Source organism: Paenibacillus silviterrae, from assembly GCF_030167925.1.
Taxonomy (GTDB): domain Bacteria; phylum Bacillota; class Bacilli; order Paenibacillales; family NBRC-103111; genus Paenibacillus_G; species Paenibacillus_G silviterrae.
This window is the reverse complement of record NZ_JASKUT010000002.1, coordinates 1384117-1499459: the sequence shown is the minus strand read 5'-3', so window position 1 is coordinate 1499459 and position 115343 is coordinate 1384117. Positions and strand designations below refer to the sequence as shown.

Sequence of the window (115343 nt, the reverse complement as noted above, 5' to 3'; positions counted from 1 at the left end):
GTGTTCCTCCGCATGGAGCGTACAGATAACCGATTCGCGCCCAGGCTCCAGCAGCAGCTGAGGCTCTTGACCCAAGGCGAGCCGTATCCAGCTGGCGATGCCTCGCAGCGTATTGTATTTGATCCGGTAGCCTTGACGCACGGCCTGCTCGAAATCGGACGGATGGCTGCCTGCCAGCTCCGTTAAGCGAGAGTAATCAAACTGGAACTGGCTATCATCCGCGGGGAGCTCGCCTGCGCGCACCCGGCGTAGCAGCTCATCCTCCGACCACCCAAAATTCCTGAGTGATTCCAGCAGGAGAGCATCCCATTGGGACAATGTAACGGCTTCCTTATTGTGAGCAATCATATCTTTTCACTCCTAACGCTGCATGGATTGAAAATGACTGCCCCGATCCTGTTCAGGACAACGGGGCAGTCTTTCTTCATTACTTGCCAGATTTATATTTGGCGAGGAATTCCTTCGCTTTGGCCGGGTCTGCTTTGACCTCCAATCCCGTTTTCACGATCGGACTTAAGGTCGATACTGCTTTGAACTTGTTATTTTTATAGTAGGCGAGGAACTCATCCTGATTGATGGAATACAGAACCGCTTTTCTCAAATCGGCGCTCTTGGCGATATCGCGGTTTTTGGTATTGAAGAGCAGGTACGAGACGGCGTTGCTCGGTATGGATTGCAGGGAAAGCTTGCTGTCTGCCTTAACCACATCGAATTTCGTTTCCGATACCCCGTAGAACAGGTGAATTTCACCGCTGCGTAGTGCGGAGAGCGAGCTTTCGGCGTCCTTAATGAATCGAACCTTGATGGAGTTTGCCTTCGGCTCATACTTTGTGCCAGGCATGTAGCCGGGGTTTTTATAGAAAACGGCCTCATAATCATTTTTATACGCGAGAATGTAGGGACCGCTGGTGAACAGGGTGTTGTTATATTTCGGCCCTTCCGTCACCGCCGACTGGTCGCCGTAAGCAATGTCCTTGTTTACATCATATTTGGCTACATCATAGGTGTTGATGCTTTCTACTTGCTTTTTGGACACAATCCCTGCGGACTGGTGGGCCAAGTAGTTCAACACTTGCGGGAACGGCTTCGTTGTCGTCAGCTTGACGACCTGATATTTTCCATCCTTGTTGCTAGCCTGCGACTTGTCGGCCACGAGGGTGGAGATTTTGGATGCAAGTCCTTTATCCAAACTGGACTTTACGGTATCGGAGCTGCCCGACAGCTTCGCCGATTCAAGAACGGCAGGGTCCGTCACCAGCTCCACCTTCTGGATATGCTCATGCAAGGTGAAGGTGCGGTGATTCGGAACGGAATCCTTATTCTTGGCCCGGTTCAGCGAGAAAATGACATCCTCCGCACCGACGCGCTCACCGGAGTCTGCAGCCAGCTTGTCCTTAATCTGGGCGAAGTGGATATCGTCCCTAAGGACGAAGTAGTAGTCCGAGTTGCCCTCGGCAATAGCGAAGTTATACGATAAGGAGCCTTCGGCTGTCAGCTTATCGTCGTCCGTCAGGTTAAGCAGGCGTACGTACTGGTTTGTGTTGATGATATTGATCGAGCCGTCATTGCCCTTGATCGGGTCAAGCGACGTTAACGAAGGAGATGTGGACTGCAGAATGATCGGTTCCTTGGCGCGTTTGGACACGTCCTTGAAATCCAGCTCTTCCCAAGGAAGGGAGCGCGACTTGGACAGCCTTACGGATTCCTTCTTCAATAAGTCTTGATTAAAGGCTTGCGCCTTGAGCGAACTATATAGTGGAGCAATATAGGCCTTGTCAAAGACCAGCTGCTGCTCGAATTTCTTGTACGTTTCTGTGAATTGCTCTTGCGTCTGTGTGGAAGCCTGATCGATCAGCTTATCGATTTCGGCATCGGCCAGGATGCTGTAGTCACCGCCTGTTTTGAAGAGGGAACGTACGGCATAGTCCGGATTGCCCGTTACCGTAGTCCAGCTCGATAAGGAAATGTCGAAGTTGCCTGCGTCCTGCTGCGCTTTGAACGTGCCGTAGTCAGGCTGCAGATTGAGCTTGACGTTGAAGCCGTTCTTCGTCAGCTGGTCGCGAACGATGTTAAGATCCGTCTCGTTCGAGCTCATGCCCAGCAGCTCAATATCGACAGGGGTGCTGGAGACGGCTTCCGTTCCAGCCGGCTTCGCCGTAGATTCGTCTTTGGTTGTCAGATTGCAGCCGTTCAACAGCAGCGAGGCGCCGAGGACTAAAGGAATGGCGAGTTTGCTTTTGATCATCATGGATTTCTTTCCTCCCAATATAGCAGTAGTATCTATGAACGCACATTCATTCCTCATTCCTGCATGTTACGAAACGTAGAGGCTATGGAATTTGAATGAGGATTCTGTAAGTTACAGCTAGTCCAGCTTCGGATCCAGCGCATCCCGCAAGCCGTCTCCCAGAAAGTTGAAGGAGAGTACGAGAGCGATGATCGCAAGGCCGGGATAAATTGCCGTATAAGCATGGGTTTCGAGATAGGCGCTTCCTACCTTCAGAATGTTGCCCCACTCCGGAATGTGCGGCTCGACCCCTAGTCCGAGGTAGCTCAGGCTGCTGGTCGAGATGACGGCGGCGCCTAAGGTCAGCGTGGACTTGACGATCATGGGAGCCAGCGAGTTCGGCACGATATGCTTTAGTAAAATTTGAACATCCCCTGCGCCGAAGGCGCGTGCCGCCTGCACATATTCCAGCGTCGAGACGAGCAGGACATTCGCTCTCATCGTGCGTGCATAGGTCGGAATAGCCCCTATGCTCAGCGCCAGAATCAGATTGAACGTATTGGCGCCGAAGGCGGCGATAATCGCAATGGCCAGCAAAATCCCCGGTATGGCGTAAAGAATATCAAGGGCCCGCATAATCAGATTATCCGTACTTCGTCCGTAATAGCCGGATAGGGTTCCTAATGCGCCTCCGATCACCACCGGAATTAGAGTGGATACGATTCCCACAAAGAGCGAGATGCGGGCGCCGAAGACAATTCGCGAGAACAGGCAGCGGCCGAAGTTGTCCGTGCCGAGCGGGTAGACCATGCTTGGCGGCTGCAGGATGGCTCCGTAATTGTTATCTATGGCCATACCATAATCGAATGTGAAATAGCTGCACAGGGATATCGAGAGCAGAAAACCGATAAAGAACAGTCCCAGCATGGAGGTGGCGCTGCGAGAAAGCCGATCCATCGTTTCCTGCAGCTTCGCGCCGGCCAGTCCTTCCCGATTCCGGAGTTTGGAAATAAGCAAAATACTTAGCGCCAATGCAAATACATTCCCCGTAACCGAGGTGATCAGCAGCAAAGCGGCGACCCCGTATAACCATTGAGGCAAGGGGCGCTCATCGTCGTAAAACCGTGCTATCCCAAGAAGGGAAATCTGCTGGATGACCCCTGCCACAAGCAGGGCTGTCATGCCGGGAAGAAATCCGTTCGAAACATACGGCTTAAAAACATTCAAAGAGGATACGGCGAAAACAAACACCGTCGTTAGTAATGAATAAACGGCAAGGGTATATGCAGGGCTCTTTTTCTTCTTCACCAACTGCAATGCGGCACTGACCATGAATATATTAGCGGTCAGTAGGCTAAGGAGCAGTACATAGCCTAAACGCCGGGTCTTTTGGTTTATTGCTCCGTGACGGATCAAATCCCGGCGGATCTGCATCAGGACACCCAGCTGCAGCAGACCGAAGGCTGAATAAGTCAGGAACGCGATGAATACAGCGGGCTTGATCGTCAGATCCTGCCAGGTGAAGCTGCTTAGCAGCAGCACTAGCGAGAGCGCCAGAGTAGCGGCTGCGGCAAATCCCGCCTGCGAATAGTCGATGCTGGTTTTGAATCGAAAGTGTTGATCCTGTCTGGAAAGCGTAATGGATTGGGTCACATGCATCACCTGCTAGTATTGTTTCATTCGCGAGCGAATTCTTGGATCGATAAAGGCATACAAAATGTCGATGATCACGTTAACGATGGAGATGGTGATGGCGGTGTACACAACCCCGCCCATAATGCTGGGAATATCGGGAATGAACTGCTTGTCCACGATGTAGCTTCCAATTCCGTTAATATTGAAAACCTTCTCCGTTACCGCCGCCCCTCCGAGCATGGCACCGAACTGCAAGCCGATTACCGTAATAATCGGAATCAGTGCATTACCCACAGCATGCTTCCATAAGATTTGCGAGCGCGATAAACCTTTGGCACGGGCTGTCGTAATATAATCCTCGTTGATCACTTCCAGCGTAGAAGAACGCGTCATTCTGGCGACCGTCGCCATTAGGCCTGTACCCAGAACGACTACAGGCAGGATCATCGTGAGAGCATTCTGCGGATTATAGGTGGCGGGCAGCCACTGCAGCTTGATCGAGAAATTCAGGATCAATATCAAGCCCTGCCAAAAATTCGGGATCGACAAGCCGATCAGAGCCAGCAGCATGAAGGTGTAATCCCAGAAGGAATGAGGCCGAGTGGCTGAGATCAGCCCGATCGGCAGTGCGATCAGTACGGCGACGACTGTGGAGATGACCGCCAGCGTCAGCGTCACCGGAAATTTCTTGGCGATGGATGCCGTGACATCCTCGTTTCCTGCAAACGATTTTCCGAGGTCAAAGGTCACGATATCCCGAAACATATCCCACAGCTGTACGAGATAAGGCTGATCCAATCCATAGAGCTTGTTGAATGCTGCTATCTGCTCCGGTGTTGCCGTTTCGCCGATGATGTTGGCTGCCGGATTCATAGGTGATAAATAAAGAATAGTAAATACCAGAAAGGCGACGCCGAGGATGACGAAGATCGTCATGATCAGCCGCTCCCCGATGTATTTGAGATAAGGATTGGCAAACAGGAGCATTAGCAGATACATGCAGCACCCCGGGAGCAGCGAAAGCACCAGAAAAAGCGGATGCTTAATCAGCTCTGCGAACGTATCCGCATAGGTGATTCGGTCTTCCTGCCGATCATTCGCGTGATTGTGCAGCTTCTCTCTCCATTTGACCTCTGTGAGTCTTTCCGCTTCCCGATTCAGCTTTGACCATTCAACGGGTTGACCGAAAAACCGATGCTTGCGCTCAAGCTGCTCCTTCGTTTCCATCAGCAGTCGTTCCCGATAGCCGGCCGCGATCCATTCCTGCTCGAGCTTATACAGCATCTCGTTCGGTTTCCCCTTCCTCTTGCTGCGCAGAAAGGCGAAATAGACGGCCAGGTTCACCGGCGCTCCTGTGAGCAAGAGCAAGTAGCGATACGAGGGATGCTGCAGCATCTTCGAATACGTGTCCCCGAGCCGTTGAAGGAGCTGGGATTGTATGGTATGTCCAGTCACATTCGTATACCCCTTTACCTCTCATGCTTTATATTGTATTATTCCGATAGATATACTAGATTTTATTAGGCGTGTACCATTATGTCAATAGTTGGTCAAAACAATTTTTCGCTACGATTTGAAACTAGTGAAACATTATTTTAGTGTGCAAGCACTATGTGGCCGCTTAATCTCCCAAAAATTTATAGAACAGGTGAGCAGGATGACAAACATATTGGAAGTAGAGCAGCTGTCGGTATCCTTCTACTCTCGAGATAAGGAGGTGGAAGCGGTTCGCAATGTCAGCTTTGCTGTCCGCAAGGGAGAGACGTTAGGCATTGTCGGAGAGTCGGGCAGCGGCAAGAGCGTGACCGCGCGCACGATTATGAGGCTGCTCCCGACGCCTCCATCGGTGGTGAAAGGAGGAAGGGTGCTGTTCCAGGGGCAGAACCTGGCGGATAAGACGGACCGGGAGATGGAGCAGATTCGGGGACGGGAGATCGGCATGATTTTCCAGGACCCGATGTCCTCTCTGAACCCGACGATGCGAATCGGGCGGCAGATTGAGGAGAGCCTGATCAAGCATCGCAGGATGAGCGGGGAGGAAGCGCGCAAGGAGGCGATCGAGCTGCTGAAGCTGGTCGGCATTCCGAATGGCGAAGCCCGCTACGACCAATATCCGCACGAATTTTCCGGGGGGATGCGCCAAAGGGTGATGATCGCCATCGCACTCGCGTGCCGGCCTTCCTTGCTGATTGCCGATGAGCCGACGACCTCGCTGGATGTCACCATTCAGGCTCAGATTCTCCATCAATTGAAGGAAATTCAGCGTAAGCTAGGTACGTCCATCGTCCTGATCACGCATGATCTGGGGGTTGTGGCAGGGATGTGCGACAGAGTCGTGGTCATGAAGGACGGCGAGGTCGTGGAAACGGGTACGACGGAGGATATCTTCTACGCTCCGAAGCATCCTTATACGCTGCGCCTATTGAATGCTCTGCCGCGGCTAGACGAGAAGAAGAAGCCGAAGCCCGCTCCGGCCGTCCCCCGTTCACCGGATGTCCTTCCTCTGCTGGAGGTGCGGTCGCTCAAGCAGCATTTCAGCTTAGGTAAAGGGCAAATGCTCAAAGCCGTCAACGATATCAGCTTCAGCATTCGCGCTGGGGAGACGTTGGGCATGGTAGGGGAGTCGGGCTGCGGCAAATCTACGACGGGAAGGACCATTCTGCGGCTCAACGAAGCGACGGGAGGCGAAGTGCTGTTTAAGGGGATACCGCTGAATCGGCTGAACCGCAGCGAGATGAAGATCATGCGCCGCCATATGCAGATGATCTTCCAGGATCCGTACGCCTCGCTCAATCCCCGGCTGAGGGTTGTCGACATCATAGGCGAGGCACTCGATCTTCACAAGATGACGAGCAGCAAGCTTGAGCGGCAGCGGCGGGTGGAGGAGCTGCTCGAGCTGGTCGGGCTCAGCGCATCGCATGCGGGCCGCTACCCTCACGAATTCTCGGGAGGACAGCGGCAGCGGATAGGCATTGCGCGGGCGCTGGCGGTCGAGCCGGAGTTTATCGTATGCGACGAGCCGCTTTCGGCTTTGGACGTATCCATTCAGGCCCAGATCGTCCGGCTGCTGGAGGAGCTGCAGCAGCGGCTCGGGCTGACGTATTTGTTTATCGCCCACGACCTCTCGATGGTGAAGCATATCAGCGATCGCGTAGCGGTCATGTACAAGGGCAAGATTGTCGAGCTCGCGGAGAGCGAGGAGCTGTACGCAAACCCGCTGCATCCGTATACCAAGACGCTGCTGTCGTCGATCCCCGTGCCCGATCCGGCCGTGGAATCCCGCAAAGCATTCGTGCCTCCCGCAGATCCGAATGCGGCGGATCCGTACGGGCTGGAGCGGTCCCGGTTCGTTGAGGTACAGTCCGGCCACTGGCTTGCCGTAGCCGGAGATTAACCCGCTCCTTACCGCCTTTTTTGCCATATACGAGAAAAGTGAATATTGCCTCAGCCCCCTCGCTTCCCTATGGTATAGCTATCTGTACGGCTGTACAGCATTCATGAAGCGGAGGGGACGAACAACGATGAGTGGCAAAAAATTGAAAGCAGGTATTATTGGAGCAGGGAATATATTCAGATCGGCCCACGCCCCGGCACTGGAGAATCACCCGGAGGTGGAGCTGACGGCTCTTTGCGACACGAATTCGGAGCGGGCGTTGCAGCGGGCTGCAGAGCTTGGGATTCAGCACGTATATAGCGATTATAATGAGCTGCTGGAGGCGCATCCGGGCCTTGATTTCGTTGATATTTGTACGCCGAATGCCTACCACAGCGAAATTTCCGTAGCGGCACTGGAGCGGGGTATCCATGTTTTCTGTGAAAAACCGGATGCCGTAACGCCGCAGGAAGCCGCCAAGATGGCTGCGGCTGCCGAGCGCAGCGGTAAAATTCTAATGGCGATGCGGAACAACCGGTTCCGTCCGGCGGTTCAGTTCCTAAAGAAATATATATCCGAAGGACATGCCGGAGAAATTTATACAGGCCGATGTGGCTGGGTTCGCCGCCGCGGCATTCCCGGCAAGGGCGGCTGGTTTACCACGAAGTCGTTATCGGGAGGCGGTCCGCTCATTGATTTGGGCGTACATTTTATCGACGTTGCCATTTGGCTGATGGGCGCTCCTCGCCCTGTCTCGGTTACGGGTGCTGCCTATACCAAGTTTGCCGGATCCTCGATCAGCGACTCGGAGCATAGTCAATTTGGAGAAAGCAAGGATGAAGGCACCTTTGACGTGGAGGACCTGGCCACCGGCTTTATCCGCTTCGACAACGGAGCAACGCTGCAGATTGAGTTCAGCTGGGCCTCCAATGTCGAGGAGGAAATGAACTTCGTTGAGCTTCGAGGTACGGGGGCCGGACTCAGCTACCGCCGCGGCGAAGCTAAAGTCTTCACCGAGGTGGCGGGAACGTTGGTTGATCTGCTTCCGCGGCTGCCGAAGGATAACGTCGGGCATACACCGCATCTGCACCATTTTATCGACTGCATTCAAGGCAGAGCCGTACCGGTGAATTCGCCGCAGGACGGCGTAGATATGATCAATATTCTTTCGGCCTTGTACGAATCGGCTAGAACGGGCTCTGAGGTCAAGCTGAGTCCACAGGGAGAATAAGGATGAGCCTAAAGATTGATGAGCTTCACTTTCACAATGTCGCCGCGCTGGAGGGGTACGCGGGTGGCTATCATCTGTGCCGCTTTCCTCAGGAGGTAAGGCACACGCTGGGAGAACGGGGCCGATTCATTGCCGAGGAATCGACCGGCTGTGAGATCAGGTTCGTCACCCCGGCCCCGAATGTCCGGATCACCCTGCAGCTCCCTAATAACGAAGGGGAGGTCGCGGTGTATAAGGGAGGCATTCTTCATTCCATGCATCGCCTGCAGGCGGGCTTACCCACTACGCTCCACCTGGAGGAGCCCCCTCGCTTGAGCATGATACCGCGGGAGCAGCTGCTGGAGAGCGGCTTCGCACCGGAGGTATGGCGCATCATCTTCGGCCGGGCGAATGCCGTGCTGCTGCGTCTGAACACGTTCGGGCATCCCGTACGGCCGCCGAAGCCCGAGGAGACGCCTCGCCTGCGCTGGCTGGCCTACGGCTCCTCCATCACGCACGGCCTGATGACGTATCCGCTCTCCTACGTGGATCAAGCGGCCCGCCGCCTGCAGGCGGACGTTTCCAACAAAGGAATGAGCGGCTCGTGCCTGTGCGAGAAGGAGATGGCGGATTTCCTCGCCGAGCGTCAGGACTGGGACGTGATTACACTGGAGCTTGGAGTGAATATGCGGGATCAATTCACCCCGGAGGCGTTCGCCGAACGGACGGAGTATCTCTTGAAGCAGGTTGCCATGCGGCATCCGAAGAAGCCGATTTTCGTCATTACGATTTATCCTAACTTCGCTACGCAAGCGGATACGGTCGCGGGAGAACGGGAGAGACGTTATAATGACATATTGCAGGAGCAAGTGAAGGCTTTGCAGCACCCGCATGTGTACCTGCTGGACGGCTCGTCCGTGATGATGGACTATTCGAGCCTCTCCGCCGATATGATCCATCCGGGCTCCTACGGCCACATGCGGATGGGAGAGCGGCTGGCCGCCTTGATGAAGCCGGTGCTGGAACATTATTGCTTGCGGGAAAGGTAGGCATTTCCGAGCGAATCCTTTACAATGAAAGAACCTCACAACACGCTATAGGAGAGATGCGTTTTGCAAAAAAAGTGGTTGTATCGTTTTATTTTATCCTACCTTCCGATTTTTTTTGCGGTCATCTTCTGCTTGATGCTGTTGTTCTTTCTTGGTGTCAACGAGCTGACGAAGAAGCAATCCCTGAAGACGTATGAGGTGTATTCCCAGCAGGTCATGCATATTGTCGATTCCACGCTGCAGAATATCGATACGCTCGCCAGTAAAAATTTACTGCTGCATCCTAAGATTGCAGCTTATTTCGAACAAACGGGGGAGCAATCCCCCTATTCGTATTATGGGGTTACCGAGGTGCTGCTCGACTTCGTGGCGCCGCTGCCGATGATCGATTCCGTTTATTTGTACCGTGCGACGGACGGCAAGGTGCTGCTGCAGCATTTCTCATCGGAAATCAAGGATTTCGGGGACCGTGACTTTATCGAGCGGGCAATGAAATCATCGAAGCCGATGCTGTGGAGCGGTGTAAGAAATTTGTCGTTGTACGATTCCGATGACCGCCAGAAGACGATTGTCTCTTTAGTTAAAAAAATGCCCTATTATTCCGGCGCTCAAGGCCTGATTGTCATCAACGTGCGCTCCAGCTCGCTCCAGGCGCTCGTGAAGGAGATGTACGACAACGGCACCGGGACCGCTTGTCTGATGGATGCCGGCGGCAGCAGCTTCGAAGGGGCGGCGCGGCCATGCGGCCCGCAGGCGCCGGCGGCGGAGAAGGGCAGCGTGGTGCTGGCTTCCCCGTATTCCGGCTGGAAGCTGTATATGAGTATGCAGCATCACAGTGTATTCGCTTTTCTCTCCACCTTCTCGTACATATGGTTCGTCCTCGGACTCATAGCGATTGTCGGCGGGGTCGGAGCGATGACGTATATCAGCCACCGGCAGTATCGTCCGATCGATCAGGTCGTCAGCCGGATTCAGTCCTTCACGGAGCAAAAGAAAGGGTATGTCGACCGAACGGATGTCAAGGACGAATTTGCCTTTATCGACCATGCCCTGGTGAATCTGATCGAGCAATCAAACCGGTTCGAGGAACAGCAGGCCGAAGGAATGATCTACCGCAGATCGCAGCTGTTCAAGGAGCTGATGGAGGGGACGCGGCCGATCTCCAAAGAGGAGCTTCACAGGGAGTCCGCTTTGCTCGGGATCGAGGCGCCCTTCGATTACGCAGCCACCGCTATTGTAGAGATGGATGCGTATGCCCGGTTCATCTCCGAATATTCAGCTCGGGATCAGCTGCTTTTCAAGTTTACCCTGCGCAGCGCGATTCAGGAAATCGCCGAGGAAGAGGAGGAGTTCCTCTGGACGGAGTGGGTCACTCCGAGCCGGCTCGGATTGTTCTACCGGAAGGCGGGCAGCGGCGGCGAGAGACGGATGATCGTGAAGATCACCGAGATGGCGGAGCGGGCTCGAGCTTGGGTGGAACAGTACCTGAAGTTTACGATCACATTCGGCATCGGGGGAACCGTCAGGGAACCGCATCAAGTCCATCTGTCCTATCGGCAGGCGGAGAAGGCGCTGGAGCGCAAAATCTCGCTGGGCCCGAATAGGGTCATCGTCTATGACCCGCAGTGGGGCTCGTTAGCCGAAGGCTCCGGCGTGGATACCTTAATGCAGGAGCTGCAGGAGGCGGCCCAGCTGTTCCGTCTCGGCAACCCGGATTGGGAGCTTCTGCTGCGGCAGGCGTTTCAGGCCTTATCCACGGGTATTTACTCCCGCGAAGACGTCACCGGCCTGATTCGCCTGTTCAAGGCGCAGCTGAAGCGGGAGATGCAGGAGCTGCCGCAGGAGCTGCAGGAGGTATGGAGGGCTGACGGCCTCCGGCGCATCCATGATTTACCTGAGGATCCGGAATGGGTGGAGGAGACTCGAAGCTACCTGTACGAGGCGCTGGGCGAGGTCGACCGGCAGCTCCGCGGGCTTCGAATGGGCCGGGAGCAGTATACTCTGGCCGCTCAGGTGCGTGAATATATTATGGAGCATTACACCGACAGCGAGCTGTCCCTTGCCCAGATCAGCGATACCTTCGACATGAATCAGAAGACGTTAAGCCGTATTTTTAAAGAGGAGTTCGGCGAGAAGTTTGTCGATTACCTGGCCAAGGTACGGGTGGAGCAGGCCAAACGGCTGCTGCTCGAGACGTCGGAGCCGGTGCAGGCGATCGCCGAGAAAGTTGGATATTTGTATCCGATGTCGTTTATACGGGTATTTAAGAAGGTGGAGGGCACGACTCCGGGGGATTACCGAAAGGAGAACGGCCCTGAATGAGATCACGTCCGGCCGAGGCGAAAAGCCTTGCTGCCGGGCGTTTTTTTGTTTGTTCGAAGCGGCAGGAGGTATACGAGAAAGATGAATATTGCCGGATAGCGGCTTCGGAGGGTAAGGTGAGTTCAGCAAGGCGAACCGAATCGGTCGCCGATACTAAACAGCCGGAAGGAGGTACACACATGAATAACCAACAAGCATGGGATGCGGGTCTTCAAGAGAAGAAGCTCTCGGCGCAGCGCCGGTCCCTTTGGAACAACAGACGATTCCGTCAGAACGTACCGCTCTGGCTGATGTTTTTGCCGGTTGCCGTGTTCTATATTTTGTTCAAGTACACCCCGATGCTGGGACTGGTGATTGCATTTAAGAACTACACGTTCTACGAGGGCATCTGGGGCAGCCAGTGGGTCGGGTTCGATAATTTCACCAATTTGTTCACGCAGGCACAATCGGTCCAAATCATCCGAAATACGCTGGTGCTCAGTATCTTATCGGTGTTTGTCGGGTTTCCGTTTCCGATCGCGCTGGCGATTATGATGAACGAGGTCCGAAAGACTTGGTTCAAACGCACGGTGCAAACGCTCGTCTACTTGCCTCACTTCTTCTCCTGGGTTGTCGTCGGAGGGATTGTGCTCACGCTCTTCTCCCAAGGGGGCATGCTGAATGAGCTCGTAGCAAAGCTGCTCGGCGAGCCTTATGCCTTCCTGTTCCATGAGTGGTCCTGGATCTCGATCTTCCTCGGTTCGGGCATCTGGAAGGAAGCGGGCTTCAGCGCGATCATCTACTTGGCCGCGCTGACGGTCATCGACCCGAGCTTATACGAAGCGGCGAGCATCGACGGCGCCGGCAAATGGAAGCAGATGTGGCACGTCACGCTGCCGGGCCTCAGTCCGACGATTATCGTCATGCTCATCCTGGCCATGGGACGGGTGATGGAGGTCGGCTTCGATCAGGTCTACGTGCTGCAGAACTCGATTGTCGCCAACATTTCGGAGGTCATCAGCACCTTCATTTATCAGGCGGGCTTGCAGGGAGGACAATTTAGTCTGACCGCTGCACTCGGCTTGTTCGAATCCGTCGTCGGGCTGGTGCTGGTCGTAATTACCAATGCCATTGCCAGACGCTTTAACAAAGAGCTGTGGTGAGAGGAGGGCAAACAAACGCATGCGCACTTCATTTTCCGAAAAAATATTTTACGGCGTGAACTACTTCCTGCTGGCCGTTGCCGGTCTAGTATGCTTCCTGCCGCTCCTTCACTTGGCTTCCCTGTCGCTGAGCGGCAAGGACCCGGTCATGTCCGGGTACGTCACCCTGTGGCCCTTGGAATTCACATTAGAGTCTTACGAGATGCTGTTCAAAGGCACTCCAGTTGTCCGCGCCTTTACCAATAACGTCATAATCACGGTTGTCGGCGTCGTGCTCAGCATGATTTTCACGATATTCGCGGCTCATCCGTTATCCCGCAAGGCGTTTTACGGCCGTCGCTTCATCACTTTGGCCATTGTGTTTACCATGCTGTTCCAAGGCGGTCTCATCCCGACGTACCTTGTGATTAAGCAGCTCGGGTTAATCGATTCCTACGGCGCTTTGTGGTTCCCTGGCCTTGTCAGCACCTTCAATATGCTGATCATGCGGAGCTTCTTCGAGAATATCCCCGAGGAGCTCGATGAAGCGGCGCGTATGGACGGCTGCGGCGAGTGGAGACTGCTGCTGCGGATCATTCTCCCGCTGTCGCTGCCGATGCTCGCGACCATTGCCTTATTTTACGGCGTGCAATATTGGAATTCGTTCTTCAACGTGCTCATCTACTTGAACAGCCCGGAGAAGTATAACTTGACCGTGCTCATTCAGCAGATGGTTCGAAGCCAGTCGATTCTGCAGGAGATCAACGCCATGAACCAGCAGGAAATTCCGAATATTACGCCGGAGGGCATGAAGGCGGCGGGTATTATGGTCATCATTCTTCCTATGCTCGTCGTTTATCCGCTGCTGCAAAAGTATTTCGTTAAAGGGGTGATGATCGGCGCGGTGAAAGGGTAGCTGCCTTCAGAAGGACCGAAGCAAGTTCGGAAAGTGCAAGCGGGTCGATCCATCATGTACAATGAATAGGGAGGTCGAAATTTCATGAAAAAAAGAAACTGGAAGCGCTCTTCCAGCGCGATACTAGCGCTTTCGCTCATTGCGGCAGGCTGTGGCGGTAATGGAGCAGGCAAGACCGACGATACGAAGAATGCGGCGGAGGAGCCCGCGAAGCGCGGTTCGATTACGGTATCGCTGTACGATCGGGGAACGGTTCCCGCGGATGAAGGAACGATGGATAACAACCGCTGGACGAAGTGGGTTAACGAGAACGGCCCCGCCGATGTGAAGTATGTGACGGTGCCGCGCTTCGAATCGCTGCAGAAATTCAACGTGATGTTCGCGTCGGGATCGGCGCCCGATCTCATTCTCGAATTCGATACGGCCTATCAGGGACAATTATACAGTCAGAAGCAGCTGATGCCGCTGGACGATTTGATTGCCAAGCACAGCAAGGAATATAAGCAAATGCTGGAGAAATATCCGGCTATTAAGAAAGCGGGAACGATGCCGGACGGCAAAATGTACCTGCTCGGTCGTCCGATGAATTTCGGGCCCCAGCATTACTTGTTCATCCGCGCCGACTGGCTTAAGAAGCTGAACCTGAAAGCGCCTACGACACCGGAGGAGCTCCTCGAGGTCGCTAAGGTGTTCGCGGCGAAGGATCCGGACGGCAACGGAAAGGCGGATACGCAGGGGATCGGGCTTAGCTTTGTATCCGGCATCATTTTGAACAATATGTTCGGGACCAACTTCACGCTGTTCGGTACCGGACAGTACCCCTGGATCGTAGAGAACGGCAAGGTCGTGCATGATTGGGACCGCTTGAAGGCGGCGCTTGAATTCCAGAAGCAAATCTATGACGCCGGTATTGCGGATAAGGATTTCGTGACGGATAAAAACGGCGAGAAGCAGAAGCAAGCCTGGATTACGGGCAAACTCGGCATCTACGGCGGTAACGGGGCGGATGTGAAGATTTATGAAGCGCTGAAGAAAAATGTGCCGGAGGCCGAAATCATCCCGATTGAGCTTCCGAAGACCTCCTTCGGCCATTACAGCCCGCTTCTGTCGACGCCGATCCAAATGACCGGAATGGTCAACGCAGCGGCGAAGGATCCGGTGTCGGTCATCAAGATGATCGACTTCATGTCCAGCGAGAAGTATTACAATACGATTCAAAACGGGCTCGAGGGCGTCCATCATAAGCTAAGCGCCAACGGCTGTCCTGAACCGATCGATGCGGAGAAGAACAAGAAGGAGCTCGGCTATGCAGGGGATATGAATATGCTCGCGCCTTTGCTTGGCAAGTGCTTCGGCTTGGAGAACAAAGTGAACCCTACTCCGGCGGAGAAGGATATGGTTCAGATTATCAATATGGCCAAGAAGGCTTATATGGACCCGGCGAAGCCTATGGCCGGCATTACTCATAGCAGCTATTTGCCGAACCTGCCGCAGGAGCTCGCTCCGATCAACGCCAACGCCAACAAAACGATCATTGACCTTGCGGTCAAAGCGATCGTGAGCGGCAAATCCTATACGGTCGATCAGTTCGTGCAGGAGGCGAAGGCAACCTGGGAGAAGGCCGGCGGAGCGAAGGTGGACGATTTCTACGGCAAGTGGTACGACGAGAACAAAGACAAAGCCATCCTGATGAAGGATCTGTATCAGATGGGCGGCCAATAATTCCGTAGGAAAGCGCCTCTTGCACGGGGCGCTTTCCGCTTACTAACGAAGGGAGAGTATACTATGATTCGCCGATTTCACGATGCCCGCGACCGGTTCTTCGACCTCCGGTTCGGGATGTTTATCCACTGGGGACTTTACGCCATCCCCGCATGGCACGAACAATTGCTCTGGCGCGGCCGGACGACACGCGCGGAATACGAGCAGCTGATTCAACAGTTCGATCCGCAGCGGTTTGATCCGGAGGAATGGCTGGATGCGGCGCAGGAGGCCGGAATGCAGTACGTCTGCTTCACGACGAAGCATCATGACGGCTTCTGTATGTGGGATACGAAGCAGACCGACTATAACATCATGAATACGCCTTACGGTAAGGATACGCTGGCGATGCTTGCGGAAGCGTGCCGCAAGAGAGGCATGCCGTTAAGCTTGTATTATTCCTGCCCGGATTGGCATCATCCGAATTATCCGAACCTTGGCAGGCATCATGAGATGTTCGGTCCGCGCCCGGGGGACGAGCCGAATCTGGAACGGTACTATGAATATGTTGAGGAGCAGATTCGGGAGCTGCTGACGGGTTACGGACCGATCTATCAATGGTTCTGGGACGTGAATGTGGCCGAGTATCATAATCCTGCGATCAACGAGCTGATCCGTTCGCTGCAGCCGGGCATTCTCATCAATAACCGGGGTCCCGGCGAGGGCGATTACAGCACACCGGAGCGGCATGTCCCGGAGGGAGGCATTTTCCGTACGCCGACGGAGGCCTGCCAGTCACTGGGTCGAGAGAGCTGGGGATATCGTGAGGGGGAGGACTATTACAGCCACAAGTTTCTAATGCAGAGCATGGATAAAATTCTTGCTATGGGCGGCAACTATTTGCTGAATGTCGGCCCGCGGGCGGACGGTACGCTCGATCCGGTTCATGTGGAGACGCTGCGTGCGCTAGGCTCCTGGTATCGATCGGTGAAGGAAGCCTTCACGGATGCCCAGCCTGCCTCTTATATGGGGGGAAGAGACGAAATCATCGGCTCCGATGAGGTGCATAGTGTCGTAGCCCGGGATCATGTGCTGCTTACCCGAAAGGGCAATCATCTTTACGTGCATGTATATAAAGATCTGCAGGGCGACTGTATCGTTCTAAGGCCGCTGGACCGACAGCCGAAACGAGCGGTGCTGCTGAACAACGGACAGGAGCTGGAGACGAGTGTGGAGCTTCTGCCCTGGTATTGGAAGGAAAAGCCGTATCTTCGCATCAAGCGGGTGCCCGTTAATGAAATGACCGGAACCGTAATGGTCATCCGGCTGGAATTTGACGATGCCATCGCGGAATAAGCGATATACAGGAAAATTGGATATTGAATTTGCCGGATTTCGAGCCTTATGCTGGGCACAAATTGAAAGGGGTGAAATCATGTATTCATTGTTTACCAGGTCAAGGTTTGTATGCGTTTTCTTAGTTTTCACTTTAATGCTAGGCTCGCTGACACCCTCCGCGGCGTCTTCCGTCTTCGCCGCTGCAGGAGGCGATCTGCTGGCCGACACCTTCGATACGGCGACGCTTGGCCAGAGGCCGCCGGGATGGTCCGGCAATCCGCCGGCTGCGGTCGAACCGGCACCGAATCCTTACGTCGCCAAGGCGGTCGTCGAGGAGCTTCAGGGACACCCGGGCCGGCTGCTGCATACTCAGAAGAACGCGAAGTCCGTATCAACGTACCAGCTCGAGCGTAAACTGACCGCGTCTGCAACAGCCAAGAGCGTTCTCACGTATCAGGTGCGGCCGGAGCAAGGAGACGCCGTCATCTACCTGCCGTCGCCCAAGAGCGGAACGGTGGTATTGGCCAAGTTCGCCTTCAACAACGGGCATTTCGCCTATATGAAGAAGGGCGCTTCGGCCTGGACCAACATTACGCCCTACAGCGGCGGGGTATGGTATGATGTGAAGCTTGCGCTGAATGCCGAGACCGACACCTTCGATCTGTACATTAACGGCGAGCTTAAGCTGGCGCAAGAACCGATGGCGGAGGGAGAAGCGCTGACGTCCTTCTATCTCGGTATCTATAAGGACAGCATCGGCCGCGTCTACTTTGATGAGTTCCATGCTTATTCGTATAAGCCTGCTCTTAGCGCCTCGTTCCAGGAAGCGGGCTACTCGGTGGCTGCAGGAGCCAGTCTGCCGTTGACGCTTGTTTATGATCCCGTTGATGCGACGAATCAAACGGCCGCATGGACCTCGGATAACCCGGCCGTTGCGACCGTAAGCTCGAGCGGGGTGGTTACCGGCATCAAAACTGGAACCGCTGTCATTACGGCTGCGCCGCTCGAGAATCTGCCACCTGTCAGCACCACCGTGACGGTCAATGAGGTTCCGGTAACCGGCATCTCTCTTGCTCCGTTGACCTCCAGCGTTCCGGCAGGGTCCCGCGTATTCCTTCAGGCGACCGTCGTTCCGGACAACAGTACGAACAAAAAGCTGACATGGGGAACGAATGATCCGCAGGTGGCTGCCGTAGATCAATACGGCGAATTAACGGGTGTTGGTGCCGGCACCACCAAAGTGTATGCACTAAGCGCGGACGGCTCGGTCCGCGGGGAGACGACCGTCACCGTCACAGCGCGCACCATTCAGCACCAGCTTTATGTATCGCCAAACGGCCAGGACACAAATCCGGGAACGATCGAGGCACCGTTCCGTACGATCACAAGAGCCAAGTCGGCGGTGCGTGAGCTGAACGCCGCGATGACCGGCGATATTGTCGTCAATCTGCGCGGGGGAACGTACACGCTGCAGGATACGGTTCAGTTGGATCCGAACGATTCCGGGAAGAACGGGCACTTCGTCACCTACCGCAGCTATCCGGGCGAGCAGGCGGTGATCAGCGGAGGACGCGCCGTAACCGGCTGGGTAGAGCATGATCCGGCTAAGGGAATCTACAAGGCGGCTGTGGGTCCCGGCTTCCAGACAAGGCAGCTCTTTGTGGACGGGGTTCGCGCCGTACGGGCACGCAGCGAAGGGGGATTGACCAACCCGGTCAAGACGGCCACCGGTTATGTCTCTGAGGATACGTTCCTGGCCGGCTGGAGGAACCCTGCCGATTTGGAATTTGTATTTAACGAGATTTGGACGAATCCGCGGGCGGGCGTCGCTTCGATTTCGGCTGCGGACGGGAAAGCCGTTATTACAATGGAGGAGCCCGGCTGGACCGCCGTCGCCAATAAGGGGATGACGTCCGCCACGGTTCCTGTTCATTACGAGAATGCTTATGAACTGCTGGACCATGCGGGAGAATGGTATTTGGATTCCGCCGAGGGGATGCTGTACTACAAGCCGCGCGCATGGGAGCAGCTGTCTAAGGCTGCTGTCATTGCTCCTGTACTTGAGAAGCTGATCACGATACAAGGGATTTCCGCCGATCAGCCGGTCCGCAACGTGCAATTCGAAGGGCTGCATTTCATGTACACGACCTGGATGCGTCCGAGCACAAGCCTGGGCCATGCCGATGCCCAGAATAACTACCTTCGTTACCCGGGTACTCCGGATGAGCTGGCGGACGCGGCGATTATGATTCAGCTGGCGAATTCCGTGAACTTCGAACGGAATCATTTTGCCAAGCTGGGGATTACGGCGCTTCGCATGGATAACGGCGTGCAGAACAGCCTTGTCCGCGGGAATGAATTCTATGATATCTCCGGAGGCGCGATCAATGTAGGCTCACCGAATTCGAATGATCGCGAGGTATTCAACCCGGCCGATCACCGTAAAGTGATGAAGAACAACGATATTGTGAATAATCTGATCCATGATATCGGAGTGGACTATAAGTCCGCCGCGGCCATCTCCGCCGGCTATCCCGAGGATATGGACATCAGCCATAATGAGATTTACAACATTCCCTACAGCGGAACGCATATCGGCTACGGATGGGCTAAGGCCTTCGATCCGATTACCCGCAATGTCAAAATTCAAAATAACCTGATTTATGACCTGATGGGTATGGGACTTCGTGACGGCGGAGCGATTTACAGCCTGGGGGTAACCGGTGCGACACCTGAGAATAAGAACCTGGTGTCGGGCAACTATATCCGCAACCAGATGGATGCCAACGGTGCCTTGTACGCCGATGAAGCCTCAGCTTACTGGCGTTACGAGAATAACGTCATTGATCTGAAGGAGTCGCCGCCATGGCATTCGCCTAAGCGCTGGGCGCTGGTATGGACACAAACGATCCATGATTTGGACTTCTATAATAACTATACGACCGGCGAGGCTTATACGAATTCCGGTGTCAACGTGACCTTCGAAAATACGCATTCGTATCCAGACGCGAACTGGCCGAGCGAGGCTCGCGCCATTATCGACAATGCGGGATTGCAGCCGGATTATCGCTTCCTGTCGGAGGGCAAGGTAAGCCGTTGGTCGTCCGAGGCAGTGAATATTGCCGTCGGTGGAAGCGCAGCCATGAAGCTGTTCTCGAAGAACGGCAAGGATCAGACGGTAACGCAGGAGCAGAGCCGTATCTATTACTCCACGGTCAATCCGTCGATTGCCGTAGTGGATGAGCAGGGTGCCGTGAAGGGCGTTTCTGTCGGCAGCACCAAGGTTCGGGCGCATATTGTGAACGGTTCCCTGCTGAGGACGGTGGAAGCGGATGTATTTGTCGGCGATACGCTGGCTGAAATACGCTTGGACGATCAAGTAGGGAAGGTAGTCTATGTAGAGGAGGGCACTTCCGTGTCGCTCTCCGGGTACGGGAGCACCGCCTTCGGGAACAAGATCGGATTAGACTCGATTACTTATCGGTCCAGTGAGCCGTCGATTGCTTCCGTGGCGGAGGGGGGGATACTGACTGCGCATCAAGCGGGCTCGACGGTGCTTACCATGGAAGCCGATTTCCTTGGCAACAGAACCGTAAGCCATGTACTCCTCAAAGTATGGAATCACGAGAGCTCTTCCGATTACGCTATGCGTTATGAGTTTGGCGATGCGGACAACTGGTATGTTAGCTCTACCGGCAATGGCACCAAGCAAACGACCGGCGGGCAGATCACCGTGGGCACACCCGGCGGTCATGCGATCTACCAAGGCAGAACGTATCGGAACGAGCTGCTCGATTTTAACCTTAAGATCAATGGAACCGGCAGCTGGTACGCCCTGATGTTCGGCAATCAGGATATGGAGAAGGGATATAGCAACGGCAGCTCTTATCTGGTAACCATCAGCTCCGGCGCTCTGGAGCTGCAGCGGTTTAATGAAGGCGCGCGGACGGTCATCTACGGCAATATCGCAGGACATACCAGCATCGGCGGCGATGCCGTTCCGAACACGATGCTTCCGCTGGGTGAGGAGCACCGGGTTCAGCTGGGCTCCTTCGAGGAAGCGGGCGGCGTTCGCCTAATCATGAAGGTGGACGGCAACGAGGTCTTTAACTTCCTGGATACGACCGCTAAGGCACTGAAGGGCCCCGGTTATTTCGGTCTTGTTTCCCGTACCGGAAGCATGACGCTTGGTCCTAGTGGTCTAGGGCCGGCACCTGTCGTAGGAATCGCAATGGAGGGACTCAGCGGTGAATTGAAGGCCGGCGAAGTGCGTACGTCGGTGGCGAAGGCTGTTTATGACAACGGCTTCAGCGGCTTGATCCATAATGTGGCATGGGTCAGCAGCCAGCCTGAGACGTTATCCGTTGACCCCGGCGGCGTTGTAACGGCACTGCGTCCGGGATCGGCGATCCTTAGAGCCTCCAATGGCTCGGTTCAAGGCACATATCCGGTAACGGTGCTGCCGTCTCCCGACCGGAAGGCTCCAGTAACTACGGACAATGCGCCGGAGAGCTGGTCGGCTTCGGATGTAACGGTACAGCTGCGGGCAACGGATGACGAATCCGGTGTGGCGGCTACCTATTACACGGTGAATGACGGTCAGCCTGTCGCGGGAACGGCCGTGAAGCTGACCGAGGAGGGCATCCATACGCTTCGCTACTGGAGCGTTGACAAGGCAGGCAATCAAGAAACCGTGCATACCAAGCTTGTACGTATTGACCGAACGGCCCCGACGCTGCAGGTAACGCTGTCCGAATCGGTGCTGTTCCCGGCTAATCATCGGATGGTTTCCGTAACAGCCTCTACCTATGCCCAGGACCGGTTCACAAGCGATGTGAAGGTAACTCTTCTTTCGGTCGTCAGCAATGAGCTGGATGAAGGTCTCGGTGACGGCGATACGGCGGGCGATATTCAAGGAGCGGAAGCAGGCACGGCTGATTTTGAATTTTTGCTTCGTGCGGAAAGGAGTGGCAAGGGTTCAGGTAGAATGTATACGGTAACCTACCTCGCATCGGATGAAGCAGGAAATCACACCACTGCTTCTGCTATTGTCACTGTTCCGCATTCGTCCTCCGGGAAAAAATAGGTTAAGAAAGGGTTCCTACTACATGGGTTTTCTAGACCGAAAAGTGAAAGATTTATATCAGTATACTCCGGAGCTTACCACTCCGGAGGACCTCGATTCCTTCTGGAATCGCACATTGGAGCAGGCTGGTCAAGTCACTGTACCCGCCAAGCGGCAGCTCATCTCCACCCCTATGCGCGGAGTGCAGGCGTATCAGGTAACGTATCAAGGCTACGCAGATACGCCGGTCAACGGCTGCTTCCTCGTGCCGTCGCTATGGAACGAGGAGCGCTTTCCCTGCGTTATTCAGCTTCACGGCTACACCGGAAGCAGTCTGCTGCCGGAGCATTATGCTCCATGGCTGCTGGCGGGCATCGCCGTCTTTGCCATTGACATCCGCGGTCAAGCGGGAGGCACGGGAGACCTGCTGCCGCAAGAGACCGGTATGGCCAAGGGCTGGATCACCAAGGGTATTGATGATAAAGACACTTGCTACTACAAGGCAATATCCGTCGACTGCTTGCGGGCCATTGACTGGGTTGCCGAACAGCCGGAGGTGGATACCGCCCGAATCGGCGTAGCCGGGGGCAGCCAGGGCGGAGGGCTGGCCATGCTGATGAGCGCGCTTAGCGACAAGCTTGCTTTTGCCATTGCGGACATCCCGAATATGTGTCATATGGATTGGGGGATCTTTAACTCGACGGGCTCCCTTACCGAAGCAGCCGATTATGTGTCCCGTTTCCCTGACAAGTGGGAGGCTGTGACGAAGACGCTCAGCTACTTCGATAACATGAACCTGGCCCACCGGATTCGGATCCCGATCCTCGTCTCAGTCAGCTTGAAGGACACCGTATGTATGCCGGAAACCGTATTCGCGGCTTACAACCGGATTACCTCGGAGAAGCAGCTGCACATCTACCCGTTCCGGGGCCATTCCACCGGAGATAAGCACTTGCGCAAGATCCTGGAATTCACACTGACCCAGTGTGATACAGGCAAGGTAAATAGCTGATAGACAACATACCGCGGTAACGAGTAAATGGGACGCCTAACAGAGCTCTGTAATGGCGTCCCTTTCCTTTTTTCAATCGGAAAGAGCAGGCAGTTTGGAATATAAAAAATCAGGATTGTAAAGGCTGTCATGATATGCTAAATTAAATGTGTAAACGTTATACTATGGAATCCAGGATAGAGGCGTACTGCAGTGAGCTCGATTACAATTAAAGACGTGGCACGGGCCGCAGGGGTATCAACGGCGACCGTATCTCGTGTACTGAACAACAGTGGATATGTCAGCCAGGAGGTAAGGCTGCATGTCGAGGAAGTTATGAAGAGCATGAACTATCAGCCGAATGTGCTCGCAAGGAGTTTAAAGCAGGAGCGTACAAGAACCGTCGGCATTATTTTGCCGGATATGACGAACTCTTATTTTATGACGGTCGCGAGGCGCGTGCAGCAGCATCTGCTGGAGAAAGGCTATCATCTGATTTATATGGATTCTGGCGAGGATGCGGCGAAGGAGCTGGAGGCGATTCAACTGCTCCAAGGGATGCGGATTGAAGCGCTAATCATTGCCGGAACAGGGAAAAATGCAGATATTCTGCAGCATCTGGTGGGGGCAGGTACCTATGTGGTGCTGCTGGACCGCATCGTGGACGGCGTGAATACGGATCTTGTCGTTGAGGATAATGCGGCTGCCGCCGAGGAGGCAACGGATTATTTGCTTGAGAAATACGGCGCGGATATTGGACTGTTACTGGGCCCGACCGACATTAGTACGGCGAGGGAAAGGCTGGAGGGTGTGCAGAAGGCTTTACGGCGCAGGGAGCTTGATCTGGCCTCAATCTTGGTGTTCAACGGAGATTATACGAGAGCTTCCGGCATCAGGGCCAGCGACTTTATCATGAGTCAGAATAAGCCGCCCGCTGCTGTGTTCTCGGCGAACAATGAGATGACCTTCGGCTTTTACCAGGGCTTGAGGCAAAGAGGCATAGCGCTGGATTCGGTCGAAGTCGTTTCCTTCGGGGAAGTGCCCGCGGCGGACTTGTTCAACCAGCGTCTGTCCGTGATCTACCAGAGCCCTGACCGGATTGGTGAGGCTGTGGCGGAGCTGACACTGAAGCGGATAGAACAGAAAAGCCGGGAACGGGAGAAACGAATATTTACACCGCGTTTTGAGAAGCGATTCTCTTGACGCTTTTCATAAACAATGTGTAAACGTTAACACATAAAAGGAGGGCATTATAAGATGAATCATAGTGTAGCAGGAAATCGACTTGTAGGGGCAATGCCGAAGATTGGAATCCGTCCGGCCATCGACGGACGCCGGGGAGGGATCCGGGAGTCCTTGGAGGATGTCACCATGAACATGGCCAAGGCGGTTGCCGAGCTGCTCGGAAGCCAATTGCGCCACTCCAACGGATTGCCGGTGGAATGTGTGATAGCGGATACATGTATCGGCGGCGTGGCCGAAGCGGCGCAGGCGGCATCGAAGTTCGAAAAGGAGGGCGTCGGCGTATCGATAACAGTCACCCCTTCCTGGTGTTACCCTCTGGAGACGATCGATACGAACAGAGACATGCCGAAGGCAATCTGGGGCTTTAACGGGACGGAGCGCCCCGGAGCCGTGTATTTGGCGGCTGCCAATTCCGCTCATAACCAGAAGGGCTTGCCGGTATTCAGCATTTATGGCAGGGATGTGCAGGACATGGGCGACGGCACTATTCCGGCAGATGTGCGGGAAAAGCTGCTGAGCTTTGCCAAGGCAGGCATTGCCGTAGCGACAATGAGGGGGAAATCGTACCTGTCGCTTGGCTCGGTATCGATGGGCATCGCAGGCTGCATAGCGGATGAAGGCTTCTTCCAGCAGTATCTGGGCATGCGTAACGAGTATGTAGATATGACGGAGTTTGTGCGGCGTATGGAGCTTGGCATTTATGACCAGGAAGAGTATAAGCGTGCGCTGCAATGGACAAAAGAGCATTGCCGTGAAGGCAAGGATGTGAATCCCGCCCATCTGAAGCGGACGGAGGAGCAGAAGAAAGCGGATTGGGAGACGGTCGTGCGGATGACGCTGATTGCCCGTGATCTCATGGTGGGCAATCCGAAGCTGGCGAAAATGGGCTACGGCGAGGAAGCGCTTGGACGTAATGCAATTGCTGCGGGCTTCCAAGGTCAGCGCATGTGGACGGACTATTATCCTAACGGTGATTTTATGGAAGCGATTCTGACCTCCTCCTTTGACTGGAACGGCATTCGGGAAGCGTACATCCTGTCTACGGAAAATGATACCTTGAACGCTGTCACAATGCTCTTCGGGCATCTCCTGACGGATGCGGCACAAATTTTCGCGGATGTGAGAACGTATTGGAGTCCGGACGCGGTGAAGCGCGTAACGGGTCATGAGCTTACCGGCTTAGCGCGGCACGGGATGATCCATCTGATCAACTCGGGACCGGCCGCGCTTGACGGAACGGGCCGCCAAAGGAAGGATGGCAAAGCGGCGATGAAGCCGTTCTGGGAGATTACGGAGCAAGAAGTCAAGGCTTGTCTGGAAGCGACAGCATGGTGTCCGGCGGTTGATTTCTTCCGAGGCGGGGGCTTCTCGACGGATTATCAGACGGCTGGGGGCATGCCTGTAACGATGGCAAGGCTCAATCTAATCCAAGGTCTGGGTCCGGTACTGCAATTAGCTGAAGGCTATACCGTTGACATTCCTCAGGAGATACATGACGTGTTGGATGAGCGTACGAATTCGACTTGGCCGACGACCTGGTTCGTACCCGAGCTTACGGGGAAAGGCGTATTCCGGGACGTGTACTCTGTCATGAGTGCCTGGGGCTCCAATCATTGCGCAGTGAGCTACGGACATATCGGCTCCCAATTGATTACCTTGGCCTCCATGCTCCGAATCCCTGTCAGTATGCATAATGTGGCGGAGGAGCGGATCTTCCGTCCCAGCGCGTGGTCAGCTTTCGGCACAGCAGATTTAGAATCGGCGGATTTCCGAGCGTGTACCCAGTTCGGCCCTTTGTACAAGTAGGAGGCCGACTCGATGAAAAAGCGGAATTATGTCGTTGGCGTAGATTTCGGGACCGAAAGCGGCCGGGCGATTCTGGTGGATGTGCTCCATGGCGAGGAGCTCGCCGTGCACGTGACGCCTTACCCTCATGGAGTGATCGATGCCGCACTGCCCGGCTCACCGAACCGGCTGCCGCAGGATTGGGCGCTTCAGCACCCGGCTGATTACCTTGAAGTACTCCGTCGGTCCATTCCGGCCGTTCTGCAGCAGGCGGGGATTCAGCCGGAGCAGGTCATCGGCATAGGCGTTGACTTTACAGCTTGCACGGTGCTCCCTGTGAATGAGCACGGAACGCCTCTATGCTTCCTTGAGGAATTCCGGGAGGATCCGCACGCTTGGGTGAAGCTTTGGAAGCACCACGCGGCGGAACCGCAGGCGAAGCGTCTTACTGAGCTGGCGCGGACAAGAGGCGAGAGCTTCCTGTCGCGCTATGGCGGCAACATATCCTCCGAGTGGCTGCTGCCGAAGGTCCTGGAGACGGCCGAGCTGTCACCAGCGGTGTTCGAGGCGGCGGACCGTTTCGTAGAAGCAGCCGATTGGGTTGTCTGGCAGCTGTGCGGTGAGCTGACCCGTAATAGCTGCTGCGCAGGTTATAAAGGAATGTGGAATAAGACGGACGGGTACGTGTCCGGTGATTTCTTGAAGGAGCTGCATCCGAAGCTGGAGGGGTTGTACTCCTCCAAGCTGGCGGGTGCGGTGCAGCCGGCAGGCGTTCGAGCCGGCACGCTGCGGCAGGAGCAGGCAGAGCAGCTCGGATTGCTTCCCGGGACGCCGGTGGCTACGGCCATTATCGACGCCCATGCGGCGGTGCTTGGCTGCGGGGTTACCGAACCGGGCAGCATGGTGCTGGCAATGGGGACCTCGCTTTGCCATATGGTGCTGAGCGGGGAGGAGCGGTATATAGCAGGCGTAAGCGGTGTGGTCGAGGACGGAATCGTACCGGGGCTCTTCGGTTATGAGGCAGGACAGCCTGCCGTCGGGGATATGTTCGCCTGGTTCGTGAACGCTTGCGTATCCGCCGACACGAAGCGTGAAGCCGAGGAGGCGGGCTGCAGTGTGCATGAATGGCTGGAACGGCTAGCCGCCAAGCTGCAGGCGGGAGAATCGGGCCTGCTGGCCATCGATTGGTGGAACGGCGGCCGTGCCCCGATCATGAACGCCGGGCTGTCCGGCCTGATGGTCGGGTTAACGCTCGGCACAACGCAAGCGGAAATGTACCGCGCGCTGCTGGAGGCAGCGGCGTTCGGAACCCGAAGCATTGTCGACCGCTTTCGTGAAGGCGGCATCCGTATCGAAGCCTTGTATGCCTGCGGTGGTCTTCCGCAGAAGAACCGGCTGCTGATGCAGATTTTTGCAGACGTGCTCGGGATGGAGATCAAGATTGCCAAGTCCAGCCAGCCGGTAGCGCTGGGCGCAGCCATCTGCGGGGCAGCGGCTGCAGGAGCGGCTGCAGGGGGATATGCCAGCCTGCACGAGGCGATTCAGGCGATGGGCAGACTCCAGGAGCATAGCTACAAGCCGATCGAACGGACGAAGGCAGCTTACGACCGGCTGTACGGGCACTATCGCGCGCTGCAGGATGCTTACGGCACCCCGCAAGGCAAGCTCTTCGGGCTGATGGAAGATCTGAAGCAGCTGCGATCAGAAGGATTGCCGCGGTAACCTGTCCGGTGGATAGGCTAACCGGAGTTCATGCGGTGTATCTTCTTTTTAGGGGACGGTGGGGAAGGTAGTTTGATCTCAAAAGCTTTCGGTTTGTCTACTAGCACGGAGAAAACATATTTCCATAATCAGGGATGGATGCGTATGGTCTCGACATATACTTAACTCGTGTGTGTACTTTTCGAATTCGGGGACTGTAAGTAGGCTCGGTGTTGAGGGGACAGAGTAGGAAGGGGGACGTACGATGGTTTCGATTTATGGGCTGACAGGGCGCGTCATAACCGAAGAGTCCTCTGACTATGAGGCGGCGAGGCAAAGCTTTAATTCTCGCTTCTCCAAACGTCCTAAGCTCATCGTCTTTTGCCGGTTTACGGAGGATGTGGCCAATGCCGTTCGCTGGGCCAAGTACCAACGGATGCCGTTTCGGTTGCGATGCGGCGGACATAGCTATGAAGCCTTTTCAACCATAGATGAGGGGTTAGTCATCGATGTCAGCGAGATGCTGCAGCTGAAGGTAGATCTGAAGGCAGGCACGGCTAAGCTTGGGGCAGGGTATCGCTTACTTTCTCTCTACGAAGCCTTATGGAAGTATCGAGTCGCTATCCCTGGCGGGACCTGTCCAACCGTCGGCATATCCGGGCTGACGCTCGGCGGCGGCTTCGGGCTTTTGTCCAGACATTTCGGCATGACCTGTGACAGTCTTCTGGAACTGGAGATGGTGAATTCTCGCGGCATGGTGATCTATGCGAATGATAGGCAGCATCGCGAGCTGTTCTGGGCTTGCCGGGGAGCCGGCGACGGCAGCTTTGGCGCAATCACTTCGTTCACCTTCCGAATCCAACCGATCGGGGAGGTCGCTTATTATACGGTACAATGGGATTTTGCCGACCTTCCGAAGGTTGTCCGCAACTGGCAGCAATGGGCTCCCTTTACGGATACTCGTCTGACGCCGCTGCTCAATTTGTCCGCGCCTAAGCAGGGAGACATTTTGTCCACCGGACTTTATATAGGAACCCAGTCAGAGCTCCGAGATCTCCTTCGGCCTTTACTTCAACATGTCCCTCCTAAAACAACCACCGTTCGCTCGGCAACGTGGATTGAAGCGGCCCGCCACTTTGCCGGAAGAGCTGTGAGGCAGGCCACCTTCAAAAATTCCTCCGCTTATGCCTACGAGCCCTTGTCCGATGCTGCGATCGATACGATCGTCGACCAATTGACCAAAGCGCCGGGCGGCTCAACGAATATGGTATCCCTGGATGCTTATGGAGGGGCCATTGCCGGTGTTGCCCCGCAAGACACGGCTTTCGTACATCGGAAAGCACTATTCGTGCTTCAATATCAGGCTTACTGGGAGAAGGAAGCCGATGCGGCCCCAAACATCAATTGGGTAGAGCGGTTTCGGCAAGTGATGCTGCCTTATACTCGCGGTGCCTATCGTGATTATTGTGATGTTATGATTCCCGATTGGCCTATGGCATATTTTGGGGATAATCTGGCGAGGCTGCAGCGTGTAAAGCGGCTGTATGATCCGGAGAATGTGTTTACCTACGAACAAAGCATACGATTGTAAACCCGGTAAGCTGCTCATGTGCAACCCGTGTATCGGGCAAAGAGTGCAGGTTCAGGTCCCTTCGGACATCGCTGCACTTTATTTCATATATTGGAAGCGCTTACACAAAAGCGGTGTAAAATAAAAGGGTTTCATATAATGATGAGAAATTGCTATAAATTTTTTTATAGAACACCAATTAAGGAAGAGCCGTTTATAGCGCCATTGTAATGGTTTAGACCCGATAGACCCTGTGTTTCCATGTAAATTCCTAATATTTCCTTTCAAATTTTCACGACAGTTTACAACAATCCACATCAAATAGAGAGCAATATATGTTAAATGAACGCAATTTCCGTATGATATATTGTTATCTGTAAATGCTAGTAACATAATTCATCGCTTACTTCCGAAGGGAGGGCTATCTTGGTAATTCATACGCCCACTAATCTTGCTCTCCAGAAACTAGGCATTTACGTCAGGGCAGACGCGGATGATTGGCAGTATAACTGGCCTGTTCATACGCATGAAGGGCTAGAGATTTATTATTTCCAACGTGGGAATGCAAATTACATTATCGGGGAAAATATATACGATTTATCTCCAGGTGATATGCTTCTGTTTCGGGGGAGTACGATTCACAGAGTAAACCCGTCGAAGGATGTTCCCTATATCCGCAGCTATGTCAATTTTACAGAATCCTTCTTACAGGAGCAAATGCCGGAGGATATGTTCGAAAAGCTGATGTCGCTGTTCGAAGTGCCCAATGGTATGCTGATTCGTTGGTCGGCGGAGGAACGGGATGAGGTGGCGATGTATTTCCGCTCCATTCACCGGGAAAACGAACATGAATCGTTCGGCTACGAGATCATATTGAAAACGCACTTGACACAGTTGTTAATAGCAGCCTACCGGAAAGCCAAGCGTTTGCATGAATTAGTCCCTGCGGGACAGCAATCGCATACTCAGGAAAATGTACGACGCATCCTGCAATACATTAACCAGCGTTACACAGAGAATTTCTCGCTGCAGGAGCTGTCGAAAGAGCTTCATTTGAACAAGTATTACATGTGTCATTGCTTTAAAGAGGTTACGGGTTCTACGATCAACAACTATGTGATCAGCAAACGGATCGAGGAAGCGAAGAAGATGCTTCGAACGACAGATGAGCCGATCGCACTCATATCGGAAAAGCTCGGGTTTAACACCGCAGTTCACTTTAGCCGCTCCTTCAAGAAGTTTGCTGGAATTTCACCTCAGTATTACCGCAAACAAGGTGTAGGAACGTAATGCTTCGAACTCCGGTAAACATAAATGTTTCATTATAAGAAAGAGGGAGAGAAACAATGCAGAAAGTTTTGAAAACGGTGTCTATTGCTATGGTTTTAGCTTTGGTGACGTTGATGGCGGTTGCATGCGGCAACAACCAATCCGGAAAGGGAGCCTCAGCAGGGGGCGGCAAAAATGTAACCCTGGACTTTGTATGGTTCTCGGACGGCAATGAAGGCGAAATTATGAAAGGTATTATTAAAGATTACGAGGCCAAAAACACGAACGTAAAAGTGAATATGATCGAGGTTCCCTATAAGGACCTTTCTACGAAATTGAAAACGATGATCTCCGGCGGGCAGCCGCCCGCTTTAGCCCGAATCAGCACGACAGAGCTTGGCGCGTTTGCGAACCAGGCGGTAGAGCTGAGCGAGAGCAACGGCGGTATGGATAAGTACACTGCACAGTTTGTTGATTCCTTGAAGCCGTTCTATGTAGTGAATAACAAAGCGGTGGCTGCTCCGATGGACGTGACGGCTAACGGATTGATTTATAATAAGACGTTGTTCGACAAAGCCGGAGTCAAGGTTCCGACATCGCCTGATCAGGTATGGACGTGGGATGAATTCTCCGCTGCTTTGAAACAGGTCATGGAGAAAGGCGGGGCTAAATACGGCTTGGTTTGGGACTTCACTCCGCAGCGTTGGTCGACCCTCCTGTATCAATTCGGCGGCAGCATGATGAGTCCGGATGGAACGAAAGCAACGATCAATAATGATGCAGGCGTACAAGCAGCCGAATACTTCAAGAAGCTGCATACGGACGGCATAGCTCCGACATCCGTATGGTTCGGCGGGGAAAATCCGAACAACCTGTTCCGTACCGGTACGGTTGCGGCGCATTTCGCAGGAAACTGGATGATCAGCAACTATAAGGATATCACGAACTTTGAGTGGGGCGTTACGTACATGCCGAAGGCCAAGGTGCGTTCGTCGGTACCGGGCGGTAAATTCGCCATGGCATTCAAAAAGTCCGGTGTGGAAAAGGAAGCCACAGATTTCATTAACTATATCACTACCAAAGAAGTGAATGCGAAATATACCCAGGAAGCGTTGTTCCTCAGCCCGCGTAAAGATAATGCCAAGCTGGATTACGCCTTCGGTAAGGAAATGATGGAGTTGTTCTCGAATGAATTGAGCAATACCGTTCCGGCTGCAGCTGAAGATTGGTCCAAGCAGACGATTGTACCGAAATTCAGCAATGACTTGAAAACGACGATATCGGAGATTGTTGCCGGAAAAACAACGGCAAAGGCAGGTCTGGATAAGGTTGCAGGCTTGATTGATAAGGCAATCAACGATGAAAAGAAATAAATTTTAAAAAGGGCTGCTGCCGGGTGATACCGGCAGCGGTCGATGTTTTGTGACCTTTTTTCAATGGAAAGGAGTATGCTTGATGTCTGCAATAGCCCAAGCGGCAAAATCGGTAAAAAAGCGGCGTCCATATCAATCCTTGGGCTGGATCCCGTATTTATTCGTACTGCCAAACTTGCTGATCTTTACTACCTTTATTGTCATCCCTACCATTATCGGTTTCGTGTATTCGTTTCACGAATACGACGGCTTGAACCCGATGGAATTTGTAGGCTTCGATAACTACAAAGAAATATTTACGAACGCAGATTTCTGGAGTGCCTTAGGGAAAACCGGTTTGTATGCGATTATTGCAGTGCCGCTCATCTATTGCTTGGCCCTGGCTGTAGCCATGATGCTGATTCAGCCGCTCCGGTTCAAAGGAGTGTTCCGTTCCGTGTTTTATTGGCCTACGATGATTTCCTATATCATAGTCGGTTTGACGTGGAAATGGATATTCGGCGATTTCGGGGTACTGAATTATTTTCTGACTTTGTTCGGAGTCGATCCCGTTCATTTCTTGTCGGATTCGTTTTATGCGAACGTATCTGTCGTTATCGCAACGGTTTGGTCGCGTCTCGGATTTTATATGGTTATCTTCATAGCAGGCCTGCAAGCTATTCCGACAGACTTCTACGAAGCGGCAAGACTGGACGGCGCCTCCAAGCCCCGGGTATTCTGGAGCATTACACTTCCATTGCTTAAGCCTACTACTGTACTTGTCATCATGCTCTCCATGATCGAGGCGTTCAAGGCGTATCCTTTAATGTTTGCGTTGACGGGCGGCGGACCGGGTAAGGAAACGACCTTTATCGTTCAGTACATTTATGAAACCGGCTTTGCCAAGCAGGAGCTGGGTATGGCCAGCGCCATGTCTGTGGTATTGTTCCTTCTTATTGTGGTGTTTACGGCGCTGCAGAACCGATTGTCTAAAGGAGGCTCGAATTAACGTGGAATTGAAATCTTCCGCTAAAGCTGCCTTATATATTGCTCTTTTTGTTATGGCGGCATTATGGCTGTTTCCCGTCCTATGGATTGTCATCTCTTCCTTTAAGACGAACAATGATTTGTACAGCTTTCCGCCGAAATTTTGGCCTTCGCCGTTTACGATGGAGCATTTTACGGCTGCCTTTGAGAAAGGGAATTTCGGCCGTTATTTCATGAACAGTACGATCGTGACGATCAGCTCGACGATTTTGCTGCTGCTGATCAACTCGATGGCGGGGTTCGCGCTCGCAAAATACAAATTTAAAGGTGATACCATCCTGCTTGTCGGCTTCATCTCTACCTTGATGATCCCGCTTGAGGTCATTATGATCCCGATCTTCAAGGTGCTTAGCTTCCTGGGGATGTTCAACACGCTGCTTGCGCTTATTATCCCGCCGGCGGCTACACCGACAGGGGTTTTCCTGATCAGGCAGTATTTGCTTAGTGTACCGGATGAGCTGCTGGAGGCGGCACGGATGGACGGAGCAACCGAGTGGCGCATTTATTCGCAAATCATCCTGCCGCTCTGTAAGCCCATATTGGCCGTGCTCGCGATTTTCTCCTTCATGTGGCGGTGGGACGATTTCTTATGGCCGCTCATCGGTATCAGCGATCCGTCCTTATATACGATTCAGTTAGCCTTGTCCAACTTTATTGGGGAATTTAATGTGGATTGGGGCAGTCTGCTGGCCATGTCCGTCATTACCATGATTCCGGTGCTTGTCGTTTTCATCATATTCCAACGCCAGTTCGTAAGCGGTATGGTGACATCGGGAATGAAATAACGTAAACGTACACTCCCTTCCATACAGTGACTGAGGTCTCTGCCTGTGAAGGGATTTTTTAAGGGGATTTGGACCATGGAACGCTTTATATTGTCACTAGATCAAGGAACGACCAGCAGCAGAGCGATATTGTTCAATCGCGATAGCGAGATCCTGTATACTTCGCAACAGGAGTTTACACAGATCTACCCGCATCCCGGTTGGGTTGAGCACGATGCCGAGGAAATTTGGGAATCGATGTTCTCCGTTATCTCCTCGTGCTTATCGGGGGCCGGTGTGAAGCCGGGTCAAATTGCCGCTATCGGGATCGCCAACCAGCGTGAAACGACGGTTGTGTGGGACAAAATAACCGGCAAGCCGGTATATAACGCGATTGTATGGCAGTCCAGGCAAACTGTTCCGCTCTGTGAGCAGCTGATTACGGAGGGCTGGCAGGATGTAGTCCAAGAGAAAACCGGTCTCTTGATCGATGCTTATTTCTCCGGGACCAAAGCCGCCTGGATTCTCGATGAGGTTCCGGGAGCCAGAGCTCGCGCGGAGCGGGGAGAATTGCTCTTCGGCACCATCGATACATGGCTGATCTGGAAGCTGACCGGAGGAAAGGCTCACGTGACCGATTATTCCAACGCCTCCCGCACCATGATGTTCGATATTAGGAGACTGCAATGGGATCGGCAGCTGCTGGAGCTGTTGAACATTCCGGACTCGATGCTTCCTGAGGTAAGGCCTTCCTCCAGCCTGTACGGGGTGACGGACATGAGCTTGTTCGGTGAGGAAATTCCGATTGCTGGGGCAGCCGGAGACCAGCAGGCAGCTTTATTCGGACAGACGTGCTTCGAGGAAGGCGCCGTCAAAAACACCTATGGCACCGGCTGCTTTATGCTGATGAATACAGGCAGCAAGGCGGTATCCTCCAAGCACGGGCTGCTGACGACCATTGCTTGGGGCATTGGCGGTCGGGTGGATTACGCGCTGGAGGGCAGCATTTTTGTAGCGGGGTCGGCGATTCAATGGCTGCGTGACGGACTCAGGATGATAGAAAGCGCAGAGGAAAGCGAGCCATTAGCCGCGAGCGTGGAATCAACCGAAGGCGTGTACGTCGTGCCTGCGCTTGTCGGGCTCGGTACCCCTTACTGGGATAGCGATGTCAGGGGAGCCGTCTTCGGGCTTACGCGCGGGACGACCAAAGAGCATTTTATTCGGGCAACACTAGAGGCGCTCGCTTATCAGACGAAGGACGTGCTCTCTGTGATGGAGGAAGACTCAGGCATTTCATTGCACTCCTTACGTGTAGATGGCGGAGCGGTTAAGAATAACTTCCTGATGCAGTTCCAAAGCGATCTCCTGAATGTGTCTGTCGACCGCCCTGTGGTGGGCGAAACTACTGCGCTTGGAGCGGCCTACTTGGCCGGACTTGCCATAGGTTATTGGAAGGACCCGTCGGAAATTGCGAATCAATGGAAAATAAATAGAACCTTCGTGCCGGAAATGGACGATGCAAGGCGCCGTGACCTGTATGAAGGATGGAAAAAAGCCGTTTATGCAGCAAGGGCTTTTAAATAACGGATAGGAAAGCTGGAGGGAAAACCATGAGAGTAAGCAATAAGCTATTGCAGATCACCGGAGCGAATGAATATGTAGACCTGGTCACTGATGCAGCAAAGTACCGGATCTATTTAATGAATGATAACATTGTCCGGATTCGTTGCACCTTTGACGATCAATTTGCCGAAGAAGCCTCTTATGCGCTGACGATGACAGCATGGGACGACAAGCTGGATGCGATGGTGGAGGACCGTAAGAGAGTAGAGGCCCTGCCGGCTCAATATGAGGATTTGGGAACGCACCTGCTGCTTACCACGAATCAGCTCCGTGTCATAATTCACCGGGAGCCGTTTGCCATCGAAATTACGGATGCGGAAGGACGCGTACTCCATGAGGATCTGAAAGAGCGCTCCTATGTGAAAGATAAACAGGGACGCCTGTACCACTATTCGTGTATGAAGGATGAAGATCATTACTACGGCTTTGGTGAGAAAAGCGGGTATTTGAACAAAAAGAAGAAAAGGCTGCGGATGCACAACGTGGATACGATCGGTTACGATTCCGAGCATACGGATCCGCTGTATAAGCATATTCCCTTCTATATTAAATTCAATGGATCGACGCAAGCGGCAACGGGACTGTTCTATCATAACAGCTATGAATCCACATTTGATATGGGCTGTGAACGAAGCGGCTACTGGAATAAATACAGTTATTTTTGCGCGGACGGCGGGGAACTCGACATCTTCTTTATGTACGGTCCGGAGGTGAAGGATGTTGTCCGGCATTATACGGACCTGACAGGCAAGACGATCATGCCGACCCAATATTCTTTAGGTTATATGGGCTCAACGATGTACTATACCGAGCTCGAACAGAATTCGGATCAAGCGATACTGGGCTTTCTGGACAAATGTAAGTCGGAAGGCATTCCCTGCGACGGCTTCTTCATGTCTTCGGGCTATACAACAGGCAAAGATGGGAAAAGGTATGTGTTTAACTGGAATTATGACCGATTCCCCGATCCGCAAAGCTTCATCGAGCAGATGCATAGCAAGGGAGCTGCGCTTGCACCCAATATCAAGCCGGGCATGCTGCTGACCCACCCGCACTATAAGGAGTTCGACGAGGCAGGTGCTTATATTAAAGACGAGCAAGGGGACAAGTCCCAAACCGACCGTTACTGGGGCGGGCAGGCTTCCTTCGTGGATTTCACGAATCCGAAGGGCAGAGAGCTGTGGAAGAAGCATCTGAAGGAATCGTTTATCAACCTGGGTGTTACTTCGATTTGGAATGATAATAATGAATATGAAATCAACAATCTGGATGCGCTCTGCGAGTTTGAGGGCGACAAAAAGGAAATCAGCGCATTGCGGCCGATCCTGCCTAACCTGATGGCCCAAATGGCCAAGGAAGCGATCGCTGAGGCTAACCCGAATACGAGACCGTATATCGTCAACCGGGCGGGCTTTGCCGGTATCCAGCGCTTTGCTCAAACCTGGGCGGGAGATAACAATACGAGCTGGCACAGTCTGAAGTTTAATATTCCTGTGATATTGGGAATGGGGCTGTCCGGCGTAGCGAATCAGGGCTGCGATATCGGCGGCTTCTTCGGACCGGCGCCGGAGCCGGAGCTATTCGTCCGTTGGGTGCAGAACGGGATTTTCCAGCCGAGATTCTCCATTCATTCCTGCAACACCGATAATACCGTAACCGAGCCGTGGATGTATCCTTCCTATACGTCGTACATTCGGGAAGCAATCCAGCTTCGTTACCGTCTTGTTCCTTATTTTTATTCCTTGCTGCATGAAGCTTCTGAGCTAGGCTCTCCAGTGATGAGGCCGATGGTGTATGAATTCCAGCAAGACCCTGTTACTTGGGAGGAAAGCTTCGATTTCATGCTCGGACGTTCGATCCTGGTGGCCAATGTACTGGAAAAGGGCTCGGAAACGAGGAAGGTCTACTTGCCTCAAGGAAGCGATTGGATTCACTGGGATACGAGAGAGCGCTATACCGGCGGTCAGACCGTAGAACTGGGGGTAACGCTGGGTTCGATTCCGATGTTTATCCGGAGCGGAGCGATTATTCCGATGTCGCCGCATTTGCAGAACATTCATAAGGAAAAGACGGAAGAGCTGCATTTGCTCGTAGAGCCGTCGCAGAATTCAAGCTTTGTGCTGTACGAAGACGACGGGGTAACGAATCAGTATAAGAACGGGGATTATTTGAAAACGACGATCGATATCGAAACCAAGCGGGAAACGAGGATTTCCTTCAAGAAAGAAGGGGCTTATTCCAGCAGTGTGAAGCGTATGGTGATCGACATGATCGCGAGAACAGTAGCTCCGGTTCGCGTGACGCTGCAGGGCCGCAAGCTGCCGATGTTCCTGGATCCTGCCGAGTGGGAAGCGAAGAATGAGGGCTGGTATTATGATCTGGAGCTTAAAGCGGCGAAAATCAAGTACGACAACGTTGAGGGCGATTATGAGCTGGTCGTAAATTTCGATGTCAAGGACCTGATTTCCATATAACTATCGTTTTGTACGGAGGAATGCAAGATGGGCTTTTCAAGCAGCCAAAGAACGGAAATATTACAAGGCATACACAATCAAAAGTTTGATTTGCTTGTGATAGGCGGCGGTATTACTGGAGCGGGGATTGCACTGGATGCAACGACCCGGGGGATGAGCACGGTGCTTGTGGAAATGCAGGATTTCGCGGCAGGCACCTCCAGCCGATCGACCAAGCTGGTCCATGGCGGGCTTCGGTATTTGAAGCAGTTGGAAGTGAAGATGGTTGCCGAGGTCGGCAAGGAGCGCGCGGTTGTGTACGAGAACGGTCCGCATGTCACCACGCCGGAGTGGATGCTTCTCCCGTTCCATGAGGGGGGAACATTCGGGAAATTCAGTACCTCTCTGGGATTAAGGCTGTACGATTTTCTCGCCGGGGTCAAGCGCAGTGAATGGAGGACCATGCTGGATGTACAAGAGACGATCCGCCGGGCTCCTCTCGTGAAACGTGAAGGACTGAAGGGCAGCGGGGTGTATGTGGAATACAGAACCGATGATGCGCGACTCACGATTGAGGTCATGAAAGAGGCTGTTTCCCAAGGAGCCAAGGCCGTCAATTACGCTAAAGTGGAGCGGTTTATTTATGATAACGACGGCAAAGTCGTCGGAGTACAGGTGACCGATACGGTTCAAGGCGGACAGTATGATATCTATGCGCATAAAATTGTGAATGCGACGGGACCATGGGTGGATTCGCTTCGTGAAAAGGACCAATCAAAAACGAAGAAGCATCTGCAGCTCACCAAGGGGGTTCATTTGGTCATCGACCAGTCCCGGTTCCCGCTGCAGCAGGCCGTTTATTTCGACACGCCGGACGGGCGGATGGTTTTTGCTATTCCACGGAACGGTAAAGCGTACGTCGGCACCACCGATACCGTCTACAAGGGAGATCCCGCTCATCCGCGGATGACCGCGGAGGACCGGAAGTATATCATCGATGCCATCAACTACATGTTCCCTACGCTGAATATCGTCCCCGAGGACGTGGAATCCAGCTGGGCCGGGCTTCGGCCGCTGATCTTCGAGGAAGGCAAAAGTGCGTCGGAAATTTCCCGCAAGGATGAGATCTGGGAATCTCCGTCCGGATTAATTACCATAGCCGGGGGCAAGCTAACCGGTTACCGCAAAATGGCGGAAATGGTTGTCGACCGTTTGATCGAATTGTTCCAGAAGCAAGGCATCCATCGCTTTACTCCGTGCATAACAAAAAACATGCCGATCTCGGGTGGTAACGTCGGCGGACCGGAGCAATTCCCTTCCTTTATCGAACGCAAAGCGGAAGAAGGCGTAAAGCGGGGCTTCAGCAGGGAACAAGCGGTGAAGCTTGTCCGTAAATACGGCTCCAATATCGACCGCATTTACGAGCTGGCAGCTAAGCATCAACAGGATGCATCCTCGCAGGGGCTTCCTGACGACGTGCTGGCCATGCTCGCCTATGCCTTGGAGGAAGAGATGGCGGTAAGACCGATCGACTTCTTTAACCGCCGTACGGGTGCGCTGCTGTTCGATATTGCATGGGTTCATCAATATAAGGCTCCTGTTATTGCTTTTATGGCACAGTATTTCCAATGGAGCGAAGATCAAACACAGCAGTATAGGGAAGAGCTGGAGAGATACATTCACGAGGCGGTTGTCCCTGCTTCCTAAATCATAGCAAGCTTGTCGTAATGAGCCTCTTGGACTTAGTTCCGAGAGGCCTTTTTTTGACCTGCCGATGGCGAGGGAATCAAGCAAGATATGATAAATTGTGAGCAATAATCGATATAACGGGCTGATGTATCTGTGGTAAGATTTTAATGTAACCGCTATCAATTATAGGTATGGGGGAATGGTAAAATGATGAAAAGCGCGAAGTCGGCGATGCTGCTTTCTCTTGCAGCGGTGCTTACATTCGGTACAGTTGCATGTTCAAACGGGGGCAGCACGCAATCCGGCGGTAAAGATGCAGGTACTGCCGGGTCCGCCGCCAAAAAAGAAGTAACCCTCGATTATCTTTGGTTTACCGACGGAATAGAAGGCGAAGTAATGAAAGCGATTACCGCCGACTATCAGAAGCAAAATCCTCACGTGAAGATCAATCTGATCGAAGTCCCTTTTAAAGACTTGGGAACAAAGCTGAAGACGATGATATCGGGGGGAAAACCGCCTGCACTTGCACGTATGACCGATACAGGACAGTTCGCCAATCAAGCGTTGGATTTAACGCCGTATGTCGGCAGCGCGGATAGCTTTACTTCTCAGTTTATCGATTCCATCAAGCCTTATTATGTCGTAGACAACAAAATTATTGCCGCTCCCATGGACGTTACGGCTAATGGGATCATCTACAATAAAACGCTTTTCGACAAAGCGGGAGTCAAGGTGCCTACTTCCAAGGACAACATCTGGTCATGGGATGAGTTTGCCGCCTCCCTGAAGCAAGTGATGGATAAGGGCGGAGCCAAATCCGGTCTGGTGTGGGATTTCACGCCGCACAGATGGTCTACCATGCTGTATCAATTTGGCGGCAGCATGATCAGCGCGGATGGGAAAAAGGCCGCCATCAACAGTCCGGAAGGCGTACAGGCCTTGGAGTATTTCGTGAAGCTTCATAAAGACGGCATCATTCCCCAATCCGTATGGTTAGGCTCCGAGAACCCGAACAACCTGTTCCGCTCCGGAACGGTAGCCGTGCATTGGGCGGGCAACTGGATGCTGAGCAACTACAAGGACATCAACACCTTCGAGTGGGGCGTCACGTACATGCCGAAGCAAAAAATACGCTCCTCCGTGCCTGGCGGTAAATATGTCATGGCCTTCAAAGGTACAGGCGTAGAAAAAGAAACGGCGGAGTTTATCAAATATTTATCCTCGAAAGAAGTCAATGCAAGGTACAACAAGGATTCGCTCTTCATCAGCCCGCGTAAGGACAGTGCCAAGCTGGACTATGCCTTCGGCAAAGAAATGTTCGAGGTGTTTGCGGACGAATTGGCCAATACGACCCCGCTTGCGGCTAACGATTGGTCCAGACAAGACATCGTTCCGAAGTTTTCTACCGACCTGAGGAACAACATTGTTGAGGCGATTTCGGGCAAGGTAACGGCGAAGGACGCGCTCGACAAAACGGCGAAATTAATTGATAAGGCCATCGGGGAGCAAGCAAAATAGGCTTGTTACAATACGGGAAAGGAAAAGGGCTACCTAACGGTAGCTCCTTCTCATTCCATGGGTAAAGAACAGCAACATATGTTGGGTAGAAGACAATTTCCGTGTTATTACCGTTCGGCAGGTGTGGTACGCTTTTAATAAAGCGTTTCCTTCATATAAGTCCAGATTCATCCAATCAATGTACTAGGGAGGGTAGCGGCACATGGCGTATCAAGCCCATTTTCCCACGAATAAGGCATTGAAGCGGGAACGTATCTATATTCGCCATCAAGTATCCGAATGGCAGGACAGCTGGCCGCTTCATACGCATGACGGCTATGAAATTTATTTTTTTCTTCATGGCAATGCCCATCTGATTATCGGCAATGAAATTTATATGCTGCAGCCTGGCGATATGTTTCTGTTTAGCGGCGATGTGCTTCATAGGCCGAACCCTGCGAAAGATACGCCGTATATCCGGAGCTATATTAATTTTACGGCGGACTACGTTCAGGAAATGGCCGGTGCGGATATGGCGGAAAAGCTTCTGGGCCTGTTTCTTCAACCGAACGGCTTGCTGATCCGATGGGATGAGCACGGCGTGAACGAAATGGACAGCCATTATGCAAGCCTGTTTCACGAAAGGGAGAAGGAGGCGATCGGGAATGAATTTATGATCCAAAGCCTATTGGTACAGCTCCTTCTTAAAATTTACCGCAAATCGAAAGAAATGTACGCACTGCTGACGGCTCCGCCGCAATCGCAGAAAGAAACGAATGTGCGCCGCATTTTAGTGTATTTGAATCAGCATTACAAAAACGCAATCTCACTTGAGGCTCTTTCTAAGGAGATGCATTTAAACAAATATTACATGTGTCATTCCTTCAAGGAGATCACCGGGCTTTCCATTAATAACTATATCACGAGGAAGCGGATCGACGAAGCCAAGAAATTGCTGCGGTTATCGGATGAACCGGTGGGATTTATGTCCGAGCAATTGGGCTTCAGCAATCCCGTACATTTCAGTCGTATGTTTAAGCAATACGCGGGCGTCGCTCCGCAGACCTACCGAAAGATGCATCAGACATAAATCGATGAAGAAGGCGCCACATCAGACATGAAGGGAACATGATGAAAATGAAGATGACAACAGGCAGCAGCTATAAAGCGTATTCCCCACTTAAGCTTCAGAATCAGGTCATTAACCGGTGGCTCGTTAGCGGCATACTCACCCAAACCGTCCGATTCGAGCCGATGACGATGGAAGGGGATATCAACGATTGGCTGATCAAAGGCTTTTCCATTCATGAAAACCCTTGCCGTAAGGAATTCGTAGAGGCGAGACGGGCCTCCAAGCCGGAGCTTCCGTTATCCGGTCCTCCTTCTCTTGGGGACGTCGTGGCACTTCGGGGTTCGGAAACGAAATGGGATATGTATTTCCCATGGGGGAACTCACGGGTGGAGGAGTCCGGGTTTTATTATGTGCCGACGCACATGCTGAGATATGCTTACACGGTCATTGTTAGTCCGGTGGCTCATAAAGCGATGTTCACCGTGAAAACGTGCGGTGGAGTGGCACTGTGGGTGAATGGTCGTCCGGTATGTGACTTCACGCCTTTCACAAGAAACATCGAGCAGAAAACGCAGGTGGAGATCGAGCTTCAAGCGGGGGAAAACGAGTTCTTTATCTGTCATGAGGATTTGGCGGAGCGCGATACCCTTTATCATTATACGCTCGAATATACGGGCGCTGAGTTATTGGAAATCCGACTGCCGCTTACGGAATCGGAAGAGGTTGAAGCGTTATCGGGCGTCGAGGCTGCATTGGAGCTGGCGTATTTTCCACAGGACAGCGTGCAGGATGACGAGATCCGTATTGTGTTTGAGCAGCCGTTCAGCAGCGAGATCACATTTGGTGTGAGCTACAGCAGTTTTTTTAGCGGCAGGTACAGCATGGAGCGGAAGCTCCAAGCCGGACAGCAGGAGCTGCTCCTGGGGCATACATCCGATTACAGCATAGATTATAAATATTTTGAGCTCAGTACCCGCATCGGGAATATAAACGTACGTAAGCTGTTCGGCATCGAGCTGCACAACAGCCGGTTTCAGCCGCAAGACAGCTTAGCTTTGACCGTGGAGCAGCGGAAGCAAGTCGCGCTGGAATGCGTAGCTGCGCTCGGTATCCCGAATATTCATACGGCTATTGCGAAGCTAAAAACCGGAGGGGCCCCCGAGCAGTCCCGGGAGATGATTCTGAACGGACTGACCGGTATTCAGGAAAGACGTGATTGCGCCGATTTTTATTTGATCGCCTTATTCCGCTTTTGGCGGGATTACCGGGATAGTGGGCTGTTCGACGAAGATTTCTGGGGGCAGGTCAAGCAAACGATTCTTGGCTTCCGGTATTGGATCGACGAACCGGGTGACGATGTGATGTGGTTCTTCAGCGAGAATCATGCGCTGCTGTTCCATAGCTGCCAGCTCCTTGCAGGCCAGCTGTTCCCTGATGACAAGTTTACCAACAGCGGAGAAACCGGGGCGCAGAGACAAGCAAAGGCGGAGCAGCAGCTGATAGGTTGGTTCGAGCGTTTCATGGAGGAAGGCTTGGCGGAATGGAATTCCAGCGCTTATATCCCTATTGATTTCCTGGGTCTGATCCAGCTGCATGACTTGGCGGAGCTGCCGGTTCTGAGGGAGCAGGCCAAGAAGGCGATGGATCTTCTGTACGTTTATATGACGGCAGAGGCCCATCAAGGATATTTGACCTCGACGTTCGGCCGAAGCTACGAGAAAGAGCTGATCGGTAACCACGCAGCAGGGACGACCTCTCTGATTTGGGTCGGATACGGCGTGGGCAATGTGAACAGTACGTCCTTTAACGTGTCGTTCTATTTATCAGACTATACTCCGCCGCAGGACCTGGGTGAGCTGACGAAGCTGGGTGCGGAGGAGGAGCTGGAGTTTGAGCTGGAGCAAGGCAAAGACGGATATGCGAAGCTGATCCATTACCGGACGAATTCCTTTGTCATGTCAAGCATCTCCGATTTCCGTGCCGGCTTAAAGGGATATCAGGAGCATGTGCTTCATCTTGCCTTTTCTCCCGTGGCTCAAGTCTGGGTTAATCATCCGGGGGAAATTTATGCCCACGGCTCGGGTCGGCCATGCTTCTGGGCAGGGAACGGCTGCTTGCCGAAAGTGGCGCAGCATAAAGGACTGGGATTGTTACTGTTCGATATTGCTCCTGATCATGATGCCGATTATACGCATGCTTACTTCCCGACGTATGCGTTTACCCGTTTCGAATCCCGGGGATCGTGGTTTTTCGGTGAAAGGGAAGGGGCGTATGCCGCCATCTATGCCGCGGGCGGACTGGAGCTTACAGCGACCGGCATTAACCGCGGGCGCGAGCTTACATCGAAAGGTCGACGCAACGTATGGCTTGTGATCGCTTCCGATGATCGGGAATTCCGTTCCTTCGAGCAGTTCATCGAAAGCGTGGTAAGCATGCCGTGTGAAATATCGACAGAGACATTACAGGTCCGGCTGGAGGATCCAAGATACGGAGATGTGCGCTTTGGCTGGCAGGAACCGCTCACAGTAAACGGAGAGACGGTGCAAATCCGCAACTGTGCGGGAGAAGGCCGATTGACGCGAAAGGTAAGGGAGGCTGCTGTTCAATGAGCAAAGAGACGGTTCTGAGTGCAATCAAGCGTGTGTCCCATGCGATGAAGTCCATGAAAAACGAAGGCATGGACGAGATTTATCCGATTGGACTCATCGATATTCATCTATGGGAATGGCCGCAAGGCGTAGGTCTATATGGAAATTATCAATATTACGAGGAAACCAAAGATGCGGAGACTCTGCAATTTTTGCTGGATTGGTTTGACGCCCGCATTCGTGAAGGCTTGCCTGAGAAAAATATCAATACCTGCTCACCGTTGTTGACACTCATATCCCTATGTGAGCTGACGGGCAATGAGGAGTATATTCGGGTATGTGACGAGTGGAGCCGTTGGATTATGGATAGCAAGGACGGTTTGATCCGGACCGGCGACCAGGCCTTCCAGCACATGATTACCGGTGATCCGAATGACGGTCAAATTCTGATCGACACGTTATTCATGACCGTTCTCTTCTTGACGAAGGCGGGCGTTTATTTTCAGCGTCCGGACTATGTCGAGGAGGCGAAAAAGCAGTTTTTGATTCATATCAAATATTTGTATGACCGCCATTCCGGGCTGTTCTTTCACGGCTGGGATTTTAACGGAAGACATAACTACGGAGCTGTGCGCTGGGGGCGCGGCAACGGCTGGTATACGTGCGGCATCGTAGATTTCTTGGACATGATCGATTTGGAGGAAGGCATCAAGCAATATTTGCTGGACACGATGCGCAGCCAGGTGCAAGCACTCGCAGCTCTTCAAACGGATAACGGCATGTGGCATACGGTCCTGGACGATCCCTCCTCCTATGAAGAGACATCTTGTACGGCGGCTTTCGGTTACGGCATTATGAAAGCAGTGCGTAAAGGGTATCTGGAGCAAAGTTATTTGCCTGTCGGACAGAAGGCGCTTAAGGCCGTGCTTGACCGCATCGACGAGAACGGAGTAGTACAAGAAGTTTCCTACGGTACACCTGTGGGCAATGACGCGCAATTTTATAAGGAGATCCCGATTTCACCGATGACGTATGGTCAAGCCCTTACGCTTTTGATTCTGATGGAGGGCCTGCGAGAGAGTCATCCTGCATCTATCCGTTCATAAAATGTCCAATGTTCAATTATAGACACCTTTTGCCGATCTGTGCTATCATGTAGATCTTGTTACTATGGTAACGTACTAAAGCAAACGACACAGTGCAAAGGTGGTTCAACAACAGATGATGAAACAAAAGGTGGCAATCGGTCTTATTTTGATCTTTTTCCTTGCCTTGGTGACCGCATGCTCCGCGACAACCGGCGGTACCAACGGAGACGGCAAGAAGCTTGTGATCGGAATCGATGACAAGTTCGCGCCTATGGGTTTCCGTGACGAGAAGAATGAGATTGTTGGCTTCGATATCGATTATGCAAAGGCTGCAGTGGAGAAGATGGGCATGCAGGCTCAATTCCAGCCGATTGATTGGAAAACAAAGGAAACGGAATTGAATTCGGGCCGGATCGATCTGATCTGGAACGGCTATACGATCACGGATGAGCGTAAAGGTAAGGTGCTGTTTACCAAGCCTTATTTAAAAAATGCCCAAGTGGTCGTTACTTTGGCTAAATCGAATTTGGCGAAGATGGATGAGTTGTCCGGCAAAACGGTGGGTCTTCAATCCCTGTCCTCCGCGGCGGATGCCCTGAATGCCAGCCCGGTGAAGTCCAAGCTGAAGTCGGTGACGGAGTATGCGGATAATGTTCTGGCCTTGAACGATTTGAAAATCGGCCGGGTGGATGCCGTAGTTATAGATGAAATCGTCATTAAGTACTACATGTCCAAAGAGAAAGGCACCTTCAAGCTGCTCAGCGAATCGCTGGCTCCCGAGGAGTACGGCATCGGCGTGAAAAAGGGCAACGAAGCGCTGCTTCAAAAGCTGCAGAAGGCGCTAGATGAACTGAATCAGGACGGAACGGCAGCCAACATTTCGCAAAAATGGTTCGGCGAAGATAAGGTGCTGAAGTAAATGTCAGCCGAGCAACTTCGCAACATGCTGCTGCCGATGCTGGAGGGCGCTCAGATGACAGTATTGCTGTTTCTGATCGCCATCGCCTTGTCCATTCCTCTTGGCTTCCTGCTGACTCTGGCAGCCAAGAGCAGCCAAAGGCCGATCGCCTGGCTGGCACAAGGCTACATTCACGTGATGCGCGGTACGCCGCTCTTGCTGCAGCTTTTGTTTATCTGCTTCGGGCTTCCGCTTCTGCCTGTGATCGGCAAGTACCTCGTGCTGGAGCGCTTCACGGCAGCCTGCCTCGGCTTTATTCTTAATTATGCCGCTTATTTTGCAGAGATTTTCCGCGGCGGCTTGCTGGCGATTGATAAGGGCCAGTACGAGGCGGCTCAAGTGCTCGGCCTCAGCAGATCGCAGACCCTGCGGCGCATTATTGTGCCTCAAATGTTCCGTGTGGCGCTGCCGGCTGTAGCGAACGAATCCATTACGCTGGTGAAGGATACGGCGCTGTTGTATGCGGTAGCTGTACCGGAGCTGCTGCATTACGCGCAAACTGTGGTGAATCGAGACTTTACGATCGTGCCCTTCTTCGTTGCCGGTATCATTTATCTGATCATGACTCTGGCGCTTACCGGCTTGTTCAAGTGGCTGGAGATCAGGTTCAAATTTGACTAAAAGGAATGTCGTGAGTGGCTATTATCGAGGTATCGAACGTATCCAAATCATACGGCACGCTAGAGGTGCTGAAGCAGATCACGTTTGAAGTGAATAAGAACGACGTTGTTGCGGTCATCGGTCCTTCAGGTTCCGGTAAAAGCACGATGCTGCGCAGCTTGATTCATTTGGAGGAAGTCAACGGCGGAAGCATCCGTATAGCGGGAGCAGGCCTTGTTAACGACGGAGTCTATGCCAAGCCAAAGGAGATCAAGCAGATGACGGCTCGGATGGGGATGGTGTTTCAGCATTTTCATTTGTTCCCGCACCTGACCGTCCGGGAGAATCTGGAGCTGGCACCGAAGCTGGTGAAGGGCGAATCGTCGGAAGCTGTCAGACTTAAAAGCTTGGAGCTGCTGGAGAAGGTGGGCCTTTCCAATCGGGCGGACGCTTCCCCTGCGAAGCTTTCGGGCGGTCAGAAGCAGCGGGTGGCGATTGCCCGTGCGCTAATGATGAATCCGGATATTTTGCTGTTCGACGAACCGACCTCGGCTCTGGACCCCGAGCTTACTGGCGAGGTGCTCCAGGTCATGAAGCGGCTGGCCGAGGAGCACATGACGATGCTTGTGGTTACGCATGAGATGGGATTTGCCCGGGAGGTGGCGAACCGTGTTATGTTCATGGACAATGGCCGTATCGTCGAAACGGGTACGCCGGAGCAGGTGTTCGGGCAGCCGCAGCACGAACGAACCCGCGCTTTTTTACAACGCAGCTATTGATAGTGGGAGCCTCAGGTAATCTGGGGCTCTTTATCGTTCCATTGAAACGTCGGTTGCAGGGTATTACACATCCAAAAATAGGTAACCCTAAGAGAGATCAAGGTTCGCCTAGAGAGGATGCTCGCAGATGAATGAAACCTTAGTGGAAACGCGGTACGGCAGACTTCAAGGAACCGTCGAAAACAGTGTGAGAATATGGAGAGGGATTCCTTACGCCAAGCCTCCCTTGGGGGACATGCGCTTTCGCCCTCCAGCAGCTGCGGAGGCTTGGGAAGGAATAAAGCAAGCGACGACTTTCGGTCCCATCTGTCCGCAGCCGGGCGGTGGTGCGATTCTAGGGATGATCGACATTCCCCGGGAGCAGTCAGAGGATTGCTTGTACCTCAATATATGGGCGCCTGCTGTTCCAAAGCCGGGAGGCTCCCCGGTGCTCGTGTGGATTCACGGAGGGGCCTTTGTGACGGGACACGGCAGTGTACCCATCTATGACGGCTCCCAGTTCGCGCGAAGCGGAGATGTCATGGTAGTAACCTTCAATTATCGGCTCGGTCCGTTTGGCTTTCTCCATCTGGCTCCAGTCGACCGAAGCCTGGGGTCAAACCTTGGCCTACAGGACCAGGTTGCTGCACTGCAGTGGGTGCGCGATAATATAGCCGCCTTCGGAGGGGATCCGGATCGGGTAACCGTGTTTGGGGAGTCCGCCGGAAGCATGAGTATCGCTGCTCTGCTGACACTGCCTGCGGCGAAGGGACTGTTTCAGCAAGCCATCATGGAAAGCGGTGCCTCGCAAGTGATGTCTGATGGACAGGCCACCGAAGTAACACGCCGATTCCTTCAGGAGCTTGGTGCCGAACAGGATGCCGTCAACCGACTGCTAGGCGCTTCGACGAGTGAGATCATGGAAGCCGCCGGCAAGCTGCGGGAGGGGCTCGGCTCCATTCTTACATTCCAGCCGGTTGTGGAGGAGGCTACCTTGCCACAGGAGCCCATTCGTGCGATCGAAGCCGGGGCAGCCGCCGGAATACCGGTGCTGATCGGCACCAACCGCGACGAGGGAGTCCTGTTCGTTCGCCCGGATGCCCCGATCAGCGAGGAAGCGGTCAGTCAGGCGCTTCAGGCCATGGTAGGGCCGCAGGCAGCCAAGCTGCTTTTGCAGCACTACCCGGCTACCGCGGAGGCTCAGGCACAGATGATAACAGACTTGGTTTTCTGGCGTTCCTCTGTCCAGCTTGCCACCGCTCAGGCGCAGTATGCACCCGTATGGATGTATCGATTCGATTGGACTCTTCCGTCACATCCCTTGCTGGGCAAAGCGATTCATGCCGCCGAGATTGCATTCGTCTTCAACAATATTTTTATGTTTTCCTATATGAATCTTCCTGTTGATTCCGAAACATTCCGTTTGGCGCAGCTGATGCAGGATGCGTGGGTATCCTTTGCAGTACATGGTACACCGGAGAGAGCCGAGCTTTCTTGGCCGCGATATGAGCCGGAACGCCGAGCTACTATGGTTTTCGACCGAAGCTGCAGGGTGCTGGACGATCCGGATACCGTTAAGCGCGAGGTTTTATCATCGATCTGAGGTCAGGGACCCCTGTTCTGGAGGGACGGGCCAGGGGTCCTGAAAATGGAAAACCAACACTCTTGCACGCGGTAATAAAAACATGCTATATTACTTTTCCCGTTGTTGCGTTGTTGCGATACCGAGGGAGTCGCAAGATGGAAGAGGAAAGCTCTTAGATGGAAAAATTTGATCCTTGCACCAGTTTAACAAACCATGATATATTACTCTTCCACTGTTGCGATTGCGACATGGCTGCAAGTAATAGTAAGAGATTACCACTTGCAATTAAGTGATTAACATGATAAAGTGTTTTCTTGTCTGCTTCTTAAGCAGGCGGGTAATACTAACGACATTGTCCTTTGAAAACTGAACAACGAGTGATTGTGCAGAATCTCATTTGAGATTCAAAAGTCAGTAACGAATTGAGCAATCAGCTCATCTATATAAAGTTTACCCTTTATTGGAGAGTTTGATCCTGGCTCAGGACGAACGCTGGCGGCGTGCCTAATACATGCAAGTCGAGCGAGGGTCTTCGGACCCTAGCGGCGGACGGGTGAGTAACACGTAGGCAACCTGCCTGTAAGACTGGGATAACTACCGGAAACGGTAGCTAAGACCGGATAGATGGCTTCTCCGCATGGAGGAGCTTGGAAACACGGTTCCGAATTTATTCGAGGGCTGTGGCTTACAGATGGGCCTGCGGCGCATTAGCTAGTTGGTGAGGTAACGGCTCACCAAGGCGACGATGCGTAGCCGACCTGAGAGGGTGATCGGCCACACTGGGACTGAGACACGGCCCAGACTCCTACGGGAGGCAGCAGTAGGGAATCTTCCGCAATGGACGAAAGTCTGACGGAGCAACGCCGCGTGAGTGATGAAGGTTTTCGGATCGTAAAGCTCTGTTGCCAGGGAAGAACGTTCCGGGGAGTAACTGCCCTGGAAATGACGGTACCTGAGAAGAAAGCCCCGGCTAACTACGTGCCAGCAGCCGCGGTAATACGTAGGGGGCAAGCGTTGTCCGGAATTATTGGGCGTAAAGCGCGCGCAGGCGGTCTTTTAAGTTTGGTGTTTAAGCCCAGGGCTCAACCCTGGTTCGCACTGAAAACTGGGAGACTTGAGTGCAGGAGAGGAAAGTGGAATTCCACGTGTAGCGGTGAAATGCGTAGAGATGTGGAGGAACACCAGTGGCGAAGGCGACTTTCTGGACTGTAACTGACGCTGAGGCGCGAAAGCGTGGGGAGCAAACAGGATTAGATACCCTGGTAGTCCACGCCGTAAACGATGAGTGCTAGGTGTTAGGGGTTTCGATACCCTTGGTGCCGAAGTAAACACAGTAAGCACTCCGCCTGGGGAGTACGCTCGCAAGAGTGAAACTCAAAGGAATTGACGGGGACCCGCACAAGCAGTGGAGTATGTGGTTTAATTCGAAGCAACGCGAAGAACCTTACCAGGTCTTGACATCCCTCTGAATACGGTAGAGATATCGTAGGCCTTCGGGACAGAGGAGACAGGTGGTGCATGGTTGTCGTCAGCTCGTGTCGTGAGATGTTGGGTTAAGTCCCGCAACGAGCGCAACCCTTGATTTCAGTTGCCAGCATTAAGTTGGGCACTCTGGAGTGACTGCCGGTGACAAACCGGAGGAAGGTGGGGATGACGTCAAATCATCATGCCCCTTATGACCTGGGCTACACACGTACTACAATGGCCGGTACAACGGGCAGCGAAGGAGCGATCCGGAGCGAATCCTTAGAAACCGGTCTCAGTTCGGATTGCAGGCTGCAACTCGCCTGCATGAAGTCGGAATTGCTAGTAATCGCGGATCAGCATGCCGCGGTGAATACGTTCCCGGGTCTTGTACACACCGCCCGTCACACCACGAGAGTTTACAACACCCGAAGTCGGTGGGGTAACCGCAAGGAGCCAGCCGCCGAAGGTGGGGTAGATGATTGGGGTGAAGTCGTAACAAGGTAGCCGTATCGGAAGGTGCGGCTGGATCACCTCCTTTCTATGGAGTCCATGATGGCTGCAGGCCATCGGACATAAAAAAGCACATTTACTCGTTGTTCAGTTTTGAAAGGTGCAATGCCTTTCTATACATAGGATGTTTTGCTTCGCTGAAGGAATAACGGACTTTCAGGACGTTATTCTAATGAAATAACAGCGAGAAGCTGGAATAACGGTTTATCAGACCGCTATTTCGGCGAAAACAAGGCAAAACCGCTCCACAATCGCGTTACAGCAGAAAATAACGGTTCGAAAGTCCGTTATCTGCCTCTGACCGATTCTAAAACCGCAAATAACGTTCTCAAAGTCCGTTATTGTGCAAGCACACTCTGGTAAATCTTGATGCTTGCATCGAAGATTGCGGGCGTGCTAAGATAACCTTCCTGCCGCGGTAATGCGAGCAGCGAAGAACAATCCTTGTTCCTTGAAAACTGGATATCGAAACAAAGCAAAATGTCGAAACATCTATACGATGGTTTATCGAGCGAATGCGAGATGAACAATCTTTTAGCTGCTATTGAGAATGTCTTGAGTTTGGAGTGACTTTGTGCGTAGCACAACGGAACGGAGAACCAAGATCATTCGAACGATTGGTTAAGCTAATAAGAGCACACGGAGGATGCCTAGGCACCAGGAGCCGAAGAAGGACGTGGCGAACGACGAAATGCCTCGGGGAGCCGTAAGCAGGCTTTGATCCGGGGATGTCCGAATGGGGGAACCCGCGTGAGGTAATACTCACATACCATGTAGTGAATACATAGCTACATAGGAGGCAGACGAGGGGAACTGAAACATCTAAGTACCCTCAGGAAAAGAAAACAAAAGTGATTCCGTCAGTAGCGGCGAGCGAAAGCGGAACAGCCCAAACCAAGGGGCTTGCCCCTTGGGGTTGTAGGACGTCAATGTGAGTGCAGGTTGGTAGGCGAACAGGTCTGGAAAGGCCGGCCAAAGTGGGTAACAGCCCCGTAACCGAAAGCAACCGAGACTCTAGACGGATCCTGAGTACGGCGGGACACGTGAAACCCCGTCGGAATCCGGCAGGACCATCTGCCAAGGCTAAATACTCCCTGGTGACCGATAGTGAAGCAGTACCGTGAGGGAAAGGTGAAAAGAACCGCGGGAGCGGAGTGAAAAAGAACCTGAAACCGTGTGCTTACAAGAAGTCAGAGCTCGTTAATGAGTGATGGCGTGCCTTTTGTAGAATGAACCGGCGAGTTACGTTTACGCGCAAGGTTAAGGTGAGAAGCCGGAGCCGCAGCGAAAGCGAGTCTGAATAGGGCGACTAAGTACGTAGACGTAGACCCGAACCGTTGTGATCTACCCCTGTCCAGGGTGAAGGTGCGGTAACACGCACTGGAGGCCCGAACCCACGAATGTTGAAAATTCGGGGATGAGGTGGGGGTAGCGGAGAAATTCCAATCGAACTCGGAGATAGCTGGTTCTCCCCGAAATAGCTTTAGGGCTAGCCTCGGGTGATGAGTCGCGGAGGTAAAGCACTGATTGGGTGCGGGGCCCGCCAAGGGTTACCAAGTCCAGTCAAACTCTGAATGCCGCAGACTTTAACCCGGGAGTCAGACAGTGAGTGCTAAGATCCATTGTCAAGAGGGAAACAGCCCAGATCATCAGCTAAGGTCCCCAAGTGTGTGTTAAGTGGGAAAGGATGTGGAGTTGCAAAGACAACCAGGATGTTGGCTTAGAAGCAGCCACCATTGAAAGAGTGCGTAATAGCTCACTGGTCGAGTGACTCTGCGCCGAAAATGTAACGGGGCTAAACACACCACCGAAGCTATGAGTCCAATTATGGGCAGTAGGGGAGCGTTGTAACAGCAGTGAAGGTTGATCGTGAGGACAGCTGGAGCGGTTACAAGTGAGAATGCCGGTATGAGTAACGAAAAGACAAGTGAGAATCTTGTCCGCCGTAAGCCTAAGGGTTCCTGAGGAAGGTTCGTCCGCTCAGGGTAAGTCGGGACCTAAGGCGAGGCCGAAAGGCGTAGTCGAAGGACAACAGGTTGAAATTCCTGTACCACCGTGAACCGTTATGAGCAATGGGGTGACGCAGAAGGATAGTGACGCGGACTGATGGATGTCCGTCCAAGCAGCGAGGCTGATGTGTAGGCAAATCCGCACATCGTAAGGCTGGGCTGTAATGGGGAGCGAAATTTTAGTAGCGAAGGTCATGAGTTCAAGCTGCCAAGAAAAGCCTCTAGCCAGGGAGAAGGTGCCCGTACCGCAAACCGACACAGGTAGGCGAGCAGAGCATGCTAAGGCGCTCGGAAGAACTCTCGTTAAGGAACTCGGCAAAATGACCCCGTAACTTCGGGAGAAGGGGTGCCTCGGTAGGGTGAATAGCCCGAGGGGGCCGCAGTGAAAAGGCCCAAGCGACTGTTTAGCAAAAACACAGGTCTGTGCGAAGCCGCAAGGCGAAGTATACGGGCTGACGCCTGCCCGGTGCTGGAAGGTTAAGGGGAGCGGTTAGGAGCAATCCGAAGCTGTGAACCGAAGCCCCAGTAAACGGCGGCCGTAACTATAACGGTCCTAAGGTAGCGAAATTCCTTGTCAGGTAAATTCTGACCCGCACGAATGGCGTAACGACTTGGGCGCTGTCTCGACGAGAGATCCGGTGAAATTTTAATACCTGTGAAGATGCAGGTTACCCGCGACAAGACGGAAAGACCCCATGGAGCTTTACTGCAGCTTGATATTGGACTTTGGTACGATCTGTACAGGATAGGTGGGAGCCTAAGAAGCCGGAGCGCCAGCTTCGGTGGAGGCGCCGTTGGGATACCACCCTGATCGTATCGGAGTTCTAACCTGGCACCATTAACTGGTGTGGGGACAGTGTCAGGTAGGCAGTTTGACTGGGGCGGTCGCCTCCTAAAGAGTAACGGAGGCGCCCCAAGGTTCCCTCAGAATGGTTGGAAATCATTCGAAGAGTGCAAAGGCATAAGGGAGCTTGACTGCGAGACAAACAGGTCGAGCAGGGACGAAAGTCGGGCTTAGTGATCCGGTGGTACCGAATGGAAGGGCCATCGCTCAACGGATAAAAGCTACCCTGGGGATAACAGGCTTATCTCCCCCAAGAGTCCACATCGACGGGGAGGTTTGGCACCTCGATGTCGGCTCATCGCATCCTGGGGCTGAAGTAGGTCCCAAGGGTTGGGCTGTTCGCCCATTAAAGCGGTACGCGAGCTGGGTTCAGAACGTCGTGAGACAGTTCGGTCCCTATCTGTCGCGGGCGCAGGAAATTTGAGAGGAGCTGTCCTTAGTACGAGAGGACCGGGATGGACGTACCGCTGGTGTACCAGTTGTCTCGCCAGAGGCACGGCTGGATAGCCAAGTACGGAAGGGATAAGCGCTGAAAGCATCTAAGCGTGAAGCCCCCCTCAAGATGAGATTTCCCAATTCGTAAGACCCCTTGTAGACGACGAGGTAGATAGGTTCGGGGTGGAAGCGCGGCAACGTGTGGAGCTGACGAATACTAATCGGTCGAGGGCTTATCCTATAAAGCATATGACATTTGCTGAAGTTTCGAATCCAGTTTTCAAGGCGCAAGTCGCTTTGAACAACAACCTAGATGTTTCTTGGCAGAAGCATCACGTTTGGTGATGATGGCGGAAGGGAACCACGCGTACCCATACCGAACACGACCGTTAAGCCTTCCAGCGTCGATGGTACTTGGACCGAAGGGTCCTGGGAGAGTAGAACGTCGCCAAGCAAAGAGTCCTTTGGGACACCGGAGGACTCTTTATTATGCCTTATCCGAATGACTCCGGATGGAAGAATTCGGACTTGCAAAGAGAATGACAACATGATATATTATGACTCCGCCGCTTGAGAGAGCGCAGCGGAACGCAACAAACATCGTGGATCTGACCTCGCAGGAATACCTCTTGGATGGAAAAACAAAAAGTTGCAAAACATAATGAAATGTGCTACATTCCTTAAGCAGTGAAATTGCCCTTTGAAAACTGAACAACGAGAGAGTGAAATACAACGGATCGAAAGATTCGTGCTAGCTTTGAATGAGCAAGTCGAACTTTACTTTATTGGAGAGTTTGATCCTGGCTCAGGACGAACGCTGGCGGCGTGCCTAATACATGCAAGTCGAGCGAGGGTCTTCGGACCCTAGCGGCGGACGGGTGAGTAACACGTAGGCAACCTGCCTGTAAGACTGGGATAACTACCGGAAACGGTAGCTAAGACCGGATAGATGGCTTCTTCGCATGAAGGAGCTTGGAAACACGGCGCAAGCTGTGGCTTACAGATGGGCCTGCGGCGCATTAGCTAGTTGGTGAGGTAACGGCTCACCAAGGCGACGATGCGTAGCCGACCTGAGAGGGTGATCGGCCACACTGGGACTGAGACACGGCCCAGACTCCTACGGGAGGCAGCAGTAGGGAATCTTCCGCAATGGACGAAAGTCTGACGGAGCAACGCCGCGTGAGTGATGAAGGTTTTCGGATCGTAAAGCTCTGTTGCCAGGGAAGAATGTCTTGGGGAGTAACTGCCCTGAGAATGACGGTACCTGAGAAGAAAGCCCCGGCTAACTACGTGCCAGCAGCCGCGGTAATACGTAGGGGGCAAGCGTTGTCCGGAATTATTGGGCGTAAAGCGCGCGCAGGCGGTTTCTTAAGTTTGGTGTTTAAGCCCAGGGCTCAACCCTGGTTCGCACTGAAAACTGGGAGACTTGAGTGCAGGAGAGGAAAGTGGAATTCCACGTGTAGCGGTGAAATGCGTAGAGATGTGGAGGAACACCAGTGGCGAAGGCGACTTTCTGGACTGTAACTGACGCTGAGGCGCGAAAGCGTGGGGAGCAAACAGGATTAGATACCCTGGTAGTCCACGCCGTAAACGATGAGTGCTAGGTGTTAGGGGTTTCGATACCCTTGGTGCCGAAGTAAACACAGTAAGCACTCCGCCTGGGGAGTACGCTCGCAAGAGTGAAACTCAAAGGAATTGACGGGGACCCGCACAAGCAGTGGAGTATGTGGTTTAATTCGAAGCAACGCGAAGAACCTTACCAGGTCTTGACATCCCTCTGAATACGGTAGAGATATCGTAGGCCTTCGGGACAGAGGAGACAGGTGGTGCATGGTTGTCGTCAGCTCGTGTCGTGAGATGTTGGGTTAAGTCCCGCAACGAGCGCAACCCTTGAACTTAGTTGCCAGCATTGAGTTGGGCACTCTAGGTTGACTGCCGGTGACAAACCGGAGGAAGGTGGGGATGACGTCAAATCATCATGCCCCTTATGACCTGGGCTACACACGTACTACAATGGCCGGTACAACGGGCAGCGAAGGAGCGATCCGGAGCGAATCCTTAGAAGCCGGTCTCAGTTCGGATTGCAGGCTGCAACTCGCCTGCATGAAGTCGGAATTGCTAGTAATCGCGGATCAGCATGCCGCGGTGAATACGTTCCCGGGTCTTGTACACACCGCCCGTCACACCACGAGAGTTTACAACACCCGAAGTCGGTGGGGTAACCGCAAGGGGCCAGCCGCCGAAGGTGGGGTAGATGATTGGGGTGAAGTCGTAACAAGGTAGCCGTATCGGAAGGTGCGGCTGGATCACCTCCTTTCTATGGAGTCCATGATGGCTGTAGGCCATCGGACATAAGCTGACAACTGACATCGTTCCGCGATGTAACAGTTGCAGCGAACTCACTCTCCTCGTTGTTCAGTTTTGAAAGGTGCAATAACCTTTCAGGACTCTTGTTCCTTGAAAACTGGATATCGAAACAAAGCAAAATGTCGAAACATCTATACGATGTGATGATTGAGCGCATGCGAGATCATCAATCTTTTAGCTGCTAGTGAGAATGTCTTGAGTTCGGAGTGACTTTGTGCGTAGCGCAACGGAACGGAGAACCAAGATCATTCGAACGATTGGTTAAGCTAATAAGAGCACACGGAGGATGCCTAGGCACCAGGAGCCGAAGAAGGACGTGGCGAACGACGAAATGCCTCGGGGAGCCGTAAGCAGGCTTTGATCCGGGGATGTCCGAATGGGGGAACCCGCGTGAGGTAATACTCACATACCACACAGTGAATACATAGCTGTGTAGGAGGCAGACGAGGGGAACTGAAACATCTAAGTACCCTCAGGAAAAGAAAACAAAAGTGATTCCGTCAGTAGCGGCGAGCGAAAGCGGAACAGCCCAAACCAAGGGGCTTGCCCCTTGGGGTTGTAGGACGTCAATGTGAGTGCAGGTTGGTAGGCGAACAGGTCTGGAAAGGCCGGCCAAAGTGGGTAACAGCCCCGTAACCGAAAGCAACCGAGACTCTAGACGGATCCTGAGTACGGCGGGACACGTGAAACCCCGTCGGAATCCGGCAGGACCATCTGCCAAGGCTAAATACTCCCTGGTGACCGATAGTGAAGCAGTACCGTGAGGGAAAGGTGAAAAGAACCGCGGGAGCGGAGTGAAAAAGAACCTGAAACCGTGTGCTTACAAGAAGTCAGAGCTCGTTAAAGAGTGATGGCGTGCCTTTTGTAGAATGAACCGGCGAGTTACGTTTACGCGCAAGGTTAAGGTGAGAAGCCGGAGCCGCAGCGAAAGCGAGTCTGAATAGGGCGAATAAGTACGTAGACGTAGACCCGAAACCGTGTGATCTACCCCTGTCCAGGGTGAAGGTGCGGTAACACGCACTGGAGGCCCGAACCCACGAATGTTGAAAAATTCGGGGATGAGGTGGGGGTAGCGGAGAAATTCCAATCGAACTCGGAGATAGCTGGTTCTCCCCGAAATAGCTTTAGGGCTAGCCTCGGGTGATGAGTCGCGGAGGTAAAGCACTGATTTGGGGTGCGGGGCCCGCCAAGGGTTACCAAGTCCAGTCAAACTCTGAATGCCGCAGACTTTAACCCGGGAGTCAGACAGTGAGTGCTAAGATCCATTGTCAAGAGGGAAACAGCCCAGATCATCAGCTAAGGTCCCCAAGTGTGTGTTAAGTGGGAAAGGATGTGGAGTTGCAAAGACAACCAGGATGTTGGCTTAGAAGCAGCCACCATTGAAAGAGTGCGTAATAGCTCACTGGTCGAGTGACTCTGCGCCGAAAATGTAACGGGGCTAAACACACCACCGAAGCTATGAGTCCAGGTGCAAACAAGTTTGCACCGAGGGCAGTAGGGGAGCGTTGTAACAGCGGTGAAGGTTGATCGTGAGGACAGCTGGAGCGGTTACAAGTGAGAATGCCGGTATGAGTAACGAAAAGACAAGTGAGAATCTTGTCCGCCGTAAGCCTAAGGGTTCCTGAGGAAGGTTCGTCCGCTCAGGGTAAGTCGGGACCTAAGGCGAGGCCGAAAGGCGTAGTCGAAGGACAACAGGTTGAAATTCCTGTACCACCGTGAACCGTTATGAGCAATGGGGTGACGCAGAAGGATAGTGACGCGGACTGATGGATGTCCGTCCAAGCAGCGAGGCTGGTTAGTAGGCAAATCCGCTAACTGTTAAGGCTGGGCTGTGATGGGGAGCGAAATTACAGTAGCGAAGGTCATGAGTTCAAGCTGCCAAGAAAAGCCTCTAGCCAGGGAGAAGGTGCCCGTACCGCAAACCGACACAGGTAGGCGAGCAGAGCATGCTAAGGCGCTCGGAAGAACCTCTCGTTAAGGAACTCCAAAATGACCCCGTAACTTCGGGAGAAGGGGTGCCTCGGTAGGGTGAATAGCCCGAGGGGGCCGCAGTGAAAAGGCCCAAGCGACTGTTTAGCAAAAACACAGGTCTGTGCGAAGCCGCAAGGCGAAGTATACGGGCTGACGCCTGCCCGGTGCTGGAAGGTTAAGGGGAGCGGTTAGGAGTAATCCGAAGCTGTGAACCGAAGCCCCAGTAAACGGCGGCCGTAACTATAACGGTCCTAAGGTAGCGAAATTCCTTGTCAGGTAAATTCTGACCCGCACGAATGGCGTAACGACTTGGGCGCTGTCTCGACGAGAGATCCGGTGAAATTTTAATACCTGTGAAGATGCAGGTTACCCGCGACAAGACGGAAAGACCCCATGGAGCTTTACTGCAGCTTGATATTGGACTTTGGTACGATCTGTACAGGATAGGTGGGAGCCTAAGAAGCCGGAGCGCCAGCTTCGGTGGAGGCGCCGTTGGGATACCACCCTGATCGTATCGGAGTTCTAACCTGGCACCATTAACTGGTGTGGGGACAGTGTCAGGTAGGCAGTTTGACTGGGGCGGTCGCCTCCTAAAGAGTAACGGAGGCGCCCCAAGGTTCCCTCAGAATGGTTGGAAATCATTCGAAGAGTGCAAAGGCATAAGGGAGCTTGACTGCGAGACAAACAGGTCGAGCAGGGACGAAAGTCGGGCTTAGTGATCCGGTGGTACCGAATGGAAGGGCCATCGCTCAACGGATAAAAGCTACCCTGGGGATAACAGGCTTATCTCCCCCAAGAGTCCACATCGACGGGGAGGTTTGGCACCTCGATGTCGGCTCATCGCATCCTGGGGCTGAAGTAGGTCCCAAGGGTTGGGCTGTTCGCCCATTAAAGCGGTACGCGAGCTGGGTTCAGAACGTCGTGAGACAGTTCGGTCCCTATCTGTCGCGGGCGTAGGAAATTTGAGAGGAGCTGTCCTTAGTACGAGAGGACCGGGATGGACGTACCGCTGGTGTACCAGTTGTCTCGCCAGAGGCACGGCTGGATAGCCAAGTACGGAAGGGATAAGCGCTGAAAGCATCTAAGCGTGAAGCCCCCCTCAAGATGAGATTTCCCAATTAGTAAGACCCCTTGTAGACGACGAGGTAGATAGGTTCGGGGTGGAAGCGCGGCAACGTGTGGAGCTGACGAATACTAATCGGTCGAGGGCTTATCCAAAATGCTGCATCGGCAGCACAGCTAACGACATTTGCTGAAGTTTCGAATCCAGTTTTCAAGGCGCAAGCCTTGATGGATATTTTCTAACGAAAAATCCGGTTTGGTGATGATGGCGGAAGGGAACCACGCGTACCCATACCGAACACGACCGTTAAGCCTTCCAGCGTCGATGGTACTTGGACCGAAGGGTCCTGGGAGAGTAGAACGTCGCCAAGCAAAAAGCTCCTACGTTTGTGGGAGTTTTTTTCTTTACAGCGGGTGATTTGCTGCCATGCAATCAATATATCTTGTAGCATCATGAAGAAGTGTCCGAGCCGTCCGAAAGGGTTCGATCGGGGATTGTATAGGCATCACACGCAGGCATTTTATATTCGGGACGTAGCTCAGCTTGGTAGAGCACCTGGTTTGGGACCAGGGGGTCGCATGTTCAAATCGTGTCGTCCCGACCATCTTGCGGATGTAGTTCAATGGTAGAATTCCAGCCTTCCAAGCTGGTAGCGCAGGTTCGATGCCCATCATCCGCTCCAATACATATCGTACTAACATAGCCGCGGACCAGCGGCTTTTTTGAGTTATACTAGACTACCAACCTGTAATCAGCAGCCTCAAGTACGTTATAAGCTAATTATCAGCCACGTATCATTGGTCTAAGTCCCATGATTATGAAATAATCTTTTACATCAGAATATCGTGAAGAACGAAGGGGATGGTGACGTGGCTCCTAAACATATTGTGTCTGCGGCAACAATTGTACTTAATGAACGTAAAGAAATATTATTAATCAAAGGTCCCAGGCGGGGATGGGAAATGCCGGGCGGGCAGGTTGAGGAAGGGGAATCGTTGAAGGATGCGGCAGTAAGGGAAACAAAAGAAGAGAGCGGTGTAGATATTGAGGTAACTAAATTTTGCGGTGTATTTCAGAATGTTAGCGAGTGCATTTGTAACACTTTATTCTTAGGAAGAGCGATAGGCGGGGAGTTAACAACGACCCCTGAGTCGTTAGAAGTTGGATTTTTTCCAATTGCAGAAGCATTAGAGATGGTGACTTGGAGAAACTTCAGGCAGAGAATAGAGTTTTGTTTGAATGAAGAGCTTCATCCGTTTTATGTTGAATTTTGATAAATAATGATATCGTTAGTGAAACAGGTAAGGAGCAGATGCCAAGGCGACTGCTTCTTTTTTTTCGCTACAGTAAAAAATAGTTGCAATAACACCCTATATAGAATAATATGAAATTAGTTGCAATGACATCCTATTTCGATGAGGTGAATAAATTGAATGAGCATTGGAGGCAAAATGACGCTAGCGCAACGGAATCGCACGGCCAATACATCTCAGCTATATATCGTCATATGCAGGTATTGATCGCTGCTGAGCTGGCGCCATATCGAATCGGAAGCGGCCAGTACATTTTTCTGATGGCGATTGCATCTCAGCAGCCCATTACGCAGAAGGCGCTAAGCGAGAAGCTGCTTATCGACAAGACGACGACTGCCAAAGCGATAACCAGATTGGAAGCGGAAGGATACGTACGTAGGGAAGTCGATTCTGTCGATAACCGGTATCAGCTGCTCTATTTGACGGAATCGGGACGTGAGGTGGTGCCGAAGGTGCAGGAAGCGTTGGCCAGGGTCAAGAACAAAACCCGGAAAGGTATTTCAGATGAAGAATATGACATGCTGATAGGTCTGCTGAAAATCGTGCTTTACAATCTGATCGAGCAGGAGGAGAGGTAGGATGAGCTTCAACGGAGGGGCGGCTTTGACAAAAGAACTATTGACTGGGCAGGCGTTACGATGCACGCGCTGGCTGTCGGTTTATTTGAAAACCGGGCATGATGTTGTTTATGGCATTGAAATCGCACGTTTCAAGTATAATCAAATATCATTCAGGAGGCCATAGAAGATGATCGCGAATCCGTTTATCGTAGTGGAGAACTGTAAAGACGAGATCAAGTATTATCAAAGCGTGTTTGGCGGCGAGATTGCGATACTCCGCAGGCAAGGAGAGCAGGTGCTTAATGCGGATCTGCACGTTGAGGGGGCAACCCTGAAGTTTGCCGATACACAAGCCGCAAAGCCTGCACTCAAGGGCGATTACGTAAGAGTTTTCTTGAGAATCGAGACAGAGAGCGCGTTCAGAAGCATCTACGGACAATTTGCTGTCGGCGGTATCGTTAATACGGAAGTGTATGAAGCTCCATTTAACGGCCTGCTGGCCATTGTTACCGACCGTAATGGTGTATGCTGGGTGCTATCCTATTATCGAACGTAACAACGAAAACAGCAGCGGAGGTTTAAGATAGATGGTGTCTTTAGCGGCGCTGTTTTTTTCTAAACCTATGGAAGCAGATGACGCGCACGAACCCAATGCGGGTTTGTCTGCGAATGCAGCAATTGCACATATTTTATTCGCCTTATAGGTATAAGTGGTAATACCAAAGGCTGGCGAAAAGGGGTTGAAAAAAGGGTATGCGTCTGATACATGATCCCCCTACCTATTCCTGCCGTGCTCTTAAGCGAAACTGGTGCGGGCTGACGCTCATGGAAGCCTTGAATACCTTGCAAAAGTGAGAAGGATTGGGTAATCCGACCCGAGCCCCGATCTCCGGAATGGAGAGGGAGGTCTGCATCAAGAGCATGCAAGCGTGCCGGATCCGAGTCGCTTGGATATAAGCCATGATTGTGGTCCCCGTCGTCTCTTTGAACAAATGGGAGAGATAATAATGGGACATGTGGAGCTCCTTGGCCATAAGCTCTAGACGGATTGGCTCACGGTAGCGGGCTTCGACCCACTGCATGATCTGAGCGGCCCGGTCGTGGTGTCCGGATTGGATGCGGGACTCGGCATGCGGTCTGCTCCATATTTTGCTGAATTCTCTTAAGAAATTAAGCAGGAAGAGGATATATTCCTCGAAGGCTTCTCTTGGAGCTACATGCCGGCTAGCCTGGTGAAAGAGCTGTGCTACAGCGGTCAGCCGGTGGAGGGTTTCCGTTTTATAGATGGGAATGCTGCTCTTCTTGTCCTCCATCAGCTGATGAATAAATGTCCTCAGGGCAGGAAACAAGGCCAGGTAAGGCTTCAGCAGAGCAGGATCAAATTGCAGGTTGGTCCGGATAAAGGGTCGTCCCGGGCTCACATCGATCTGCACGCGATGCAGCTGGAACGGCCGAAAGACGAGCAGCGAATTCGGCTCGATCCCGTAGCTCTGGCCATCGACGAACAAGGTTCCATATCCCTCATGAACATAGGTAAATTCCATCTCAGGATGGGAATGAAACACTTCTCTGAACTCGATCTCAGAAGTACGTCTATAAACGAACGAGTACGGGCTGGATGCGCCTTCCGCCAAAGCCGGTCACCTTCCTATACGATCTGATGAATAGTTCCATTATAGCAAGATAAGAACATATTTGAACAACTTTTCTTCATAAATCAGACAGTCGTTCCCTTATAATTCAAAATGAGAAAACGAATAAAGGGGGAGGACAACTCCATGCTCAATGTGGCTATCATTGGAGCAGGCGCGATCAGCAGCGCCCACATCAATGCTTACCTGAAGTTCCCTAAGCGCTGCCGTATCGTAGCGGTTAGTGATGTATACCCGGATAAGGCGCGGTCCCGCATCGATCAGCACAAGCTGGATGGGGCGGTTGCAGTGGCGGACTATAAAGAGCTGCTTACTATGGACATCGATCTCGTATCGGTTTGTACGCCGCCGTATACCCATGCCCCGATCGCGATCGACTTTCTGAAGGCGGGCAAGAACGTGCTGGTCGAGAAGCCGATGGCTTCCTCTTTGCAAGAGTGCGACGCGATGAATGAAGCGGCAAGGGAAAGCGGGAGGCTGCTTTCCATTGTAGCCCAAAACCGGTTTACTCCCCCTATGATGAAGCTGAAATCCGTTCTGGAAAGCGGTCTCATGGGGCCGATTGTACACGCTCAGGTCGATTCCTTCTGGTGGCGCGGACACTGCTATTACGATCTTTGGTGGCGCGGGACTTGGGAGAAGGAGGGCGGAGGCTGTACATTGAATCATGCCGTCCATCATATCGACGCATTGCTCTGGATGATGGGGGCGCCCACGGAGCTTCAGGCCTTCATGAGCAACACCTCTCACGACAACGCGGAGGTAGAGGACCTTTCCATCGCCATGCTGAGGTTTTCATCCGGGGCTCTCGGACAAATTACCAGCTCCGTTGTCCATCACGGGGAGGAGCAGCAGCTTATTTTTCAAGGTAAAGAGGCAAGAGTATCCGCCCCTTGGAAGGTGAAAGCCAGCAGCTCGACGAGCAACGGATTTCCGAAGCCGAATGCCGAGCTGGAGGAGCAAATTCAGTACTTGTACGATCGTCTGCCGGAGCTTAAGCACGAAGGTCATGCAGGGCAAATCGATAATGTGCTAACGGCTTTGGAGACGGGCGCCCCGGTCTTAGTTGACGGTTACGCGGGCAAGAATACGCTTGAACTCATTACGGGGATATATAAATCCGCCAGCACTAACGAGAAGGTGGTGTTTCCTCTGCTGCCGGGCGATCCGTTCTACACGAGCGAGGGTGTACGCGAGCATGCCGTTTATTTTTATAAAAAGCAGGCGTTTGTTGAAAATTTCGATACCGACTCCATTACATTAGGAACGAATCTGAAGAGCTGACTCGGGGGAATGCAGTCAATGAAAATGGTGTTTCGTTGGTACGGAGAAGGAAATGACACGGTCAGTCTTCGGCAAATCAAACAAATTCCAGGCGTGGAGGGTATCGTATGGGCACTCCATGATGTTCCCGTCGGAGAAGAATGGCCGCTGGATAAGATTAGGCGGTATAAAGAGCTGGCTGATGAGTACGGCTTCCACCTGGAGGTCGTCGAAAGCGTTAATATCCACGAGGATATTAAGCTGGGCTTGCCGTCCAGAGATGTATACATCGAGAACTATAAGCGAACCATCGAGAAGCTGGCTACGGTAGGCGTTAAGGTCATCTGTTATAACTTCATGCCGGTGTTCGACTGGATTCGAACCGATCTTTACCGGGAGATGGAAGACGGGGCAACGGCGTTATTTTATGAAAAAGCGAAGGTCGACGCGATGGATCCGGATGAACTCGTCCGGCTCATTGCAGGCAATTCGAACTTTACGATGGCGGGCTGGGAGCCGGAGCGTCTGAGACAGCTTGCCCCTCTTTTTGAAGCCTATAAGTCGGTGACTACGGAAGATTTATGGAAGCATCTTGAGTACTTCCTGGAGCGGATTATTCCTGTTGCGGAAGCGAACGGGATTCGGATGGCCCTTCACCCGGATGATCCGCCTTGGCCGATCTTCGGACTGCCGAGAATTATGACGAATCGGGACAGCATCAGCAGGCTGCTACAGCTGGTGGACAGTCCGTCTAATGGGGTAACCTTATGCAGCGGTTCCCTCGGCGCCAATCCGGATAATGATATCGCGGCAATGGTCCGGGAGTTCGCGCACCGCATTCCTTTCGCCCACATCCGTAATGTTCGTCATTATGAGAACGGCGATTTTATCGAATCGTCTCATCGGGCCGGCGACGGAAGTCTGGATATCTGCGATATCGTGAAAGCCTACCATGAGAACGGCTTCCAGGGCTATGTCAGGCCGGATCACGGAAGACACATATGGGATGAGCAGTGCCGTCCGGGCTACGGGCTATACGATAGAGCGCTTGGCATTATGTATTTGTGGGGCGTTTGGGACTCGCTCGAGCGTGAAAAGAAAGGGAAGAAAGGGTGAATTGCAGCAATGCTGACGCTGCCGAATCACGAGAACCTGCGAGGAAGAGTGGCCGTCATTACCGGAGGTAGCGGCGTGCTTTGCTCCGCCATGGCTTTGGAGCTGGGAAGACAAGGCTTGAAGGTCGCTATTCTGAACCGCAACCAAGAGAAAGGCGAAGCCGTTGCGGTGAAGATTAGGAAAGCTGGAGGAACCGCTATCGCGTTGGCCTGCGACGTGCTGGATAAGGAAAGCGTGAAGGCGGCGGAGCTCGCCGTTCGGGAGTCCCTCGGCATCTGCGATATTCTTATCAATGGCGCAGGCGGGAACCATCCGAAAGGGACGACCACGAACGAAACGCTGCGGCCGGAGGACCTGGCCAATCCGGAGATAACAAGCTTCTATGACTTGGACCCGGACGGGTTCGGCTACGTATTTAACTTGAATTTTCTGGGCAGTTTGATTCCTACCCAAATCTTCAGCCGCGGCATGATCCAGCGTCCAGGGGCTGTTGTAATTAATCTCTCGTCCATGAGCGCTCCGTCTCCTATGACAAAGGTGCCGGCCTACAGTGCTGCTAAGGCTGCGATCGATAATTTCACCCAATGGCTGGCCGTGCACATGGCGGATGTCGGCATTCGTGTCAACGCCATCGCGCCGGGCTTCTTCCTGACGGAACAGAACCGCAAGCTGCTGACCCGTGAGGATGGCTCTTTGACGGAACGGTCGACCAAGATCATCAGTCATACGCCTATGCGAAGATTCGGCGTTCCGGAGGATTTGCTGGGGACGCTGCTGTGGCTGGCGGATGAACGCACCTCGGGTTTCGTGACCGGGATTACGGTGCCGGTGGACGGCGGATTTATGGCGTATGCCGGAGTATAACCTATAGCAAAAAACAGAAGCAACTACCCATGCGGCAGGTTTTGGGTGGTTGCTTCTTTGTTGTGATTACAAAGCGCATTTTCAGCAAATTTTCAGCTACATAAGGTACATTTAAAGATAGGTTCTGTGATCGATGAGATAGGAAGAGTAAGGGGGGAGCCTTGTGAGGGGAAAAGGCATCATGTGGTTTATAGGGGTATCCGGGGTATCCTGTGCCCTGTGGGTGGTTGCGCTAGGCTGGACGATGGCCAATCACATGGGACTGGTGCAGGGGGGGACTCCTACTCCGTCATCCCCGGCGATAGCGCCAATCGAACTGCAGCCTGTCACGGCGGCAGCGGACGACGGCAAGCTTCAGGTGGTTTCGCTCGGGGATTCGCTTGCCAGAGGTACAGGGGACGCAACAGGGAAGGGCTATGTCGGTGTAGCTGCCGAGCTTATGAAAGCGCGTGCCGGAAAACGGGAGGTAAGCGTTACGAATTTGGGGGTCAATGGCTTTACTTCAAGTCAGCTTTCAGAGCAGATCAAACGGGTCGATGCTCAAGCGACGATTCGACAAGCCGATGTGCTGCTGGTCAGCATCGGCGGCAATGACCTGTTCCGCGGCGGAGAAACGCTGGCTCAACTGGACCTGACGAAGGTGAAGGAGCTTGAGACGGAATACAATCAGCGGCTAAAGTTTTTATTAACGGAAATCAGAGAGCTCAACCCTTCGGCGAATGTGTATCTTATCGGGTTATACAATCCGTTTAACGGACAGAAGAACAGCGAAATCACCAATGGGATTGTGAGAGATTGGAATTATCAGCTGTCCGTAACGGCAGCAAATATCCCTAAAACCGTGATCGTTCCAACGTATGATCTGTTTCAATTGAGAGTGCAGGATTACTTGGCGGCGGACCTGTTCCATCCGAATACGGAAGGCTATAAGCGAATCGGTGAGCGGCTGGGCGCCATCGTTGTATGGGAGGGATAAGATGAGCGAGATTACGTTAGCGGTGCGCGGATTGCGTAAAGTGATCGGTCGGCGTGAGATCATCAGCGGATTGGACTTCGAGCTTCATCGCGGTGAGGTGTTCGGATTCCTCGGACCCAACGGTGCAGGGAAAACAACCACCATCCGCATGCTGGTCGGGCTCATGAAGCCGACGGCAGGAAGCATACACATTTGCGGCTATGATATTGAAAAGCAATTTCCGGACGCGATGAGTCAGCTTGGCTGCATTGTAGAGAATCCGGAGCTTTACTCCTATTTAAGCGGCTGGAATAACCTGCTCTATTTTGCCAGAATGCTGGAGAATGTAGATGAAGCCAGAATTCATGAGGTCGTGAAGTTGGTCGGCTTATCCGCGCGGATTCACGATAAGGTGAAAACGTACTCCCTAGGCATGCGGCAGCGGCTGGGTATTGCCCAGGCTTTGCTGGGCAGACCGAAGGTGCTGATACTCGATGAGCCGACGAACGGCCTGGACCCTTCCGGGATTCGCGAAATGCGGGAATTCATCCGTTACTTGGCGGAGAAGGAAGGTCTTAGCGTCCTGGTATCCAGTCATCTCCTCAGCGAAATCCAGCTCCTGTGCGACAGGGTTGCGATCATCTCCAAAGGGCGGATCGTCAAGACGGACTCCGTACAGAGTCTGCTTAGGAACCAAGAGCGACTTCGTTGGAAGCTGGTTCCTAGGGACAAGGGTCGGGAAGTGTTAGGGCGCTTGACTTCGCTGGTGGAAGCGTCTGGGGACTACGTGATGACCACGTATGCGGAGGAAGAAGTGGGCGGGTGGAATGCGCAGCTGGTGGAGGCGGGAGTAACCGTGATGGAGATGAGTCGAAGCATGCCCTCGCTCGAGGATTTGTTCCTGGAGCTGACAGGAGGGGAAAGCATTGACTAATTTGGTCTACAACGAGCTGGTGAAGCTGTTCGGCAAACGCCGGCTGCTTATCGTCGGAGTGATCTTGGGCGTTTTGATCTCGGTATTCACTTATGCCCAGTATCGGCAAGCGGAGGATCTGCGTAAGCGCGTAGGCCAGATCGATTGGCGGACTGCGCTTGAGCAGCGTATCGCGGGCTGGGAGAACCGGCTGAACAGCGCCCGCACCAGTGAAGAGCAGCGCAAGGAGCTGGAGGTTCGCATCGCTCAGCAGAGATATTACTTGGAGCACAATGTCAACCCGTCGGAGCCGGGAGCGCCGACCTTTGTTCGCGGCTTCGTGGAGAACAGCATTCAGCTTCTGCTGCCGCTGATGATGATGGTCATTGCATCGGATCTTGTCTCCTCTGAGCATAGCGGCGGGACGGTAAAGGTGCTGCTGACCCGTCCGCAGCGAAGATGGCGGATCTTGCTGAGCAAGTATGTAGCGCTGCTGCTCTCCGTCTCCTTTATCATCACGCTGTTTGCGTTATTGTCCACCGTCATTGCCGGTACTGTGTTCGGCTTCCAAGGCTGGTCTGCTCCGGTATTGACCGGTTTCGGTATCACAGAAGGAAAGCTGGATATCTCCGGAGTGCAGCTGATCCCGCAAGGGCAGTTCATCTTCATGGAATTTGGTTTGGCCTGGTTCGTTGCCATGGTGGTCGCCACCATTACGTTTATGCTGTCTGTGCTCATTCGCAGTACGGCTGCGGGAATGGGTATTATGCTCGCCTGCTTAATCGCAGGTATGATCCTGCAGCCTATGGTCGCCTCCTGGGAATCGGCGAAGTATCTGTTCATGGTCAATCTAGAACTCATTGATTACCTGGTGGACGCAGCGCCGCCGGTAGAAGGCATGACGCTCGGATTCTCTATGTCGGTACTTGCCGCATGGGGAGCCGCCGCGTTGCTGGTAGCCTTCGTCTCTTTCACGCGCAGAGATGTGCAGTAGGGGAAGGATAGTCTAGAAAAATTTTACATGGAGAAAATTATTTGTTAAGTTGTAGATAAACCAATAACACCAATGAAAAAGGAGTGCATTTGGAACACCGAATTGCACCCCTTCCGGGTTGGACATATTCTGCATGTATAGAGGGTAATCAGTTGAAAAGGGAGCCAATGTTGCAAACATTGTTAGCTTCCTTTTCTTATCATCGGGGAGCACATGATTCTTCAAAAAAATTGAAGGAGGCATTTATGGATAATCAATGGAGAGTATCGCCATACGATCCGACATGGAAAATATTATTCGAGGATATAGCTATTAAATTAAGAAACTCCTTGGGTGATATAGCGGTTCGTATAGATCATGTTGGTTCAACATCGGTTATTGGTTTGGATGCAAAGCCCATTATTGATATTCAAGTATCTGTTTCGTGTTACGATGATGTATCAAGCTATAAGACACTTATTGAAAAAATAGGCTTTGTATTACGGGAAGAAAATCCGGATAAAAGTAAAAAGTACTTTCGGGAAATACCGGGAACCCGAAGAACTCATATTCATGTGCGGCAAGCCGGTAGCTTTTCAGAGCAAGTAACGTTACTTTTCCGAGATTATTTACGGGTACATCCTGCCGATTGCTTTCGATACGCCCAGGAAAAGCATCGACTCATGGGATTATATAAGAATGAGCGGCACAAATATGTTGAAGGAAAAGGACCGATTGTATGGGATATTCTGCAGAAGGCTCATAGTTGGTCTCAAGAAGTGGGTTGGAGGCCAGGGATAACCGACATGTAGCCGTTACATTTTTTTGTTGCAAATGCAATAAAATGAGGGTAAATTAAATGCATGCTTTTTTGTTGCATTTGCAATAAAGTAATACACCGAGGAGTGAAGCTATGAAGGAAATTCTTCGTGAAATTGGAATGATAGCAAGGGCATTGGATTCTATAAGCAATGTAGAGTTTAAAGATTATAACCTTACCAAAGGGCAGTATTTGTACCTTGTGCGAATATGTGAAAACCCGGGTATGATTCAAGAAAAGGTAGCTGAGATGATCAAAGTAGACCGAACGACGGCAGCTCGTGCTATTCAAAAACTCGAAATTAACGGCTTTATTGAGAAGAAGGAAGATCCACACAACAAAAAGATTAAAAAACTGTTTCCAACAGAGAAAGGGAACAATGTTTATCCTTTTATCAAAAGAGAACATGAGTATTCCAATTTCGTTGCACTAGAGGGATTTTCCGAAAAAGAAATAGACTCTATGTTCAATCTTCTTCAAAGAATAAGAAAAAATATAGAAAAAGACTGGGAATTTGTAAAAAGGGGAAACAAGCGAAACTATTGATTGCATAAAGGAGCGATAATTTACATGACTATAAGCATAGGAAAGTGTACCCTCGAAGATTTACAAATCCTCCGAGAAATAAGTATTGAAACATTCAACGATACATTTAAGCACCAGAATTCGCCTGAAAATATGAAAGCTTATTTGGAAAAAGCGTTTAACTCTAAGCAGCTGGAAAAGGAATTGACCGATAGCTCTTCGGAATTCTTTTTCATCTGTTACAAGGAAGAACTCGCTGGATATGTAAAGATAAATAGGAATGAGGCCCAATCCGAACAAATGGGTGATGACTCGCTTGAAATTGAGAGGATTTATATACGACACAATTATCAAAGAAAAGGGCTTGGGAAGTACTTACTAAAGAAAGTGCAGGAGATAGCCACAAAGGAAAACAAAAAGATGATCTGGTTAGGAGTTTGGGAAAAGAACGAGAAGGCAATTGACTTTTATGAAAAGGAGGGTTTTGTACGAACGGGAGCTCATTCTTTTTATATGGGTGATGAAGAACAAATTGATTTGATCATGACCAAAACATTGATGGTTGAGCTATAACCGGGAACCATAAAAAGCCCATGAAATCCAACGGAGGGTTGAATTTCATGGACGCTTGGAAATCGGTTATCTTCTAGCGTTGAAGCCGATAAAAGCTTTGGTGTTGAAATCGAACACGACGGTCAAAGGTCCAAGCAGCTCGTCTTGGTCCGTGTTGTAAGTAACCGTAACAAAGTTACCGTTCGCAGCTTGAACATCTGCGAGCAATTTCCTCTGCTCGTCTGTGGCAGCTACAACACCAACCTCTTTAGAGGAGACAATCTGAACGGCTGCCTCGTCTTGCTTCGTCGTAATATGGGAGGCTTGCTCATTGACTTGAGCCCATGCCAAGTTGCGGTATTCCTGCGCTGTCTCCGGCGACATTTTCAGCGCTCCTGTAACAGGCGCTTGAGCTTGAACGACTAAGAGGAAAACAGGGCTTTGAGGAGGAAGGCTTCTCGTCTCGAATGGACCGTAATAGGCTTTTACTTTCATGCCGGCTTTCAAATCCTCCCAATTCACAGACTCGCCCTGGGATGTCATGACGCGTGTTTCCTTACCTGCGTTCAGTATCAAAGCGTCGCCTAATTGAACTCGCCAGCCGTCATCCGTACGTTTAACTTCTTTGATGGTATCTTCTTTGACAGCACGATCTGCGTGAACATGAATTCTTACAGCCTGCGCTTGGCCAGGGAAGCTCATCGCCATGGCGGGTCCGAACTCGGCATCGATTTGTGTGCCGGCTTTTAAATCGGCAGGGGTTAGCGTTTTGCCGTCCAGGCTTTTCATATCTGTCGATTGGTCTACAGTCAAAATAACCCATGTGCTGCCTAGTAATTCGATGCGATATTTCCCGTCCTCGTTAGCCTGCACGTTTACGATCACACCGGATGCACGCATCAGGTCAACCGCTTCGTCGAGCTCGATTTCTTTGTTCGCTTCATCGTAATTTACAGTATATCCAAGCTTAGCCGCAGCATCGCGCACCGGGATATACGCTTTTCCATCGATATAGACAGGCGTAAGCGTGCTGTCTTGCCCGTTAACAAGCACTTTTACGTCTTTTTGTAAGTAGCCTGTAACCTTTTCTACCAAATCTTCCGCTCCGACTGCGGCTGTCGTGCCGAGTATCCCGGTCAAAGCTAATAATACAGATAGTTTCTTTTTCATAACATAAGCTCCTTCCGATTCCAAGTTTTAGCTTCAATCAAGTGACAATCCACCAGACGGAAGTCAGTTCGAATAGGTTGCAGTTGTCCAAAATTATGTTTGGATTTAGTAGATCTGAAATTTAGGCCAATCCAATGAAAACAAATCGGGTGTTTCTTTCGTCAGGAAGTAAAAGGAGTGAAGAACACCATGAGAAGTATTTTGTGGCAGGTTGTCCTATTATCGATCAGTGTTGCTCTGTCCGGGTGTGCGATAGAAGAAGCTCAGCCACCGGTGAAGGTTGTTGAAATGCCGCAATCCGAAAAGACGGATGAGGAAACGATAATTGGTTTGGTGGAAAGTTTCGGTAGTAAGCTTCAGATGGTATCCCTTTCGGCTCCCAATGAACTCATTAGTAAGAATATACAAGAGAACTACGGAAATCTGGTATCCCAAGAGCTTCTGACCAAATGGCAGAGTGATCCCGTGCATGCCCCCGGCAGACAAGTATCCAGTCCATGGCCAGACCGTATTGAAGTGCAAAGCGATGAAAAGGTTTCAAATGATATGTATCGAGTGAAAGGTCAAATCATCGAAATCACTAGCAGCAACGGGATTGCCGCTAAGCGGACTATACTTGCCGAGGTGAAAAAGATAAACAATCGCTGGCTCATTACGAATGTCGAGCTTGGCACTAATGAGGAAGACAAATCCGTTCAGTATGTGAATACTGAATATGGATTTCATTTCCCATTGCCGGATAGCTGGAAAGGGTTCGCGATTGTGACGGACGAATGGAAAGGTTTAGTGCCAGGGGGATCGGGAGGAGAAAAGGTTGTTGAAAAGGGACCTTTCATCAGCATCAGACATCCTCTATGGAAGAAGGAAAGCCCTAGGCAGGACATTCCTATTATGATATTTACGCACGCCCAATGGAACTCGCTGCAGCAAGGAAAATTTCACATAGGAGCGGCTCCAATAGGGCCGAGCGAGCTGGGCCGCAATTCACAATATGTTTTTGCACTCCCGGCGCGTTACAATTTTGCCTTCCCGACGGGATATGAAGAAGTGGAAAGCATTTTAAATAAGAAGCCTCTTCAACCGATGGAAACGTCCAAGTAAACGGGTTCAATACGAGCGGTACCAGCGGCCTGCTAAGGACTTTTCTGCCAATGAGTCCTTAGTCGGCTGCTTAGCATGGTTTGAGAGAATGGAGTGCACATGAAATGGATATGAACATTTTCATTGTCGAGGACGATTCCTCCATAGTTGATTCTCTAAAAGGATTTTTTTGTTTTTGATCCTGCTTGGATTCACAGATTTACTCATTTTTCTTGATAGAGGGGGATTTCTATAAGAACTAGTTCTCTTGTCTATTTGACTTGATGCCATCGCCAAAGAAATGAATGACGATTGGCTTGAAACCTTACCTAAGCCTGAACACTTGCGGGACGAGCTGGTAAGCGAAGTTTTGTACGCAGCCGATCTAATCCCTGGTGAGGTCGATTGATATTTTAAATTTCATCCAAAACCTGGGTATGTTCGTCATTTTTATTTGGGTTTTTGGTGGTTATGCCAAGATCTCGTTTTACTTGTGTATAACTAGTTCAGAATTGTCACATTGCATCAATGTGAAAGATTGGCGCAAGATGATACGGGTAGGAGCACCGTTGATTTTCATGATGTCCTGTTTTATTCCAAACGAGTCGACCATCGAATTTTTGCATGAACTCTGGAGAATCCTTGTTATTCCCGTTTGCGGCGTGGGAATCCCATCCGGTTTGAATCAATGGATGAGGGATTCCCTGGGAACCTTTATTAATTCTGCGTACTTTTCTGCTACATGCGCCAATTCAGCGTCCGTAGCTTGCGTTACGCTGTAGGCAACGAATGCCGGAAGGAAGGTACCGTTGCATTTTGTCAGTGTTCTTTCGATTGGACGCAGGAGCTCGCTAATTGTATACATGTTTTCACCGCCCGACCTGTAGCATAGTTCCGTGCCTCCGGTCGTAGTGGCGATCATGAACTCTTTGCCGAGCAGATTCTCTCCCCCAGGACCAAAAGCCCAGCCAAATATCAGTACATCGTCAAACCACTTCTTAAGCAGAGGCGGACAGCTGTACCAATAGAATGGGAACTGGAATACAATCCGATCGTATTGAAGCAGCATCCGCTGCTCTTTATCAACGTTGATCTGCCATGTGGGGTATTCCAGATATAGTTCACGAATATGAATATCCGCGTGTTTATTAAGCTCCTGGATCAAGGCCTTATTGGCTCGGGACTGATGTAATGCGGGGTGTGCGGCGATAACCAAAACGTTCATAACGATCATCCTTTATTCGCTTTTTAGCAGCATCGCGATCTGCACTCCCTATTATTGGGGAGAAAGAGCATCTTGCAAAGTACGCTCTTTTTTCGTACTAGGTTCTGCCGAACATACAGTGGATTCCGTGGGAATATATGCCATATAGTACGTAAAACCGTACCATGTACGGGAAATGATCGTACTGTTCGAATTCCGGATACTCTGGTAAAGTGGCATTAGAAGAGTCATAATCAGTAAGGTGGAGGCGGGAGCATGCAAGACGGAATACGCGAACCGAATCATCGCACACAAGGAATTATAGCGACGCTGCACGCGATCGGAGGAAAGTGGAAGCCGCTGATCCTGTTTATTTTGCTGCACGATGGGACTAAGAGATTCGGGGAATTGCGCCGGCTGCTCCCGAACATTACCCAAGGAATGCTTACGAGCCAGCTGCGCGAGATGGAAAAGGACGGACTTATCGAGCGCCGGATTTATCAGGAAATCCCGCCGAAGGTCGAATACTCGTTATCCGATCACGGAAAGACGCTAAGCTCGGTGCTGACCGATATGTGCGGATGGGGCTTCAAGCATATCGAATTTACGAAACAGTCGAAGGCCGAATTGAAAAAAGATCAACACTAGAAATACATGATCATTTTTCAACGACAAAGAGGCGAAACTATTCACAATGCTCAAACCGGAGAAAACATTTAATACGGCAGTGGAAGTGACACTCGAGATAATCGGCGGAAAGTGGAAGCCGGTTATTTTATTTCATCTAACGTTTGGCAAAAAACGAAATGGGGAATTTCTTAGGTTATTGCCTGCCATAACACAAAAAGTGTTGACGCAGCAGCTGCGGGAGTTGGAAGACGATGGTATTATAAAACGTACCGTTTATAATGAAATCCCACCGAAAGTGGAATATGAGCTGACGGAATTTGGATGGAGTCTTAAAGATATTCTCCATCTAATGTGCAGGTGGGGAGACTTGTATGTTGAACGGGCGTACGGTGGCAGGGCTAAGGTACTCTTCGGGATAAAGAAATTGATGAAAAATGATCCGGAAAAAGCCGGCCCCTAGAATGCAGAACCGGCCTTGTAAACCGCTAGATAGTCAAGGAATCACTCTACGGCGACGGAGGTCGTCGAAAATGCTCATGAACATCGCTTCTGTATCAATAAATTCGTGGAAACCTAACCGGCGGGCCTTTGTTCCGTCAGCAAAAAAATCGTAGTCCCAAGAAAACACAAAGTCCCCGAAGCGCCAAGATGAAACGTCCTTGTAGCTGTTGTTCTCCAAGCCGTGCTTCATGACCATTGTGTTCCACAACAGCTCTTTGTCCGCCATCACCACCTCTAACGGCATAGGCAGCGGAGGCGCGATCTCCAGTTCAAAATAATCGGCAATTTTCGGCCAGAGCTCACTCCAACGGAAGAGATCGCCATTATTGATGTTGAACGCTTGATTTGCGCAGCGGCTGTCGGTCGCCGCCCAAACAGTTGCCTTTGCCAGCAGTTCCGCGTCGGTCATCTCCAGCAAGCTATGGTAAGCTCCCGGTTTACCTGGAAAGCGAAGCGGCAACCCGAGTTCTTTTGATATCGAAGCATAGATCGCGATTACCATAGCCAAGTTCATCGGATTGCCCATAGCGAACCCGCAAACGACAGATGGACGAATCGCCGACCACGTCCATTTCTGTCCTTGTTGCCGCTGTTCAAGGAATTGTTGTTGGTCGATGTTAAATTCCGGCGGCATGTGGCCGGCATCCGTTTCTTTAGCTGGTGTTTTGAATGGGCCGAGGTGAGCTCCGTACACTTTGTAACCTTGCATGAGACTGATGTGCTGAAGCGAAGGAGAACCCGGCTCAATCGCATTGATGACGTTAACAAGCATGGTAAGATTTGGTGGAACCAACTCAGCCCATGTAGGTCGATCTTGATAAGCGGCATAGAAGATATGGGTGACTCCTGTGAGGTTGCCGAGTTTCTTATGAGTATCTGTTTCATCGAGAAGATCGACGGAAATATACTTAACCTTATCGGATCGTTCACCTCCGCGTCTCGATATTCCGATGATGTCCCAATCAGGAAGCTTCATCAAATATTCAATAAGATTGCGTCCGATGACACCGTTGGCCCCAACTACAAGAGCAGTTTTGCGAACAGAAGGTTCACTAAGTTGAATATGCATATGCATTCCTTCCTTTCATTATTGTTTTCTATGTCATTGTGTACCATCGGACAGCAAGTGAATAGTACGCACTTTGAAGTAACATAGTCACTTGAAAGAAATAATTAGCATCGAAGGGGTGACAGCCTCAGCTGCTCGGTGTCTGCCTTTTCGTGTAGATACGAAGTGGGAGGCTACAACGAGTGATACGATAGCACTGGTCAAAAAACAAGAACTTAATAAATAGCAAGAAAAAACCTCCTATTTTCTTAAGATTTGCCTGTTACAGTAGCTGTAACTAGTACGGAGGGAGTGCTACCATGACAACCGTTTATAAAAAACTAATTTTATGCTTGAGCAGTGCACTACTGATGTTGTCAATCCTGGCTAAACCTGTTGCTGCAATGGAGCTTCGAAACAAAGCCGAAATACTTCAAGATATTGATGATTACGTCAAAAAAAGCATGGAAGTCAACAATATTAAGGCTGCGGCTCTCGCGATAGCTAATAACGAAGAGGTACTCTATGCGACAGGTTACGGTACATTTTCAGATGGCCGCGAAATCACCGGCAATACCCCATTTCCCATCGCTTCTTTAAGCAAATCTTTCACGGCACTAGCGGTCCTGCAGTTGGCGGAAAAAGGACGAATCGACCTTGACGCGCCTTACGCAGCCTACTTTCCAGACCTCTCTCCTAAGGATGATCGCGTTAGTACCATTACGATACGGAATTTGTTGAATCAGACTACCGGTCTTAATGATAAAGTGAATCCTGACATGACACGTTCCCCCCAATATCAATCTCTGCGGGAGATTAATCAATCGTTAAGCATAGTCGAGCTCGTTAATAATCCCGCAAACTCCTATAACTATCACAACCCGAATTATCAATATTTGGCTCTTCTTGTGGAGAAAGTAAGCGGACAAAGCTTCCACACCTATATGCAAAAGAATATCTTCGAGCCTCTGGGTATGAGCCATACCTTCAGCGTTAGTAGTACGCAGCAAATTAATGATAATCCTGACATTCCGCGGGGGCATTATTTATTGCTAGGCCATCCTGTAAGGCAAGCTGAACCTCCTTGGTTTATTGACGGTCCAGCAGGTATTGTTTCAACTGCAGAAGATATGGCAAGATGGATGCTTGCTCAATATAATGGACGTCTTCTTGTACCTGAACTGATGGAGGAGTACCATAAGGCCGGACCGAGTGGCCCGTATGGAATGGGTTGGATGGCGGGGAAGGAGGAACAGGCGGGGCGGACCATTTCTCATAACGGAATATTCTGGACGTATAAAGCAGAGGAAACGATATATTTGAACCAACAACTTGGCATCGCGATGATGTTTAACTTGGGATTAAATACTTTTGTCGATTATGGAGCTTTTGTCGACGGGATTGCAAAGATCATTGGGGGTCAAACGCCCGAAGCTCCTAGGTTAAATAGCAGTACTATGGAGAGAGTTATCATTTTTCTCGTCATGTCGACAGTTGCTTGGGGTTTATATTCATATTATCGTATCAATGGGAGCAATAAGGGCATTTCGACCGGGAAATGGATTCTATCATCGATCGGGTGGCTGCTCCCAATCTTGATCCTCTTGCTTCTTTCACCATTAACTACATTTGTGGCAGCTGGGCGAGTATTGCCTTGGTTCGGGTTATGGACCACCATGTCATCTTTGATCATATGGATAGTTGTAATAACGCTTGTAAATTTCACAAATTGGGTATTTCTTACCAGGAAATATTACCATGCGAAGAAAAAGAGTGGTTTTAATTCATAATTTAAAACTTTTTCCAATTAAAAACCGTCTGATATGTGTGGGGGGGGAGATGAGCAGGTTGAGAAATACACTAATTGTTGCTGTATTCATTTTTATTGTGGCTATGGTGTCAGGTTGTAACGGAAGAGGGATAGAGTTACAAGACGGGGATACAAACGTTACCAATGAGATGGATGAGCTGATTTCCAGTTACATTATTAGCAAATACACCTCCTCTAATCGTTCTACAGAAAAGCAATTTGAGGTCCATAAAGTATATGGCACGAGCAAGTCCAACGGAATACTCAGTGTCTATATGTGGTCTTATTTCGGTGGCTTTAATAAATCAACCGGTGTAGAAAACCAATCGGGGCATTCTTTACCCGCGGTAATGCAATTGAAGAGAGATGGAGAACGTTACTCGGTTATCAAGTATGTAGAACCTCAAGACGGGAGCTTGTATTCATCTTCTTTAAAGAAGATGTTCCCCAAAAAATACCTGAAATTCGTTCAACAAGATGCCGGAAATATAAAGCATTTACAAAGCGAGATGGATAGTAAAGTGAAAAAATGGTTAATGGAATAAAAGCCTCGTGTCAAAGAAATTTGTCAGGCAGTGACTTAAGGATCTCCTCATATTGGAGCGCAATAGCTATTTCCAAAATGTGAACAGGGTTCTGATAGGCGTAAGCCAGCAAGAGCTCCTTATTGAAATCATCGTCAGTCATTTTCAGGCTTCGTTTGATCAATTCCATCATTGCTCGTTGGTTTCGAACATTTAGTTCTTCAATCTTGGTTACAGCTAGTTCAACGTCATTTTGCATGATTCTCTCCCTGTCCAAAGCTTGGTAAAATACTATTCGAAAGAGAAGCGTCATTTTTGTCGATACACAACATATCCGGGAAGATACAATGTCACCATGACAAGGCTGCCGATAAGGATCGGTGGCCTTGTTGCGCTAAACGGCGAACACTAGCTGCGGATGAAAGCTGAAAAGGAAGGTATTGACGGGAATCTAAAATTTGTATAGAATCAAATCGTAATAATTACAAATAAGAAAACTTGCTTTTGCCTTGTACAGCGCTTGTTCAGACTTTATGGGTTCAATGATTACTACTTTTTAGGGGGATATTTCGTGGTGAAAAGTGTGGTTATGTTTGTATCTGCTTTGTTGGCGTTCATGTTACTGATAGCGGGCTGCAGTGACGGACGCAAGGTCAACACCGGGACAACAGATACAAGAAGAGAGATCGTGTATGCAACAGCTAAAGATATCAATGATATGAATCCCCATTTGTATCCGGGTTCAATGCCAGCCCAAGGGATGGTTTATGAGTCTTTGGTCGAAAACACCGAGGATGGCATCAAGCCTTTATTGGCGGAATCCTGGAAAGTATCGGACGATGGTAAAACATACACCTTTCATTTAAGAAAAGACGTGAAATTTCACGATGGGGAGCCGTTTAACGCGGAAGCGGTAAAGAAAAATATAGAAGCTGTGCAAAGCAATGCAAGCAAGCATGCCTGGATCAAGCTATCAACAAAAATCAGCGGCTGCAATGTATTGGATGAACATACTGTCCAATTGGTATTGTCGGAACCTTACTATCCGGCGCTGCTCGAATTGTCGATGACCCGCCCCTTTGTTTTCATTTCACCAAAGAGTTTTATTAACGGAGAAACAAAGAACGGGGTAAGCGGCTACAATGGAACAGGTCCTTATAAGCTTGCGGAGCATAAAATCGATCAGTATGCCGTCTTCGAAGCTAACGAAAGCTATTGGGGCGGTGTGCCTCAAGTAAAGAAAATTACCGCTAAAGTCCTTCCTGCCGGGGAAACGACCTTCTTGGCTTTGAAAAAGGGAGAAGTGAATTTTGTATTTACGGATGATCGGGGTACGGACAGTCTTGATGTGGAAGCGATGAAAAAGCTAACGGATTCGGGTGAATACCAGCTTATTAGAAGTAAAGCGATGAATACCAAAATGATCGTTGCCAATAGCAGTAAATCGAATCAACCGGTACATGAGACTGCCGTGCGTGAAGCGATATGGCATGCGATCGACCGGGATGCGATTAGCAAGCAAATCTTCAACGGCACGGAATCAGCAGCGCACACCTTATTCTCAACAAATGTAAATTACGCCGACATTGGACTGAAAAACCGCGTCTATGATCCGGAAGCATCTCAAAAAATTCTGGATGGGGCCGGATGGAAGCTGGAAGCAGGCCAAACGGTTCGAACGAAAAACGGAAGCAAATTATCTATGAAGCTATATTATGACGCCAGTTCTTCCTCCCAAAAGACACAGGCAGAGTTTATCCAAAACTCGTTGAAAAAAATAGGGATGGGTTTGGAGATCATCGGAGAGGAATCAAGCTCCATCGCGAATCGAAGATCCTCGGGGGATTATGATTTGTTATTTAATCAAACCTGGGGACTGGCTTATGACCCTCAAAGCACCATTGCTGCATTTACCACAAAGTCATCGTACTTCCATACAACCAGCGGCATGGTGAAGGCGGATGAGCTGTACAAGAAGATTGACCAGGTCATGGTGTCCATGGATGAGAACAGTCGAAAAGCACTATACGCTGATATCTTAAGAATGGTCCATGATGAAGCAGTCTTTATCCCCATTACCAATGGAAGCGTCACGATCGTTGCCCCCAAACAACTAAAGGGGATTTCCTTTAAGCAAACCCAATTTGAGCTTCCTTTTGAGCGAATGTACTTTGAATAAACAGACAAATAAAAAGGGGCATCCCCCTTTTATTTGTTTAGAAATAGGATAGAGGTGCGTCAATGGGAAGATATATCATCAAGCGGCTATTCATGTCCATTCCATTGCTTTTAACGATTACATTTGTAACGTTCATCTTCATTCATTTATCTCCAATGGATCCGGCTGAAGTAGTGCTGCAAGCACAAGGAGTACCCCAAATTACGGAGGAGTTAATCGCTCTGACAAAGGCGGAACTCGGCATGGATAAGCCGTTTCTGGTTCAATACATTACTTGGCTCCTTGCGTGCATGCAGTTGGATTTTGGATATTCCTATGTTACAGGCCAGCCTGTGTGGTCATTGGTAGGTCCGGCTTTTCTGAATACGTTCAAGCTTACGGTAGTTTCGGTTCTTGTCATTATTGTCCTTTCTATTGGACTAGGCGTGTTATGTGCATGGAAAGAAGGAAAGTTATTTGATAAATCCGTTAGAGGCGTTAACTTTTTCCTGACGTCCATGCCTTCGTACGGACTGGCTGCGTTACTGATCTGGTATTTCTCCGTAGAACTCGATTGGCTACCGACAAGCGGGATGGAATCGTACACGAGCTATATTTTGCCGATTAGTGTCATTGCGATCAATTACACCGGTGTATATTTTCGAATCGTAAGAAGCTCTATGTTAAGCAACCTGCATGAGGACTATGTATTGTACGGTAGGGCTTGCGGACTGACGGAAACGAAAGTAACGATGCGTATACTAAGAAATTCAATGCAGGTAGCCATCTCGGTTTTTTGTATGGCAATTCCTATTATTCTGGGGAGCACGGTCGTTGTGGAAAACGTGTTTGCATGGCCCGGTCTAGGGACTTTAAGCGTGAAATCCATTCTAAGCAGGGACTTTCCGCTTATCCAAGCCTATGTTCTTGTGCTGGCGGCAGCCTTTGTTGTGTTCAATACCGTTTCCGATGTGATCCATGCTGCAGTGAACCCTAAGCTAAGAAAGGAGTTTTAGATGATACGGTTAAACAACCTATTCAAAGATAAAGTCGCAGCGGTTTCTTTATCCATACTGGCTCTAACGATGCTTGCCGGATTATTGGCCCCTTGGGTTGCGCCGCATGACCCCGGAGAAGTCCATATGGAGCTTCGATTTGCCTCCGCATCATGGGAGTACTTATTGGGCAATGATCATCTTGGTCGGTGCATCCTATCCAGATTAATATACGGAATCCGTCCCAGTGTGTTATGGGTACTGTTTGCTTTAGCTCTAACTATCTTATTCGGGGGAGCAGCAGGTTTCATTGCGGGCTATTTCCGGGGGAAAATAGATGCAATTTTGATGCGAGTTTGTGATGTAATGCTTTCTTTCCCGGGATATGTCATGACTTTGGCGGTTATCGGCATTCTTGGCGTCGGTTTTGAGAATATTCTCATCGCGTTTGTCTTGTCCAAGTGGGCATGGTTTGCTCGCATCATTCGGACCTCGGTAATGCAATTTGCCGAATCGGAATATGTCAAATTCTCCAAAGCGCTAGGCGTGAAGGATAGTAGAATTATGGTAAGCCATGTTCTGCCGGTTGCCATTCCCGATATTGCCGTTATAGCAAGCAGCTCCTTCGGGTCCATGATTTTGCAAATATCAGGCTTCTCCTTCCTCGGTTTAGGGATTCAGGCTCCTCATGCGGAATGGGGTATGATGCTAAATGAGGCGAGGGAGGTCATGTTCTCGCGTCCTGAACTCATGCTAGCTCCTGGCTTAGCCATCATCGTGACCGTATCGGCCGTTAACTTTTTGTCTGATGCGCTTCAGGTTGCTTTAGATCCTAAACTTATGACCTCTAAGAAGGTGACTCCAGATCACGCAATAGGATCCGCTACCAGGCTTAAAGAAAGAGAGGTGGCCTAACCGAGTGATGAACCTATTGGAGGTTGCAAATTTGAAAATTTGGAATCGTGAAACCGGGGAAGCGATTGTTCGTGATAGTTCCTTTCATGTTAAAGAAGGAAGCTGTCTTGCTATCGTAGGAGAGAGCGGCAGCGGCAAGTCCGTAACCTGCAAGGCGATTATGAGATTGAACAAAGCCGGGCTCCGCCAATCGGGGGACATTTGGTTCAGAGGAGAAAGCTTGACCACACTTACAGATAAGGGAATGCGGAAGAAAAGAGGGAAACAGATCTGCATGATTATGCAAAATGGCATGCGCGCATTCGATCCCTCACGCGTGGTTGGCGTTCACCTTAAGGAGACTCTCGAGCAGCATTACGGCTGGAGCTGTGAGGAAATAACGAATCGAATGAAGCATGCCATGGAAAGCGTAAGGTTGATGAACCCCATTGAGGTGATGAACAAGTATCCGCACCAGATTTCCGGGGGGATGCTGCAGCGGGTAATGATTGCTCTATCCATCGTATTGGAGCCTGACATCATCATCGCTGACGAACCGACAACAGCACTCGATACGGTTTCACAATACGAGGTTGTCGAGCAATTTGTTCAGCTGCGGGAACGGATGGGCTGCTCCATGATATTCGTCTCACACGATTTGGGCGTTGTTAGAAAAATGGCCGATGAAGTTTTGGTCATGAAGGATGGAGTCATTGTTGAGAGAGGGACAACGAAAGCCGTTTTTTTCGATCCGCAGCAGGAATATACCCGGTACTTAGTATCCACGAAGCAAGCGATACATCAGCATTTTACGCAAATTATGGGGGGTGTCGGCATTGCTGAGCGTTCATCGTGTGGAGAAATCCTATAAACAAGGCGGATTGTTCTCATCGAAGAGACAGCGTGTATTGAAAGGCATCAGCTTCGAAATGCAGCCCGGGGAATGTCTCGGCATTATCGGAGAAAGCGGAAGCGGCAAATCCACATTAGGGCGGCTGCTGCTGGGTATTGAAAAGCCGGATGAAGGCTCGGTTCTGTTTGAGGGAAAGAGTGTAGGGGACCGAAAATCCAGATGGGGAAACATTAGTGCCGTATTTCAAGACTACACCTCTTCCATCAATCCCTTCTACTCGGTGGAGGAAGCCATCATGGAGCCCTTGAGGATGAGAAAATATAGCCCAAAAGAAAGACAAAGCAAGATTGATCTGTTATTGCATCAAGTGGGACTTGATCCGTCCTATCGAAAAAAATACCCTCATGAGCTTTCCGGGGGAGAGGCTCAAAGGGTCTGTATTGCACGCGCTGTTTCCACGGAGCCGAAATGCATTATTTTAGATGAAGCCATCAGCTCTCTGGATGGGTCGGTACAAATACAAGTGCTTGAATTGCTAAGGAGCTTGAGGAAAATGTACAGCATGGGATATATTTTCATAACTCATGATATACAGGCTGCAGCCTATCTATGTGATAGGGTCATGATCATTAGAAATGGGCAGATCGAAGAGATGGTTACTATAGGAGAGCTTAAAAACGTTCAGTCATCGTATGCGAGAATGCTGCTGCAGATGATTATCGCGTAATTTGATTTGGAAAATTGGATTGCAAATTCAATAGAGACAGGAGCAGGAGATGTGAGGGGAGCCTTGTCATGGCCTTTTCTGCGGTTATATCTGTTAACTCTTTGTTACTTCAGCGCCAACTCCATACTTAATGTCATCATTCCATTGAAAGGGGAGTCACTAGGCGCTGCGAATTCTACCATCGGGATCGTCATGGGAGCTTATTTGTTGACCACCATGCTTTTTCGGCCGTGGGCAGGCCACATGATACACAAGCTTGGCCCTATTAAAGTACTGCGCACAATTCTTGTCATCAATGGGATTGCATTAGTTCTGTACACGGTTACCGGATTGGGAGGCTATTTCGTTGCGCGTATTCTGCAAGGGATGTGCACGGCTTTCTTCTCCATGGCATTACAGCTGGGCATTATTGATGCGCTGCCGGACAAGGATCGTTCCCAAGGCATTTCGATGTATTCCTTATGCTCCTATATGCCTGGAATTTTTGGTCCCTTACTGGCCTTAGGCATTTGGCAAGCCGGGGATATGAGTTATTTTACAGTGACCATGATTACCTTAGCGATTTTAACAGGAATTGTGGGCTACAGCGCCAGGTTGGAGAGGAAAGAGGCTGATCCTGCCCCAACTCAGGCAGTGCAAGGGTTTGCGATGTTCAGGTCCTACGGCGAGCTGGTTAAAAACCCGTACTTGTTCCAATGCAGCGTCTTGATGTTGGTTGCCTCTATTGTGTTTGGAGCTGTTACAACATTTATTCCATTGTACGCGGATCAAATACAAGGCGGCAATGCGGGGATTTATCTCATGCTTCAAGCAGGTACTATCGTCTTGTCGCGATTCACGCTTAAAGGCAAAATTCCTTCCGACGGCAGGTGGCATTCACCTTTCATTATTGGAATTATGCTCATAATGACGGCAGCTGCGCTAAGCGTAAGCTTATCTGTGGCGTTTGGAGTGTATTTATTCTATGTAGGCGCTGTATTCATGGGAATCGCACAAGCGCTCCTCTATCCTACGTTAACAACGTATTTGACGTTTGTTCTGCCGCAATGGAATCGCAATGTGCTCATTGGTTTATTTATTGCAATGGCCGATTTAGGTGTTTCTCTGGGTGGAATTATCATGGGCCCTATCGCCGATCTTTCCTCCTACTCATTTATGTATACGGTTTGCTCTATGTTAGGCATAGGTATGATCATATTTGCCTATGGTCGACGAAGTGTAATCTAATTTTCAACCTAGGTGAATTAAATATTGTAATATTCAGATATTTCTGATATAAGTGGATTAGGAATGATTTGGTATGTGTTACTGGCGTAAACGTGGAGAACCACGAGGGAGCACATATTTCATATGCCGTACGCCTGGGCAAAGTATTCGGTTATTGACCGAATACTTTTATTCTTTTCTGGGAGATGATGATATGGAACAGGTACGGCAATGTAGAAATGTAGCGATTTTGATTTATGAGAATGTTGAGCCTCTGGATTTTGTAGGACCGTTTGAGGTTTTTATTACGGCAAGTAATCGTGGGAGAGACTTCAAGGTATACACTGTGGCACAATGGAACAGCCCGGTAAGAGCTATTGGGAGTTTAAGCATAAATCCAAACTATACTTTGGATACATGTCCTAAACCGGACATTTTGGTTATACCGGGCGGCTGGGGATCAAGAAAGGAAATGCTCAATGAAAGCCTAACAACGTGGATCAAGGAAACATCAAACGATGTTGAAATCGTTCTGTCCGTTTGCACGGGAGCTTTGATCTTAGCAAAAGCCAACTTGCTGGATGGACTGAAAGTAACAACAAATCGTTCAGCTATTCATGAGTTAAAAGAAGTGGTGCCATCATCCACAGAAATTGTACCGGAAGCCCGGTTCGTTGATAATGGAAAAATGGTATTGTCCGCCGGTGTATCTGCGGGCATAGATGCTTCTTTGTACGTTGTAGGAAAGCTGCTGGGCGAAGAGAGAGCAAAGAATACAGCCATGATAATGGAATACGATTGAAACCGGCAATGAAGGGCTGCAGGTTTATTTGTCGTGCACACGCAGCAAGCGTAAACTATTGAGCGTCACAATCAAGGTTGCCCCCATATCGGCAAAGATCGCCATCCATAACGTGAGCCAGCCTGGAAGGATTAATAGCAGCGCCACTACTTTGATACCGAGCGAAAAAGTGATGTTTTGCTTGATGATGGCAAGCGTTCTTCGGCTGAGGCTCATGGTGTAGGGCAGCTTGCTCAAATCGTCCCCCATCAAGGCGATATCGGCTGTTTCCAAAGTGGTATCGGTGCCGGCTCCGCCCATCGCTATACCAACAGTGGATGCGGCAAGAGCAGGAGCGTCGTTCACCCCATCGCCGACCATAGCCACATTACCGTACTTTGAGCGAAGCGTCTTGATATATGCTAATTTGTCCTGCGGCAGGAGCTCTGCATTGACTTCGGCGATGCCGAGCCGCTTGCCGATGGCATCTGCTGTGGCTTTGTTATCGCCGGTCAGCATGATGGTTTTCTTGATCCCGAGCTCATGCAGCTTTTGAATGACATTTTTGCTGGAGTCCCTGATCTCATCGGCAACTGCTATGAGCGCAAGGATCGCGCATTGTGTCCCAAGCACCATGACCGTTTTCCCTTGGTTTTGCAGTTCCTTAATGCTTCTTACCGCTTCTGGATCAACTGCCGTATGCAGCTCACTGAATAGCTTTGGGCTGCCGATATAGTAGATCTTCCCTCCTAAGCTTCCCTTCACGCCTTTGCCGGTGATGGAGCTGAAGTCATCTACAGCTTCGTTATAATCAACCTGCTCCTCTTCCGCTTTCCGCAATATTGCGGAGGCCAACGGATGCTGCGAGCCTTTTTCCAGAACGGCTGCGATTTTAAGCAGCTCATGCGGACTGCCGCCAAAGGAAACGAAATCCGTGACCTGCGGAACTCCTTTGGTCAGCGTTCCTGTTTTGTCAAAAGCGACTGCAGAGATTCGACCTGCCTCCTCCAGATGAACACCGCCTTTGATCAGCACGCCGTGTTTTGCTGCATTACCGATCGCAGTCACAATCGAAACCGGCGTGGATATCACCAATGCGCAAGGGCATCCGACGACGAGCAGTGCCAGGCCTCTGTAAATCCATTCGCCCCAAGCTCCGCCAAACGCCAGCGGCGGAATGACGGCAATGAGCAGAGCAGAAATCACAATAGCCGGCGTGTAGTATTTCGCGAACCGGTCTACGAATGCTTGTGAAGGTGCCCGCTCGGCTTGCGCTTCTTCCACCAGATGAATGATTTTCGAGATCGTGGTGTCTTCAACAGTTTTGACTACCTTCACCTCGAGCAAGCCCTCTTCATTCAGCGTGCCGGCAAATACGTCATCACCGATTGTTTTTGTCACCGGCATCGATTCGCCGGTAATGGCTGCCTGGTTCAAGGTCGAGCTCCCTTTGATGACGACACCGTCCATGGCTAGCTTTTGACCGGGTTTGACGATCATCACATCACCCGCGACGATGTCATCGACGCTGGCTATAAGCTCAGTGCTGCCGCGGCGAATGAGCGCTTCCTTTGGCGCGATGTCCATCAGAGAACGAATGGATTGCCGGGCTTTTTCCATGGAGTAACGCTCTAACACTTCGCTGATAGCAAAGAGAATGACGACGGTCGCACCTTCGCCCCACTCACCAATCGCCGCTGCGCCGATGATGGCGACCGTCATGAGGGTGTTCATATCAAACTGCAGCCGAAACAGGTTCTTGATGCCTTTTTGAAAGAGTTCGTAACCACCGGTCACAATTGATGCTGCATAAACAAGGGAGGAGACCGTGCTTCCTTCATCATACAGCTCACCTAGAATGTATCCTGCGGCCAGAAGCAGTGCCGATACAAGCACATTCCAGTTTGTTTTCCAGAACGGTTCGTTCTTTTCGATCACACGCTGTTTTTCCGGCGTAATCCTTAAGTTTTCAAATGCCCCGGCTTTCTCCAGCTCTTCCACGGTAGTGCTCCCGTAAACCGTAATTTTGGCTGCACCGAAATTGGCCTGAGCATCCCGCACTCCGGGGAGAGATTTCACATTTTTCTCAAAGATGCCGGCGCAGTTTGTACAGGTAAATCCTTGGACGCGGTATACGTTTTTGTCTTCTCCTTGCTGCGTATTAGGTTCCACTGATAATCAACTCCTTGCTATGGGTGGAAGCGAGCATAATGAGCTGCCGTACATGTTCATCTTCTAGGGAATAGAACGCGAGCTTGCCTTCCTTCCGGTATTTCACGATATTTAACTTTTTGAGTGTTCGAAGGTGATGCGATGCCGTCGCCAGGGAGGACCCAATCACATGAGCTACATCACAAACGCACATTTCATCTTCCTTACAAAGTGCGAACGCCACCTTCATTCTCGTTTTATCGGCAAGCGCCTTAAACATGCCTGCCATGGCTGGAAGGTCCTGCTGCTTCAGCGCCTGCTGGACACGGCTGACTTTGGCTTCGTCAAAACAATACAGCTCACATGTATCTTTTTCGGTCATAATAATTCTCCAATCACTCAAATAAGCATTTGATTATAATATTATACTACTTCTGCGCTTCTATTCAGTCAAATGTTTGTTTGATTATGATTACACACTCCGTCAACTCGTCAGAGCCTCACGCAGCACTCGATATTCGTAAAATAGCACCCAGTTGATGACAAGATTTTAACAGTAGATTATTTAAAGCCAATTTCGTGGTAAATTTTATACAATACTGCTGTGGAAAAATGAACTAATTATGTGAGTTGTTCGTCTAATAGTCGAGGTGGCGGGATTGGAATCTAATGTGAATTTGGATTATTTAAGATATTTATCAGAGAGCTCCGATAAAAAAGCCATCTTTGAAGAGCTGATGGCTGCCTATGGGAAAGATGTATGGAATTATGCCTTTAGCATGACGAAAAAATGGGATCAGGCGGATGATATCACACAGGAAGTGTTTTTAAAGGTATACAGAAACTTGTACTCCTTCCGAAGCGAGTCCTCCGTGAAAACATGGATTCTGACGATAACCCGCAATATGACGGTCGACTACCGGCGTTCGGCATTTTACCGCAAGGTGACCTTAATTGATTTCCTTACAAATTCCTCAGTGACTTCCTCTGCGGAACAAGAGGTTATTGATCAATTCGCAGTCAATGATTTGTGGAAAATGGTACTGGAGCTGCCGCTCAAATACCGTGAGGTGCTTATATTATACGCTCATTATCAATTATCGATGAAGGAAATGGCTTCAATACTTGGGATAACCGAAGGAACAGTAAGATCTCGTTTATTTCATGCTCGAAAAAAAATGGCGAAAAAGAAGGAGAATCAGAGTCATGAAGCAGATCGATGACGAGTTGAAAAATGGCTTGGCTAACGGACCGCTTACCCGAAACGGGTTCTCCGACACATTAAAAAAACGCATAGTTGAACGAGCGAACGAGCAGGAAAGTAAATCAAGAAAGTGGTTTCCGTGGTTCCGTATGGTTAGTGTCTCGCTCTTAATAGTTGCTGCTTTCCTGTCGATAGAAATGCAAAGTAAATGGGGGAAAGGACCCGTCGATACAGGCGAAGAACAGCGCTCATTCAAGGATTCATCGGCCTCCCCTTCATTCGGATATTCGTATGATCAAAATGAAGTGGAAATCCAATCCGCTGTGTTAATCGGATTAAGGCAGGATCACCCATCAGCTTCAGGTATGCCGGAGTACAGCTCATACCGAACGGTATTGTTAGCCGATAGAGAAGGAGAACTGCAAGCCCTTGCGCAAGGAGAAGGGATCTTAATGCCATACAAGACGGATTTTCTCAAAATCGCACCGCAGAAGCAGGTAGAGGGAAATGAAGAATCATGGAGACTTAATGCTTCGCTTGCTTCCCTGTCTAAAAAGCCTGAAGCATTTGATACAAAGCCGGCCAAGCCCCTAAAGACAACGGAGAAGCTGCTTTTCGCGGGGAACCGTTACTTGTCGGTCGCCCAATCCATGCGGCATGTCGAGGGGGGCAAGGAAGTTCGATATGACTACGTGTGGGTAAAAGAAGTCCAGGATTTGATGCAGGAGAAATCCAAACAGAATCCGGCTCCCGCTCAAGATTCTCATCTCTCATTAAACAAGCTATACGGTGCATCGGTACAAGCCAAACTGATGGCCTTAAACACCAATTCACAGCAAACCTCTAATAACGGCGCTATGAAAGGTGCCCAGATCGAACCCGGTGAAAGCTGGGCCATCGTGCGTGAAAGAGGTCAATGGGTTCCGCAGCTTGCCCTATATTCCATGAACGAGCAGAACAATGCTTACCATTACCGGCTCCATGACATCTCCTTGGACCTGCCGGACTCAGTCGTTTCTTACGATCGGCTGACAGTGGATTGGAGCGAAGTCCGGCAGGTTCGTCCGGATGCGAAGGATGCCTTCACTTCTCCTAAGCGAGAGCTGGTCGGTATCGTGTCGGACAAGGAACTTACCGTTTACTCGTATGATATGAAGATAAGCTCCCGCCCATTGATAACATTGCCATTAGCCGCAGGGGAGTCCGTCGTGATGATCCAGTGGGCTATCGACGCTCCGTACATTGAGATGTGGAAAAACAAAGCCGTCACTCTTTTAAGTGAGTAAGAAGCAAGAGGAAATTTTTTTTACAACCCCTCCATATTATGGTAAGCACTCGAAAGATTGTAGTATTCGCTCTAAGTATACTTCATATCTTGCTCTTATCTTATTTAAAGGGGAGATTTCGGGATGAAGCGCTTTCCAATGAAAAAGCTTGTCATTACCGGCTTGACGGCCGCCATGGTACTTGGCGCAGGCACCAGCGCGTTTGCAAAGGATTCAAAGGACTGGAAAGACGATTGGAAAGATTCTAAGCATAACGAAAAGAAACAAAATAACGGCAACGGTCGGCAAGGGCAAAGAGGAAATCTTGATTTTAAGGATATTCAAGGCAGAGACATGGAATGGGCTTTGCGATACATTGCCAGCCTCGCGTCAAGAAATATATTTGATGGCTATTCCGACGGTACGTTCCGGCCGTACGAAAAGGTAACCCGTATCGAGGCGATTGCCGCAGCCGTTCGGTTGATGGGGCTGAGAGACCAGGCGGAATCCGCGGCGGAAATGCAAACCCAATTGAACTTCAAAGATGCCAAACAAGTACCATCATGGGCCGTTGGATACGTATCGGTGGCCTTGAAGAACGACCTGTTCTCCGAATCGGAAACGATGGTTCAACCGAATCAACCGTCTGACCGTTTATGGGCAACGACGCTGCTTGTCAAAGCCCTGAAGCTGGAAAGCGAAGCAAAGGCAAAAATGAACGTGAAGCTGGCGTTCTCCGACGCAGGTAAAATTCCCGCCGGCTCCATAGGCTATGTGGCTGTGGCCGTGGAGCGAGGGCTTGTGAATGGCTTCGAGGACAACACCTTCCGTCCGATGCAGCCGGTTACGCGCGCGGAAATTGCGGCGCTGCTCGACCGCGCGGGAGACCAATTGCCTGACAGCAGCGGCGGACTTGTGGTGGGCACCGTAACGACGGCGGTTGTCAATAATGTGTTGACCATTAACAAAGGCGGCCAGACGGTGTCGCTGACGCTGGATCCTAACGCATTTATTTTCCGCGGAGGAGCCAGGGTAAGCGCAACAGCACTGCAGACCGGAGATGTCGTAAGAACCCGATCTTATAATAATGTCGTTTTCTTCGTTGAAGTAACAAGCCACGTCGGGCAATGGCCGAATCAACCGGCTCAGCCGACGCTGCCATCCGGAGTAAATACCGGTACGGTCACAGCCGCCGCGGGCAATAACCTGCTCACCATTACGAACGGAAGTCAAACGGTGAGCCTGCCCCTTCACGCGGATGCGCTCTTCTTTCGCAACGGCGCACAGGTAAATGCCTCAGCACTGCAAATCGGAGATATCGTGAGCACCCGCGCTTATAGTAATGCGGTAGTATACGTTGAAGTGACAACCCCTGCCGGCAGCATCGGCACACAGCCGACATACAGCAAGCAGGTTACGGGCACAGTCGTTTCTGCCGGCAGCAATGTCTTAACGATGGTAAACGGCGGGCAGCTGGAGAACCTGGCGCTGAACAGCGGCGCCTTCATCTACCGCAACGGCTCCAAGGTAAGCTCTTCCACGCTGCAAGCAGGGGACGTTGTAACCGTGTATGCATATAATCATACGGTGGCTATTGCCGAAGTAACAAGAACGGCCGTTCAACCGAGCACCGCAAGCGGGACGATAACAGGAACCGTAGCGGTACCTTCCTACGGCAATGCTCTTGTGGTTACAAGCGGAAGCCAGAACTTCAGTCTGAATCTGGACTCGAATGCGTTTATTTTCCGCGCCGGCGGGCAAAGCGGTGCAGGCGCACTGCTGCCGGGGGACGCAATCACCGTCCGCTACTATAATAACAGCGTTATTTATGCCGAAGTGACGCAATTGGCCGGAGGCTCGACCTCTCAACCGGCCGTCAGCCAGACTACGGGAACGTTGCTGACCACCGTTACCAATAACTCGTTGACGATGCTTAACGGCAGTCAAACATCGACACTGACGCTGAATGCGAATGCGTTTGTTATAAGGAACGGCGTGAAAGCGAACGTATCCGATCTGCAGATTGGAGATATCGTTACGATCCGATCTTATAATAACGGCGTCTTTTATGTGGAAGTGACCCGCAACAGCAGCACTTCCAATCAAACCTATACCGCGGTTGGCACAATCACCGGCAAAACGCTCAACAGTCAAGGTCATCTTTCCGCCATATCCATTAATCAGAAGTATACGGACGGAACAACGCAGAACATTACCTACAGCGTATCGTCCCCTGTGACAATCTATGGCGACGCATCGAAACTTGTCTCGAATCAGCAGGTAGTACTGCATGTAACAGGCCAAACCGTGACGGCGATTTACATTCAATAAAATAGCCCGGTTACAATAGTAACGTCCCTGAACCATTCATTCAGGGACGTTATTTGTTTCCAAGCAAAAACGGTATAGGTACTTCAAAGTACCTACAGTACTTAAAAGTGCGTACTTTTCTCTGCGTCAACTATGCATCATAATAGCATGTGCCGGCCGGCCGATATAATCACAGCTTGTTCCTATACAAATCAACGAGTAAGGAGGCACATGCATTGAGTCAAAAAAATAACACGCTGGCGCTTTTGGCCTTGGCGGTTAGCGCCTTTGCCATTGGAACCACTGAATTTATCAGCGTAGGGCTGTTACCCCTTATTTCACAGGATATGAACGTTCCGGTTACAACCGCAGGGTTGACCGTTTCTCTGTATGCGCTCGGTGTTACTATTGGAGCTCCCGTCCTGACTTCTTTGACGTCGAACATATCGCGCAAAGCTTTGCTGCTTTGGATTATGATCGTCTTCATTATAGGCAACACCGTCGCGGCGATTTCGACAAGCATCGAGCTGCTTCTGATTGCCCGCGTCATTTCCGCCTTCTCCCACGGCGTATTTATGTCGATCGGTTCGACGATCGCAGCCGCGGTGGTTCCCGAGCATCGCCGGGCGAGCGCGATTTCCTTTATGTTCACGGGACTTACCGTAGCTATCGTCACAGGGGTGCCCTTCGGGACCTTTATCGGTCAGCAGTTGGGGTGGAGAGCCGCTTTTGTCGCCATCGTCGCTATCGGCCTTATTGCACTCATCGCCAACAGCATGATGGTGCCGTCGGGTTTACAGAAAGGTAAACGCGCCGCCTTCAGCGATCAGTTCAAATTAATAACCAACGGCCGCATCTTGCTGTTGTTTATCATCACGGCCCTGGGCTATGGAGGAACGTTCGTTGTTTTCACCTATTTGGCCCCGCTGCTGCAAGAAATCACCGGCTTTCACCAAAGAGCGGTCGCCGTTATTTTGCTGGTATACGGGATAGCCATCGCCATAGGCAACGTAATCGGCGGTAAGGCGGCCAATCGCAATCCGCTTTCGGCCCTTTTTTATATGTTCATCATACAAGCGGTTGTGCTGCTTTTGCTTACCTTCGCCGCAGAGTTTAAAGCTGGGGCACTAATCGTGATTTTTTTGATGGGCTTAATGGCTTTCATGAATGTTCCGGGGCTGCAGCTCTACGTGGTTATGTTGGCCGAGCGTTTCGTCCCCTCCGCGGTTGATGTCGCCTCCGCGATCAATATTGCCGCATTTAATGCCGGAATTGCTGTCGGTTCGTACTTGGGCGGAGTGATCACGGATTCGATCGGTCTCATCCACACGGCCTGGATCGGTGCCTTGATGGTGTTTGGGGCTGTTGTTCTTACCGGCTGGAGCATGGCATTGGAACGTAAAGACAGGAAGCGCGCGGCGACAACTTGAAGTGAGAACGAGGAAGTAAAGAAGAATGCGACATAAAATGGAGGAATTCCCTATGATGAAACATTTGCAAGATACGACAACTCTACACAACGGTGTTGCCATGCCCTGGCTCGGGCTGGGAGTATTTAAAGTGGAAGAAGGCCCCGAGCTTGAGAATGCGATAAAGACGGCTATCCGTTATGGATACCGCAGCATCGATACGGCGGCCATCTACGGTAACGAAGAAGGCGTAGGTCGAGGCATCCGTGCAGGTCTGGAAGCGGGCGGCATACGGAGAGAGGAGCTCTTTGTCACCTCCAAAGTATGGAACGCCGACTTGGGATACGAATCGACGTTAGCCGCGTTTGAAACAAGCTTGGGCAAGCTGAACCTGGACTATCTGGACTTGTATCTCATTCACTGGCCTGTAGAAGGAAAGTTTGAATCCTCTTGGAGGGCATTGGAAACACTCTATAAAGAAGGCCGGGTAAGAGCGATAGGCGTAAGCAACTTCCACATACATCACCTGCAACGACTGCTGCAGCAAGCGGAAATTAAGCCGATGGTGAATCAAGTGGAATTCCACCCCCGCTTGACACAAGTCCCGCTGCGTGATTTTTGCCAATCGCAGGGGATTCAATTTGAGGCTTGGTCTCCCTTAATGCATGGTCAATTGCTGGACAATCCGGTCTTGAAAGAAATTGCGGACAGGCACAACAAATCCGTTACCCAAGTGATTCTACGCTGGGACCTGCAGAGCGGCATTGTGACGATTCCCAAATCAACCAAAGAGCATCGAATCGTTGAAAATGCATCCGTATTCGACTTTGAACTCACCCAAGAAGAGATGGAGCGGATTGACGGATTGAATCAAAACCTTCGCGTCGGCCCGGATCCGGACCATTTTGATTTTTGACCTACATCAGGGGGTTACCTTCAACATGAGGGTAAGCCCCTTATCTTTAAATCAGCTTTCTTGCAATAGCTTTTGGGGAACGGCAACCGCCTCGATATGCTTCTCACCCCATGAGCACATGGCATCCAGAATCGGTTTAAGCGACCAACCGTATTCGGTCAGCGAATAAACGACCTTCGGCGGCACCTGATTGTAAGTTGTTCGTTTTACCACTCCATCGTTTTCTAACTCTCGCAATTGCTGTGTCAGCATTTTTTGAGTGATGGAGGGCATTAATCGCTTCAGTTCGCTAGTTCGCTTCTCTCCCTTATCCAAATGGCACAAAATAACAACCTTCCATTTGCCGCCGATCACGTCGAGAGTGGCTTCGACCGGAATGTTATACATGATGGTAGTAGATACCTCCCCAATATTTAATTTGAAGATCATTTTATATTACCACCGGGGCCGATAATGGACAACACCATAAAAAAATGCAAAACAAGATTTTGCTTGTGGCTCTACCTAATTCCGCGGACTTCAATCGAATTATCGTGGCAAGTGATAATGAGGGACAAGAAAAGCACCTGTCAGCCAGGTGCTTTGTCGTAATAGACAGCTTTGGAATCGCCGTCACTTGCCGGTTTGTTTTCTTCTTCGGTATACATTATAACCGAATAGCGCAAGAACGGGACCGGCAATGCTAAGCCCGATGACTAACCAATCGGCGGGGGAGAAAGCAGGCCACATTCGGATGTCTCCTCAAATATGTAGGTAAAAGCTCTATTTTATTATTGTTGATTTTGGCTGATTCCATTCATAGCGTCCACCTCAAGACTGTGCCCAATGTTGCTACGATACTTCCAAAAATGATATGCTCTTATCATATACATATTTTAACATTTGAGAAGGAGCGTGCAGACATGTATCAAAGCATCAATCAATTTATTAAAGATTGGGAGATGGAAGCTTCATTCACATTGAAAGTGCTGGAGACGTTAACTGACTCGTCTCTTAACCAAGCGGTATCAAAGGAGAAGCCTAAGACGCTTGGCGATTTAGGATGGCACTTGGTTGGCGGTCTTGGAGCGATTCTCGAAGCCGCGGGATTGCAAATCGAGGGACCTGATTATAAACTGCCTACGCCAACTAGTGCAGCAGAGATCTCCAAGAGCTACCGTCAAATGAGCGATGCAGTTGTTACGGCATTGAAGGGGCATTGGAACGATGAGAAGCTGTCCGAAGCTCTTAAGTTGTTCGGATTTATAGATACAACCTACGCAGGAGTTTTGAACATGGCAGTGCGTCACCAAATCCATCATCGCGGACAAATGACCATTCTTATACGGCAAGCAGGCTTGGTTCCTCCGGGAATTTATGGCCCTAATGAAGAAGAGAGTGCAGCGATCCGTGCAGCCATGACCGAAATTAAATAATGTTAACAACGCCCTCTAATCAGCTGTTCAACGGACTTTAGAGGGCAGTAGCCATACTAGGTGCAAAGTCTCCCGAGCAGGCGGCTGCAAATGCCAGGGCAGGGGATCGATTGTTAACGGCACAAGGGATTGAGCGATTACATCAATACAAATGACAATAAAAATGACCTGAGGCCCTAGCCTCAGGTTTTTTGTATATAGAGGGAGGTTTCTGATGCAAGTTTGTCAGCATTATAACCGGCTGTCGGATATATTTGCCGAACCGGCATTGATTTCCCTATATTTGCCAGGCGTCATGCCTTCCTGCTTCTTGAATACACGGATAAATCCGATATCGGTAGCATAACCGACCTTGTTCGCCACCTGCAGGATCGTCAGGCCCGGATCACAGAGATGCTGCTTAGCCAGCTGCATACGTGTCTCCACGATGTAATCCGTGATATTGATGCCGTTTTGTTTCTTGAATAAAGCGGACACGTACTGAGGGGAGAGGCCGAAGCGGTCTCCGATCGATGTAAGCCCCAGACCGTTGTCGGAGGCATTGGCTTCGATATACCTTCGGATATCTTCATTTAACTGGGAGCTTTGACCGTTCCGTGCCTCCGTAACACTGTCGCAGATCCCTTGGCAAAGGTCCTGGATTTTAGAGAGCATCTCCTGTGCGGAAAGACTGTTCATAATATATTTCGTAGGGTCGGCTCCTCTGAAAACCTTGCGTTCATCAATCTGCAGCGCCCCTAGAACCTTCATCACCGTGCTTAACAGATCGATGAACAGGCATTTGCCCATCTGAGGGGTGATCCCGAGGGAGACAATATTATACACATACAATTCGTTAAGCAGCTCGACGACATGGGAGGACTTGCCGCTTTTTAAATAACCCATCAATTGAATTTCCGTCTCGATCGGGTAATGGTAATATGCCGTCTCCAGCTGAACCAGCTCATCATAATAAATGCTCGAATTAATTCCGTGAATAATGCGGTAGTCCAGGGCGCTGAGCGCTTCCTCATAGGCATATTTCATTTCACGGACGTCTTGATGAATGGAGCTGGCGGCAATCGTAATCTTCATCTTGAATCGATTCTCTACGACATCCTTCAGCTTCCCGATGAGCTCCGCGCGTGCCAGCTTTGAGCTGTCGGAGCCATCCGGCAAGCTGAGCACGATCGCCAGCCGATTCCTGTCCGTTTCCACCACATAACCGCTTTCTCCGATTAACTCCGTACTGAGATTGACAAGAATAAACCTTCCGAGCGCCCACTCCTCTTCGCTGTCATTACGCGCGAAACCGGAATGATCATCCACTTCAACGAGCAGCACACTGAAGCAGCCGTACGGAAACTGAATCCCCATATAACCGAAGGTCTGGTCATTCATGTCATCCCGATGGGTCTGGCCCTTCAGCAGGCGGGTGAGGAAGTGGGCCCGGACGACGGGAAGATGGTCCTTCAGCTTTTGGTGAAGCTCCTTGCTCTCCAGCATTTGCCGCTTGATGGAGGATTGAATAAATTCGTAATCGTTCCCGGTATGCTTGATCTCTTCTTTCCCGCCCAGCAAGGTGACGACCATGTCCCGGATGGGACTGTAACTCCGGTAGGCCATCCATAAGGCGGCGCAGGTTCCAGCCAGCAGAGCGATGCACAGAAGCGTCAGCGCCCATACCTTGAGCTCGTTAACGCGATGCAGGATATAGCTTTCCGGCATGACGGACACATATCTCCATCCGCTTTCTCCCTTGGTGTAGGAAACCATATAGTTTTGACCATCCATAGGATAAATCTCGGAATGGCCGCCGCTCATGGTTTGGTATTGAATTACTTCCGGGAGACGGCCCTTCGGCGTAGAAAAGAGCATTTGCCCGGCGGCATCAACAATGAAGATGGAGCCTTCGCCCGCCCAGTCCATTTTTTTCAAAATAGATGCCATTTGCCGTTCCCCTATTTGAATCAGCAGGGTGGCCCGAACGTTATCCCTCTCGCCTAAAGGCAGCGTAACCGCGCAGGTGATCACATTCTTGGGAACCGTCGTGTCCATAACCGGCGAGGACGGCCAGCAGGTTTTGAAATGGGAGCCGGAGAAAAAGCGATTCCTGACCTCCTGAACCGTCATATCCCGATATGGAGCGATTTGGGCGAAATAGGTTTCTGTATCCGTTTTCATACTTGGAGTCAGGATGATATCCGATTGATCCAGCCGGATCAAAAAATTGTCCACGAGCATTTCGCCGTAACGCATGTTCCTCAGTGCCGTTACCGCTTCGGTGTACCCCAAATACTGCTCGCCGTTATCCAGGTTCCAAAGTGTCTGCAGCTTAGGATGCGTCGAAATTTGCAGGAGCAGCCGATCGATATCCCGCAATTCATTCTCCATAATCTCGCCTGCCTGCTCCAGCATGGCCAGGTTGGAACGGTTGGCATTGTCGACCATGTTTTTTTCCACATTGGCGTAGAGAAGAACGGAGATCGATACGGGAATCAGCAGAATGAGGAGGTAGGATAGCCATAAGGTCAGAAATACGCTTTTCCGTGCTTTTCGCATCTACACTCCCCCTTTTTGGTTAAAGTACACCCACTCCTCCAAGATACCATGATAAAATTAGTAAAGACAAGTGAAATACAGGAAGATGTGAAGAACGGTTTGCCCGATAGAAAACGGTTTATGCCTGATGTGAAGGACGGTTGGTGCAGTTTGCAACGGATTATAGGCAGAAAGCCCGCGACGGCCTAAAGTAAAACGTGAGAGAGGTCACTCAACCATGAAGGAGGGTCCACCCATTATGATGAAAACAAAGAAAGCTGCGGCTTGTACCGTTAGCGTATCGCTTCTTGCCGGAGTTCTTGCCGCTTGCGGCGGCACAGGAGAGACACCGAAGAACAGCGAGCCGGCGACAACGCCTCAGGCCCAGACAGAAGCGCAATACCCCAAATCCATCACCTATTGGACGGCATTGAATGCCAACGTAGCGGCTACAATGAAAAACTACAATGAAATTGCCGCTTACAAGGAATTGGAGAAAATCACCGGAACGAAGGTGGAGTTTCAGCATCCGCCGGTCGGGCAGGAAAAAGACCAGTTCAACCTGATGATCGCCTCCGGCAAGCTGCCGGATGTCATCGAGTACGGCTGGAATGCGGCACCGAAGGGAGCAGACAGCTTAATTAAGGAAAAACGCATTCTTCGTTTGAACGAGCTGATCGACAAGCACGCTCCCAACTTGTCCAAGCTGCTGAAGGAAAAGCCGGAATTCCGCAAATTGATTACTACGGACGAAGGCAATATCTATGTTATGCCGTTCCTGTATGGAGACGAAATGTTATCCGTCGTGAACGGACCCGCCATCCGGAAGGATTGGCTGGATAAGCTGGGTCTGAAGGTACCGCAGACGATCAGTGAATGGGAGAACGTCCTTGTCGCCTTCCGCGATAAAGATCCGAACGGCAACGGGAGGAAGGACGAGATTCCGCTGCTGTTCACGGTGCATCCGAGCAATGAAATCGAGCTGAGCCATATGCTTGTGGGAGCTTGGGGCATTACGAACGAGTTTTACCAGGAGAATGGAAAGGTCAAGTTCGGCCCGATGCAGCCGGAGTATAAGGAATTTTTGACCACAATGGCCAGGTGGTACAAGGAAGGGCTGCTCGACCGGGACTATGCCACGACCGATTCCAAATTGAAGGACGCGAAGGTGACGGGTCATCAAGTCGGTGTCATGAACGCTTATGCCGGAAGCGGGATTGGCCGTTATATTCCGTTACTGAAGGGCTCGAATCCGGAAGCTACCTTGGCGGGCCTTCCTTATCCTTCGGCTAAGGAAGGGCAGAAGGCGCTCGGACAGTACAGTTATCCGTTCACCGGCATTGGTGCGGCAGTCAGTGCTACCGCTGCCAATCCGGAGCAAATCGTCAAATGGCTGGACTACAAATTCGGGCAGGAAGGTCATATGCTGTTCAACTTCGGAATCGAAGGCCAAAGCTACAAAATGGAGAACGGCTACCCTAAGTATATGGACGTTGTACTGAACAATCCGGATAAGCTCCCGATTGCCCAGGCGATGGCCAAGTTCTTCCAAGCCTCCTACAGCGGACCGTTCGTGCAGGATAAGCGGTACATCGAGCAGTTCTACACGATGCCGGAGCAGCGGGATGCGCAGAAGACGTGGATGCAGGCGGACCATTCCAAGCTTATGCCTCCGATTACGCTGTCGGCGGAGGAAAGCTCGAAAACGGCCTCTATCATGAATGATGTGAAAACGTACCGCGACGAAATGTTCGGCAAATTCATCATGGGCTCCGAGCCGATCGCGAATTTCGATAAATTCGTCAGTACGATCAAGGGGATGGGGATCGAAGAAGCGATCAAAGCACGTCAAACAGCCCTCGACCGCTTCAACAGCCGCAAGTAGAGATAAGGCTCCGGCGGGGCGGGGGCAAGGGTAAGATAGCCCTCCGTTTCCGCCGGAACTGCTTTCCAGACCCAGACCGACAGGAGGGCCACGTATGTCCACCGTAATCAAAGAGCAAGCAGGCCGGCCTTCAGCAGAGGATAAGAACAGCTTCAAATACCGGGCCATCCGGGATTTGGCGGTGAATAAATATGTTTATCTCATGCTGGCCCCTGTAGTGCTCTACTATTTCGTCTTTTACTACACACCCATGTATGGCTTGCAGATTGCATTTAAGGATTTTTCTCCGGGTCTAGGGATGTGGGAAAGTCCTTGGGTAGGCTTCAAGCATTTCCAGGACTTCTTTAACAGCTACTATTTCTGGAGATTGCTCCGCAACACCCTGTTGCTCAGCTTGTATGAGCTTCTATTTGCTTTCCCTGCATCAATCCTTTTGGCTCTGCTGCTGAACGAGCTTCGCAGCGCCGTCTTTAAGCGAGCCGTGCAGACCGTCACCTACATGCCGCATTTCATCTCCATTGTCGTGATTGCCGGGATGATGGTCGATTTTCTGGCAAGGGACGGACTGATTAACAATGTGCTCGCCTGGTTCGGCATCGAGCCCATTGCGTTTCTTCGCGAAAGCGGCTGGTTCCGTACGATCTTCATTTCCTCCGGGATCTGGCAGAGCGTCGGCTGGGGCTCCATTATTTATTTGTCCGCCATGTCCGGCATCGATCCGTCCTTATATGAAGCGGCGAAGGTGGACGGAGCGAACCGGTGGAAGCAAACGATGCACATTACCCTCCCGGGTATTGCTCCGACCGTGATCATTTTGCTGATCCTGCAGATCGGCAACTTCATGACGGTAGGGACGGACAAAATTCTTTTGCTTTACAACAGCAGCACGTACGAAACGGCGGACGTCATCGGCACCTTCGTGTACCGCAAAGGGATACTTGAATCCGATTTCAGCTACAGCGCGGCTGTCGGTTTGTTCAACTCGATCATCAACTTCATATTGCTGGTACTCGCCAACACCATAAGCCGACGCACCAGCGAAACCAAGCTGTGGTAAAGGGGGATGGCATCGTCCATGAATCAACGTACATGGGGAGAAAAGCTGTTTGATGCGTTTAACGTTCTATTCATGATCGCTTTGTCGGTGTTCACCATTTACCCGTTCCTGTATGTCCTGGCGGCTTCCCTTAGCGACCCGGCCTGGGTGGTGCAGACCCGGGGTTTGATCTGGTTTCCCAAGGGCTTTACGCTGGAGGCGTATAAGCTCGTTTTTGACAATCCGTCGATCCTCACAGGGTATACGAACACGATCGTGTATGTAGTTCTGGGCACCGCGCTCAATATCCTTATGACATCGCTGGGGGCCTACGCCTTATCCCGGCAAAGCGTCATGTGGAAAAATCCGATCATGTTCCTGATCGTATTTACCATGTTCTTCAACGGCGGCTTGATCCCGACGTATCTGCTGGTTGAGAACATCGGCCTGCTCGATACGCGCTGGGCCTTAATTATTCCCAGTGCGATGAGTGCGTTCAATCTGATCATTATGCGCACGGCCTTCCAAGCGGTCCCGGTCAGTCTTGAGGAATCCGCCAAGCTCGACGGGGCGGGGGATTTCACCGTCTTGTTCCGCATCGTGCTTCCGCTGTCCATGCCGGTTGTAGCGGTCATGATCTTGTTCTATGGCGTAGCGCACTGGAACGGCTGGTTCAACGCTCTCATTTATTTGCGAACTAGGGAGCTGTATCCGCTCCAGTTGATTCTGCGGGAAATTCTAATCACCAATAGTACGGATTCCATGTTAACCGGGGCCGCCGGCGGGGATAAGATGTCGATCGGGGAAACGATCAAATACGCCACGATCATCGTCGCGACGGTTCCGATTTTGTTCCTCTATCCCTTCCTGCAAAAGTATTTCGTGAAAGGTGTTATGATCGGAGCCATTAAAGGCTGATCCATGAGTCGATGAGTCGAAATCCCACCCGTGTAAAAAGAGGTGATGCATTGTGAGGAAGAATCGACGGTTCATCTTGACCCTTTGTATCCTGCTGTTCCTGCCAAGTCTGCTGCCGGTATCGGCACAGGCAGAAGGTCCTTCGGATGCGTTCGATACGCTTCGTTTGAAATGGAAGGACGTGCTGAACGGGGGAGCCTGGGCTGATCCCGGCGACCCTGATCAGGCAGATCAAATTCGTCTGATTGAAGAGAAGGCTGCCGGCGTATGGGAGTCTCTTCAGACCGGGGAAGGGCGCAAGGCTTGCGACTGCTTGTGGACGGATCTAACCGGGGAGACCCGGTCCGGCAACAATGTCGTTGCGTATGAGCGAATTCGCACTATGGCCTTAGCCTATTCAACTCGGGGAAGCCATTATTTCGGGGATGCGTCGCTGCGATCGGCCATAATCGATGCCTTGGAATGGAACTATGCGAATCGATATAACGAAAATACGGCCCGGTACGACAACTGGTATCACTGGGAGATGTCAGCTCCCCAAAACTTAATGGATACGATTGTGTTGTTATATGACGAATTGACGGCAGAGCAAATCGGGGGTTATCTCAGAGCGGTGAAGGCTTTCTCGCCCGATCCCAATTTGACCAACGGCTCCGCCGCCACCGGGGCAAACCGGGTGGAGAAGGCTTGGGTCTACATGCTCAGAGGCGTCCTGGCTAAGGACGGCGCTGAAATCGCCTTGGCTCGGGATGCGCTAAGCGACAACACCCGCACGGCGACTTCGACGAACGGGCTTAACAATGTATTCGCCTATACGACGATCCCGGAGGCCGACGGGATGCATGAGGACGGATCCTTCCTTCAGCACGGGCCTCATCCGTACATCGGAAACTACGGAACGACCTTTTTCCAGCTGCTGGCGAATGCCGTGTATTTGCTGGACGGCTCTGCATGGGAGGTGACCGATCCTTCGGCGGCTAACCTGTTCCGATGGGTGTATGACAGCTTCGCCCCAACCCTGTATAAGGGCGGGCAGATGGATATGTTCCGGGGAAGGCTGATCTCGAACTCTGGGGTGCAAAGCCATGTGGCCGGCCACAGGGTCATCCAGGGGGTGCTGACGGCCATGCTGTTCGCCCCTCCTGCGGATGCAGCGGCATTTGCAGGGATGGTGAAAGCCTGGGTAACGGAGGATACGTTTCGTCCCTTTCTCACCCATGCTCCGCTGTTTTATTCCGCCGCTGCGAAGAGGATTGATCACGATGCCGGAATACAGCCGTATGGCGACATGGCGATGAATAAAGTGTATACCCAGTCCGACCGTGTGGTGCACCGACGCCCCGGATTTGCCTTCGGCATCAGCATGTCGTCGAGCCGGGTATTCCGCTATGAATCGATTAACGGCAACAACCTGCACGGCTGGCGTACCGGCGACGGAGCGACCTACCTGTATAACGGAGATTTAGGCCAGTATGACAAGGATTACTGGGCGACGGTTGACCCTTACCGGCTGTCCGGCATCACGGCGGATATTCAGCCCCTGGCCGACCGTGCGGGACAAAGCACGAAAACGCCGCATAACTGGGTGGGCGGCGTATCGAACGGGGAGTTCGGCGTGGCCGGCATGCAATTTAATCCGTATGGCACAAGCTTGACCGGACATAAATCATGGTTCATGTTCGATGATGAAATTGTTGCGCTTGGCACGGGCATCTCTTCCTCCCGAGAGTTTCCCGTGGAGACGATCATAGAGAATCGGCGCTTGGATGCTGCCGGCTCGTCCGTACTGACCGTAGACGGGGTGAAACAGTCTAAGGGCATGGATGGAGCAGTGCAGACGTATGACAACGCAGGATGGGCGCATCTGACCGGTCCGGCGCCCGGCTCGGATATCGGTTATTATTTCCCGAACGGGGGTACGGTGAAAGGCGCCAGGACCGCTCAAACCGGTACTTGGGGGGCGATTCAAGGTCCTGCGGAAACGGAACCGATTACGCGCAGCTATCAAAGACTGTGGTTCGAGCATGGAACCAGGCCGGCTGGGGACACCTACGCCTATGTGCTGCTTCCGGGCATGACCGCGGCGGAGACGGAGCGTTATGCGGGAGATTCCTCCATTCAAGTGCTGAGCAATACGCCGGAAGTGCAGGCAGTCCGTGAAGGGAGCATGGGCATCGTCGGCGCCAACTTCTGGACGGAGCGTCCGGCCAGTGTTTTCACAAACGGTACGCCATGGATCACAAGCCGTTCCAAGGCATCCGTCATGACAGAAACGACGGTGAATACACTAGACGTATCGGTATCGGACCCGACACAAGCGCAAACCGAGCCGTTGATGCTCGAAATTCATCAGGCGGCTGAGGGGGTTCTGGAGCTGGATCCGCGTGTGAAGGTATTGCAGCTGAGTCCTACGGTTCAGCTGTCCGTGGACCCTGTCGGTGCAAAGGGAGCTTCGCTGCATATCAAGCTGGCCTTAACCCGTCCGGCTGCGGATCAGTTGCCTCCAAGCACACCGGCGCAGCTGTCGGCGGCACCGGTATCGAAGAGCGAGATTCGGCTGAGCTGGTTGCCTTCCACCGATAACTCCAGTGTGGCCGGCTATGAGGTGTTCAGGAACGGAGTGAAGATCGGCGTTGTCTATTCGCCTTCGTTCCAGGATACCGGCTTAGCGCCGAATACAAGCTACAGCTATTCGGTAGCCGCCTTCGACCCGGCCGGTCTCCGATCCGCCATGAGCGAAACGGTAAGGGCTGTGACGCTTGATGCCAATGCTTATCTCATCCGCGATGATTTTAACACATCCGCTTCAGGCGAGCCGCCGCCCGGATACACGCTTGATCTTACAGGCGGAACGATCGCCATTGCCGAGGTGCCGGATGCCTCCGACAAAAGCATGAAGCTAACCGATACCGCAGGCAGCCTAGCGGTCGTCGCTACCAAGCCGATCGGCTCGCAGTCGGAGCCCGTCCGGGCGGAATTCAGAATCATGCTGCCGGCAGCAAGCAGCTACCATTCCTGGAACCTGCAAGGGGACGGGACGGTGAATGCAGTTACGGTAATGACGAGCGGGGGCAATCTCATATTTAAAAACTCAGCCGGAGGTGATACCGTCCTTCAGCCTTACTCGCCGCAGGTCTGGTATACGATTGCGATTCTAGCCGATCCGGTAACCGACCGAGCGAATATTTACGTAAACGGCAGCCTGAGGGCAAGCGGGGTCCCGTTCAGGAAGCCGGTAGCCTCGCTGAACAACTTCTCCGCCTCCACAGGTACTTCGGGAACGGGCGTTCACTACCTGGATGACGTAGTCGTCTATCCGTTTACCGTCTGGGCTGAAGACAGCTTCGATCATGAGGCAACGGGAGCGGAGCCGCGTGGGTATACTCTCCGCACGGAAGGCGGTTCTGCCGTCATTGCCGCTGCACCGGGAGCGTCAGGCGGAAGTCTCAAGCTGCACGACACAAGCTCCAGCGCGACGGTTTCAGCGCAAAAATCGTTCCTGCCCGCAAAGAGAACGGCTGTTGAGTTTGATATCCTGCTGTCCGAGGAGTCCGATGGATTCTCCTGGAGTTTGCAAGGAGAGTCCGGTGTGTCAGCGGCAACGATTCAAGGTTCTAAAGTTGGGCTGATCGTCCAAGGCGCCGCAGGGTCCCATGAGGTCGTGGGCAACATGGCTCCGAACACCTGGCATTCTGTCAAAATGATGGTTGACGCAGCCAAGAACCGTTACTCGGTCTTCTTCGACGGCAGGAAGGCAGCCGAGCTGGAGCTGCAGTATCCTCTACCCGAGGTTTCCGGATTCCTAGTGTCTTCAGGTGTGGAAGAGACGGGGACGGTCTATACAGACAACGTGAAAATCTATCCGTATGAATATTTGATCGACGACGATTACAACCGCGAGCCCAGCGGCCAATCTCCGTCCGGCTATGTGCTGGACGCACGCGGCGGCCCCATCACGATAAGCGAGACGCCGACGGCAGCGGATAAAAGCTTGAAATTCGAAGACAGCAACAGCCGCGCTTCCGTCGCAACGAAAACCTTTTTCACCCAATACGGTCCGGTTGTTGCGGAATTTGATGTGATGCTTCCATCGTACAGCACCTTCCATTCTTGGAATCTGAAGGATCAAGCCGGCACGAACGGGATTACGGTGATGTCTTCCAATATTAATAATCGTCACGTTTTCACGTATAAGAATTCATCAGGTGGAGATACCGTCATACAGCCGTATAGTGAAAACACTTGGTATCGCTTTAAAATCATTGCGGACCCGGTGACAAATCGCTTTTCCCTGTATGTCAACGGCGAACTGAAGGTGATCGATCAAGGTTTCCGTTATTCGGTATCCCATTTCGCCGGCTTCGCGGCTTCTACCGCCACAGGAGGCTCGGGCACCTTTTATATGGATAATCTGAAGGTTTACCCCGGCGGTTTACTGGAGACGTTGAATCCGGTCATCACCGTGGGCGGCGGACAGAAGCTGAGCTGGCCATTATTTCAGGCGTTCCAGGCGCCCGAATATAAAGCGGAAAGCGTTTCTTTCGGCGATGTGACCTCCTGGGTCACGGTGGAAGGAAACGTGGATACATCCAAAGTCGGCGATTACACGCTAAGTTATAACGTTCAGGATCCGGCAGGGAGGAAGGCTCGCGAGGTCAGCGTCACCGTGAGTGTGTATAACCCATCCACAGGGACGCATGTATCCGTTAGTAACGATGGGGCATCCGTGCAAACAGGCAATGCAGCATCCGTCTACAGCATTCGTGCCAAGGTGTGGGATGCGGACGGGGATAAGGTGAAAGTAACGGCCGCTGTAGGCGGGATACAGAAGTACGTAGTACTGGAGGTCCCGCCACGGACAGAGCCTGCCCTGCCTAATGTGGAATTTTCCTGGAGCGGAGCCGAGCTTCCGGAGGGCGAGTATCGGAATATTCTTGTCACGGCTGAGGATGCTTACGGCAGCAAGGAGGAGTCGGCCTACGCAGGCGTCTTCCTCGTCGATAAGACACCTCCGGTCATCCGGCTGGAGGGAGCAGGGGAATACACGGTGGATCAGCCGGTCAAGGTTACCTGCAGGGCAACCGACACCGTCTCTGGTGTGACGTACAGCTCCTGTGAAGCGCCGCTGCTTCAGTCCCCGGCGTACCAGCTGATTCCGGGTGAACACAGGATTTCCGCATACGCTTCCGATGCGGCGGGAAATCAAAGCACGGCGGAGGCAGTCGTTACGATTCGGGTGACCAGGGAAGCTGTGAGCAGTCTGATCCGCGGGTGGGTATCGGGACCGGGTGAATTCGGACTGATCCAATCCATGAACGGAAAGCTGGAGAAAAAGCAGTACGATGCGCTGATACAAGAGGTTCGGGCACTTAGGGGCAATAAGCTCACGGAAGCGCATGCCGACCTGCTGATACGGTTTATACAAGCGCTGGACTAAGGAGAGCAGTCATGAACAGCAGCCATGGGATTCATTTGAAAACAAGATTGATAAGCGCTCTCGCCAAGGTGTTCGCCGACGGGGAGCTTTCTTCGCCGGTCTTCTCAAAAGCATCGGCCTTACGGAAAGAAACCTTTTCATTTCAGGTTGCCTACCGTGCCGCTGAGCGAATCCGCAATATGAGGGTTTCGGTAGAGTCGGACCTGCAGGAGGCCGTAACGCTTCGCCGTGTAGGACTTGCGCCTTCGGAGTATCCTGTCAGGGATCATCACGACGGCTATGTGCTGCGGTCGACGCCCGGCTTATACCCGGATCCCCTCTATCCCTTGTTAGGGCAGGAGGAAGTACCCGCATTGGGAGGACAATGGCATGCGATATGGGTTACTGTCCGGCTTACCGAGCAGTCTGCGGCCGGTCTTCACCCGATCCGCATTGTGTTCAAGTCATCGGAGGGCGAGGTGCTAAGCGAGGAAACCTTTCATTTGGAGGTGCTGCCGCCGCTGCTTCCCAAGCAAACTCTTTTTCACACGGAATGGTTTCACGCGGACTGCATTGCGGAGTATTACCGGGTGGGCATCTTCAGCGAGAAGCATTGGGAGCTGATCGGTGAATTCATCGAAACGGCTGTGAAGAACGGGGTCAACCTGTTATTGACCCCGCTGTTTACGCCTCCGCTCGATACCCAAGTCGGGGGAGAACGTCCGACCGTTCAGCTGGTGGACGTTACGTTGACGGAGGATGGCTATGCCTTTGGCTTCAACAGACTGAAGCGCTGGGTGGAGCTTGGCAGAAGCAAAGGGATCGAGTACTTTGAGTTTTCCCATTTGTTTACCCAGTGGGGAGCGAAGCATGCTCCGAAAATCATCGGGTGGCAGGAGGGGGAAGCCCGCAGGCTCTTCGGCTGGGAAACGGATGCTTCCGGCCCCGAGTACAAGGGCTTCCTGGCCCGTTTTCTTCCTGAGCTGGTTTCGTTTATCAAGCAAAACGGCCTGGAGAAGCTCGTCTTCTTTCATGTCTCCGACGAGCCGCATCTACCGCATTTGGAAGCGTATGCTTCCGCCGCCGGGATTCTCGACGAACATTTGAAGGGCTTCCCCAGAATCGACGCCCTGTCCGATATTGCCTTCTACGAGAAGGGGGTGGTGCCGACACCGGTACCTGCCTTGGATCGCATCGAGCCATTTATTGAGCGAAACGTCACTGGGTTATGGACTTACTACTGTAATTCCCAGTTTGTTGACGTCTCGAACCGTTTCTTTGCGCACGCGTCGGCACGAAACCGGATCATAGGCTACCAATTATACAAATATGATATCAAAGGCTTTCTTCATTGGGGCTTTAACTTTTGGTACAGCCAGTATTCCAAGAGGCTCATCGATCCGTTCCGGGTTACCGATTGCGGTCTTGCTTTCCCTTCCGGGGATGCCTTCGTTGTTTATCCCGGTCCGGAGGGGCCGATCGAATCTCTGAGGCTTGTTGTATTTCACGATGCCCTTCAGGACTTGCGGGCGTTACAGCTGCTGGAGCGTTACATCGGCAGGGAACAGGTGCTGGCGCTGATCGAAGAGGAATTGGATACGCCTCTTACGTTCAAGGTGTATCCCCGTGAAGATGAATGGCTATTAGCCGTGAGAGAGAAAGTGAATCGACGGATACTATCCTATGAGAGCGAGCTGAGCAGTCCATGAAACTATTACAGCCTGTTACTGCAGTGCTTGTAGGCGCAGGGCAGCGGGCCATGATTTATGCTTCCTATGCGAAAAAGCATCCGGAGCGCCTCAGGATCGTAGGTGTCGCAGACCCGGATACGGAGCGAAGAAGACTTGCGGCGTCCCTCTACGGCATTCCGGAATCACAATGCTTCGACTCCGTGGAAGCGTTGACGGCAGCCCCTAAGCTTGCCGATGCGGCGATCAACGGGACGATGGATCGTCTGCATGTGGATACGACGCTGCCTCTTCTGGATGCGGGGTATCACGTGCTGCTGGAGAAGCCGATAGGCATTCATATGGACGAGATCGCCGTATTGCGCGAGGCGGCGCAGCGACATCATAGGATTGTCATGATCTGCCACGTGCTGCGGTACGCTCCGTTCTATGCCGGCATCCGCAAGACGATAGCCTCCGGTGAAATCGGAGAGATCGTCAACATCCAAACGGCGGAGCATGTGAGCTACCATCATATGGCGGTATCTTTTGTTAGGGGGAAATGGAACAACGAAGCGGTTTGCGGCTCTCCCATGCTGCTGCAAAAATGCTGCCATGATCTGGATATTATTGCCTGGGTAATGAACGGGGTGAAGCCCGTACGAGTCGGGAGCTTCGGGGGTCTGGTCCATTTCAGGCCGGAGCATGCTCCGGAAGGAGCGGGGAAGAGGTGTTTGCTGGATTGCAGCATCGAAGCGACATGTCCCTATTCCGCAAAGAAGCATTATATCGAAAATGACAAATGGAATTTTCATGTGTGGGACCACTTCGACTTGGGAGTCCAGCTTACGGATGAGGAAAAGGTTCGCATCCTGAAGGGGGAGAGTCCCTACGGCCGATGCGTGTGGCATAGCGATAATGACGTGGTTGACCGGCAATCCGTGATGATGGAGTTCGAGAACGGGGCCACGGCTACTCATAATATGATCGGCGGCGCAGCGAAATCGTATCGTACCCTACATATCGTGGGGACCAAGGGCGACATTCAAGGGAATCTGGAGGACGGCTATTTCGTGGTCCGCAAACCGAATACAACCCACGGTTTGGATTATGACGAAAGGCGAATCGATTGCAGCGTGACCAATGACAGTCATGGCGGAGGAGACCTGCTCCTCGTCGAGGATTTCGTGCAAGTGCTGCAAGGAAGGGAGCCTTCGCTTTCCTACACGGCGCTTGAGGAATCCATCTACGGTCATGCCATCGCATTTGCCGCCGAACGGGCACGGAAGGAAAACCGGCTGGAAGCTATTCATCTATAACACCAGATAAAAGGAGTAAACCGAATGACTTACGTTACGGCTATCGAGGACGCTATCTCGAAAATCAAAAACAATTTGCTGCGCCGGGGCGATCTCTTCCCCCATATTAAGAACGGTGACAGCTCCGAAAAGCACTACGTCTGGCGGGAAAATACGGACTGGATCGAAGGCTTCTACACCGGAATGGTATGGCTCAGCTATGAGTATACGGGAGATACGTTCTTCAGGGATGCGGCCGTCCGGCAAATCGATGATTTCCGGCGGCGGCTGGACGGAAATGTCAGTCTGAATCATCATGACATCGGCTTCCTCTACTGTCCTTCGGCCTTGGCCGGCTGGATCGTGGAAGGCAGCGAGGAGGCTAGGCGTCTGGCTCTCGATGCGGCCGATAAGCTGCTGGAGCGGTGGCGTCCGAAGGGGCAGTATATTCAAGCCTGGGGACCCGAGGGGGATCCGGAGAACGGGGGCCGGATCATCATCGATTGCTTGATGAATTTGCCGCTTCTGTTCTGGGCTTCGGAGCAGACCGGCGAGCTCAAATATAAGGAGATCGCCGTGAAGCACGCGGACCTGAGCCGGAGATACCTGGTGCGGGGAGACGACTCTTCGTATCATACCTTTTACTTCGATCAGGAGGACGGCAAGCCAGTTCGCGGCGGAACGCATCAAGGCTTTCACGATGGCTCCACCTGGACGCGGGGCCAGGCTTGGGGCATCTATGGCTTTGCTCTATGCTACCGGTATACGGGAAATCCGCTCTACTTGGAAACCTCGAAGCGGCTGGCGCGCTACTTTATCGAGCGTATGCCGGAGGATCACGTGGTGTACTGGGACTTCGATGTGACCCAAGGGGAGGGAACGTACCGCGACAGCTCCGCCGCGGCCATTGCAGCCTGCGGGATGCTGGAGCTGCTGGAGCACCTCGAGCAGCTTGGGCAGGCCGATCAGGAATACAAGGACATTAGGGATGCTGTTCAACGCTCCATGCGATCCTTGTATGAGAACTATTCCACCCGGGATCAGCCGGAGGCGGAGGGAATCCTGCAGCACGGCTCCTACTATGTCCGCGGCAACCTGGGACCTGATGATTATATCATCTGGGGCGACTATTACTATTTGGAAGCGCTGCTTCGCATGGAAAAAAGGATTCCCGGGTATTGGTACGAAAGGGGTTAGGAGAAAGCTTTACGGAGTCGGCGGTGCATTTGAATACAAATCACGAATTGAGCCCGGAGTAGATACTCCAGGCTTTTTTTCGTTTTACCGTTACCCCTAATTTTTTGAACTTTCCTCTTAGGAATTCTGCATGAAATTACCAAATGGAGGAATCCTACAACTTGTATGAAAAACAATCGTGGATGGTGATGGATTTGGGTTGGAACGGATGGACGCAGGATCGCGTTTTTCTTCTTGCGACGGGTTTGTTATTCCTTGTTGTTTTTGTGCAGGTCACGTTATTCCATTATCGTCAAAATTTCCGGCATTGGTCGATGTGGATTCCTGTGATCGCCACTCCGCTGTTCGGTTTGAGCATACTTCTCTTTACCTATTACCATGTTAACTGGCTGCTAAATCTACTGACAGTACTGCTGTCCGTCGGTATCCTGGCAGGAGCCTACGGCTCATACATGCATATCCATGGTGTAGGTGAACGCGTAGGAGGCTATGAGCTTCGCAATTTCATGACCGGCCCTCCGCTTACTTTGCCCGCTTTGATATCCGCCTTAAGCTTGCTTGGGCTGATTGCATTGTATTGGGGGGGATGAAGATGTCCGAGTATAAGGCTCATTATCCTGAGTTTGATGTTTTGGACCAGGAGGAGCATTGGGATCCCCACACGAGGGAAATTGTCAAGAAGCGGTTGGAGACTGATTCGTTTTATTCCTATCGATTTTTCAACCCGCAAGAAGCGGAAACGTTATCCCTGCTTTGCTCGATCCTGCTCGATGACCGGCGCGATGCGGTGATGGCCTACGTGGTTCATCATTTCGACAAAAGCTTACATGCAGGAATAGGCGAGTCTGAACGTAAGGCTGGAGTGCCACAGCAATCCATTCTGCTTCGCGAAGGGCTTGCTCAATTCGATCAAGCTTGCAGAGAACGGTATGGCGGGGCGTTTACAGCTCTAGATGATGAAGCCCAAAACCAAGCCGTCAGCCGTTTCATGCAGGGAGATATATCTTCGAACCTAGGCCCGCATGGGGTCTCATTGGAAGATTTCAGGGATAAGCTGTTCGCTGAGGCTGTGGCGGCGTATTACTCGCATCCCTTCATTTGGTCGGAAATCGGGTACGCGGGTCCTGCCTATCCTCGGGGGTATGTCCGTTCGGAGCTGGGTTTAACCGATCCTTGGGAGGCCAAAAGAGATGGGAACTAGCCGCGATTCCGTTACACATCATACGGATCATTACTTGAATCACCGGAGCAGCAGCCTGAAACAACGTAAATATCAAGATGATGCGGACATCTGTATTGTCGGAGCCGGTGCTGCCGGAGGTGTACTGGCATATGAATTGAGTAAAGCCGGTCTTAAGGTGGTCGTGATCGAGGCTGGCCCATTCTGGAAT

Annotated in this window: 83 protein-coding genes, 2 tRNA genes, 6 rRNA genes and 1 riboswitch (2 of these 92 only partly in view); of the genes, 78 read left to right on the top strand and 13 right to left on the bottom strand. The window is 51.5% G+C overall.

Translation table 11 applies throughout. The features are described from left to right. The 4 genes from QMO62_RS29535 to QMO62_RS29520 all read right to left on the bottom strand — a co-directional run. Positions 1-348, bottom strand: partial view of a hypothetical protein gene (locus tag QMO62_RS29535; RefSeq protein ID WP_284646062.1) — the 5' portion only. The gene continues 108 nt to the left of window position 1, outside the view; 348 of the gene's 456 nt are visible here — the first part of the coding sequence; it begins with the start codon at positions 346-348; its stop codon lies off the left edge, out of view. Between the two features lie 79 nt (positions 349-427). Next, on the bottom strand, positions 428-2245 hold the full coding sequence (locus QMO62_RS29530) for an ABC transporter substrate-binding protein (protein ID WP_284646727.1): 1818 nt from the start codon (positions 2243-2245) through the stop codon (positions 428-430). A 120-nt stretch (positions 2246-2365) separates the two neighbouring features. Then, positions 2366-3886 (bottom strand): ABC transporter permease, encoded by a 1521-nt coding sequence (locus QMO62_RS29525; protein WP_284646061.1) that lies wholly within the window; start codon positions 3884-3886, stop codon positions 2366-2368. A gap of 6 nt (positions 3887-3892) precedes the next feature. Continuing rightward, positions 3893-5257 carry an ABC transporter permease gene (locus QMO62_RS29520; RefSeq protein WP_284646726.1) on the bottom strand — a complete coding sequence of 455 codons (1365 nt, stop codon included), beginning with the start codon at positions 5255-5257 and terminating at the stop codon, positions 3893-3895. Between the two features lie 262 nt (positions 5258-5519). Between QMO62_RS29520 and QMO62_RS29515 the strand changes: the two genes are divergently transcribed. From QMO62_RS29515 to QMO62_RS29315, 41 genes are all read left to right on the top strand, one after another. Further along, entirely contained in the window at positions 5520-7256 is a 1737-nt protein-coding gene (locus QMO62_RS29515; RefSeq protein WP_284646060.1) for an ABC transporter ATP-binding protein, read from the top strand. Positions 7257-7383: 127 nt separating this feature from the next. After that, complete coding sequence (locus QMO62_RS29510; RefSeq protein ID WP_284646059.1) at positions 7384-8466, top strand: Gfo/Idh/MocA family protein; 1083 nt, start codon at positions 7384-7386, stop codon at positions 8464-8466. A 2-nt stretch (positions 8467-8468) separates the two neighbouring features. Continuing rightward, positions 8469-9494 carry an SGNH/GDSL hydrolase family protein gene (locus QMO62_RS29505; protein WP_284646058.1) on the top strand — a complete coding sequence of 342 codons (1026 nt, stop codon included), beginning with the start codon at positions 8469-8471 and terminating at the stop codon, positions 9492-9494. Positions 9495-9557: 63 nt separating this feature from the next. Then, positions 9558-11816, top strand: coding sequence for a helix-turn-helix domain-containing protein (locus QMO62_RS29500; protein ID WP_284646057.1), 2259 nt, complete (start codon positions 9558-9560; stop codon positions 11814-11816). Between the two features lie 179 nt (positions 11817-11995). Then, positions 11996-12958: an ABC transporter permease gene (locus QMO62_RS29495; protein WP_284646056.1), complete on the top strand. Its 963-nt coding sequence runs from the start codon at positions 11996-11998 to the stop codon at positions 12956-12958. 19 nt (positions 12959-12977) lie between these two features. After that, complete coding sequence (locus QMO62_RS29490; RefSeq protein ID WP_284646055.1) at positions 12978-13853, top strand: carbohydrate ABC transporter permease; 876 nt, start codon at positions 12978-12980, stop codon at positions 13851-13853. A gap of 84 nt (positions 13854-13937) precedes the next feature. Then, on the top strand, positions 13938-15575 hold the full coding sequence (locus tag QMO62_RS29485; RefSeq protein WP_284646054.1) for an extracellular solute-binding protein: 1638 nt from the start codon (positions 13938-13940) through the stop codon (positions 15573-15575). Positions 15576-15638: 63 nt separating this feature from the next. Continuing rightward, on the top strand, positions 15639-16910 hold the full coding sequence (locus QMO62_RS29480) for an alpha-L-fucosidase (RefSeq protein ID WP_284646053.1): 1272 nt from the start codon (positions 15639-15641) through the stop codon (positions 16908-16910). 136 nt (positions 16911-17046) lie between these two features. Next, positions 17047-21978 carry an Ig-like domain-containing protein gene (locus QMO62_RS29475; RefSeq protein WP_284646052.1) on the top strand — a complete coding sequence of 1644 codons (4932 nt, stop codon included), beginning with the start codon at positions 17047-17049 and terminating at the stop codon, positions 21976-21978. A 22-nt stretch (positions 21979-22000) separates the two neighbouring features. After that, entirely contained in the window at positions 22001-22969 is a 969-nt protein-coding gene (locus QMO62_RS29470; protein WP_284646051.1) for an acetylxylan esterase, read from the top strand. A gap of 192 nt (positions 22970-23161) precedes the next feature. Then, positions 23162-24151 (top strand): LacI family DNA-binding transcriptional regulator, encoded by a 990-nt coding sequence (locus QMO62_RS29465; RefSeq protein ID WP_284646050.1) that lies wholly within the window; start codon positions 23162-23164, stop codon positions 24149-24151. A gap of 54 nt (positions 24152-24205) precedes the next feature. Next, the gene (locus tag QMO62_RS29460; protein ID WP_284646049.1) at positions 24206-25999 is read left to right on the top strand and encodes an L-fucose isomerase; all 1794 of its coding nucleotides are present in this window, start codon (positions 24206-24208) and stop codon (positions 25997-25999) included. Positions 26000-26011: 12 nt separating this feature from the next. Then, positions 26012-27700: a ribulokinase gene (locus QMO62_RS29455; protein WP_284646048.1), complete on the top strand. Its 1689-nt coding sequence runs from the start codon at positions 26012-26014 to the stop codon at positions 27698-27700. Positions 27701-27944: 244 nt separating this feature from the next. Next, on the top strand, positions 27945-29270 hold the full coding sequence (locus QMO62_RS29450; protein ID WP_284646047.1) for an FAD-binding oxidoreductase: 1326 nt from the start codon (positions 27945-27947) through the stop codon (positions 29268-29270). 405 nt (positions 29271-29675) lie between these two features. Then, a complete protein-coding gene (locus QMO62_RS29445; protein ID WP_284646046.1) occupies positions 29676-30539 on the top strand; it encodes a helix-turn-helix domain-containing protein in 864 nt (287 codons plus the stop codon). A gap of 56 nt (positions 30540-30595) precedes the next feature. Beyond that, positions 30596-31891, top strand: a complete 1296-nt coding sequence (locus tag QMO62_RS29440; RefSeq protein WP_284646045.1) for an ABC transporter substrate-binding protein — start codon at positions 30596-30598, stop codon at positions 31889-31891. A gap of 82 nt (positions 31892-31973) precedes the next feature. Next, complete coding sequence (locus tag QMO62_RS29435; protein WP_284646044.1) at positions 31974-32879, top strand: carbohydrate ABC transporter permease; 906 nt, start codon at positions 31974-31976, stop codon at positions 32877-32879. A 1-nt stretch (position 32880) separates the two neighbouring features. Further along, positions 32881-33702 carry a carbohydrate ABC transporter permease gene (locus tag QMO62_RS29430; RefSeq protein ID WP_284646043.1) on the top strand — a complete coding sequence of 274 codons (822 nt, stop codon included), beginning with the start codon at positions 32881-32883 and terminating at the stop codon, positions 33700-33702. Positions 33703-33777: 75 nt separating this feature from the next. After that, the gene (gene glpK / locus QMO62_RS29425; RefSeq protein ID WP_284646042.1) at positions 33778-35265 is read left to right on the top strand and encodes a glycerol kinase GlpK; all 1488 of its coding nucleotides are present in this window, start codon (positions 33778-33780) and stop codon (positions 35263-35265) included. Between the two features lie 26 nt (positions 35266-35291). After that, the gene (locus QMO62_RS29420) at positions 35292-37778 is read left to right on the top strand and encodes a glycoside hydrolase family 31 protein (protein ID WP_284646041.1); all 2487 of its coding nucleotides are present in this window, start codon (positions 35292-35294) and stop codon (positions 37776-37778) included. A 27-nt stretch (positions 37779-37805) separates the two neighbouring features. Further along, the gene (locus QMO62_RS29415) at positions 37806-39464 is read left to right on the top strand and encodes a glycerol-3-phosphate dehydrogenase/oxidase (RefSeq protein ID WP_284646039.1); all 1659 of its coding nucleotides are present in this window, start codon (positions 37806-37808) and stop codon (positions 39462-39464) included. Between the two features lie 189 nt (positions 39465-39653). Beyond that, entirely contained in the window at positions 39654-40964 is a 1311-nt protein-coding gene (locus QMO62_RS29410) for an ABC transporter substrate-binding protein (RefSeq protein WP_284646038.1), read from the top strand. A gap of 202 nt (positions 40965-41166) precedes the next feature. Further along, on the top strand, positions 41167-42033 hold the full coding sequence (locus QMO62_RS29405; protein ID WP_284646037.1) for a helix-turn-helix transcriptional regulator: 867 nt from the start codon (positions 41167-41169) through the stop codon (positions 42031-42033). A 38-nt stretch (positions 42034-42071) separates the two neighbouring features. Continuing rightward, a complete protein-coding gene (locus QMO62_RS29400; protein WP_284646036.1) occupies positions 42072-44624 on the top strand; it encodes a hypothetical protein in 2553 nt (850 codons plus the stop codon). Next, entirely contained in the window at positions 44621-45709 is a 1089-nt protein-coding gene (bglB, locus tag QMO62_RS29395; protein ID WP_284646035.1) for a beta-galactosidase BglB, read from the top strand. The genes QMO62_RS29400 and bglB overlap by 4 nt, the downstream gene beginning before the upstream one ends. Positions 45710-45827: 118 nt before the next feature. Next, the gene (locus tag QMO62_RS29390; protein ID WP_504928724.1) at positions 45828-46610 is read left to right on the top strand and encodes an amino acid ABC transporter substrate-binding protein; all 783 of its coding nucleotides are present in this window, start codon (positions 45828-45830) and stop codon (positions 46608-46610) included. Beyond that, positions 46611-47270, top strand: coding sequence for an amino acid ABC transporter permease (locus QMO62_RS29385; protein WP_284646033.1), 660 nt, complete (start codon positions 46611-46613; stop codon positions 47268-47270). It abuts the gene before it with no gap. Between the two features lie 14 nt (positions 47271-47284). Further along, on the top strand, positions 47285-48028 hold the full coding sequence (locus tag QMO62_RS29380; protein WP_284646032.1) for an amino acid ABC transporter ATP-binding protein: 744 nt from the start codon (positions 47285-47287) through the stop codon (positions 48026-48028). A 127-nt stretch (positions 48029-48155) separates the two neighbouring features. Then, positions 48156-49610: a carboxylesterase/lipase family protein gene (locus QMO62_RS29375; protein ID WP_284646031.1), complete on the top strand. Its 1455-nt coding sequence runs from the start codon at positions 48156-48158 to the stop codon at positions 49608-49610. A 439-nt stretch (positions 49611-50049) separates the two neighbouring features. After that, positions 50050-51597: ribosomal RNA gene (locus tag QMO62_RS29370) — 16S ribosomal RNA — on the top strand. A gap of 591 nt (positions 51598-52188) precedes the next feature. Next, positions 52189-55098 (top strand): 23S ribosomal RNA (locus QMO62_RS29365). Positions 55099-55194: 96 nt separating this feature from the next. Next, a 5S ribosomal RNA gene (gene rrf, locus QMO62_RS29360) occupies positions 55195-55311 on the top strand. 328 nt (positions 55312-55639) lie between these two features. After that, positions 55640-57174 (top strand): 16S ribosomal RNA (locus QMO62_RS29355). A gap of 309 nt (positions 57175-57483) precedes the next feature. Continuing rightward, a 23S ribosomal RNA gene (locus tag QMO62_RS29350) occupies positions 57484-60413 on the top strand. Between the two features lie 99 nt (positions 60414-60512). Further along, positions 60513-60629: ribosomal RNA gene (rrf, locus tag QMO62_RS29345) — 5S ribosomal RNA — on the top strand. Together the 16S, 23S and 5S rRNA genes with 2 tRNA genes alongside form the textbook arrangement of a ribosomal RNA operon. A gap of 156 nt (positions 60630-60785) precedes the next feature. Next, positions 60786-60862 (top strand) — tRNA-Pro (locus QMO62_RS29340). Positions 60863-60866: 4 nt separating this feature from the next. After that, positions 60867-60940, top strand: a tRNA-Gly gene (locus QMO62_RS29335). A gap of 187 nt (positions 60941-61127) precedes the next feature. Beyond that, on the top strand, positions 61128-61532 hold the full coding sequence (locus tag QMO62_RS29330) for an NUDIX hydrolase (RefSeq protein ID WP_284646030.1): 405 nt from the start codon (positions 61128-61130) through the stop codon (positions 61530-61532). 155 nt (positions 61533-61687) lie between these two features. Further along, complete coding sequence (locus QMO62_RS29325) at positions 61688-62149, top strand: MarR family winged helix-turn-helix transcriptional regulator (protein ID WP_284646029.1); 462 nt, start codon at positions 61688-61690, stop codon at positions 62147-62149. Between the two features lies 1 nt (position 62150). Further along, entirely contained in the window at positions 62151-62315 is a 165-nt protein-coding gene (locus QMO62_RS29320; RefSeq protein ID WP_284646028.1) for a hypothetical protein, read from the top strand. 3 nt (positions 62316-62318) lie between these two features. After that, a complete protein-coding gene (locus tag QMO62_RS29315; protein ID WP_284646027.1) occupies positions 62319-62687 on the top strand; it encodes a VOC family protein in 369 nt (122 codons plus the stop codon). Between the two features lie 223 nt (positions 62688-62910). On the opposite strand, the gene QMO62_RS29310 is transcribed toward QMO62_RS29315, so the two are convergent. Continuing rightward, the gene (locus tag QMO62_RS29310; protein ID WP_284646026.1) at positions 62911-63765 is read right to left on the bottom strand and encodes an AraC family transcriptional regulator; all 855 of its coding nucleotides are present in this window, start codon (positions 63763-63765) and stop codon (positions 62911-62913) included. Positions 63766-63909: 144 nt separating this feature from the next. Between QMO62_RS29310 and QMO62_RS29305 the strand changes: the two genes are divergently transcribed. The 9 genes from QMO62_RS29305 to paiA all read left to right on the top strand — a co-directional run bounded on the left by QMO62_RS29305 (position 63910) and on the right by paiA (position 71785). After that, positions 63910-65067, top strand: coding sequence for a Gfo/Idh/MocA family protein (locus QMO62_RS29305; RefSeq protein ID WP_284646025.1), 1158 nt, complete (start codon positions 63910-63912; stop codon positions 65065-65067). Positions 65068-65085: 18 nt separating this feature from the next. After that, positions 65086-66162 carry a mannonate dehydratase gene (uxuA, locus tag QMO62_RS29300; protein ID WP_284646725.1) on the top strand — a complete coding sequence of 359 codons (1077 nt, stop codon included), beginning with the start codon at positions 65086-65088 and terminating at the stop codon, positions 66160-66162. A 9-nt stretch (positions 66163-66171) separates the two neighbouring features. Next, on the top strand, positions 66172-67026 hold the full coding sequence (locus QMO62_RS29295) for an SDR family oxidoreductase (protein ID WP_284646024.1): 855 nt from the start codon (positions 66172-66174) through the stop codon (positions 67024-67026). 163 nt (positions 67027-67189) lie between these two features. Next, a complete protein-coding gene (locus tag QMO62_RS29290) occupies positions 67190-68002 on the top strand; it encodes a GDSL-type esterase/lipase family protein (RefSeq protein ID WP_284646023.1) in 813 nt (270 codons plus the stop codon). Position 68003: 1 nt separating this feature from the next. Continuing rightward, positions 68004-68915 carry an ABC transporter ATP-binding protein gene (locus QMO62_RS29285; protein ID WP_284646022.1) on the top strand — a complete coding sequence of 304 codons (912 nt, stop codon included), beginning with the start codon at positions 68004-68006 and terminating at the stop codon, positions 68913-68915. Next, positions 68908-69888, top strand: coding sequence for an ABC transporter permease (locus QMO62_RS29280; RefSeq protein WP_284646021.1), 981 nt, complete (start codon positions 68908-68910; stop codon positions 69886-69888). The genes QMO62_RS29285 and QMO62_RS29280 overlap by 8 nt, the downstream gene beginning before the upstream one ends. Positions 69889-70133: 245 nt before the next feature. After that, entirely contained in the window at positions 70134-70679 is a 546-nt protein-coding gene (locus QMO62_RS29275) for a GrpB family protein (protein ID WP_284646020.1), read from the top strand. 101 nt (positions 70680-70780) lie between these two features. Next, a complete protein-coding gene (locus QMO62_RS29270; RefSeq protein ID WP_284646019.1) occupies positions 70781-71233 on the top strand; it encodes a MarR family winged helix-turn-helix transcriptional regulator in 453 nt (150 codons plus the stop codon). Positions 71234-71257: 24 nt separating this feature from the next. Continuing rightward, positions 71258-71785, top strand: coding sequence for a spermidine/spermine N(1)-acetyltransferase (gene paiA / locus QMO62_RS29265; RefSeq protein ID WP_284646018.1), 528 nt, complete (start codon positions 71258-71260; stop codon positions 71783-71785). 66 nt (positions 71786-71851) lie between these two features. On the opposite strand, the gene QMO62_RS29260 is transcribed toward paiA, so the two are convergent. Continuing rightward, positions 71852-72934, bottom strand: coding sequence for a stalk domain-containing protein (locus QMO62_RS29260; RefSeq protein WP_284646017.1), 1083 nt, complete (start codon positions 72932-72934; stop codon positions 71852-71854). Positions 72935-73123: 189 nt separating this feature from the next. Here QMO62_RS29260 and QMO62_RS29255 point away from each other — a divergent pair, with 189 nt between their 5' ends. Further along, positions 73124-74035, top strand: coding sequence for a hypothetical protein (locus tag QMO62_RS29255; RefSeq protein ID WP_284646016.1), 912 nt, complete (start codon positions 73124-73126; stop codon positions 74033-74035). A gap of 664 nt (positions 74036-74699) precedes the next feature. Here QMO62_RS29255 and QMO62_RS29250 read toward each other — a convergent pair. Next, a complete protein-coding gene (locus QMO62_RS29250) occupies positions 74700-75239 on the bottom strand; it encodes an NAD(P)H-dependent oxidoreductase (RefSeq protein WP_284646015.1) in 540 nt (179 codons plus the stop codon). Positions 75240-75494: 255 nt separating this feature from the next. On the opposite strand from QMO62_RS29250, the gene QMO62_RS29245 reads away from it, so the two are divergent. Further along, positions 75495-75866: a winged helix-turn-helix transcriptional regulator gene (locus tag QMO62_RS29245; RefSeq protein ID WP_284646014.1), complete on the top strand. Its 372-nt coding sequence runs from the start codon at positions 75495-75497 to the stop codon at positions 75864-75866. A gap of 46 nt (positions 75867-75912) precedes the next feature. Beyond that, positions 75913-76308 (top strand): winged helix-turn-helix transcriptional regulator, encoded by a 396-nt coding sequence (locus QMO62_RS29240; protein WP_284646013.1) that lies wholly within the window; start codon positions 75913-75915, stop codon positions 76306-76308. Positions 76309-76341: 33 nt separating this feature from the next. Here the strand turns inward: QMO62_RS29240 and QMO62_RS29235 are convergent, their stop codons facing one another. Next, positions 76342-77418 (bottom strand): SDR family oxidoreductase, encoded by a 1077-nt coding sequence (locus tag QMO62_RS29235; RefSeq protein ID WP_284646012.1) that lies wholly within the window; start codon positions 77416-77418, stop codon positions 76342-76344. Between the two features lie 299 nt (positions 77419-77717). Here QMO62_RS29235 and QMO62_RS29230 point away from each other — a divergent pair, with 299 nt between their 5' ends. Continuing rightward, positions 77718-79187 (top strand): serine hydrolase domain-containing protein, encoded by a 1470-nt coding sequence (locus QMO62_RS29230; protein ID WP_284646011.1) that lies wholly within the window; start codon positions 77718-77720, stop codon positions 79185-79187. Then, complete coding sequence (locus QMO62_RS29225) at positions 79156-79752, top strand: hypothetical protein (RefSeq protein ID WP_284646010.1); 597 nt, start codon at positions 79156-79158, stop codon at positions 79750-79752. The genes QMO62_RS29230 and QMO62_RS29225 overlap by 32 nt, the downstream gene beginning before the upstream one ends. Before the next feature lie 10 nt (positions 79753-79762). Here QMO62_RS29225 and QMO62_RS29220 read toward each other — a convergent pair whose 3' ends face one another. Further along, positions 79763-79990: a hypothetical protein gene (locus tag QMO62_RS29220; protein WP_284646009.1), complete on the bottom strand. Its 228-nt coding sequence runs from the start codon at positions 79988-79990 to the stop codon at positions 79763-79765. Positions 79991-80320: 330 nt separating this feature from the next. Between QMO62_RS29220 and cntA the strand changes: the two genes are divergently transcribed. The 7 genes from cntA (at position 80321) to QMO62_RS29185 (ending at position 87366) form a co-directional block, all read left to right on the top strand. Continuing rightward, entirely contained in the window at positions 80321-81910 is a 1590-nt protein-coding gene (cntA, locus tag QMO62_RS29215) for a staphylopine-dependent metal ABC transporter substrate-binding lipoprotein (protein ID WP_443690017.1), read from the top strand. Between the two features lie 62 nt (positions 81911-81972). After that, the gene (opp1B, locus tag QMO62_RS29210) at positions 81973-82905 is read left to right on the top strand and encodes a nickel/cobalt ABC transporter permease (protein WP_284646008.1); all 933 of its coding nucleotides are present in this window, start codon (positions 81973-81975) and stop codon (positions 82903-82905) included. Continuing rightward, positions 82906-83799, top strand: a complete 894-nt coding sequence (gene cntC / locus QMO62_RS29205) for a staphylopine uptake ABC transporter permease subunit CntC (RefSeq protein WP_284646007.1) — start codon at positions 82906-82908, stop codon at positions 83797-83799. 7 nt (positions 83800-83806) lie between these two features. Then, entirely contained in the window at positions 83807-84649 is an 843-nt protein-coding gene (gene cntD / locus QMO62_RS29200; protein WP_284646722.1) for a staphylopine uptake ABC transporter ATP-binding protein CntD, read from the top strand. Then, positions 84615-85358 (top strand): ABC transporter ATP-binding protein, encoded by a 744-nt coding sequence (locus tag QMO62_RS29195; protein WP_284646006.1) that lies wholly within the window; start codon positions 84615-84617, stop codon positions 85356-85358. The genes cntD and QMO62_RS29195 overlap by 35 nt, the downstream gene beginning before the upstream one ends. Positions 85359-85409: 51 nt before the next feature. After that, complete coding sequence (gene cntE, locus QMO62_RS29190; RefSeq protein ID WP_284646721.1) at positions 85410-86585, top strand: staphylopine family metallophore export MFS transporter CntE; 1176 nt, start codon at positions 85410-85412, stop codon at positions 86583-86585. A 67-nt stretch (positions 86586-86652) separates the two neighbouring features. After that, a riboswitch (ZMP/ZTP riboswitch) is annotated at positions 86653-86732 on the top strand. Positions 86733-86778: 46 nt separating this feature from the next. Next, positions 86779-87366: a DJ-1/PfpI family protein gene (locus QMO62_RS29185; protein ID WP_284646005.1), complete on the top strand. Its 588-nt coding sequence runs from the start codon at positions 86779-86781 to the stop codon at positions 87364-87366. 24 nt (positions 87367-87390) lie between these two features. Here QMO62_RS29185 and QMO62_RS29180 read toward each other — a convergent pair whose 3' ends face one another. Continuing rightward, complete coding sequence (locus tag QMO62_RS29180) at positions 87391-89517, bottom strand: heavy metal translocating P-type ATPase (RefSeq protein WP_284646004.1); 2127 nt, start codon at positions 89515-89517, stop codon at positions 87391-87393. Continuing rightward, complete coding sequence (locus tag QMO62_RS29175) at positions 89507-89878, bottom strand: ArsR/SmtB family transcription factor (RefSeq protein ID WP_284646003.1); 372 nt, start codon at positions 89876-89878, stop codon at positions 89507-89509. Before QMO62_RS29175 ends, QMO62_RS29180 begins: the two co-directional genes overlap by 11 nt. A 277-nt stretch (positions 89879-90155) precedes the next feature. Here QMO62_RS29175 and QMO62_RS29170 point away from each other — a divergent pair, with 277 nt between their 5' ends. From QMO62_RS29170 to QMO62_RS29150, 5 genes are all read left to right on the top strand, one after another. Then, a complete protein-coding gene (locus QMO62_RS29170) occupies positions 90156-90719 on the top strand; it encodes an RNA polymerase sigma factor (RefSeq protein ID WP_284646002.1) in 564 nt (187 codons plus the stop codon). Further along, positions 90703-91986, top strand: coding sequence for a hypothetical protein (locus QMO62_RS29165; protein ID WP_284646001.1), 1284 nt, complete (start codon positions 90703-90705; stop codon positions 91984-91986). The genes QMO62_RS29170 and QMO62_RS29165 overlap by 17 nt, the downstream gene beginning before the upstream one ends. 123 nt (positions 91987-92109) lie before the next feature. Then, positions 92110-94296: an S-layer homology domain-containing protein gene (locus tag QMO62_RS29160; RefSeq protein WP_284646000.1), complete on the top strand. Its 2187-nt coding sequence runs from the start codon at positions 92110-92112 to the stop codon at positions 94294-94296. A gap of 215 nt (positions 94297-94511) precedes the next feature. After that, a complete protein-coding gene (locus QMO62_RS29155; RefSeq protein ID WP_284645999.1) occupies positions 94512-95705 on the top strand; it encodes an MFS transporter in 1194 nt (397 codons plus the stop codon). Between the two features lie 52 nt (positions 95706-95757). Further along, complete coding sequence (locus QMO62_RS29150; protein ID WP_284645998.1) at positions 95758-96600, top strand: aldo/keto reductase; 843 nt, start codon at positions 95758-95760, stop codon at positions 96598-96600. 51 nt (positions 96601-96651) lie between these two features. Here the strand turns inward: QMO62_RS29150 and QMO62_RS29145 are convergent, their stop codons facing one another. After that, complete coding sequence (locus QMO62_RS29145) at positions 96652-97029, bottom strand: winged helix-turn-helix transcriptional regulator (protein ID WP_284645997.1); 378 nt, start codon at positions 97027-97029, stop codon at positions 96652-96654. Between the two features lie 473 nt (positions 97030-97502). Here QMO62_RS29145 and QMO62_RS29140 point away from each other — a divergent pair, with 473 nt between their 5' ends. Next, a complete protein-coding gene (locus QMO62_RS29140; RefSeq protein ID WP_284645996.1) occupies positions 97503-98015 on the top strand; it encodes a DinB family protein in 513 nt (170 codons plus the stop codon). Positions 98016-98246: 231 nt separating this feature from the next. Here the strand turns inward: QMO62_RS29140 and QMO62_RS29135 are convergent, their stop codons facing one another. Continuing rightward, a complete protein-coding gene (locus QMO62_RS29135; RefSeq protein WP_284645995.1) occupies positions 98247-100556 on the bottom strand; it encodes a helix-turn-helix domain-containing protein in 2310 nt (769 codons plus the stop codon). 241 nt (positions 100557-100797) lie between these two features. On the opposite strand from QMO62_RS29135, the gene QMO62_RS29130 reads away from it, so the two are divergent. The 10 genes from QMO62_RS29130 to QMO62_RS29085 form a co-directional block, all read left to right on the top strand. After that, positions 100798-102420 carry a type 2 periplasmic-binding domain-containing protein gene (locus tag QMO62_RS29130; protein WP_284646720.1) on the top strand — a complete coding sequence of 541 codons (1623 nt, stop codon included), beginning with the start codon at positions 100798-100800 and terminating at the stop codon, positions 102418-102420. A 94-nt stretch (positions 102421-102514) separates the two neighbouring features. Then, positions 102515-103477, top strand: coding sequence for an ABC transporter permease (locus QMO62_RS29125; protein ID WP_284645994.1), 963 nt, complete (start codon positions 102515-102517; stop codon positions 103475-103477). Between the two features lie 18 nt (positions 103478-103495). Continuing rightward, positions 103496-104374, top strand: coding sequence for a carbohydrate ABC transporter permease (locus QMO62_RS29120; protein ID WP_284645993.1), 879 nt, complete (start codon positions 103496-103498; stop codon positions 104372-104374). Positions 104375-104426: 52 nt separating this feature from the next. Then, positions 104427-109811, top strand: coding sequence for a polysaccharide lyase family 8 super-sandwich domain-containing protein (locus tag QMO62_RS29115; protein ID WP_284645992.1), 5385 nt, complete (start codon positions 104427-104429; stop codon positions 109809-109811). An 11-nt stretch (positions 109812-109822) separates the two neighbouring features. Further along, positions 109823-111499 carry a DUF4091 domain-containing protein gene (locus tag QMO62_RS29110; RefSeq protein ID WP_284645991.1) on the top strand — a complete coding sequence of 559 codons (1677 nt, stop codon included), beginning with the start codon at positions 109823-109825 and terminating at the stop codon, positions 111497-111499. Continuing rightward, positions 111496-112776 (top strand): Gfo/Idh/MocA family oxidoreductase, encoded by a 1281-nt coding sequence (locus QMO62_RS29105; protein WP_284645990.1) that lies wholly within the window; start codon positions 111496-111498, stop codon positions 112774-112776. Before QMO62_RS29110 ends, QMO62_RS29105 begins: the two co-directional genes overlap by 4 nt. Positions 112777-112800: 24 nt before the next feature. Further along, the gene (locus QMO62_RS29100; protein ID WP_284645989.1) at positions 112801-113952 is read left to right on the top strand and encodes a glycoside hydrolase family 88 protein; all 1152 of its coding nucleotides are present in this window, start codon (positions 112801-112803) and stop codon (positions 113950-113952) included. Positions 113953-114113: 161 nt separating this feature from the next. Continuing rightward, positions 114114-114542 (top strand): hypothetical protein, encoded by a 429-nt coding sequence (locus QMO62_RS29095; RefSeq protein WP_348651736.1) that lies wholly within the window; start codon positions 114114-114116, stop codon positions 114540-114542. Between the two features lie 2 nt (positions 114543-114544). Continuing rightward, on the top strand, positions 114545-115153 hold the full coding sequence (locus QMO62_RS29090) for a gluconate 2-dehydrogenase subunit 3 family protein (RefSeq protein ID WP_284645988.1): 609 nt from the start codon (positions 114545-114547) through the stop codon (positions 115151-115153). Further along, positions 115143-115343, top strand: the 5' end (the start) of a protein-coding gene (locus QMO62_RS29085) for a GMC family oxidoreductase (protein WP_284645987.1). 1434 nt of this gene lie beyond the right edge of the window; 201 of the gene's 1635 nt are visible here — the first part of the coding sequence; the start codon lies at positions 115143-115145; the stop codon falls past the right edge of the window. Before QMO62_RS29090 ends, QMO62_RS29085 begins: the two co-directional genes overlap by 11 nt.

Coding starts and splice junctions, on each gene's coding strand:
- QMO62_RS29530 (WP_284646727.1), bottom strand. CDS start 2,245: ATGATCAAAAGCAAACTCGCCATTCCTTTAGTCCTCGGCGCCTCGCTG.
- QMO62_RS29525 (WP_284646061.1), bottom strand. CDS start 3,886: ATGCATGTGACCCAATCCATTACGCTTTCCAGACAGGATCAACACTTT.
- QMO62_RS29520 (WP_284646726.1), bottom strand. CDS start 5,257: ATGCTGCAGCATCCCTCGTATCGCTACTTGCTCTTGCTCACAGGAGCG.
- QMO62_RS29515 (WP_284646060.1), top strand. CDS start 5,520: ATGACAAACATATTGGAAGTAGAGCAGCTGTCGGTATCCTTCTACTCT.
- QMO62_RS29510 (WP_284646059.1), top strand. CDS start 7,384: ATGAGTGGCAAAAAATTGAAAGCAGGTATTATTGGAGCAGGGAATATA.
- QMO62_RS29505 (WP_284646058.1), top strand. CDS start 8,469: ATGAGCCTAAAGATTGATGAGCTTCACTTTCACAATGTCGCCGCGCTG.
- QMO62_RS29495 (WP_284646056.1), top strand. CDS start 11,996: ATGAATAACCAACAAGCATGGGATGCGGGTCTTCAAGAGAAGAAGCTC.
- QMO62_RS29490 (WP_284646055.1), top strand. CDS start 12,978: ATGCGCACTTCATTTTCCGAAAAAATATTTTACGGCGTGAACTACTTC.
- QMO62_RS29485 (WP_284646054.1), top strand. CDS start 13,938: ATGAAAAAAAGAAACTGGAAGCGCTCTTCCAGCGCGATACTAGCGCTT.
- QMO62_RS29480 (WP_284646053.1), top strand. CDS start 15,639: ATGATTCGCCGATTTCACGATGCCCGCGACCGGTTCTTCGACCTCCGG.
- QMO62_RS29475 (WP_284646052.1), top strand. CDS start 17,047: ATGCTAGGCTCGCTGACACCCTCCGCGGCGTCTTCCGTCTTCGCCGCT.
- QMO62_RS29470 (WP_284646051.1), top strand. CDS start 22,001: ATGGGTTTTCTAGACCGAAAAGTGAAAGATTTATATCAGTATACTCCG.
- QMO62_RS29460 (WP_284646049.1), top strand. CDS start 24,206: ATGAATCATAGTGTAGCAGGAAATCGACTTGTAGGGGCAATGCCGAAG.
- QMO62_RS29455 (WP_284646048.1), top strand. CDS start 26,012: ATGAAAAAGCGGAATTATGTCGTTGGCGTAGATTTCGGGACCGAAAGC.
- QMO62_RS29450 (WP_284646047.1), top strand. CDS start 27,945: ATGGTTTCGATTTATGGGCTGACAGGGCGCGTCATAACCGAAGAGTCC.
- QMO62_RS29440 (WP_284646045.1), top strand. CDS start 30,596: ATGCAGAAAGTTTTGAAAACGGTGTCTATTGCTATGGTTTTAGCTTTG.
- QMO62_RS29435 (WP_284646044.1), top strand. CDS start 31,974: ATGTCTGCAATAGCCCAAGCGGCAAAATCGGTAAAAAAGCGGCGTCCA.
- glpK (WP_284646042.1), top strand. CDS start 33,778: ATGGAACGCTTTATATTGTCACTAGATCAAGGAACGACCAGCAGCAGA.
- QMO62_RS29420 (WP_284646041.1), top strand. CDS start 35,292: ATGAGAGTAAGCAATAAGCTATTGCAGATCACCGGAGCGAATGAATAT.
- QMO62_RS29415 (WP_284646039.1), top strand. CDS start 37,806: ATGGGCTTTTCAAGCAGCCAAAGAACGGAAATATTACAAGGCATACAC.
- QMO62_RS29410 (WP_284646038.1), top strand. CDS start 39,654: ATGATGAAAAGCGCGAAGTCGGCGATGCTGCTTTCTCTTGCAGCGGTG.
- QMO62_RS29405 (WP_284646037.1), top strand. CDS start 41,167: ATGGCGTATCAAGCCCATTTTCCCACGAATAAGGCATTGAAGCGGGAA.
- QMO62_RS29400 (WP_284646036.1), top strand. CDS start 42,072: ATGATGAAAATGAAGATGACAACAGGCAGCAGCTATAAAGCGTATTCC.
- bglB (WP_284646035.1), top strand. CDS start 44,621: ATGAGCAAAGAGACGGTTCTGAGTGCAATCAAGCGTGTGTCCCATGCG.
- QMO62_RS29390 (WP_504928724.1), top strand. CDS start 45,828: ATGAAACAAAAGGTGGCAATCGGTCTTATTTTGATCTTTTTCCTTGCC.
- QMO62_RS29385 (WP_284646033.1), top strand. CDS start 46,611: ATGTCAGCCGAGCAACTTCGCAACATGCTGCTGCCGATGCTGGAGGGC.
- QMO62_RS29375 (WP_284646031.1), top strand. CDS start 48,156: ATGAATGAAACCTTAGTGGAAACGCGGTACGGCAGACTTCAAGGAACC.
- QMO62_RS29320 (WP_284646028.1), top strand. CDS start 62,151: ATGAGCTTCAACGGAGGGGCGGCTTTGACAAAAGAACTATTGACTGGG.
- QMO62_RS29315 (WP_284646027.1), top strand. CDS start 62,319: ATGATCGCGAATCCGTTTATCGTAGTGGAGAACTGTAAAGACGAGATC.
- QMO62_RS29305 (WP_284646025.1), top strand. CDS start 63,910: ATGCTCAATGTGGCTATCATTGGAGCAGGCGCGATCAGCAGCGCCCAC.
- uxuA (WP_284646725.1), top strand. CDS start 65,086: ATGAAAATGGTGTTTCGTTGGTACGGAGAAGGAAATGACACGGTCAGT.
- QMO62_RS29295 (WP_284646024.1), top strand. CDS start 66,172: ATGCTGACGCTGCCGAATCACGAGAACCTGCGAGGAAGAGTGGCCGTC.
- QMO62_RS29285 (WP_284646022.1), top strand. CDS start 68,004: ATGAGCGAGATTACGTTAGCGGTGCGCGGATTGCGTAAAGTGATCGGT.
- QMO62_RS29275 (WP_284646020.1), top strand. CDS start 70,134: ATGGATAATCAATGGAGAGTATCGCCATACGATCCGACATGGAAAATA.
- QMO62_RS29270 (WP_284646019.1), top strand. CDS start 70,781: ATGAAGGAAATTCTTCGTGAAATTGGAATGATAGCAAGGGCATTGGAT.
- paiA (WP_284646018.1), top strand. CDS start 71,258: ATGACTATAAGCATAGGAAAGTGTACCCTCGAAGATTTACAAATCCTC.
- QMO62_RS29260 (WP_284646017.1), bottom strand. CDS start 72,934: ATGAAAAAGAAACTATCTGTATTATTAGCTTTGACCGGGATACTCGGC.
- QMO62_RS29255 (WP_284646016.1), top strand. CDS start 73,124: ATGAGAAGTATTTTGTGGCAGGTTGTCCTATTATCGATCAGTGTTGCT.
- QMO62_RS29250 (WP_284646015.1), bottom strand. CDS start 75,239: ATGAACGTTTTGGTTATCGCCGCACACCCCGCATTACATCAGTCCCGA.
- QMO62_RS29245 (WP_284646014.1), top strand. CDS start 75,495: ATGCAAGACGGAATACGCGAACCGAATCATCGCACACAAGGAATTATA.
- QMO62_RS29240 (WP_284646013.1), top strand. CDS start 75,913: ATGCTCAAACCGGAGAAAACATTTAATACGGCAGTGGAAGTGACACTC.
- QMO62_RS29235 (WP_284646012.1), bottom strand. CDS start 77,418: ATGCATATTCAACTTAGTGAACCTTCTGTTCGCAAAACTGCTCTTGTA.
- QMO62_RS29230 (WP_284646011.1), top strand. CDS start 77,718: ATGACAACCGTTTATAAAAAACTAATTTTATGCTTGAGCAGTGCACTA.
- QMO62_RS29225 (WP_284646010.1), top strand. CDS start 79,156: ATGCGAAGAAAAAGAGTGGTTTTAATTCATAATTTAAAACTTTTTCCA.
- QMO62_RS29220 (WP_284646009.1), bottom strand. CDS start 79,990: ATGCAAAATGACGTTGAACTAGCTGTAACCAAGATTGAAGAACTAAAT.
- cntA (WP_443690017.1), top strand. CDS start 80,321: ATGTTTGTATCTGCTTTGTTGGCGTTCATGTTACTGATAGCGGGCTGC.
- opp1B (WP_284646008.1), top strand. CDS start 81,973: ATGGGAAGATATATCATCAAGCGGCTATTCATGTCCATTCCATTGCTT.
- cntC (WP_284646007.1), top strand. CDS start 82,906: ATGATACGGTTAAACAACCTATTCAAAGATAAAGTCGCAGCGGTTTCT.
- cntD (WP_284646722.1), top strand. CDS start 83,807: ATGAACCTATTGGAGGTTGCAAATTTGAAAATTTGGAATCGTGAAACC.
- QMO62_RS29185 (WP_284646005.1), top strand. CDS start 86,779: ATGGAACAGGTACGGCAATGTAGAAATGTAGCGATTTTGATTTATGAG.
- QMO62_RS29175 (WP_284646003.1), bottom strand. CDS start 89,878: ATGACCGAAAAAGATACATGTGAGCTGTATTGTTTTGACGAAGCCAAA.
- QMO62_RS29165 (WP_284646001.1), top strand. CDS start 90,703: ATGAAGCAGATCGATGACGAGTTGAAAAATGGCTTGGCTAACGGACCG.
- QMO62_RS29160 (WP_284646000.1), top strand. CDS start 92,110: ATGAAGCGCTTTCCAATGAAAAAGCTTGTCATTACCGGCTTGACGGCC.
- QMO62_RS29150 (WP_284645998.1), top strand. CDS start 95,758: ATGATGAAACATTTGCAAGATACGACAACTCTACACAACGGTGTTGCC.
- QMO62_RS29145 (WP_284645997.1), bottom strand. CDS start 97,029: ATGATCTTCAAATTAAATATTGGGGAGGTATCTACTACCATCATGTAT.
- QMO62_RS29140 (WP_284645996.1), top strand. CDS start 97,503: ATGTATCAAAGCATCAATCAATTTATTAAAGATTGGGAGATGGAAGCT.
- QMO62_RS29135 (WP_284645995.1), bottom strand. CDS start 100,556: ATGCGAAAAGCACGGAAAAGCGTATTTCTGACCTTATGGCTATCCTAC.
- QMO62_RS29130 (WP_284646720.1), top strand. CDS start 100,798: ATGAAAACAAAGAAAGCTGCGGCTTGTACCGTTAGCGTATCGCTTCTT.
- QMO62_RS29125 (WP_284645994.1), top strand. CDS start 102,515: ATGTCCACCGTAATCAAAGAGCAAGCAGGCCGGCCTTCAGCAGAGGAT.
- QMO62_RS29120 (WP_284645993.1), top strand. CDS start 103,496: ATGAATCAACGTACATGGGGAGAAAAGCTGTTTGATGCGTTTAACGTT.
- QMO62_RS29110 (WP_284645991.1), top strand. CDS start 109,823: ATGAACAGCAGCCATGGGATTCATTTGAAAACAAGATTGATAAGCGCT.
- QMO62_RS29105 (WP_284645990.1), top strand. CDS start 111,496: ATGAAACTATTACAGCCTGTTACTGCAGTGCTTGTAGGCGCAGGGCAG.
- QMO62_RS29100 (WP_284645989.1), top strand. CDS start 112,801: ATGACTTACGTTACGGCTATCGAGGACGCTATCTCGAAAATCAAAAAC.
- QMO62_RS29090 (WP_284645988.1), top strand. CDS start 114,545: ATGTCCGAGTATAAGGCTCATTATCCTGAGTTTGATGTTTTGGACCAG.